Genomic DNA, 113,629 nt, shown 5'->3' on the forward strand with positions numbered 1-113,629 from the left:
GTTGAGTTCTCAAGGAACGGACGCTTCCTTTGTACTCACCCTCTCGGGCTTTCCTCCGGGCGCTTCCCTTCGGTGTTTCATTTTGTCTTGCTGTCTTGCGTTTCCGACTCTATCAGACTCTTTCGTGTCCGATTTCCTCGGTGCCTTTCCGGTTCCCGCTCCGGCCTTTCGGCTTTCGCGTTTCCCTTTCCGGCGAGTCCGACTTTATCAGAAGTTTTCGGCCGGTCTTGCCGGCTGGAGTTTCCGATTTATCGGGTGCGGCTTCTCGGCTTATGAGAATCAAGAAGCAGGCAGATATTAACTGCCGCCACTGGACTTGTCCAGCTCTAGGCAACTGTTCGAATCTACCTCCCCAGTCCTTCCGTGTCAACGGTTTTTCTGGGGCGTCGAGGACACTAGCAGCTCAGCAGGGGCGGACGCACATCAGGCTGCGACGGGGACCGTGGCGCTGCGTTCGGCAGGGTCCAGGTCACCTGTGGCACCGGCACGTGCCGCCCTGCCGCCCAGTACGTAGACGTAGGCGAGGAAGGCCAGTTCAGCGGCGATGCCGATGCTGATGCGGGCCCAGGTCGGCAGGCCCGAGGGCGTCACGAAGCCTTCGATGGCACCGGAGATGAACAGGACCAGGGCCAAGCCCACCGCCATGCCCAGGGCGGCTCTTCCCTCTTCGGCGAGGGCTGTTCGGCGTGAGCGCGGGCCCGGGTCGATGACGGTCCAGCCGAGGCGCAGGCCCGTACCGGCGGCCACGAAGACCGCCGTCAGTTCCAGGAGGCCGTGCGGGAGGACCAGGCCGAGGAAGGTGTCCAGGCGGCCGGCGTCGGACATCAGGCCAATGCCTACTCCCAGGTTCAGCATGTTCTGGAAGAGGATCCAGATGACGGGGAAGCAGAGGAAGGCGCCCAGGACCAGGCACATGGCGGCTGCTTGGGCGTTGTTCGTCCAGACCTGGGCCGCGAACGATGCTGCCGGGTGGCTCGAGTAGTACGTCTCGTACTCCCCGCCGGGGCGGGTCAGCTCGCGCAGTTCGCCGGGGGCCGCGATGGAGGACTGGACTTCGGGGTGCGTGGCGATCCACCAGCCGATGACGGCCGCGAGGACTGTGGAGAGGAGGGCCGTGGGGACCCACCAGTGGCGGGAGCGGTAGACCGCTGCCGGGAAACCGTGGCTCAGGAAGCGTGTGGCGTCGCGCCAGGAAGCTCGGCGGGTGCCTGTCACCGCACTACGCGCGCGTGCCACGAGTTGGGTCAGACGGCCGGTGAGCTGTGGGTCCGGGGCACTGGACTGGATGAGGGAGAGGTGGGTGGCGGTGCGTTGGTAGAGGGCGACGAGTTCGTCGGCCTCGGCTCCGTTCAGGCGGCGCCGGCGGCGCAGCAGGGCGTCGAGTCGGTCCCACTCTGCTCGGTGGGCGGAGACGAAGACGTCGAGGTCCATCAGGTGGCTGCTCCTCGTACTGCGGCGCGATGCTGCCTCAGCTTGGCAGACTGGCGGTTCCGACGGCAGGGCAGGGAAGGGCGGCTGGCGTGAGTGAGCTGGTGACGGGCGAGGCGGTGGCTCTTGAGCTGCGCCCGGCGAAACTGCCGAGTCGTGGGCTCGCCGTACTGATCGACCTGGTGGTGGCCTGGGCGGTCTACCTGGGGGTGACTGTGGCGATCGTGGCCTCTACGTCCTCGTTGGACGATGCGGCGGCCGCGGCGGTCGCCGTGGCGAGCTTCGTGCTGATCCTGGTGGGCGGGCCGATCGCGGTGGAGACGCTCAGCCATGGGCGGTCGCTGGGGAAGATGGCGTGCGGACTGCGGGTGGTGCGGGACGACGGGGGGCCTATTCGTTTCCGCCACGCGTTGGTGCGGGGTGCGGTGGGGGTCGTCGAGATTCTGCTGACGTTCGGGGTCGTCGCCTGTATTGCCTCGCTGGTGTCGGCGCGGGGGCGGCGGCTCGGGGATGTGTTCGCGGGGACGCTCGTCGTGCGGGAGCGGGTGCCGACCGGGCAGACGCCCTTCATCCCTCCGCCGCCGCCTTGGCTCGCGGGGCGCTTCTCAGGGCTCGATCTGTCCGGGGTGCCTGAGGGGCTGTGGCTCGCGATCAGGCAGTACCTGACGCGCATGGGGCAGTTGGATCCGCAGGTGGGCTGGACGATGGCCGAGCGTCTTGCCGGGGATCTCGCGGAACGTACGGGGGCGCCGGCTCCGCAGGGTGTTCCGCCGGCGGCGTACCTGGCGGCGGTCGTGCATGAGCGGCAGGCGCGGGACGCTCGGCGGGCGTTCGGTGGCGGGGGTGCCGTGCCTGCTGCCGGGGCGGCCTACGCGGCGCCGCCTCCCCCGGCGCCCCATCCTCAGTCGGCTGACCCGGCCTACCCGGCTCGTCCGGAGGGGTCCGCGGTCGGGCAGAAGGCGCGTGATGTGCCGCCAGCCGTGCGGCAGGAGGGTGCGGAGGCGGCGCCTCCGGGCACCGGGTTCGTGCCGCCCACGTAGGGCGGGTGGGGTCAGGCGAACGTCGAGGGCGGGGATTCGAGGTTCTCGAGCTCCGTGCCAGGGGCGGAGAGGACGACGTCGCCGGCGATGTGGATGGCGTGCTGCTCGCCGGTGTCCAAGGCTGTGACCTGGTATTCGTCCACGATCAGCGGGCCGTTGTCAGTGGCGTGTGCTTCGCTTTTCAGCAGGGCCCAGGACTGGTCGAGGGTGCGGGGGGCGAGGACCGGGTCGGTGAAGGCGACGAGGCGGACGCGGGTCGCGGGGGAACCGGGGGTGAGGCGCAGCAGGCGTGTGGTGGCGACGAGGAAAGCGGGGGATGTGCCGGTGAAGGCGTGGGCGGGGGCGTTGTCCTCGGTGGCGTGGGTGCCGGTGGGGTCGGTGCGTACCCAGGTGACGCCGTCGATCGCCGCGGCGCGGATCTGCCAGTCCCCCGCGTGCAGTTCGAGGCGGATGGGGCGGCCGAGTTCGTCGAGGGCCAGGTCGACGGAGCCGGTGGGCTCGCCTGAGGGCGCGGTCCGCTGGGATACGTAGCGCCAGCCGGAGGGGCCGGGCGCGCAGTGGAAGTGTTCTTCACCGAGGGGGGTGTGGTCGTGCGGATCGTGGAGCGAATAGTGGCCGCGGGGCATGGGGCTCGGTCCTTGTCGGGGGCGGGTTCTCGTCCCGGAGCCGGAGCAACTGTGGGTCAGTGCTGGGCCGGGTGGGCTGCTGCTGTCGGTGGACTGCGGGCCGTGAGGGTCTCTCGGCTCGCCCCGAACTCCACGGTAGGTCAGTCGTGATGCTTGGCCTGCGGGTACCGGGCGCCTGGCTTCGCCGACTGTTCGAGGGGCGGCGCGAGGGAGGCTGACGGTGGGGGTAGTGCGCGGCGCGTCATGAAGTGTTGGCAGAGCAAGGGGCACGGGGTGTTCAAGGCCGATGCCGAGTGGTGGCGCGAGGGCAGGAGGCCGTGGACGTTCGTCACGAGCGGTTCCCCGTTCCACGACGACCTGCTGATCCGGACCGATGCCGTCTCGATGGACGCCGGTTTGCAGACCTGCCTTCCGCAGCCGCAAGAACGGCGGCTGGCTGTCCCGTAGTAGGGGGCGACGGCTGCTCCATGGGCGTCCTCCGTGTCCTGCACGGCGCCGGTTTGGGGAGCCGTACCCGGCCCGGTGGGAGGGGAGAGGCTGAGCCCTGGCCGGTCTCCGCGACCTGCGCGGTGCCGCTTCAGGGAGCCGTACCCGGCCCAATGGGAGGACAGAGGCTGCTCGATGGGCGGCCTCCGGCCTGCGCGGTGCCAATTCATGGCGCCGTGCCCGGCCCCGTCGGAGGGCGGAGGCTGGGCCTCGGCGGCCTCCGCTGCCTAACCGGTGCCGCTTCAGGCGGCCGTGCCCGGCCCAGCGGGAGGGCAGAGGCCGGGCCCTGGCGGTCTCCGCGACCTCTGCGATGCCGCTTCAGGGAGCCATGCTCAACGCAGTCGGAGGGCAGAGGCCGGGCCGCGGCTGGTCTCCGCGGCCTGCACGGCGCCGGTCCAGGGAGCCGTACCCGGCCCAGTGGGCTGGCCTTGGCTGGTCTCCCCGGCCTGCGCGGTGCCAATTCATGGCGCCGTACCCGGGCCCAGTGGGAGGGCAGAGGCTGCTCCATGGGCGGTCTCCGCGGCCTGCACGGCGCCGGTCCAGGGCTGGGCCTCGGCTGGCCCCTGCGGCCTGCACGGTGCCGATTCATGGAGCCGTACCCGGGCCCAGTGGGAGGACAGAGGCTGCTCCATGGGCGGCCTCCGGCCTGCGCGGAGCCGCTTCGGGCGGCCGTGCCCGGCCCAGCGGGAGGGCAGAGGCCGGGCCGCGGCTGGTCTCGGCGGCCTGCACGGCGCCGGTTTGGGGAGCCGTACCCGGCCCGGTGGGCTGGGCCTTGGCTGGCCCCTGCGGCCTGCGCGGTGCCAATTCATGGAGCCGTGCCCGGCTCCGTCGGAGGGTGGAGGCTGGGTCTCGGTGGCCTGCGCTGCCTGTGCGGGCCGGTTTGGGGGGCGTGTCTGGCCCGTGGAGGGGCAGAGGCCGGGGCTTGGTGGTTGTGGGCGGCCACGGGGCAGGCCCCCGCCGGGAGGGCGAGGGCCTGCGGTTGAGCGGGTGCCGGGGGTGTGGGCCGGCGGGCTGCTCAGTAGCGGTAGTGGTCCGGCTTGTACGGGCCCTCTACCTCTACGCCGATGTACGCGGCCTGCTCGGGGCGCAGCGTCGTGAGCTTGACGCCGAGCGAGTCCAGGTGGAGGCGGGCGACCTTCTCGTCCAGGTGCTTCGGCAGGACGTAGACGTCGGTCGGGTACTCCTCCTGCTTGGTGAACAGCTCGATCTGGGCCAGGGTCTGGTCCGCGAAGGAGTTGGACATCACGAAGGACGGGTGGCCCGTCGCGTTGCCCAGGTTCAGCAGGCGGCCCTCGGAGAGGACGATGAGGACCTTGCCGTCGGGGAACGTCCACGTGTGGACCTGCGGCTTGACCTCGTCCTTCACGATCCCGGGAATCTGCGCGAGACCGGCCATGTCGATCTCGTTGTCGAAGTGGCCGATGTTCCCGACGATCGCCTGGTGCTTCATCTTGGCCATGTCCGAGGCCATGATGATGTCCTTGTTGCCGGTCGTGGTGACGAAGATGTCGACCTTGTCGACGACCTCGTCCAGCGTCGTGACCTGGAAACCGTCCATCGCCGCCTGCAGGGCGCAGATCGGGTCGACCTCGGTGATGATCACGCGCGCGCCCTGGCCGCGCAGCGACTCGGCACAGCCCTTGCCGACATCGCCGTAACCGCAGACGAGAGCGGTCTTGCCGCCGATCAGGACGTCCGTGGCGCGGTTGATGCCGTCGATCAGGGAGTGGCGGCAGCCGTACTTGTTGTCGAACTTCGACTTCGTCACGGCGTCGTTCACGTTGATCGCCGGGAAGAGCAGGGTGCCGTCACGGTGCATCTCGTACAGGCGGTGGACGCCCGTCGTGGTCTCCTCGGTCACGCCGCGGATCTCCGAGGCGAGCTGGGTCCACTTCTGCGAGCCCTCGGTGATGGTGCGGTTGAGGAGCTGCAGGATGACGCGGTGCTCGTCCGACTCGGCGGTGTCCTCGGAGGGGACCTTGCCGGCCTTCTCGTACTCGACGCCCTTGTGGACGAGGAGGGTGGCGTCGCCACCGTCGTCCAGGATCATGTTCGGGCCGCCGGTGGGGGTGTTCGGCCAGGTCAGCGCCTGCTCCGTGCACCACCAGTACTCCTCCAGGGTCTCGCCCTTCCAGGCGAAGACGGGGATGCCCTGGGGGTTGTCCGGGGTGCCGTTCGGGCCGACGGCGATGGCCGCGGCCGCGTGGTCCTGGGTCGAGAAGATGTTGCAGGAGACCCAGCGGACCTCGGCGCCGAGGGCGACCAGGGTCTCGATGAGGACGGCGGTCTGCACGGTCATGTGCAGCGAGCCCATGATGCGGGCACCGGCGAGCGGCTGGGTGGCGGCGAATTCCTTGCGGATCGACATCAGGCCGGGCATCTCGTGCTCGGCGAGGGTGATCTCCTTGCGGCCGAATTCGGCCAGGGAGAGATCGGCGACCTTGAAGTCCTGGCCGTTGATGAGTGTCGTCATGGGCGAGCTGCTCCTCGTGGGATTGATCGAGGGTGGGTGGACATGGCTGACCTGCGACAACGGCACAGAAGAGCACCGGTGCGCAGCAGCGCAGTCCGTCGGAGGCCCTCTCTCCCTCGGACGGCGCCCGTAGAGGCACCGCCCGACCGCCATCAGCAGCGACGTCTGGCTCGGTCACAAAGCTACACCGATTGGCCCAGCGAGCCCCAGCCCGCCTCCCCGGGGCGCGCCCGGGGCGTACGCGGGCGGGGCAGCCGCGGGCAGGACCAGGGACAGGGCGACAGACCCGCCCATTCGGGACCTTTGCGCTTTTGAACCTGCGCCCGCGTGTTGCAGGATGCCTTGAGATCGGGAACATTTGCGCGATCTTGTTTGACGAAGGCGTTGAAGGCGTTAGGAGATCCACGTGACCCATCCGGCCGATCCCCCCATAGGCGGGAGCAGCGGCGAGCCGAAGAAGCTCAAGTTGCTCGCCGTGACCGCCTGTCCGACCGGTATCGCCCACACGTACATGGCGGCGGAGAAGCTCTCGCAGGCCGCGGAGAGCCTCGGCATCGACATGAAGGTGGAGACGCAGGGCTCCATCGGTGCCGAGAACGTCTTGACTGACAACGATGTCAGGGACGCTGACGGCATCATCATCGCCGCGGACAAGGACGTCGACCGCGGCCGCTTCGTCGGCAAGCGCGTGCTGTCCGTCGGCGTGTCCGAGGGCATCAGCCGCCCTGAACAGCTGATCGAGCAGGTGCAGAGCGCGCCCGTGCACGGCGGAGGCGGAGGCGGAGGGTCCGCCGAAGCGGCCTCGACCGGAGGCGGCGGCGGAGGCGGCAAGGAGCGGAGTCTCGCGTACAAGGCGCTGATGAACGGCGTCTCGTACATGATTCCGTTCGTCGTGGTCGGCGGGCTGCTGATCGCGATCTCGCTGTCGCTCGGCGGGCACACCGACCCCAAGGGCGGGCTCGTCATCCCCGACGACTCGTTCTGGATGCACGTCAACCAGATCGGGACCATCGGCTTCACGCTGATGGTGCCCATCCTCTCCGGCTATATCGCGTATGCGATCGGCGACCGGCCCGCGCTCGTGCCCGGCATGATCGGCGGCTGGATCGCCAACACCGGCGAGCTGTACGACTCGAAGGCGGGCGCCGGCTTCATCGGGGCCATCGTGACCGGCTTCCTCGCCGGTTATCTGGTGCTGTGGATCAAGAAGGTCAAGGTCCCGAAGTTCGCCCAGCCGATCATGCCGATCATCGTGATCCCCATCATCTCGACGACGGCACTCGGTCTGTTCTTCATCTACGTGATCGGGAAGCCGATCTCGTGGGTCTTCGAGCATCTGACCAGCTGGCTCAGCGGCATGACCGGGACCAGCGCGATCCTGCTCGGCGCGATTCTCGGGCTCATGATCGCGTTCGACATGGGCGGGCCGGTCAACAAGACGGCTTTCCTGTTCGGCGCGGGGCTCATCGCGACCGGCAACCAGACCGTCATGGGCATGTGCGCCGCGGCGATCCCGGTCATGCCGCTCGGCCAGGGGCTCGCGACGCTGATCCGTAAGCGGCTCTACAACGAGCAGGAACGGGAGACCGGTCTCGCCGCCCTGTTCATGGGCTTCTTCGGCATCTCGGAGGGAGCGATCCCCTTCGCGGCCGCGCGGCCCGCGCAGGTCATCCCCGCGAACATGCTCGGCGGCGCCGTCGCCGGTGCGATTGCCGGGCAGGCGGGCGTCGAGGACGCCGTGCCGCACGGCGGGCCGATCGTGGCGGTCCTGGGGGCCATCGGTGGCGTACCGATGTTCTTCATCGCCGTCGCCATCGGTGCCGTCGTCACCGCCCTGACGACGGTCACCCTGGTCGACATCAGCGAGCGCAAGCGGCGCGGGGCACCCGTCGTCGACGTGCCGGGCGGTCCTGAGCCGGTGCTCGCGGGCGCGGGCGTGGGTGCGGGTGCCGGAGCCGTCGGTTCCGGGGCGTCCGTGGCCCCGCAGAAGGCCGCAGCAGCGCCTGCCGCCTCTCCCGCCGAGGAGGACGCCACGGAGGATACGGAGGACGACGAAGTCCTCTCCGGCTATCTCACCGAGCAGACCGTGAAGGTCCGGCTCGACTCCGCCGACAAGGACTCCGCGATCCGCGAGATGGCGAACCTCCTCGCCACCACCGGCAAGGTGAACGACGTCGAGGAGCTCGTGGCGACTGCCCTGCGCCGCGAGGCCCAGGGCACCACGGGGCTCGGCGAGGAGATCGCCATCCCGCACGCCAAGACCGACGCGGTGACCTCGCCGGTCGTCGGGTTCGCGCGCTCGGCGGAGGGCATCGAGTGGGGTGCGCTCGACGGTACGAAGGCCAAGCTGATCTTCATGATCTCCGTGCCGGAGGCCGCAGCGGGCGACGAGCACCTGCGGATTCTCGCGCTCCTCTCGCGCAAGCTGATGGACACCGGCTTCCGGGAGCGGCTCGAGGCCGCGCCCGACGAGGCGGCCGTCCTTGAGGTGCTGCGCGAGGTGCGCTGACCCGCAGCCGGTCCATGTACGCAGTCGGGGCCCCGCACCTGCACGGTGCGGGGCCCCGACTGCGTACGGGAGTGGCGGAAGGTCAGTGGGCGCCCGGCGACTTCGCCGGGTTGGTGCCCGCGGCGGCCGCCGTCTCGCTGTAGATGTCCGGCTCCAGGTAGATCACGCGGGCGATCGGGACCGCGGCGCGGATGCGCTCCTCGGCTGCGTTGATGGCGGCGGCCACCTCGGCGGCCGTCTCGTTCTGCTGGACGGCGATCTTGGCGGCGACGAGCAGCTCCTCGGGGCCGAGGTGCAGCGTGCGCATGTGGATGACGCGGGTGACCGTGTCGCCGTCGACCAGGGCCTTCTCGATCTTCTCGACCTCTTCCGTGCCCGCGGCCTCACCCAGGAGCAGGGACTTGGTCTCAGCGGCGAGGATGATCGCGATCAGGATGAGCAGGACGCCGATGCAGAGCGTGCCGATGCCGTCCCAGACGCCGTCGCCCGTCGCGAGCGCGAGGCTCACGCCGACCAGGGCCAGGATCAGACCGACTAGCGCGCCGAGGTCCTCCAGGAGCACGACCGGCAGCTCGGGGGCCTTCGCGCGGCGGACGAACTGCGTCCACGTGAGGTTGCCGCGGGTGAGGTTCGACTCCTTGATCGCCGTACGGAACGAGAAGGCCTCGGCGATGATCGCGAAGACCAGGACGCCGACCGGCCAGTACCAGTGCTCGATCTCGTGCGGGTGCTTGATCTTCTCGTAGCCCTCGTAGATCGCGAACATGCCGCCGACCGAGAAGAGCACGATGGAGACCAGGAAGGCATAGATGTAGCGCTCGCGCCCATACCCGAAGGGGTGTTGGGGGGTCGCTTCACGTTGCGCTTTCTTGCCGCCGAGGAGCAGCAGCCCCTGGTTGCCCGAGTCCGCGAGCGAGTGCACGCTCTCGGCGAGCATCGACGACGATCCACTGAAGATGAACGCGACGAACTTCGCCACCGCGATCGCGAGGTTCGCGACAAGTGCCGCGACAATCGCCTTTGTTCCGCCTGACGCGCTCATGTGTGCCCGTTGTCCCTTCGCCTGCGTACGTTGTTGTCCACTGCCGCTTTGCCCGGCCTTTGCGGTGGGTCATTGTTGCAGCACGAGGCGCCGGTGGTGAGTCAGGCCACCACAGTGGCACGGAAGAGCGTGCCGACTCCGGACACTTCGGCCTTTTCGTCCGCGGGGACGAACACGGACTCGCCGGGCGTGAGTTCGCCGGCGTCGCCCACGTTCACGGAGCCCGCGACGCAGAGCAGGATCTGCGGGGTGGCGGCGGTGAGGTCGTGCGGCGCCGCGCCCTCGGGCAGGACGAAGCGGGAGAGGCGGAACTCGTCGATCGGGGTTTCGTAGACCTCTTCGCCGTCGGGCGTTGCCTCGGGGCGCAGGACGCCCGGGACGGTCGGCTCGAACCGGACGATGCGCAGGAGTTCGGGTACGTCGACGTGCTTGGGCGTCAGGCCGCAGCGCAGCACGTTGTCCGAGTTCGCCATGATCTCGACGCCGAGGCCGTCGAGGTAGGCGTGCGGGACTCCGGCGCCGAGGAACAGGGCCTCGCCGGGCTGCAGTCGGACGTGGTTGAGGAGCATCGCCGCGATGACGCCGGGGTCACCGGGGTAGTGCCGCGCGATGCCCGCGTACGGGGCGTAGGCACCTCCGAGCCGCTGGGCCGCGTCGGTGACCTCGGTGACGGTTGCCGCCATCTCATCCGGGTCCGCGGTCAGGACGGCCGTCAGGACCTCGCGCAGCGCGCCGTCCTCGGGCTTGGCGTGCAGCAGGTCGACGTACGGCTTCAGGGAGTCGACGCCAAGGCCGGCCAGCATGCCGGCGGCCTCGACGGGATCGCGGAAGCCGCAGAGGCCGTCGAACTCCGTCAGGGCGCAGATCAGTTCGGGCTTGTGGTTGGCGTCCTTGTAGTTGCGGTGCGGGGCGTCGATCGGGACGCCGCGCTCCTCCTCGTCCTCGTAGCCCTCCCTCGCCTGCTCCAGGTCGGGATGGACCTGGAGGGAGAGCGGAGCGCCCGCGGCGAGGAGCTTGAGGAGGAAGGGCAGGCGGGGGCCGAACCTGGCGACGGCCGCCCGGCCGAGCTCCTGCCCCGGGTTCTCGTCGATCACCTTGTCGAGCGGACCGCGTCCGGTGCGCGAGGGCGCGCCGGGGTGGGCGCCCATCCACATCTCGGCCTGCGGTTCACCGGTCGGCTCGACGCCGATGAGTTCCGCGATGGCGGTGGTGGAACCCCAGGCGTAGGGGCGGATGGTGTTGGTGAGGCGGTCCACGGAGGGGTTCTCCCTTACGTACGTACGCGGTGCGGGCGAGGCGGGGCCATGCGGTGCGGTGCTGCGTCCCGGGTCATGGCCGTGCTGTGGTCATGATCGGTCCCTCGGGGCGAGCGCCAGGTAAACGGCGGCGAAATCCGTGACGGCGATCAGCTCGGCGAGGGTCTCCAGGTCGTCGCCGTCCTCCGGTTCGAGCTCGCTGATCGCGATGTCGTGGCCGTGGGCGAGCTCGCGGGCCGCGGGCGCCGCGCTGAGGCCTCCGGCGTCCACCGGGCGGTCGCGGAGCAGGACGACGCGGGCCCGCAGCTGCTGGGGTTCCTCGACGCGGTCGCGGAAGAAGTCGTCGCCGTCGTCCCCGCCGCTCGAAGCGAGGTTGCTTGCGAGCAGGGCGCCGTGCGCGGGAAGGGACTCGGGCAGTTCACCCGCGACCGCGGGGTGCCCGGCGAGTTCGGCGAGGCCCGCGGCGAAACGGCGGCCCACGGGGCCCGCGAGTCCGCCCTCGGTCCAGATCACCGGGAGGGTCTCGTCGAGTTCCGCGGCGAGCGTCTTGGCCGGGTTGCTGTACGTCGCGACGACCGGACCGCAGCGTTCCGCGACGTGGTCGAGGCGGTCGGCGATCTTCTCCAGGGTCTCGGCCGGTGCGGTGATCAGGCCGGTGCGGTCCAGGAGGATGAGGAGCGGGGTGAGCAGGGCCCAGAGGGTGGCGGGGGCGGAGGCGGCGGCCTCGTCGTCCACGCGACGTGCCTCGTACGCCTCGGAGGCCCGCTCTCCGTCGTGCGGGGTCTCGTACTCCCCGTACGGGGAGGTGGCCATCGGGACCGTGAGGCCGTGTGAGCCCTCGACGCCCTCCGCGAGCGGGGAGCGGGCGGGGGCAACGGCCACGACCGTGCAGCCGCGGCGGTAGGCCTGGCCCGCGAGGAGTTCGAGGCCCGGTTCCGAGCCGTCCGGGGTGGCGATGAGCAGCAGGTCCAGGGGGCCCGCCCAGCCGGGGAGCGCCCAGCGCAGGGCGCCCGCCGCGGGGGCCACGCCGGTGGGGGCGAGGCGGACCACGGGGCAGCCGGCGCCCGCGAGGGTGCCGAGCAGATCGGCCACGCAGGCGGCGGCCGTGCCGGGCCCCGCGAACAGGATGGCGCGGGGGCGGCCGTCCGGCTTGAGCTGCGTGAGCCCGGCCTCCGTCGCGTGCCGCACCGCTGTGCGGACGCGGGCGCCTGCCTCCGCGGCGCACCGGAGGAGGCCACGCCGGTCGGCCACGGCGAGGGCCTCGGGAGCGTCAAGGAGCGATTCGTCGAGCATGGGGTCGGGCCTCCGATTCGCCGGGCGACGGGGCGGGGGCGCCGCCGCTCGCACTACTTGTCGTTACGCGGGGCCTGGCGGGGCCTTACGGGGGCTCTGCCCCGGGCGGCCTTGCGGGGCCTTACGCGGGGCGGCGGGCCTCGTCGACGAGGAGTACGGGGATGCCGTCGCGGACGGGGTAGGCAAGGCCGCAGTCCTTCGCGGGCGCCGTGCAGACCAGCTCTGTGTCCGCCTCCTTGAGGGGGGCGTGGCAGGCCGGGCAGGCGAGGATCTCCAGGAGGCCGGCTTCGAGCGGCATGGGGTGGGTCCCTTCGAGCGGTGGGGCGAAGAATGTCGCCTGGTCAGCCTACCGCTGGCCCCTGGGCCTGTGCTGGCCCCGGGGCCTTGCTGCGCGTGTACGGCCGGGGCTTCGCCCCAGGGCCCCCGCGCGTGGGGGCGACGCTCGCTGCTCGTCTGCGGACCGGGGCGTTTGTGCCCACCCTCCCCCACTCTCAGCTGCGTTCGAGCGGGGGGACCCCCATCGCCCTGCGGAACGCCTGCCCACAAACAGGGGGCGCCGCCCCCCACTCACGAGTTCCTCAGCCTCGGATGATTCCCAAGGCCTCGTCCCGGGTCCGCGTCATCGTTGCCTCGTCGCGGGCCTCCACGTTCAGGCGCAGGAGCGGCTCCGTGTTGGAGGCGCGGACGTTGAACCACCAGTCCGTGGACGTCACCGTGAGGCCGTCCAGTTCATCGAGGGTGACGCCCTCCTGGCCGGCGTACCTCGCCTTGATCGCGGCGAGGCGGGCCGTCTGGTCGTCGACCGTGGAGTTGATCTCGCCGGAGCCCGCATAGCGGTCGTACTGCGCGACGAGCGCCGACAGGGGGCCGTCCTGGCCGCCGAGCGCCGCGAGGACGTGGAGCGCGGCCAGCATGCCCGTGTCCGCGTTCCAGAAGTCGCGGAAGTAGTAGTGCGCCGAGTGCTCGCCGCCGAAGATCGCGCCCGTCTTGGCCATCTCCTCCTTGATGAAGGAGTGACCCACGCGGGTGCGGACCGGCGTGCCGCCGTTCTCCTTGACGACCTCGGGGACCGACCAGGAGGTGATGAGGTTGTGGATGACCGTGCCCTTGCCGCCGTTGCGGGCGAGTTCGCGCGAGGCGACCAGGGCGGTGATCGCCGACGGGGAGACCGGGGCGCCGTCCTGGTCGACGACGAAGCAGCGGTCCGCGTCGCCGTCGAAGGCGATGCCGAGGTCGGCGCCCTCCTCGCGCACCCGCTGCTGCAGGTCCACGATGTTCTTCGGGTCGAGGGGGTTGGCCTCGTGGTTCGGGAACGTGCCGTCCAACTCGAAGTACATCGGTACGAGTGTGAGCGGCAGGCCCTCGAAGACCGTCGGGACGGTGTGCCCGCCCATGCCGTTGCCCGCGTCGACGACGACCTTGAGGGGGCGGATCGAGGTGAGGTCCACCAGGCCGCGCAGGTGCGCCGCGTAGTCCTTTAGGGTGTCCCGCTCGGTGAGCGTGCCTACCGTGGCGCCCGGCTCCGGGGCGCCGGTCTCCGCCCAGCCCTCGACGAGGGCGCGGATGTCGGCGAGGCCGGTGTCCTGGCCGACCGGGGCAGCGCCCGCACGGCACATCTTGATGCCGTTGTACTGCGCGGGGTTGTGCGAGGCCGTGAACATCGCGCCCGGCAGGTTCAGCGCACCCGACGCGTAGTAGAGCTGGTCCGTCGAGCAGAGGCCGATCTCCGTGACGTCGACGCCGAGTGCCGCGGCACCGCGCGCGAAGGCCCGGGAGAGGCCGGGCGACGACGGCCGCATGTCGTGCCCGGTCACGATCGCGTCCGCACCCGTCACCTTCGCGAAGGCGGCGCCGAACAGCTCGGCGAGCGACTCGTCCCACTGGTCCGGGACCACTCCGCGCACGTCGTACGCCTTGACGATCTGGGACAGATCAGCAGTCACGGCCAACCCTCTCTGCAGGTTCTGCGAGTTCACGGTTTCGGAAAGCACTCGGGCGAGTGCTCGCCGGTCACCCCAAACTACCCGCAACGACCGACAACCAGCTGTGAGCGGCGTCAAGCCTCCGCCTGCCGGACGTCAGGCTCTGGTCACGGCAGCATCCAGCCGAGCACCACCGTGCTCTGTCCCACCACGATCAGGCACATCACCAGGAGCAGGCCGAGGCTCCAGGGCAGCACCTTGCGCAGCAGATCGCCCTCCTTGCCCGCGAGTCCGACCGCCGCGCACGCGATCGTCAGATTCTGCGGGGAGATCATCTTGCCGAGCACGCCACCGGAACTGTTGGCGGCGGCGAGCAGTTCGGGCGAGAGCCCGGACTGCTGAGCCGCCGTCACCTGGAGCGCGCCGAAGAGCGCGTTGGCCGAGGTGTCCGAGCCGGAGACCGCGACGCCGAACCAGCCGAGCACCGGCGACAGGAAGGCGAGCCCCGCGCCCGCCGCCGCCACGAAGTGGCCGATGGTGGCGGCCTGCCCGGACAGGTTCATCACGTACGCGAGGGCGAGCACGGACGTCACGGTGAGGATCGCGAACCGCAGTTCGTGCACGGTCGCGAGCCACTCCCGCACCGCCACGCGCGCGTGCACCCCGATGACGGCGGCCGTGCCCACACCGGCGAGCAGCACGAGCGTCCCGCCCGTCGCCACGAGCGGCAGGGAGAAGAGGTTGCCGCTCACCGGGTCCCCGTCGGGTCCCGCGACGTTCAGGAAGGGCCAGTCGAAGGTCTGCGTCGCCTTGGCGAGAAGATCCTTGACCGGCGGTATCTGAGCGATGGAGAAGATGGCGACGATCAGGGCGTACGGGGCGTAGGCGCGCAGGATCTCGGGACGCGGGTCCTCCTGGTCCAGGTCCTCGCTGCGTGCGCCGGTCAGGACGGCGACGCGTACGGGCTCCGCGGCGGGCTTGCGCGCGCTGGGCACCGCCATCAGCGCACCCGCTCCGGCCAGCGCCGCCCCGATGTCGGCCAGCTGGGCCGAGACGTAGTTGGACGCGGCGAACTGCGCGGCGGCGAAGGCGAATCCGCACACCAGGGCGGGCACCCAGGTCTCACGCAGACCGCGCCGCCCGTCCACCAGGAAGACCAGGAGCAGCGGCACGACCAGGGCGAGCAGCGGCGTCTGGCGGCCGACGACCGTGGCGACGGTGTCCAGCGGAAGCCCGGTGACCTGCGCGAGCGTCACCACGGGGGTGCCCATGGCGCCGAAGGCGACGGGCGCGGTGTTGGCCACCAGGGCGACGACGGCGGCCTTCACCGGGTCGAAGCCGAGCGCCACCAGCATCACCGCGGAGATCGCGACGGGCGCCCCGAAGCCGGCGAGCGCCTCCAGGAGCGCCCCGAAGCAGAAGGCCACGACGAGCGCCTGGATGCGCGGATCGTCCGAGAGCCGGCCGAAGGAGCGGCGCAGGATGTCGAAGTGCCGGGTGCGGACCGTCATTCGGTACACCCACAGGGCGTTGACGACGATCCACAGGATGGGGAAGAGCCCGAAGAGGGCGCCCTGTGCGGCGCCGGACGCGGTCTGGCCGAGCGGCATCCCGTACGCGATCCAGGCGACGAGGACGGCGACGCCGAGGCCGATGAGGCCCGCGTGGTGGGCCTTCATGCGGACGGCGCCGAGCAGGACGAGGACGGTCAGGAGGGGCAGGGTCGCGACGAGGGCGGACAGGCCGAGCGAATCGGCCACGGGCTCCAGCTGCTGCACGTACACGGGCGGCTCCCCGGTTCCATTTCCGTATTCCGCGATGCGGAACGTGATCTCTCACGGCTGGGGGAATGGTCGAGTGGCCGACATGGGCACGTCAATGGGTCGCACAGCAGAACTTGTTCAGCGATGAACGACAGAGGTCTCCGGAGAGAGGGGGTTCAGCAGGGAGGTGCGATCCAGCAAGGAGTGGTGCAGTTCCGCAAGGAGAGGTGCGGTTCAGGAATCCGGTGAGCGCAGCACCCGCAGGTGGCCGCGGCGCGCGACCTCCATCGGGTCCGCCCTGCGTGCGCCGCCACCGGCCTCCGCGGCGCGCTCCTGCGGGCGGGCCGCCTCACGCACCGCGTTGGCGAGCGCTTCGAGGTCGTCACCGCTGGGGCGGGCCGGACCGGAGGAGTCGGCGAGCCGGACGACCTCCCAGCCGCGGGGCGCGGTGAGGCGCTCGGAGTGCTCGGCACAGAGGTCGTAGCAGTGGGGTTCGGCGTAGGTGGCGAGGGGGCCGAGGACCGCGGTCGAGTCGGCGTAGACGTACGTCAGCGTCGCGACGGCGGGACGGCCGCAAGCGGTGCGCGAACAGCGACGTACAGGGCTCACGATGTTGGACGGTACCGCACTCTTGAGCGGGCCGCGACGACTCTCCGCGAGGTCACCCCACCGTGTCGTGCCGTGATCCCCGCCACCGCACGCTCCCGCGACGCCTCACTGACCTGCGGTGACACAAGGGGCTTGAGTGACCGGTGGTGTTGAATCCGGTCACGACTTGGCGCAAATACCGTCATTCATCGCGAGGTCGACGGTCCCGGAGAGATACGGAATCGGGCCCAACTCTGGCCGGAATGGTCATCGGGCGACATGCCGCGCGCCGGACGGAAGCAGCACGGACGCCGTCCGAAAGCAGCACCGAAGCAGTACGCAAGCAGTACGCAAGCAGTGTGGAAGCCCGGTGGAAGCTGTGCGGAAACGCCGATCTCGAGGACTACTCTTCGTCAGTGATGGACGACCCCGTACAGCCCCGCACCGCAGACCCGAGGCCCCGCCGCCGCGACCGCCACGGCAGGGGCATGCGCGGACCCGTGGCCCCGCCCCAGGTGCCGCTGTCCGCCAGCCGCGCCGAGGTCTTCACCGACCTGGTGCAGGACTCCGTGGAACGTCTCGAGCGGCGCTGGCCGCAGCTGAGCGAGATCGACTTCCTGGTGCTCGAGGTGCCCGCGCTGGGGCGGGGCGGGGGCGCGGGCGAGGACGACTGGAGCGACGACGTCGTGCCGCTGGGCGGCACGATCGAGGCCTCCGGTGACCGTCCCGCGCGCGTGGTCATCTACCGGCGTCCGGTGGAGATCCGCACCAAGGGGCGGGACGAACGGGCCGCGCTCGTCCACGAAGTGGTGGTCGAGCAGGTCGCCGAGCTCCTCGGGCTCTCACCCGAGTCGGTCGACCCGCGCTACGGGGAAGACTGAGCGCGGCGCCTGCCTCTGCGGCGCCGGCACTACTTCTGCAGCACCTTCAGATCCTGTTCCGCCTCGGGCACCGACACCATCCCCCTGTCGTCCGGCAGGGTCTGGACGGTGAACATGGGGACGCCGCCCTCCGGGTCCTCCAGCATGCGGGAGGCATGGACCTGGCCCCCCGACACCGGTTCCACCGTGAGCGCGTACGTGCCCTTGAGGCCGCTCGGGACGGGCGCCTTGATCCCCAGGGTCGTGCCGCCCTTGACCGTGTACGTCTTGGTCGTCGGCGAGCCGCCTTCGCTGCCCTCCGACGCCGTGACCCGCACCTTGCCGGTCTCGCCGGGGGCCACGAGCGACAGTGTGGAGCCCTTGGCCCGGTTGTCGGCCGCCGTCGCGCGCGTGCCGACGGCGCTCGTCGCGGGGATGAACGCCGTCTCCTGGTCGGCGCCCTTGCCCCGGGTGACGCGCAGGGCCGCCACAACGGGCGTCGCCTCCTCCGTCGGCGTCAGGATCAGCGAGCCCGCCTCGCCCTTGGTGACGTCGCCGAGGTCCACGGCTGTCGTCATGCCGGACTTGACGTGCAGGTTCGCGTGCCCGGCCGGGCTGATCGAACCGGTGGGCGAGGCCAGTTGCACCTTCAGGTCGGCGTCGTCGGTACCGGGGGCGAAGGCGACCAGGCGTACCGAAGTGGCGTCCTTGGGGATGCCGGGCAGGACCAGGCGGCTCGCGGGGTCGGCGGACGCGGGCAGCCAGTCGCCGCCGAGCTTGTCGTCCGACGACTGCACGGCGGCCGCGACCCGGCCGCTGCGCGCGGTCACGTGCATCGTGAGGTTGGTCTGCTCCTGGGCCGCGAGCGTGGACAGCAGGACCGGGACGCTGGAGTGCGGCTGGACCTGGATCGCCTCGCCCACCTCGGTCTTGAGGGCGCCGTCCTTGCCGTACAGCTCGATGTCGACGACGGCCGCCGAGTCGTCCGGATTGGTCAGGTGTACGTAGTCGCTGCGGTCCTTGGCGGTGCTCGTGCCCGGGAACCAGAAGTCCGTGTCGGGCGCCGTGCAGTTGGTGCCCTGGATGCCGCGGCCGCTGCCCACCGCATACTTGGTGGTCTGCTGGACGGTCCAGCCGGGGGCCTGCCTGCCGTCCGCGGTACCCAGGAGCGCGGGTGACTCGCCCCCGGACTCCTCGCCGGTGACCGGCTTGCCCGGTGCCTTCGAGGTCAGGAAGGGCTTGTCGTCCTTCTTCGTTTCTTTTCTGGCCTCGTCCTCAGGGGTGACCTTCAACGCCCTGGTGGCGGGCAGCAGTTCCGCCTTGCCCGTCTTGCCGGAGCCCTCACCCTTGGGCGTGAACGCCGTGTACGAGGTCTCGGCGAGGTCGGAGGCGCTGGGTACCGGGCAGAGCAGGCTGGTGCGCTCCACGGGCAGCCGCGCGGCCGCTTTCGCGCCGTCGTCGCCGCTGCCGTCGGGCGCGGTGGCCACGGCGAACCCGGTGACCGCGGCGAGCGCGGCCGCGGCGGCGATCAGGGACTGGGTCGTGCGGTTCACTGCTGGCTCCCGTCGGGGCGCTCACTGTCGGTGCCGTGCGGCGGCTGCGGGGGCTGGGGCGGCATCGGGGGCTGCCCGTACGCGGCGTCGAACGCCTGGCCGTACTGCTCGGCGCTGCCCTGTCCGCCCTGTGCGCCTCCGTAGGCGTACGGGTCGTACTGGCCGCCCTGGTAGGGGTCCTGGTACGCGGGCTGGTCGTACGAACCCGCGGGGTACTGGGCGTCCTGGTACTGCTGCTCGCCCTCGTACGTGCCGTAGTCGGCGCCCGCGTGGGCGGGGGCCTGCCACTCGTCGTGCGACGGCGTCTGCTGCTGGGGCACCGCGGCATAGGCACCTTCCTCCTCCGGAGGAGGAGGCGGAGTGCCGGCGTCGTCCTGCCCGGCGCCTCCTTGCGCGGCGTCCTGCTCGGCCTGCGCGGCCCGCAGCCTGCGGGCCCTGCGCCCCTCGCCCTCGACGGGCTCCGCCGGGATGACGGCCTCCTCGGGGAGGTCGTCGTCCACGTCGCGGCGGCGGCCGGGAAGGGCGAGGACCACCAGGACCACGGCGAGCGCGCCCTGGGCCCACAGCCATCCCGTGTGCCCCACGGGAGTCGCGTGCGTGACGTCCAGGCGGCCGCCCGACGCGGGCAGTTCGAAGCCCTGCGCCCAGCCGTCCAGCGTGGTCGGGGTCAGCGTGCGGCCGTCCAGGGTCGCCGTCCAGCCCGAGTCGACGGCGTCGGCGAGCCGCAGGGTGCGGCCCTCGTCGCCGGCCGGGATGTTCGTGTGCAGCTCCACGGGGCCCGCGGCCACCGGCAGAGGGTCGCCGGATGCGGGAACGATCGCGGCGCGCGCGACCTGCCGGTCCACGCGCCACAGGGCGCTGCCGTCCTCCTGGGAGAGCCGGGTCAGGCCGGGGGTGGCGTCCAGGGTGCGGCTCATCTGGCGGGGCGCGCCGTCGCGGACGAGGACGTAGCGCACGGCGAAGCCGCCGAGCTGGTCGGCCTGGTCGGCGCCGGAGCCCGCGAGGAGCCGGGCGACGATCTTGTCCAGGTGCCCGTTCGAGCCGCCCGCGTCGGCGAGTTCGGCGTCACCGAGGCGGGCGCCCGAGCCGCGGACGAGGGTGTACGACACCTGGGCGGCCGATTCGCTGTCCAGGACGAGCGTGCGGGCCTGGTCCTGCGTGCCGCTCTCCTCGGCGACGAACGCGGGCACCTGGACCGGGTCGCGCCGCTCCAGCGGGCCGTCGGCGCCGCGGATCATCCACCCGGCGGCGACGAGCAGCGGCCCGGCGGCCGCCGCGAAGGCGATGAGGACGGCGACCGGCTGGCGCCAGCCGAAGCTCTGCTCGGCTACACGCGTGCGTGCGCCGTCGGCGCCGAGCGCGGCGGCGGCGAGGAGCGCGAGGCCGTACGCGAGGGTCGCGGGGCCCGCCCACGCCGAGCTGTTCGAGAGCGCGGCGAAGACCAGGGAGACCAGCGCGGCGATCCAGGCGGTGCGGACGGCGAGCTGCCGCTCCGTACGCAGGAGGGCGGCCAGGGCGGCGAGCACGATGCCGATGAGCAGCAGCCCGTCAACGGTGCCGGGGCCGCCGGGGCTGCCGCCGAGCAGGTCGAGCCCGGTCGCTGAGCCGACGCCGAACGCGAGTCCCGCCTCACCGAAGAAGCCGAAGGGCAGCAGCGAGACCGACCAGGGCGCGAGGATCAGGAGCGGGGTGCCGAGCGCGGCGAGGCACCGCAGGCCGTACGCCGTGATGTCGCGCCTGCGCACCACGAGGAGCGCGAGGCCGAGCACCAGGGCGATCGGCCACACGATCGGCGTGAAGGCGGTGGTGAGCGACAGGAGCAGGGCGAACGCCCACGAGGCGCGCCAGCTGCCGCGCGTGCCTTCTGGGGAGGTCAGTCCGCTCGCCGCGATGCCCGCGCGCGCCATGAGCGGCAGCAGGATCGCGAGGACGGCGGTGCCGATGCGCCCGCCCGCGAGCGCGCCCGTGGCGGCCGGCAGGAAGGCGTACGCGACGGAGGCCCAGGCGCGCAGCAGGCGCGACTCGACCAGGGGCCGTGAGGCGAAGTAGGCGGCGAAGCCGGCCAGCGGCACCGAGCCCACCAGGAGCACGGTGACGGCGAGCCCGGTGGACCCGAACAGCAGGCTGCTGAGCCCCGCGACGAGCGCGAGATAGGGCGGCGCCGACTGCGTGCCGCCGGTGCCGACCGGGTGCCAGGCGTCGAGATAGCGCGCCCAGAGGGCGGAGGAGTCGCCGGGGGCGGGCAGCAGCGCGCCGCCCGCGAGCGCACCGGAGCCGAGGAGTTCGCGGCAGGCGATGAGCGAGGCGAAAAGGAGCACCACGAAGAGCATCGGTCCCGGCTTGCGGGCCAGGCGCTTGAGGCGGGCGAACTGCTCGACCTGGAGGAAGTCCGCGTCGTCCCCGCCGGGGCCGGTCTCGACGGCCCCGTGCCGCCCCGCGCCGGTGACGGCCTCGGGGTCGGAGCGGCCGACGATGTTGCCCGCGACCTGTTCGACGGTGGCGCGAACGGTGGCGCCCGGCGGCGGGAAGAGCGGCCGCATCTCGGACGGTTCGAGCGCCGATCTGCCGCGCTCCTTGCGGGCGCTGACGATCCGTCCGGGCCGCAGCAGTGTGCCCAGGAGACCGGCGACCTCGTCGACCGCCTGGCCGGGGACCTTGCCGACCAGATACGCCACGGTGCGCAGCAGGGTGCCGAAGACGAGCCGGAAGAGCACCCAGGGCAGCACGGCCGTACGGGCGTTGACGAGCAGGGTGTAGGCGGCGCCTGCCTTGTCCACGCGGTGCGGGGACGTCGACGTACGCCCGACGCAGTCGACGGCTCGGCGCTCGCGCGAGGAGGCCTCGGCGTGCCGGACGACGGCTTCGGGGGCGATGAGGACGCGGTGGCCCGCGTTCTGGGCGCGCCAGCACAGGTCGACGTCGTCCCGCATGAGGGGCAGGCGCCGGTCGAATCCGCCGAGTTCGTCGAAGACGTCCCGCCGGATCAGCATGCCCGCGGTGGACACCGAGAGCACGGGCCGTACGTGGTCGTGCTGGCCCTGGTCCTGTTCGCGCCGGTCGATGCCGGTCCAGCGGCGGCCGCTGTTGGCGATGGAGACGCCGACTTCCAGGAGCTGGCGGCGGTCGTACCAGCCGCGCAGCTTGGGGCCGACGATCGCGACGTCCTTGCCGACCTCGCGTTCGTTCTCCACGACGCGGAGCAGTTCGGTGAGGGCGCCGGGCTCGGGCGCGCAGTCGTCGTGCAGCAGCCAGAGCCACTGTTCGGGCTCGCCGTGGGGCAGTTCGGGGAGGTCGTAGGCGTCGTCGCGCCAGGTCCGGCTGACCGGGTCCCAGCCGCTGGGGCGCTTCAGGTAGGGCAGCTCTTCCGGGGTCAGCACGCCGGCGGTGCGGTTCGCCTCGTCGACGGCGGTGCCGAAGCCGGAGCGGCGGGCCAGGTGCAGGACGCGGTCGGGGCCGAGTGCCTCGGTGACCAGGCGGGCGGAGTCGTCCGCACTGCCGGTGTCCGCGGCCACGGCGTTCTGCACCGGGCGCTCCTGGCCGAGCAGGCCGGCGAGGGCGTCGGGCAGCCAGCGGGCGCCGTCGTGGGAGACGATCACGGCGGTGACTACGTGCCGCGGGAACTCAGGTGCGGCAGCGGCGTCGTGGTGACTGGCTGCCGAATGGCTGTGCACGGACATCGAGGTACGGGCCCCGGTTCGATGGACTGCGGTGGACGCCTGCGCTTCATGGGGGCGCCGGGGCGTCTCGGACGGGGCCCCACACTAACGGCTGGCATCACAACAGCCCGCCGCCTGTGGATAACCCACGGGCGACGGGCTGTTCCTTACGTAGGGGTGTGTGCCGTTTGGTCGGGCGGATCCAGCTGGTGTTCAGACGGCGGCCTTCTTCAGACGGCGGCGTTCCCGCTCCGAAAGACCGCCCCAGATTCCGAACCGCTCGTCGTTCGCCAGTGCGTACTCAAGGCATTCCGAACGAACCTCACAGGCGAGGCAGACCTTCTTGGCCTCTCGCGTGGAGCCGCCCTTCTCGGGGAAGAAGGACTCGGGATCGGTCTGGGCGCACAGCGCGCGCTCCTGCCAGCCGAGTTCCTCGTCCGCGTCCTCGACCAGCAGTTCCTGAACCAGCTCGGTCATCTGCGCCCCTCGTCTGTCTGTGCGTCCCCGTGGTGCTTGCCGTTACCGATTTCGGCTGAACGACACGAGTGAAATTACAAGTGTGCCGATCCGGGCCAGTCAAGCCGAGATCTGCTATTGGGCCCCTTATTCACCCTGCGGAACCAAGGTAATGCGGAAAGTGTTCAAATCGGCATAAACCTCGTCACTTGCCGGTGGCCCATCCCAAGGCGCCCCGCGACCGCCTTCACCAGGGAAGGACGTCACGGGGAACGATCCCGTTGCGACCGGTCCACCGAAGCGAAGGGGATCACATTCGGGTCACGGGAGCGCGCCGGGGTTTACGCGCCGGCTGAAGCACGATGTGACCCTGGGTGTCCCGTGAACCCCATGCACAAACCTTTCACCTGACAGAACAACCGGATGAGGTGAAACATATTCCACATACCGGACATAGAGTTGACAGAGAAGGTGTGAGCCGCTGTCCTAGTGGGCATGCTCGCAAACTTGGCACTCCCGACGACCCGCACCCGCGGGCTCCTCGGCGCTGCCCACGCGCGCTGTCTCTGTTCCTGTTCCAGCTGTTGAGCCATCCCGCTTCCAGCTGTTGAGCCCGCTCCGGCGCTTCACCGCCCGAGCCGCTTTTTCCCTTCTTTGCCTGTAGCCCCCTTCTGTTCCCTCGCATCAGCTCCCTAGCGACTCCTGGCACTCACGTTGAGGAACCACCGCACCATGAACAGCGACAGCGACCTCCAGATCGCCGGCGACATCCTCGAAGTCACCCACCTCCTGCAGCCCGCCCGCGAGCACCCCGCCACCGTGGCCGAGTTCGTCGGCCTGGCCCGCACCATCGCGGCCGACCGCGCCCAGTGGTCCCACCTCGTCGAGTACGACGCGACGAGCCGCTGGTACCACCGCCTGCGCACGGGGCCCGGCTACGAGGTGTGGCTGCTCTCCTGGGTCCCGGGGCAGGGCAGCGGAACGCACGACCACGGCCGTTCCTCCGGCGTACTCACGGTCCTTGAGGGCGAACTGACGGAGCGTACGGAGCGCGGGCAGCGCGCGCTCGGCGCCGGGGCCCAACGCGTGTTCGCGCCCGGGTACGTCCACGACGTCGTCAACGACTCCCTGGAGCCGGCCGTCAGCCTGCACATCTACTACCCCGGCCTGACCGACATGCCGATGCACGCGGCGCAGTGCGGCGTGCGGGCCACCGCTCCAACGGCCGGAGATGTCGTAACCGCCTGACACGCTGTCGTACCTGCCTGACATGCTTGGGCCCATGCGCATTGTGGTCCTGGCCGGCGGTATCGGCGGCGCCCGTTTCCTCCGCGGGCTCAAGAAAGCCGCGCCTGACGCGGACATCACCGTCATCGGCAACACCGGTGACGACATTCACCTGTTCGGGCTGAAGGTCTGCCCCGACCTCGACACCGTGATGTACACGCTCGGCGGCGGCATCAACGAAGAGCAGGGCTGGGGACGTACGGACGAGACGTTCAAGGTCAAGGAAGAGCTCGCGGCGTACGGGGTCGGGCCCGAGTGGTTCGGGCTCGGCGACCGGGACTTCGCCACACACATCGTGCGGACGCAGATGCTGGCCGCCGGATACCCCCTCAGCGCGGTGACGCAAGCACTGTGCGAGCGCTGGCAGCCCGGCGTGCGGCTCATCCCCATGTCGGACGACCGCGTCGAGACGCATGTCGCCGTCACGGTCGACGGCGAGCAGAAGGCCATCCACTTCCAGGAGTACTGGGTGCGCCTTCGGGCGTCCGTGGACGCGCACGCCGTCGTGCCGGTCGGCGCGGACCAGGCCAAGCCCGCACCCGGCGTCCTGGAGGCGATCGCCGAGGCGGACGTCGTGCTCTTCCCGCCGTCCAACCCCGTGGTGAGCGTCGGGACGATCCTCGCCGTGCCGGGGATCCGCGAGGCCATCGCCGACGCGGGCGTGCCCGTCGTCGGGCTCTCCCCCATCGTCGGGGACGCGCCCGTGCGGGGCATGGCCGACAAGGTGCTCGCCGCGGTGGGCGTGGAGTCGAGCGCCGCCGCGGTCGCCGAGCACTACGGAAGCGGGCTGCTCGACGGCTGGCTCGTCGACACCGTGGACGCCGGGGTCGTGGAACGGGTCACGTCGGCGGGCATCCGGTGCCGGGCGATCCCGCTGATGATGAGCGACGACGACGCGACCGCCGAGATGGCGCGCGCGGCGCTCGCCCTCGCGGAGGAGGTGCGGGCGTGAGCTCATCCGAGAGCTCATCCGAGAGCTCCTCCGAGGCCGCATCCGGGACCGGATCCAGGGCCGGGGCCTCGCCGTCGTTCCGGGTCTGGGCCGTGCCGGGGCTGCCCGAGGTGCGGCAGGGGGACGACCTCGCCAAGCTGATCGCCACCGCCGAACCGGAACTCGCCGAAGGGGACGTGCTCCTCGTCACCTCGAAGATCGTCAGCAAGGCCGAGGGGCGGATCGTCGAGGCCCGTGACCGCGAGGCGGCCATCGACTCCGAGACCGTACGGGTCGTGGCGCGGCGCGGGACCCTGCGCATCGTCGAGAACCGGCAGGGCCTCGTGATGGCCGCCGCCGGTGTCGACGCCTCCAACACGCCCGCCGGGACCGTCCTGTTGCTGCCCGAGGACGCCGACGCGTCGGCGCGCGCGGTGCGGGACGGGCTGCGGGACGCGCTGGGCGTGGACGTCGGCGTCGTGGTCACCGACACCTTCGGGCGCCCCTGGCGCAACGGCCTGACGGACGTCGCCATCGGGGCGGCGGGCGTGCGGGTCCTCGACGATCTGCGGGGCGGCGTCGACGCGTACGGCAATCCGCTGAGCGCGACGGTCGTCGCCACGGCGGACGAGCTGGCCGCCGCGGGCGATCTGGTCAAGGGGAAGGCCGGCGGGCTGCCGGTCGCGGTGGTCCGGGGGCTGTCGCATGTCGTCGGTGAGGCAGGCGGAGCCGACGAGGGGGCTCGCGTCATGGTGCGGAGCTCGCGCGACGACATGTTCCGGCTCGGCACGTCCGAGGCCGTGCGGGAAGCGGTGACACAGCGGCGGACCGTGCGGGAGTTCACCGACGAGCCGGTGGACCCCGGGGCCGTGCGCCGGGCCGTGGCCGCCGCGGTGACCGCGCCGGCGCCGCATCACACGACGCCGTGGCGGTTCGTCCTCCTGGAGTCCGCGGACTCCAGGGTGCGGCTGCTCGACGCGATGCGGGACGCGTGGATCGCCGATCTGGAGCGGGACGGCAAGTCCGCCGAGTCCATCGCGAAGCGCGTACGCAGGGGGGACGTCCTGCGCAAGGCCCCCTACCTGGTGGTGCCCTGCCTCGTCATGGACGGCTCGCACACGTACGGGGACGAGCGGCGGGACGCGGCCGAGCGGGAGATGTTCGTGGTCGCGGCCGGTGCCGGGGTGCAGAACTTCCTCGTCGCCCTCGCCGGGGAGCGTCTTGGGTCCGCGTGGGTGTCGTCGACGATGTTCTGCCGGGACGTCGTACGGGACGTTCTCGGGCTTCCGGAGTCGTGGGACCCGATGGGAGCGGTGGCTGTCGGGCACGGGGCGGTCGAGCCTGGCGCTCGGGGCGCGCGGGATGCGGAGGATTTCATCGCCGTGCGGTGACTCGCCCCTGGGCGTTGGGCCGTGCGGGCTGCTGCGGGGCTGTTTCGGGTGCGCGTTTGTGGGGGCTGATCGCGCAGTTCCCCGCGCCCCTTACGGGGCTTGGCCGAGCGCAGTTCCCCGCGCCCCCTGCGGGGCTCTCTGCGGGGCGCTCTAGAGCAGTGCGATGTCCGTCTTCGGCATTTTTGGTTTTCTTCGGGCCGGGGTGCGGCCGCTCAGGAGGATGAGGCGGGCCGCTCGGTGGCGCTGGCCCTCGTAGGGGGTCAGGAGGCGCAGCATTTCCTCGTCGTCCGCCTCGCGGTTGTCCGCCAGAGCGTGGCCGACGATGCCCGGCAGGTGGAGGTCGCCGACCGTGACCGCGTCCGGGGCGCCGTTGCTGCGCTGGATCGTCTCCGCCGAGGTCCACGGGCCGATGCCCGGGATCAGTTCCAGGCGGGCCTGCGCCTTGAGCGGTTCCATCGCCGCCGCCTCCTCCAGGCGCGCGGCCACTCGCGCCGCCCGCAGGATCGTCGACGCGCGCTTGTTGTCCACGCCCGCCTTGTGCCACTCCCAGGACGGGATCAGGGTCCAGGTCCTCGGGTCCGGCATGACGTACATGCGCAGGTGCTCGGGGACCGGGCCGGGTGCCGGTTCGCCGTACTTGCGGACCAGGAGGCGCCAGGCGCGGTACGCCTCGTCCGTCGTGACCTTCTGCTCCAGGATCGACGGGATCAGGGACTCCATGACCAGGCCCGTGCGGATCAGGCGGAGGCCGGGGCGGCGATGCGCTGTCACCGCGAGGAGGCGGTGGCGGGGGGCGAAGTCCTCCGGGGCGTCCGACTCGCCGAGCAGCTCCGGGAGTTGGTCCAGGAGCCAGGTCGCTCCCGGGCCCCAGGCCTCGGCCGCCACCGTGTCGCCGCGCAGGGCCACCCGGAGCGTGCCGGGGCCCTCCGGGGTGCGGCTGGCCCGCCAGGCCGAGCCGTCGGGGGTCGCGCGGAAGGTGGGGTCCGCGGGGCCCCTACGCAGGGGGCCGACGGTCAGGCCCAGGTTCAGGGGGTAGGGCGGGGTCCAGGCGCGGGTTCTGGCCGTGGTGGCCTGGCGGGGTGTGCCTGCCTGGCTCGCTGTCCGGGGGATCGCCGTTTCGCCGCCGCGCACCGTGGTGCGGGTGGGGGTGGAGCGGGGGGCGAAACGGGATGACATCTGTACGAGGGTAGAGGCCTTTTTTGTCCCCTACCCCACCCCTTCCCGACTGTGACACTTGCGGCTCCGCCGCGGGCCGCTGGCGCGGGGGCCTTGCGTGCCCTCATCACCGGCTTCGCCGAGTTCGTCCTCAAACGCCGGACGGGCTAAATAACCACGAACAACGGACGGGCTGCGAAGAGCGAAGCTCCTCTACTGGTCCGACGAGAACCTGACCGACCCCGCCGGCAAGCCCGCCCCGCACCACACCCGTACGCCGTCGCGCAGTTCGTTGTCGGCGCCGACGTCCGCGCCGTCGCCGATCACCGCGCCCGTGAGGACCGTGCGTGCGCCCACCCTCGCGCCCGCGCCGATCAGCGAGTCCGTGACGACCGCGTTCGGTTCGATGACCGCGCCCGCAAGGACCGTGCTGCCGTCCACCCGTGCGCCCTCACCGATCACCGCGTGCTCGCCGACCACCGTGCCGCCGGTGAGCTTCGCGTCGGGGGCGACCGTGGCGGTCGGCAGGACCAGGCGGTCGCCGCAGCGGCCCGGGATCGCCGGGGAGGGGGCGCGGCCCAGCACCAGGTCGGCGGAGCCCCGTACGAAGGCCTGGGGTGTGCCCAGGTCCAGCCAGTACGTCGAGTCGACCATGCCCTGGAGGTGGGCCCCGGAGGCGAGCAGTTCGGGGAACGTCTCGCGCTCGACCGAGACGGGGCGGCCCACCGGGATGCTGTCGATGACCGAGCGGCGGAACACGTACGCGCCCGCGTTGATCTGGTCGGTGACGATCTCCTCGGGCGTCTGCGGCTTCTCCAGGAAGGCCTGCACCCTGCCCGTCCCGTCGGTCGGCACAAGGCCGTACGCGCGCGGGTCCGTGACCTTCGTGAGGTGCAGGGAGACGTCCGCCCCCGACTCCTCGTGCGTGGAGACCAGGGCACGGATGTCCAGGCCCGTGAGGATGTCGCCGTTGAAGATCAGGACCGGCTCGTCGGGTCCCGAGCTAAGGCGCGACGCCACGTTGCGGATCGCGCCGCCCGTGCCGAGGGGCTCGGTCTCCGTGACGTACTCGATGTGCAGGCCGAGGGCCGAGCCGTCCCCGAAGTACGGCTCGAAGACCTCGGCGAGGTACGAGGTCGCCAGGACGATGTGCTCCACGCCCGCCGCGCGGGCCCGCGCCAGCTGGTGGGTGAGGAACGGGACGCCCGCCGCCGGGACCATCGGCTTGGGCGTGTGCACCGTGAGCGGACGAAGCCGGGTGCCCTTGCCGCCGACCAGGAGGATCGCTTCTGTCACCTGTCGTCTCTGCTTCCTGCTGGGGCCGGCCGAACTTGAGTCGCGGCCGGCCAGTGTATGCAGATGCCTTTGCAGATCGTGCAGTGCGCTGTGCGGGTCGTGCGGTGTGCTTCGTGATACGGGTGCGCGGACTCAGCGGCCCTGGTAGCGGGCCGCGGTGGAACGGGCCTTGCCCAGCTTCTGATACAGGCGGCTCCCGGGACATTCCGTGGCGAAACCGTCACGGTGCCCGGAGATCACATGGAGCCGGACGTTGCGGCCCTTCTTGTAGAGATTCCCTCCCCCGGACCTCAGGTATGTCTTTCCGCGCGGGTTCGCGCCGTACAGGCCGAGCTTCCACGCGGTCAGCCGGGCGATGGCCTTCACGGAGGCCGCGGGCGGCTTGGAGGACCCGAAGCTGCCGATGACGGCGATGCCCATGCTGTTGCTGTTGAAACCGAGAGTGTGGGCCCCGAGGACGGGCTTGGCCACACCTCCGGCACGTCCTTCGTAGATCTTTCCGCACTTGTCGACCGCGAAGTTGTAGCCGAGGTCACGCCAGCCGCTGCTCTTGACGTGGTAGCGGTAGATGCTGCGCAGCACGGATCCGGTCTGTGAGCAGCGGTAGTTGTTGCCCGACGCGCTGTGGTGCACGAAGGCGGCCTTGACGGTCTTCGTGTACGCGAAGTTCTTCTCGCGGAGCCTCTCGTTCGCGCCCCAGCCCTTGCGCGTGGTGATCCGCGGCCGCGGCCCCACGTGCGGCCTGGCCTGGCCCGCGGCTTCCTCCGGACCGCCGCGGGCCGCGATGAGGTCGGACTCCGTCTCCTTCTTGCCGAGCGCCGGGATGACGTCGGCGCCGAGCGGGGCGAGGTCGGCGTTGACCGCGGAGGAGGCGGCGGCCTCAGCGGTCAGGACCGTGGAGCCTGCGCCCTTGGGCGCCGGGCCCTGCGGGGGCGGCTCGGCCCCGGGGTCGACGAGTTCGAGACGCAGGCCCGTCGGCAGGCCCTGTGCCGCGGAAGACTGTGCGGCGCCGCGGTGCTGCGCCGCCTCGCTCCGCACCCGGATCTCGACCCCGTCCGAGTCGCCGACCCACAGCGGTGCCGTGGAGCCGCGGACCCGGCCCGAGGCCCGCTCCGGGTCGTCCGGGTCGGCGGCGTGCTCGTGGTTGTGGGTCTCCACGGGCTGCCAGCCGGACCAGGTGCTCGTGCCGGTCGCCCGGGTGCGGACCTGGACGCTGCCGTGCAGTTCGTCGTCCGGGTCGTCCCAGATGACGCCCACCAGGGAGAAGGGGCGGACCTCGCGCTGGAGCAGGCCCTGTTCGGCGGAGGCTCCGCCGCCTGTCGAGCGGTCGGAGCCGAGGGGGGTGAGCGGGAGTGACTGGGTGCTGCCCGGCACCGATTCCGCGGAGGGCCCGGCGGGCGACTCCGCGGCCGGGGTCGCGGCGCGGGCGCCGGACGACGGCAGGGTCAGAGGGAGGGCCAGGGCGGCCGCGCACGTGGCGCCGATCGAGGAAGCTAGAAATCCACGCATACAACTGATAGTTGGCATAGCGGTACAGATCTGTCCATTGGGGAATTGACGGTCCGTCGGTTCATGTCCGCCGAACCGGTGGCCGCCGCTCCCCCGCCGGACCCGGGCCACCAGGGCACGCGCGTACCCTTGCGCCCGTGAACGCCACCGACCGCACCCCTGCCGACCTGCTGCGATCCGCGCTCGCCGCGGACCCGGGCCGCCCGCTCATCACCTTCTACGACGACGCCACGGGCGAGCGCGTCGAATTGTCCGTGGCCACCTTCGCCAATTGGGTGGCCAAGACCGCCAATCTGCTCCAGGACGATCTCGCCGCCCAGCCCGGCGACCGGCTCGCCCTGCTGCTGCCCGCGCACTGGCAGACGGCGATCTGGCTGCTCGCCTGTTCGTCCGTCGGCGTCGTCGCCGACGTGGGCGGCGACCCCGCCGGCGCCGATCTCGTCGTCAGCGGGCCCGACTCACTGGACGCGGCGCGCGTCTGTTCCGGGGAGCGGGTCGCGCTCGCGCTCCGGCCGCTCGGCGGTCGCTTCCCGCAGACCCCCGAGGGCTTCGTGGACTACGCGGTGGAGGTGCCGAGCCAGGGCGACCGCTTCGTGCCGTACGCGCCCGTGGTTCCGGAGGAGCCCGCCCTCTCCGTCGGCGGGGCCGGTGAGCTGACGGGTGCGGAGCTGGTGGAGACGGCCCGCGCCGATGCCGCCGCGCAGGGGCTCACGCCCGGCTCGCGGCTCCTCTCCGGGTTGTCGTACGAGACGTGGGAGGGCCTCAGCTCCGGTCTGTACGCCCCGCTGGCGGCGGGCGGCTCCGTGGTGCTCTGCCGCCACCTCGACCAGCTCGCGGAGGCGGGTCTGGCGAAGCGGATCGAGGACGAGCGGGTCACGGCCACCGCCAAGTAACGCACCCTGCCGGGCGCCCCTCCCCTCCCCCGTTCGGCCCACCCGCGCCCCTGGTCCGCAGGCCACCGGCGTCACGCCGGTCCATGGTCATAAGAGCGCACCATGCACCGACGTCGCGATGAGGGGTGGCCGTACACGTGTCCGACACCGCAGGCACGCCCGCCGGACCGGAGCGCCCGGATGCCGACGGCGGTCCGCCTGAGCCGTCGGCCACGTACGCGCCCGGTGCGGGCTCGAGCCCCACCGGTGAGGGCGTCGCCCGGCGCAAGCGGCGCTGGCTGCGCTGGACGGCCGTGGGGGCCGCCGGTCTTGTTTTGGCGGCCGGGGGCGCGGGGTGGGCGGTCTACAAGAAGCTCGACGGCAACATCACCAAGGACACCGACGCCGCGGCGGAGCTCGCCCGCTACGAGAAGGAGCGCCCGACGGCCCTGGTGAACGGCGCGCAGAACATTCTCCTGATCGGCTCGGACACCCGCTCCGGACGGGGCAACAAGAAGTACGGCCCCGACCCGGGCACCCAGCGCTCGGACACCACGATCCTGCTGCACCTCGCGGCGGACCGGCGCAGCGCCACCGCGGTGTCGATCCCCCGGGACGTGATGGTGGACATACCGCGCTGCCGCACGAGCGACGGTTCGCGGACGCGGGCGCAGTTCGCCCAGTTCAACTGGGCCTTCCAGTTCGGCGGGACCGCCTGCACCATTCGTACGGTCGAGAAGATGACGAAGATCCGCGTCGACCATCACATGGTGGTGGATTTCGCCGGGTTCAAGGACATGGTCGACGCGGTCGACGGCGTACAGGTCTGCCTCAGGGCGCCGATCAACGACCGCGACGCCCGTCTGAAGATCGCCGCGGGAAGGCAGACCCTCAACGGCGAGCAGGCGCTCGGCTATGTGCGGGCACGCAAGAGCATCGGCAACGGCAGCGACACCGACCGCATGGACCGCCAGCAGCAGTTCCTCGCGGCACTCGTCAACAAGGTGCAGAGCAATGATGTCCTGCTCAATCCGGCGAAGCTCTATCCGGTTCTCGACGCGGCCACTTCTTCGCTGACGACGGACCCGGCACTTGCGAGTTTGCGCGGTTTGTACGAACTGGTGCGCGGCATGCGCAACATCCCCACAGAACAGGTGCAGTTCCTCACGGTGCCCCGGCGGTCGTATGTCTACGACGCCAATCGGGATGAACTCGTCGAGCCGGCGGCGGACGAACTCTTCACCCGACTCCGAACGGACGCACCCCTCCAAGTGACGCGCGAGGAGCCCGAGGCCGAGCCCGGCGAGGAGCAGGCGGCCGACCCTTCGCAGACGCCGAGCCCCGCCCCCACTTTCCGCGGCAACACGGCAGCCGGGACGACCTGCGAGTAAACACATCCTCAAGCGCAAGACCGCCCGCACAAAGAAATAAGGCGGATTGCCCAGTTGTAGGGGAGTGGAATTTGTCACCGGCGTCGTTCGACGCTGAACTGGCCGGATAGTGTGAGCGATCCGGTGCGCAGGGCCCTTCGTGGCCGCGCACCGCTGGACGACTGACCGAGCGCCTTTCTTGAGGGGGGAATGGCGCCGCGTGGCCCCGACGGAGGACGCAGACAACCGTGGACGCGCAAGGCCGTGGGCGGGCGGAGAACATCGACCCCGCAGACCAGTGGGTGCTCAACCCGAACACCGGCGATTACGAACTGCGACTGAGCCCTTCCGCTGGGCAGTCGCCAGTGCCCGGACCGCGCAGATCACCGCGATCCTCGGCACGCCAGGGGACGCGCGGCCGCGATGGCCGACGCGACGAGCGTCGTGACGAGCAGCGCGATGTGCCGCCGCAGCGCAGAAGGCGGGCTCCGCAGCCGGAGGCCGCGGGCGGGCGGCGCAAGCAGAAGCCGAAGAAGTCCAAGGGCAAGAAGGCCCTGATGTGGACGGGCGGCTCGCTCGCCTTCGTCCTGGTCGCGGTGGGTGTCGGCGGTTACGTCTACTACCAGCACCTCAACGACAACATCAGCTCGATCAACGACGACGGCGCGAGCACCGGCGGCTTCAGCAAGGACCGTGCCATCAACATCCTGGTGATGGGCACGGACAAGCGCAGCGGCGAGGGCAACGAGAAGTACGGCGACAAGGGAAGCGTCGGCCACGCCGACACGACGATCCTGCTGCACGTCTCCAAGGACCGCACGAACGCCACCGCGTTGAGCATCCCGCGCGACATGATCACGGACATTCCGGACTGCCCGACCACGATGGAGGACGGCAGCAAGAAGACCATTCCGGGATCGCAGAGCGCGCGCTTCAACGAGAGCCTCGGTCAGAGCGAGCGCACGCCCAGCTGCACCATGCGTACGGTCACGAAGATCACCGGAATCGTGCCGGACCACTTCATGGTGGCCGACTTCAACGCGGTCAAGACGCTCTCCAGCGCGGTCGGCGGCGTCGACGTATGTCTGGCCAAGGACATCGACGACCCGGACTCGCATCTGAAGCTGCCCGCGGGCAAGCACAACATCGAGGGCGAGGACGCTCTGGCGTTCGTCCGCACGCGCCACTCCGTGGGCACCGGCGGCGACTTGAGCCGCATCGAGCTGCAACAGCAGTTCCTCAGCTCGCTGATGCGCAAGCTCAAGTCGAACGACACGCTGACCAGCCCGTCCAAGATGATAAAGCTGGCCGAGGCGGGCACCGAGGCGCTCACCGTCGACTCCAAGATCGCGGACATCATGAAACTCCGTGACCTGGGCATGGAGCTCGGCAAGCTCGACATGAAGAACCTCAGCTTCGCGACCGTGCCCGTGATCGACAACCCGGCGGAGAAGGTCCACACCACGGTCGTCGTGAACGAGGCCAAGGCCGACCCGCTGTTCGCCATGATGCGCGCGGACGAGTCGCTGACCGCGGTCAAGAAGAAGGAGAAGAAGGAGAAGGCGGCGGTCGCCGCCCGGCTCAAGGGCAGCAAGTCCGCCGCCTCCGATGTGCGGGTCAACATCTACAACGGCAGCGGGAAGACGGGCGCCGCTCAGGCAACTCTCACGTACTTGCAGAACACTGAGGGCATGTCCAAGGCCAGCCAGCTCGGCAACGCGCCGTCCGACCTCAAGAAGACGACGCTGGAGTACGCGCCCGACCAGGCCGATCAGGCCCGGCGGCTCGCCGACGTCATGGGGCTTTCCGGCTCCGCGATGAAGCCCGGGAAGAGCGAGAAGAACTCGCAGGGGCTCCCGGCCATCAAGCTGACGCTCGGCAGCGACTTCAAGGGGGCCGGGGTGCCGATCAGTGCCCCGTCGAAGGCGCCGGAGGGCATTCAGAAGGTCGAAGCGGACAAGACTGTGTGCGCCAAGTGACCTGAAGCGGCCGTTCTGCGTCTCACAAGGCGCAGGATGGCCGTATTTCGGGGTAGCGCGGGGAGGGACAGGGGATGGGGAGAAGCAGCGTGCGTGGGGAGGGGGCGCGACCACGCGCCCCGCACGCAAGTGATCATGGCCAGGAAGGAGGCCCGCCGCACGAGGGAGGGGAGCCCTCGACGGACGGCGGGCACCGCAGGAGCGGCCGTGGGGGTGGTGGCGGCCGGGCTCCGCGTCCGAGACGCCGGATACTCCGCTGGTCGGCGACGATCCTGTCGGTGCTGATCCTTGGCACGGCCGGCGCCGGATACCTCTGGTACCAGCACCTGAACGACAATCTTCAGACCGACGACCTGAACCTCGGCGAGCACCGGGCCCCCGAGCCCACGCCGAACGCGGCCGGTCAGACGCCGCTGAACATCCTGCTCATCGGTTCGGACGCGCGGGACTCCAAGGAGAACCAGAAGCTCGGCGGCGCCAAGGAGACCTTCGGCGGCACCCCGCTCGCCGACGTACAAATGCTCCTTCACCTGTCGGCCGACCGCACGAACATGTCGGTCATCAGCATGCCGCGCGACACGCTCCTCGACATTCCCAAGTGCACCGACCCGGACGACGGCAAGGTCTACGAGGCGTCGACGCAGCGGACGATGACCAACCAGACGCTCGGCCGCGGCGGCCCCGGCTGCACGGTCGCCACCTGGGAGAAGCTCACCAACATCCACATCAACCACTTCATGGAGGTGGACTTCGCGGGTGTGGTCTCCATGGCGGACGCCATCGGCGGCGTACCGGTCTGCGTGGACGCCAACATCCACTCGCGCGACAGCCAGGGCCACGGTTCGGGCCTGAAGCTGAAGAAGGGCACCACGTCCGTGAAGGGCGAGCAGGCCCTGCAGTGGCTGCGCACCCGCTACGGCTTCGACGGCGGCACCGACATCAGCCGCGCCAAGGCACAGCACATGTACATGAACTCGCTGGTGCGCGAGCTGCGGAACAACGCCGGCCTGAGCAGCCCCAACAAGCTGCGCAAGCTCGCCGAGACGGCCACCAGCGCCCTCAAGGTCGACGACGGCCTCGGCACCGTGAAGAAGCTCTACGACCTGAGCAACGAGCTCAAGAAGGTCTCCCCCGAGCGCACCACGATGACGACCATGCCGTTCGAGTACGTGGGCGCGCGGGTCATCCCCAAGCCGGGCGACGCCGAGCAGCTCTTCCGCCTCGTACGCGATGACATCGCGCTGGACGGCAAGGGCAAGAAGAAGCCCGCCGAGGAGAAGCTCTCGGACGACCCGGCGGCGGCGGACGACGAGATCGCCGTGCAGGTGCAGAACGGCACCCGCACGGACGTCGAGCCGCCGGTCGGCGGGCGCGCCAACGCGGTCACGCAGATCCTCGCCGGGAAGGGCTTCGCCAAGGCGGCGGCCGACACGACGACGGTGCTCGCAGAGGAGAAGACCGTCGTCAGGTTCCCCAGCGCCGAGCTGGAGGGCGATGCCCAGCGGGTCGCCAAGTCCCTTGGCATGAAGCTGAGTTCGGTGAAGAAGTCGACGGACGTCTCCGGGGTCACCCTGGTCGTCGGCGCCGACTGGCGGGAGGGGAACAAGCCCCCCAAGTCGAAGCAGGACGACAAGACGCCGGACTCGGCCGACGCGCTCAACGGCTCCGACAAGAAGGCGTGCATGCACGTGGACCCGGACTTCACCTGGAAGTGAGACGCGATCCGGCCCACCGACGGTGGGCCGGATCCGCCCTCAGGCCTCGGTGAGGACTGCCGGACGGCGGGAGGCGATGACCCTCTTGGCGAGGGCGCGCGGGCTGGTCAGAAAGCCCCAGCCCCACGACATGTGCATGGTCGCGAGGGCCACCGGGATCTGCAGGCGCGCCTTCAGCGGCAGGCCCTTGCCCGCGGGCAGTGAGCCGGCCGTGATCGCCGCGAGGTAGCCCGCGGGGACGACGAAGCCCCACGGCGTGACCAGGGCGCCCACCACGACACCCGCCGCGATCGCGCAGACCGCGGTCGGCGGCGCGAGGTACCGCAGGTTGATGGAGCCCTCGTGGTAGCGGGCGACGACGTGCCGCCAGCGGCCGTAGTCCTTGTACTGCTTGGCGAGCGCCTTCACGCTCGGCCGCGGGCGGTACTGCACCCTCAGCTCGGGCGAGAACCAGATGAGGCCGCCGGCCTCACGGATGCGGAAGTTCAGCTCCCAGTCCTGGGCGCGGATGAACTCCTCGTTGTAACCGCCCTGCTGTTCGAGGGCCGCACGGCGGAAGACACCGAGGTAGACGGTCTCGGCCTGCTGGGCCGCGCCGCCGGTGTGGAAGGCCGCGTTGCCCACGCCGATCTTCGACGTCATGGCGGCAGCGACCGCGTGCTCCCAGTCGTTCTCGCCCTCGGCGTGCATGATGCCGCCGACGTTCTGCGCGCCGGTCTCCTCAAGGAGGCGTACGGCCGTCGCGATGTAGCCGGGCGACAGGATGCCGTGGCCGTCCACGCGCACCACGATCGGGTGGCTGGAGGCCTTGATGGCGGCGTTCAGGGCCGCGGGCGTGCGGCCCGTGGGGTTCGGGACGGTCTGCACCTTCGCGCGGTGGCCCGCGGTCTCGGCGACCAGTTCGGCGGCGATCTCGTTCGTGCGGTCCGTGGAGGGACCAAGCGCGACGACGACCTCCATCTCCCCGTCGTACTCCTGCTCGAGGATCGCGGAGACGGCAGCACGCAGATGCCGTTCCTCGTTGAGCACCGGCATGATCACGGATACGGCAGGAAGCTGCTCGTCGGGCGTCGCGTTCATCGGCGCCACGTTACCGCGAATGGGGGACACGGGCGCGCGCCGCCCGGCCTGCTGCCCCGGGTCGCAGATCGTATGGGCCTACGGTTCTCGCATTCCCCGGCCCCCCACGCGTCCTTCCACCTACCCGTCCGGACAGGCCCGTCACCGCGGAGGTGTCCCCCCACGTGCCCACACCGCCCCGCCGCTACCCCACCCCGCCGCCGCGTGGCCAGCGTCCGCCTCGTGCGAGGCAGCCGGCGCAGCAGCCCGTGGGGCGGCCGGTCAAGCAGCGCAGGCGGCCGCGGTGGGTCGTGAGGGTGGCGACGGGGTTCTCCGTGACGGTGCTCGCGGCGGCCGGGATCGGGCACGGCGTCGTCACCAGCCTCGACACCGAGATCGCGCGGGTCGACGCCTTCAAGGACATGAAGAACCGGCCCAAGGGCGGCAACGGCATGAACGTCCTGCTCGTCGGCACCGACGGCCGGGACAAGATCACCCCGGCGGAGAAGGAGAAGTACCGCCTCGGCGGGGCGCCCTGCCACTGCACGGACACGGTCATGATCGTGCACATCTCGGAGGACCGAAACCGCGCCAGCGTCGTGAGCCTGCCCCGGGACAGTTACGCCGAGATGCCCGAGCACGTCGACCGGAACTCCGGCGACCGGCACAAGGCGCATCCGGTCAAGCTGAACGCGGCGTACGCGGAGGGCGGCCCCAACCTCACAGTGCGGACCGTCGAGAACATGACGAAGGTCAAGATCGACCACTATCTGGAGATCGACTTCACCAGCTTCATGAAGACCGTGGACGTGCTCGGCGGCGTCGACATCTGCACGACCCGCCCCCTGCGGGACTCCTACACCGGGCTCAACCTGCCCGTCGGCACCCACACGCTGAACGGCGGCGCGGCCCTGCAGTACGTCCGCACGCGGCACGTCGACGGCACGTCCGACCTGGGGCGGATGCAGCGCCAGCAGCGGTTCCTCGCGGCGCTGATCTCGAAGGCGACCGGCAGCGGGGTGCTGCTCAACCCGCTGAAGTTCCGGGACGTGTCCAGGACGCTGCTCGGCTCGGTCCGGGCCGACAAGGGCTTCGGCACGAACGAGATGCTCGCCCTGGGGAGGGCGATGCGCGGCTTCTCGCCGAAGTCGTCGGAGTTCACCACCGTGCCGCTGCGCAGCAAGGGCGTGCTGGTGCCCGGCATCGGCTCGACGCTGAAGTGGGACCCGGTCAGGTCCGCGAAGCTCTTCCAGGCGCTGCGCGACGACCGCCCCCTGGCCGCGCACAACCTCGGGCGCAAGGCCATCGTCGATGTGTCACCGCAGCAGATCCGGGTGCAGGTCGACAACGCCACGGGCGTGCCGGGCCTGGGCAAGCGGGTCGACAACGGGCTGCGGGCCACCGGCTTCCGTACGACGCGGACCCCCGGGAACGTGCCGCCCAATGTGCCCGGCATGCCGCTGAAGCGCACCATCGTCGCGTACGACCCGCGCTGGGACCGCTCGGCGAAGTCCCTGGCCACGGCGTTGCCCGGCTGTCAGATGCGGGCGATCAACGGGCAGGGCGCGACCCTGAAGGTGCTCGCGGGCCAGGACTTCAAGATGGTCAGGCCGGTGCGGGCGGAGGACGCCTACCAAGGTGAGTTCGGCGCCGTGACCGGTGACCAGGTGGTGTGCCAGAAGAGCTGACGGCCCGCGGGCCCGCCCGCGGGCGCCCGCGCCCGGCGCTCAGTCGTCCAGGCCCTCAGCGGCGCGCGCCCGGCGCAGGTCCTTGATGGCCCGGCGGCGCGCGAGGCGGTGCGTGCGCCGGATCTGCGCCTCCTGGTAGCGGCGGCGGTCCCGCTCGGTCTCCGGGAGCACCGGCGGCACGCCCCGCGGCTTGCCGTCCGCGTCGACGGCGGCGAAGACGAGGTAGGCCGAGCCGACCTGCTGCGCGGGCGTCGACTCGTTCCAGCGCTCGGCAAGGACCCGGACGCCGACCTCCATGGAGCTGCGGCCCGTCCAGTTCACCTGCGCCTTCACATGGACGAGGTCCCCGACCCGCACCGGCTCCAGGAACGCCATCTCGTCCATGGACGCGGTGACCGCGGGCCCGCCCGAGTGCCGTCCCGCGACCGCCCCCGCAGCGTCGTCCACCAGTTTCATGATCACACCGCCGTGCACCGTGCCGAGGAGGTTGGTGTCGTTGTGGGTCATGATGTGGCTGAGAGTCGTGCGGGACGCCGAAGTCGGCTTGCCCGGAATCTCCGATTCCGTGCCAGGGGCCAGGTCTGTCATGGGCTCCACCCTATGTCTGACGTATGCCGGGCCCACGCCGGGCCGCTTTGCATCAGCTCTGCAACAGCCCTGAACCGAAATCACGCCTGCCCTGTGAGGCACGTGGGCGGAGACGGCACACTAAGCCACATGAGCGATTGGCCTGACGACCAGGGCAACGGCCGCGCGTACGGCCGTGGCAGCGGGAGCACGCAGCCTGAGGGCGCCCGCAGGATGCGGCATGTCCAGCGCGGCGGCCCGTCCGGCCGACCGGGCCAGCAGCAGGCGGGAGGCGTGCCGCAGCAGCAGCCGTACGACGACGGATACGGCCGGCCGTACGGCGACGCCCGCGACGACATGTTCGAGCCCCGCAGCCCCCGCCAGGAGGGCTACGACAGCGGCTACAACACCGGTCAGGTCTACGGCTCCCCGAACGGCCAGGGCCAGGGCGGCCGGGGCGGCGACGACGGGTACGGCACCCGCGCTCCCCGTCCCGCCCCGAACTGGCGGCGCCGCATCAAGATCGGCTCGATCAGCCTCGTCGTGGTGCTGCTCGCCGTCTCGATCGGCACGTACTTCTGGGCCGACTCCAAGCTCAAGCGCGAGGTCGACCTCTCCAAGGTCATCGAGCGGCCCGACGGCGGCGACGGCACGAACTACCTGATCGTCGGCTCCGACAGCCGCGAGGGCATGTCCGACCAGGACAAGAAGGACCTCCACACGGGCTCGGCCGAGGGCAAGCGCACCGACTCGATGATGATCCTGCACGTCGCGGACGACGGCGGGAACACGATGATCTCGCTGCCCCGCGACTCGAACGTGACGATCCCGTCGTTCAAGGGCGCCGAGTCCGGCAAGCTCTACCCGAACCAGGGCCGCCAGACGAAGCTGAACGCGGCGTACGCGGAGGACGGCCCCGAGCTGCTCGTCCGCACCGTCGAGTACAACACCGGCCTCAGGATCGACCACTACGCCGAGATCGGCTTCGGCGGCTTCGCCGAGATCGTGGACGCGGTAGGCGGCGTCGAGATGGACATCCCCGAGGGCTTCAAGGACGAGAAGTCCGGCGCCGACTTCGAGGCGGGCAAGCAGACCCTCGACGGCAAGGAGGCCCTGGCCTTCGTCCGTACGCGTTACGCCCTGAAGGGCAGTGACCTGGACCGCACGAAGAACCAGCAGAAGTTCCTCGCGGCGCTGGCCAATCAGGCGGCGACGCCGGGCACGGTCTTGAACCCCTTCAAGCTCTACCCCACGATGGGCGCGGGCCTGGACACGCTGATCGTCGACAAGGACATGGGCCTGTTCGACGTGGCCTCCATGTTCTGGGCGATGAAGGGCGTGACCGGCGGCGACGGCAAGTCCATGAACATGCCGCTCGCGGGCTCCACCGGCGGCAACCTCCTGTGGGACAAGGCCAAGGTCAAGCAGATGGTGGAGCAGCTGAACAACGACGAGAAGGTCACCGTCTCGGGCGGCTGAGCCGTCTCACGGACACGACGAAGGGGCCCCGCCGGACGATCGGCGGGGCCCCTTCGCATGCCGTCGCCGCCCCCTCGTACCCCGAACGCTTCGCCCGCCGCGAAGCCGCGGCTCCGGCGTGTCACGGTGGACCGGACCGCCCCAGAAGCCCGGAGAACCGCCATGGCAGATCTGCAGGTCGAACTCGACACCACCGCCGAAGCCGGAGAGCTCGACCGGCCCCCCGCGCGGACCCCCGAACCCCCGCCCATACCCGAACCGGGACCACCCGCGCCGGAGCCGGCACTCCCCGCGTCCGAGTCAGGGCCGCCCACGCCGGACCCGCTGCGGCGCGCCCGAGCGCTGCTCGCCGCGCACCCCGTCGCCGACGGCTACAGCGGACTGCCCTGGGCGCTGCGCGGACTGCCCTGGTACGACCTGGAGCTGGGCGACAGCGCCGTGGACGCCGACGTGCCCCGGCTGCGGGCGGGCGGCGTCGGGGCACAGTTCTGGTCGCTGCACGTCCCGGAGAGCATCACCGGCGACCGTGTCCTCGCCGCGACCCTCGAACAGCTCGACCTCGTCAAGCACGTCGTCGGCCGTCACTCCGAGGGGCTGCGCCTGGCCCACACCGCGTCCGAGGTGGCCGACGCCCGGCACTGCGGCCGCATCGCCGCCCTGATCGGCCCGGCACGTGCCGAGGCGATCGGTGACTCGCTCGCCACCCTGCGCGCCCTGCACACCCTCGGCCTGTGCTCGCTCACGCTCTCCGGCACGTCATGGGCGGGCCCCGATGGTCTCACCCCGTTCGGCGACGAAGTGGTGCGCGAGCTCAACAGGCTCGGTGTCCTGGCCGAACTGACCGGCGCGTCCGAGGCCACGGCGCACCGGGTGCTCGCCGTCTCCAGGGCGCCCGTCCTGTTCACCCGCTCGGGAGCCCGCGCGCTGCGGGACGCCCCGGCGAACCTCTCGGACGACCTGCTCACCGCGCTCGGCGCCGCCAAGGGCCTGTGCCTGGTGCCCCTGGCGGCCGAGCAGACGGGTTCCTCGGTCAGCGAGGTCGCGGACCACCTCGACCACGTACGCCGCGTCGCGGGCCCGGAGTGCGTGGGCCTCTCGGGGACGTACGACACCCCGGCCGCGCACCCCGAGGACCTTGCCGACACCTCGCGCTATCCGCACCTCGTCGCCGAGCTCATGGAGCGCGACTGGTCCGACGACGACCTCGCCCGCCTGACGTGGGGCAACGTTCAACGGGTGCTGCGTGGCGTGGACTTCGCGGCACGGGCGGCGCGGGAGAGGCGACGGCGGCAGGCGGCCGACTGAGACCGCCCGGCCCCCTCAGTCCGCGGCGATCCAGCAGAGGCAGAAGGGATGCCCTGCTGGATCGGCGTAGACGCGGAAGTCCCGCTCCCCGTTGTCGTCGTCGACGTCCAATGGCTTGGCTCCCAGGGCGAGTACGCGCTCCTGGGCGCGCTCGACGTCCTGGACGGTCGGGCCCACGTCGATGTCGAGGTGGGCCTGCTGGGAGCCGGTGCCCGCCTGCGGCCAGTCGGGCGGGCGGTAGTCGGGTGCCTCCTGGAAGCAGAGGCGCAGGCCGCCGGGGGTGTTGAGAGTGACCCAGTCATCCTCCTCCTCGGCGTCGACCTCGATCTCGCCGCCGAGCAAGTGGCCGTAGAACTCGGCGAGTTGGTAGGGGTCCTGGCAGTCGAGCACGACGTTGCGTAGGCGTCCGACGGGTGCCATGCGGGTTCCTTTCTCCGGCTGGGTTCAGCAGGCGCAGAGACAGAACGGGTGCCCCGCCGGGTCTGCGTACACGCGGAAGCTGCGCTCGCGGTCCTCCGCGTCGAGCGCGGTGGCGCCGAGCGCGAGCACCTCCTTCTCCACGGCGTCCAACTGCGCCCGCTCCACGTCGAGGTCGAGGTGGAACTGCTGCGAGCGCGTGGCCTCGGGCCACTGCGGCGGTACGTGGCCGGGGGCGGCCTGGAAGGCGAGCGGTGTGCTGCCGGGGACTTCGAGGGTGACCCAGCCGCCACCGTTGTCCTTGGGGGTGCCGCCGAGTACGGCCGCGTAGAAGGTGGCGAGCGCGAGGGGGTCGGGGCAGTCGAGTGCGACGACGCCGAGTTTGGCGAGGGGCATGGTGGTCTCCTCGAGTTGGTTACCGGTAGGTGAGTTCTAGCAGTAACGGTTACTGCATGGTGCCCCAATAGAGGTAACGTCGCAAGCATGAATGACAGAGCACCCGCTCCCGGGGGCCTCGCGCTGATCCAGGCGCTGGTGAACACCCTGGACGTGGAGTCGGGCGCGGACGCGCTGGACACGGCGGAGGGGCGCGGACCCTTCGGCATCGCGCCGGGCGCGGAGGTGGTGGCGGCACGGGAGCTGCGGGAGTCGCTGCGGGTGGCGTGTCTCGCCCACGCGGGGCACGGACCGCACGTGGTCACGCCGCCGCTGGGTCAACTCCTCGCGGGCGCCCCGCTGTTGGTGGATGTCTCCGCCGCCGACGGGGCGGCTTCGCTCGTCCCGGCCGATCCGTCCCCGCTGGTGTCACGGGTGGCGGCGGCCATCGCCGAGGCGGCGGCCGCCGGCACGTGGGGCCGCCTCAAGGCGTGCGAGGCCGCGGACTGCCTCTGGGCGTACTACGACCGGAGCCCGGCCGGGCGGAGCCGGTGGTGTGACATGGGGGTGTGCGGGGCCCGCGCCAAGATGCGGGCGTACCGGGCGCGGAAGTCGCCGCGGGGCGGGCTCTGAGGCCAGGCCCCCGCATCCGCCTCGCACCGAACGAGCCTCTCCCACCCACCCGCCCGATTGCCCCGCAGCCTCCCCTGCCCGAACAAGCCTTCCCGCCCACCCGCCCGATTGCCCCGCAGCGACGTCTGCGAGGACGGACATACCGGCGCGGCCCCGCACCCACAGACGGAACAGAACCGCGCCGACGAACGTCAGGCCGAAGGTCGCCCCATCGCTCGGTAAGTCCAGCCGGCGCCCCGCCACACGGCGGGGTCGAGTGCGTTGCGGCCGTCCAGGATCAGGCTCTGTGACGCCACCTCGCCCAGCGCCTCCGGGTCCAGCTCGCGGAACTCCCGCCACTCCGTGAGGTGCAGGACCACGTCCGCGCCCCGCACCGCCTCCACGGCCGACTCCGCGTACGCCAGCGTCGGGAAGAGCCTGCCCGCGTTGTCCATCCCCTTGGGGTCGTACACGGTGACCTGGCCGCCCTGGAGGTGGATCTGCCCGGCGACGTTCAGCGCGGGCGAGTCACGTACGTCGTCCGAGTCCGGCTTGAACGTGGCGCCGAGGACCGCGACCCGCTTGCCCAGGAAGGACCCCCCGCCCAGCGCCTCGCGCGCCATCTCCACCATCTGCCCGCGCCGGCGCATGTTGATGGAGTCGATCTCGCGGAGGAAGGTCAGGGCCTGGTCCGCGCCCAGTTCACCCGCCCGCGCCATGAACGCCCGGATGTCCTTGGGCAGGCAGCCACCGCCGAAGCCGATCCCGGCCCGCAGGAACTTCTTGCCGATCCGGTCGTCGTACCCGAGCGCCTCCGCCAGCTTCACGACGTCACCGCCCGCGGCCTCGCACACCTCGGCCATCGCGTTGATGAACGAGATCTTCGTGGCGAGGAAGGAGTTGGCGGCGGTCTTCACCAGCTCGGCGGTCGGGAAGTCCGTCACGACGAAGGGCGAACCCTCGCCGATCGGACCCTCGTACACCTCGCGAAGGAGCTTCTCGGCGTGCGCGCTGCGGACGCCGACGACGATGCGGTCCGGGTGCAGCGTGTCCTTCACCGCGAAGCCCTCGCGCAGGAACTCCGGGTTCCAGGCCAGCTCGGCCTCCGCGCCCACCGGAGCGTTCGCGGCGAGCTCACGCGCGAGGCGGTCCGCCGAGCCGACCGGCACGGTCGACTTGCCGACGACCAGCGCGGGCTTGGTCAGATGCTGGGCGAGCTGCGCGAAGGCGCTGTCGACGTAGCTCATGTCGCAGGCGTACTCGCCGTGCTTCTGCGGGGTGTTCACGCAGACGAAGTGGACGTCCCCGAAGGCGGCGACCTCGGCGAAGTCCATGGTGAAGCGCAGCCGCCCGCTGGAGCCCTCGATCCCGGCGACGTGCTTGCGCAGCAGGTCCTCCAGGCCGGGCTCGTACATCGGGACCTCGCCCCGCTGCAGCATCTCGATCTTCTCGGGCACGACGTCGAGGCCGAGCACCTCGAAACCGAGCTCGGCCATGGCCGCGGCGTGCGTCGCACCGAGGTAGCCGGTGCCGATCACGGTGATCTTGAGGGCCATGCGGTGCTCCAGGGGTCTACGGCCGTCAGTGCGGTGCCCGAGCATAGTCGGGCCCTTGACCGGGCACGTTTCCGCCATCGCCACCTGTCGGCTCCCCTCTGTCGGCAAGCTCACGTATCCCTCGCGTGGGCCGCCCTCTAAAATTTGGGTTACTTAACGGTAATTAGCATCCTTGGAGCGTGAGAGACCTTGGCCGGATCGGCTGATTTCGACCTGTACCGCCCGTCCGAGGAGCACGACATGCTCCGCGACGCGATCCGTTCGCTCTCCGAGGCGAAGATCGCGCCCTTCGCCGCGGCGGTGGACGAGGAGGCGCGCTTCCCACAGGAGGCGCTCGACGCCCTCGTCTCCTCCGACCTGCACGCCGTGCACGTACCGGAGAGCTACGGCGGCACCGGCGCCGACGCGCTCGCCACGGTCATCGTGATCGAGGAGGTGGCGCGCGTCTGCGCTTCGTCCTCGCTCATCCCGGCCGTGAACAAGCTGGGCTCGCTCCCCGTGATCCTCTCCGGGTCCGAGGAGCTGAAGAAGAAGTACATGACGCCGCTCGCCAAGGGCGACGGCATGTTCTCGTACTGCCTCTCCGAGCCGGACGCCGGTTCGGACGCGGCCGGCATGAAGACGAAGGCCGTCCGCGACGGGGACTTCTGGGTCCTCAACGGCGTGAAGCGCTGGATCACGAACGCGGGCGTCTCCGAGTACTACACGGTCATGGCCGTGACGGACCCGGAGAAGCGCTCGCGCGGCATCTCGGCCTTCGTCGTCGAGAAGTCGGACGAGGGCGTCTCCTTCGGCGCCCCGGAGAAGAAGCTCGGCATCAAGGGTTCACCGACCCGTGAGGTCTACTTCGACAACGTTCGCATCCCCGCCGACCGCATGATCGGCGAGGAGGGCACCGGCTTCGCCACGGCGATGAAGACCCTGGACCACACCCGCATCACCATCGCGGCCCAGGCGCTCGGCATCGCACAGGGCGCCCTCGACTACGCCAAGGGGTACGTCCAGGAGCGCAAGCAGTTCGGGAAGCCGATCGGCGACTTCCAGGGCGTGCAGTTCATGCTCGCGGACATGGCCATGAAGATCGAGGCCGCGCGTCAGCTGACGTACGCGGCGGCGGCCAAGTCGGAGCGCGGCGACGCGGACCTCACCTTCCAGGGCGCGGCCGCCAAGTGCTTCGCCTCGGACGTCGCGATGGAGGTCACCACGGACGCCGTCCAGCTCCTCGGCGGCTACGGCTACACGCGTGACTACCCCGTCGAGCGCATGATGCGGGACGCGAAGATCACGCAGATCTACGAGGGCACGAACCAGGTCCAGCGGATCGTGATGGCCCGCAACCTGCCGTAGCCCGCGGCGCGTTGACACGCCGATCGCCCTTCCCTCGCTCACTCCGAGGGGAGGGCGATCGGCGTTTCACCCCTCGCGCGGACCGAGGGCCGGCGGGCTTCCCCGGGGTGCTTCGAGGGCCGCCCGCAGCGCCCGGGTGACCTCCGGGCCGATCCGCTCGGCGAGCACCCCCTCCAAGCGGTGCAGGACCTGCTCCGCCTCGCGATGCGTGCGCTCACCCTCCGCCGTACGCCTGATGAGCCGCTGCCGCCCCGACGAAGGGTCGGGGACCTGCTCCAGGAGGCCCGCCGCGACCAGGGCGTGCACCGCCTGATGCGCGGTCTGACGGGTGACGCCCATGCGGCGGGCCAGTTCGGAAACGGTCGTGCCCTCCTCGTCGAGGACGGCGAAGAGGCCCGCCTGGGTCGGGGACACCGGGGCCTCCCCCGCCTCTTGCAGGGTCGCGAGGAGCGCGTCCTCGAACCAGCGGCGGGCGTCGCCGAGGAGCTGGGGGAGGTTGCGGCCGGTGGCGTGCATGCCGAGAGCTTATGCGCGGACGACGCTTGCCCGACCCCTCCGTTTTATGTCAGGCTGCCTGACGTTCCGTTTCGTCGTTCCGTACCCCGGGAGAGCCATGACCATCGAGTACGCCACCCGCCACCGGCGCTCCTCCCGCATCCCCGCCGAACCGGGCAAGCCCTACGTCATCGAGAAGGGCGAGGGCGACCGCGCCCATCTGTTCGGCGACCTGATCACCATCTACGCGGGCGGCGAACAGACCGAGAACGGCTTCAACTTCTTCACGGTCGAGGGCCCGCGGGGCAACGTCATCCCTGCCCACCTGCACCCCGACACGTACGAGGTCTTCTACGTCACCCAGGGCGCAGTCCGCCTCTTCGTCGAGGACCTGGAGGGCGAGCAACTGGAGAAGCTCCTCACCCCCGGCGACTTCGGCTTCGTGCCCAAGAACTGCCCGCACGCCTACCGCATGGAGCGCCACCACAGCCAGGTCGTCGGCGTCGCCGCGGGCCCCGGCGGGACCTTCGAGCGGTTCTTCGAGACCCTCGGGGCGCCCGCCGAGGGTCTCGGCCTGCCACGCGAGCCCGTCGTGCCCACGCCGGACAAGTTCGCCACCGTCCCCGAGCGGTACGACGTGCGCTTCCTGCCCGAGCACCAGTGGCACACGCGATGACCGAGATCCCCCTGAGGGCCCTGATCGCCGCGCCCCACCCGGACGTGGCACCGCTCCCGGCACCGGATCCGCGGGTGCTTCGCGGCGTCCCGTACGGCGAGGTCGACGGCGGTCGTCCGCTGGAACTCGACCTCTGGCTGCCGGAGGACGCCGGGAGCGGGCCCGCGCCTCTCGTGCTCTTCGTGCACGGCGGCGCGTGGCGGCGAGGGCGCCGTGACGACATGGGGCTGCGGACCCGGAGCTGGAATCCGGGGCCGTTCGCGCGCATCGCGGCGGCGGGCTTCGCCGTGGCCTGCGCCGACTACCGGCTCAGCGGCGAGGCCACCTTCCCCGCGCCGCTCGACGACCTGCGGGCGGCGCTGCGCTGGCTGAAGCTACGGGCGCCGGAGCTCGGCGTCGACACCGCGAGGACCGTGGTCTGGGGCGAGTCCGCGGGCGGGCACCTGGCCTCGCTCCTGGCGCTCGACCCCGCGGTCGCGGCCACCGGCGCCGTGATCTGGTACGCCCCGAGCGACCTCACCGTCCCCCGCGGCCCGTTCGACCCGCACAGCGCCGAGACCCCGGAGGCTCTGCTACTGGGCGCCGCCCCCGCGGCCGTACCCGCACGGGCCCGCGAGGCAAGCCCCGTGACCCGTGTCCACCCCACCGCCCCGCCCTTCCTCCTGGTCCACGGCGAGCGGGACACGATGGTCCCGGCGACGCACAGCGAGGATCTCGCCGCCCGGCTCCGGGAGGTGGGGGTCCCGGCGGAGCTCCGTACGGTGCCTGGCGCCGACCACGGCTGGCACGGTGCGCCCGAGGACACGGTGGAGGACCTCTTCACTCACTCGCTGCGGTTCACGCGGGGGCTCCTCGGCTGAGACACGCGAAGACGCCGACGGCACGACTGCGGGAGGCTGGAGCCGAGGTGGAGCTGCGCACGGTGCCGGGCGCCGACCACGGCCACGGCCGGTACCGTGCGCCCCAGGACACGGTGAAGGACCTCTTCACCCACTCGCTGCGGTTCACGCGCGGGCTCCTGGACTGAAACACGCGAAGGCGGGGACGCGGGCGCCCGCGCCGAGCGATGCACGGTTTCGGGCGCCGACCACGGCTGGTGCCGCGCGGCGGAGGCGTCTGCTGGAGCAACGCGAAGGGCGGGGGCAGCCGATCGGCCGCCCCCGCCTGATGCCCGTAGGCCCGTATCCCCGTACGCCCTCAGCCGTCCAGCTGCTGAAGCGTCGCGTTCGAAGGGCCGCGCTTGGACTGCTCGTCGCGTGCCACGTCCTCCGCCGCGCCGAGAACGCGGACCGCGTTCTGCCACGTCAGCTTGGCCAGATCCGGCTTCGACCAGCCGCGGGTCAGGAGTTCCGCGATCAGGTTCGGGTAGCCGGCGACGTCGTCGAGGCCGTCCGGCGTGAACGCCGTGCCGTCGTAGTCACCGCCGATGCCGATGTGGTCGATGCCCGCGACCTCGCGCATGTGGTCGAGGTGGTCGGCGACCGTCGCCGCCGTGGCGACCGGGCGCGGCGTCGACTCCTCGAAGGCCGCGTGGACCTTCATCGCCTCCGGCGTCGTGTCCAGGTGGTGGAAGCCGTGCGCCCGCATGTTCTGGTCGGCGGCCGCCGACCAGTCGACCGCCGCCTGGAGGACGAACTTCGGCACGAAGGTGGCCATCGCGACGCCGCCGTTGGCGGGCAGGCGCTCCAGGACGTCGTCCGGGATGTTGCGCGGGTGGTCGCACACCGTACGCGACGAGGAGTGGGAGAAGATCACCGGTGCCACCGACGTGTCCAACGCCGCCCGCATCGTCGTCGTCGCCACGTGGGAGAGGTCCACGAGCATGCCGCTGCGGTTCATCTCGCGGACCACCTCGTGGCCGAAGGCCGACAGGCCCCCGACCCCCGGTTCGTCCGTCGCCGAGTCCGCCCACGCGATGTTGTCGTTGTGCGTCAGCGTCATGTAGCGGACGCCGAGCGCGTGCAACGCCCGCAGGGTCGCGAGGGAGTTGTTGATGGAGTGGCCGCCCTCGGCACCCATCAGGGAAGCGATGCGGCCCTCGGCCCGCGCCGCTTCCATGTCCGCGGCCGTCAGGGCGCGGACCAGATCTCCGGGGTACCTCGACAGCAACTGGTCGACGCAGTCGACCTGTTCGAGCGTGGCGCTCACCGCCGCGTCGCCCGTCAGGTCCGTGCGGACGTACACCGACCAGAACTGCGCTCCGACGCCGCCCGCCCGCAGACGGGCGATGTCCGTGTGGAGTTTGCCCGTCTGGTCGGTGGCGATGTCGAGGCGGTCGATGTCGTAACCGGCCTTCTCGCGCAGGGCCCAGGGCAGGTCGTTGTGACCGTCGACCACCGGGAACTCGGCGAGGAAGGCGCGGGCGTCGGCGAGGGAGGAGTTCTCAGAGGACGTCACGCCGCTCACTTCCCGGAGCCGAAGCCGAAGCCGGAGCCCGCGCCCTCGACCTTCGTACGGAGCCGCTTGCCCTTCTCCGTGGCCTGTTCGTTCAGCTCCTGCTGGAACTCCCGCATACGGCCGAGGAGTTCGGGGTCGTGCGCGGCGAGGATGCGCGCCGCGAGGAGGCCCGCGTTGCGCGCGCCGCCCACCGAGACCGTCGCCACCGGCACACCCGCGGGCATCTGCACGATGGACAGGAGGGAGTCCATGCCGTCGAGGTACTTGAGCGGTACGGGCACGCCGATGACCGGCAGCGGGGTCACCGAGGCCAGCATGCCCGGCAGGTGCGCGGCGCCGCCGGCCCCCGCGATGATCGCCTTGAGGCCGCGGTCCGCGGCCTCCTCGCCGTACGCGACCATCTCGCGGGGCATGCGGTGCGCCGAGACGACGTCGACCTCGTAGGGAATCTCGAACTCGTCGAGCGCCTTGGCCGCGGCCTCCATGACGGGCCAGTCGGAGTCCGAGCCCATGACGATGCCGACTACAGGTCCTGCGGGTCCTACAGGTGCGGTCATTCCGTGATCGTCCCTCTGAGGTAGCCGGCCGCGTGACTGGCGCGCTCCAGCACGTCGTCCAGGTCGTCGCCGTAGGTGTTGACGTGGCCGACCTTGCGTCCGGGCTTCACGTCCTTGCCGTACATGTGGATCTTCAACTGCGGGTCGCGCGCCATGCAGTGCAGGTACGCCTGGTACATGTCCGGGTAGTCGCCGCCCAGGACGTTGGCCATGACCGTCCACTTCGCCCGCGGGCGCGGGTCGCCGAGGGGCAGGTCGAGCACCGCGCGCACGTGGTTCGCGAACTGGGACGTGATCGCCCCGTCCTGCGTCCAGTGGCCGGAGTTGTGCGGGCGCATCGCCAGTTCGTTCACCAGGATGCGGCCGTCGCGCGTCTCGAAGAGCTCGACCGCCAGGTGGCCGACGACGCCGAGTTCCTTCGCGATGCGGAGGGCCAGTTCCTGCGCCTGGCCCGCCAGGTCTTCCGAGAGACCGGGGGCCGGGGCGATGACCGTGTCGCAGACGCCGTCGACCTGCTGCGACTCGACGACGGGGTAGGCCACGGCCTGGCCGTGCGGCGAGCGCACGACGTTCGCCGCGAGCTCCCGCGCGAAGTCGACCTTCTCCTCGGCGAGCACGGGGACACCGGCCCGGAAGGGGTCTGCGGCGTCCTCGACGGAACGTACGAACCACACCCCCTTTCCGTCATAGCCGCCACGCACCGTCTTGAGGATCACGGGGAAGCCGTCGCCCTCGGCCGCGAAGGCGGCCACGTCGGCCGGGTCCCTCACGATCCGGTGGCGTGGGCACGGCACGCCGATCTCCGTGAGCTTCTCGCGCATCACGCCCTTGTCCTGGGCGTGCACCAGCGCGTCGGGCCCCGGACGCACGGGGATGCCGTCCGCCTCCAGGGCCCGTAGATGCTCGGTGGGTACGTGTTCGTGATCGAAGGTGATCACGTCACAGCCCCTCGCGAACTCGCGCAGCGTGTCGAGGTCGCGATAGTCGCCGATGACGACATCGCCGACGACCTGCGCCGCGGAGTCCTGAGGGGTGTCACTGAGGAGCTTGAATTTCAGGCCGAGGGGGATACCCGCCTCGTGGGTCATGCGGGCGAGCTGACCGCCGCCGACCATGCCGACTACCGGGAACGTCACACCCCCAGGGTATCGGCCTGTATCGACCGCCTCGGAACGGCCGGTTTCCGCGCACCGTACGGCCTCCCCCGTCACAGAGCCGCCACAGTGTGGAGGCGCCCCCGAGCGGCGGGCGGGGTCGCTGGTTAGCATGGCTGGGTTGACGCGACCGAATCACCACATACGTCGACGAGGACGAGACCGAACGAATCGACGACGGGGGTTGGGGCGACCACCATGACGGAACGTGGCGCACTACGGGTGCGACTGGATCAGCTCGCGCGCGAAGTGGCCAAGTTCGGTGCGGTGGGCGCGCTGGGCACGCTGGTGAATTTCAGCGTCTCGAACCTTCTGTGGCACACCACGGACCTTCAGGCCGTGCGCGCGAATGTGATCGCCACCGTCGTCGCCATCGCCTTCAATTACGTGGGCTTCCGCTACTTCACGTACAAGGACCGTGACAAGAGTTCCCGCACCAAGGAGCTCACGCTGTTCCTGGTCTTCAGCGCGGTCGGCCTGGTGATCGAGAACGGCGTCCTGTACGCGGCGATCTACGGCTTCGACTGGGACAGCCCGCTGCAGCGCAACATCTTCAAGTTCGTGGGCATCGGCATCGCCACCTGCTTCCGCTTCTGGTCCTACCGCACCTGGGTCTTCAAGGCGCTGCCCGCGCGGGAGACGGTCGCCCGTGCGGAATCGTTCCTGGACGGCGGCTCCACGGCCTCCACGGGGTCTACGGCGTCCACGGCCGTGGCGGCCGACCGGAAGCGGCCGGCCGGGCGGGGCACGCGCTAGCGCACCGTCTCCTCCTCGTGCCACCGGTCGCTTTTCTGCGGCGGCGTACGCGACAGGAACAAGCCGAAGACCGGTGGCTTGGTCTGGAGCATCTCCAGGCGCCCGCCATCCGCCTCCGCCAGGTCCCGGGCGACCGCGAGGCCGATGCCCGTCGAGTTGCGGCCGCTGATGGTGCGCTCGAAGATCCGCGCGCCGAGATCGGCGGGGACGCCGGGGCCGTCGTCGGTGACCTCGATGACCGTCTGGTTTCCCGTGACGCGGGTCCGCAGCGCCACGGTGCCGCCGCCGTGCATGAGCGAGTTCTCGATGAGGGCGGCCAGGACCTGTGCGACCGCCCCGGGGGTGCCCACGGCCCGCAGATGCCGCTTGCCCGAGCTGACGATGGCGCGGCCCGCGCTGCGGTAGGCCGGGCGCCACTCCTCCAGCTGCTGCTTGACGACCTCGTCCAGGTCGAAGGAGACGGCGGAGCCGGTGCGCGGGTCACGTGAGTTCGTGAGCAGCCGCTGCACGACGTCGGTGAGGCGCTCGACCTGCGCGAGCGCGATCGTGGCCTCCTCCTTCACCGTGTCCAGGTCCTCGGTGACGGTGATCTCCTCCAGGCGCATGGAGAGGGCCGTCAGGGGCGTACGCAGCTGGTGCGAGGCGTCGGCCGCGAGGCGGCGCTCGGCGGTCAGCATCCGGGCGATCCGCTCGGCGCTGCCGTCCAGGACGTCCGCGACACGGTCGAGCTCCGGCACCCCGTACCGCTTGTGGCGGGGCCTGGGGTCGCCCGAACCGAGGCGCTCGGCGGTCTCCGCGAGGTCAGTGAGGGGCGAGGCGAGGCGGTTGGCCTGGCGTACGGCGAGGAGTACGGCGGCGATGATCGCGAGGAGGGCCACGGCGCCGATGATCAGCAGGGTGCGGCCGACCTCCTGGGTGACCGCGGTGCGCGGCTCCTCGACGGTGACCTTCTCGCCCTCCTCGCCCGTGGCCATGTCGCGGATGACGTCGCCGGTGGGGCGGGAGCCGATCTCGATGGGGGCGCGGCCGGGGATCTCGATGAGGGCGTAGCGGTCGGTGTCGACCGCGGCGACGTCCCGCAGGATCTCGGCGCTGATCCGCTCGTCGCTGATGAGCCTGCTGTCGACGACGCTGGCCAGGCGGAGCGCCTCGCTCGTCACTCGCTCCTGGGCGCTGCTGCTGATGGTCCTCGTCTCGACGATGACGAGGCTGACGCCGAAGACGGCGATTACCACGAGGACCACGGCGAGGGTGCTGCTGATCAGTCGGCGGCGCATTTACTCAGTGTGGCCGATCGAAGCCCCTGCCAGGGGCGCGGGGAACTGCGCGGCCAGCCACGACGGACCCGCAGACGCGTCTGCCCACTGCGGCCCTACGGCGGGTGCGGGTCGTTTTGGGTTGCTCGCGCAGTTCCCCGCGCCCCTGACGGGGCGCTGCCCCTAGCTCTTCTCGAAGCGGAAGCCGACGCCCCGCACCGTGGCGATGTACCGCGGGTTCGCCGCGTCGTCGCCCAGTTTCTTGCGCAGCCAGGAGATGTGCATGTCCAGGGTCTTGGTGGACGACCACCACGTGGTGTCCCAGACCTCGCGCATCAGCTGGTCACGGGTGACCACCCGCCCCGCGTCGCGGACCAGGACCCGGAGCAGGTCGAACTCCTTGGCCGTGAGCTGGAGCTCCTCCTCGCCCATCCAGGCGCGGTGCGACTCGACGTCGATCCGCACGCCGTGCGTGGCCGGAGCCTGCTGCGGCTCGGTCGCGCCACGCCGGAGCAGGGCCCGGACCCGGGCGAGCAGTTCGGCGAGGCGGAAGGGCTTGGTGACGTAGTCGTCGGCGCCCGCGTCCAGGCCGACGACGGTGTCCACCTCGTCGGCACGGGCGGTGAGGATGAGGATCGGCGCCGTGTGCCCCCCGGCGCGAAGGCGGCGGGCCACCTCCAGGCCGTCCATCCCGGGCAGCCCCAGGTCGAGTACGACGAGGTCGACGCTGCCCTGCAGCCCGGCGTCGAGGGCGGTAGGGCCGTCCTCACGCACTTCGACCTCGTACCCCTCCCTGCGCAGGGCACGGGCCAGCGGCTCCGAGATGGACGCGTCGTCCTCGGCGAGCAGTACACGGGTCATGGGGTGATGGTAGTCCGCACCGGAAGACCCCTGTGGGGTGATCGACCGCTGCCGGTCGGCCCCTGCGGCTATGGGGTGCGATCCTGGGGATCACCTTGGAATGTGCGCAGGCGGTTCCACCGTAACCTGTGATCCATCTCTCAAGTCCTTCCATATGCCGCACTGTCGTGGCGTATGGTGACCCAACGCCTGATGCACTATGCAAGGACCTTTGGCCCACTGTGCGGTCTTAGGTCCCTTTTATGTGCGGGCTGGTTTCTGCCAGCCTTGAAAGGAATGACCTGTGGTCGGGCCCTGCGCGTGAAGATGCGCCCAGGGCGTGGATCTCGGAGTCGCCGTCCTGCGCTTTCCCCGAAGAGGGGCGCGAAACACTCCCCGGGCGTGGGGGTGAGGCCGGGACGACCCCGGTGCCGACCGCCCCCCACCGGGCGCGCACACGCTCTTGCCGCGCGTCCCGAACCACGAGGATCGACCCATGGCGTCCAGCCTGACGAAGGACTCCGCCGGTACCCCTGGCTCTGAGAAGACCTTCTTCGGCCACCCCCGCGGACTGGCCACACTCTTCATGACCGAGATGTGGGAGCGCTTCTCCTACTACGGCATGCGTGCTCTGCTCGTGCTCTACCTGGTCTCCGGCGGCGCCGACGCGGCCACCGGCAGCCAGGGCGGCGGCCTCGCGTACACCGCGGCGACCGCCACGGCCATCTACTCCGTCTACGTGGCCATGGTCTATCTCATGGCCATGCCCGGCGGCTGGTTCGGCGACCGTGTCTGGGGCGCCCGCAAGACCGTGGCCATCGCGAGCATCGTGATCGTCGCCGGTCACCTGTGCCTGGCCCTGCCGAGCTCGGCGATGTTCTTCGTCGGCCTGGCCCTGGTCGCGGTCGGCTCGGGCCTGCTGAAGGCCAACATCTCGACGATGGTCGGCCAGCTCTACAGCGACCCGAAGGACCTGCGCCGCGACGGCGGCTTCACGATCTTCTACATGGGCATCAACCTCGGTGCCTTCGCCGCGCCCTTCGCCATCGGCATTCTCGGCGAGAAGGTCAACTGGCACCTGGGCTTCGGCCTGGCCGCGGTCGGCATGGCGCTCGGCGCGATCCAGTTCATGATCGGTTCCCGCCACCTCTCCGCGGAGAGCAGCAAGGTCCCGAACCCGCTGTCCGCCGAGGAGAAGCGCGGCGTCATCGTCAAGACGCTGGCGGCCGTCGCCGTGATCGCGGTGTTCTACCTCCTGGTGGCCTTCACCGACGTCTACCGCCTCACCCTCAACTGGGCGCTGCTCCCGATCACCGTGGCCGGCCTGCTGATCCCGATCGCGGTGCTGGTCAAGATCAAGCGGGACCGGGACCTCAACGCCGAAGAGCAGACCAAGATGACGGCGTTCATCTGGTTCTTCGTGGCCGCCGCGATCTTCTGGATGATCTTCGACCAGGGCGCGTCGACGCTGTCCCTCTTCGGTGACTCCCACACCTCGCGGGACATCTTCGGCTGGGAGATGCCGAACACCCTGTTCCAGTCGCTGAACCCGGGCTTCATCATGCTGCTCGCCCCGGTCTTCGCCGCCCTGTGGATCAAGATGGCCCGCAGCAACCGCGAGCCCAGCACCATCGTGAAGTTCTCCTTCGCCCTGGTGATGGCCGGCGCCTCGTTCTTCGTGTTCCTCGTCCCGATGGGCATGGCCACCGGCGACACGAAGGTCACCATGTGGTGGCTGGTGCTGATCTTCCTGATGCACACGGTCGCCGAGCTGTGCCTGTCCCCGGTGGGTCTGTCGCTGACCACGAAGATGGCGCCCGCGAAGTACGCCTCGCAGATGATGGGTGTCTTCTTCCTCGCCGTCACCGCGGGTGACAGCGTGACCGGCATGCTCGCCATCGCCGGGGTCGACCTCAACGGCCGGGGCATGGTCGCCCTGGAGGCCACGGCCGCGGTGCTCGCCGGCTTCTCGGTCTACATGGCCCGCAACAAGGTGAGCTCGCTCATGGGCGACGTGCGCTGACCCGCACACCCCCAGCTCGAACTGAGGGCCGCCGCACCACCCGGTGCGGCGGCCTTTGGTGTTTCTGCGGGTGTGGGCCCGCGGGACGGTGCAGCATCTGGCCATGCCCATGCGTACGTTGCCGGCCCTCGCCCTGTGTGTGGCGTTGCTGTCGTCGTCCACCGCCGCCGTCGAGGCCGCGCCCGAACCGCTGCCCGTGCGGACCTTCTCGTACGGGGAGCACGCGCGGCAGAACATCACCGTGTACGGCGACGGGTCCGGGCGCCCGGCCCTGATGATCCTGCACGGCGGTTCCTGGGTGCGGGACACCGACTGGAGCGGGCGGGCGCGGTGGTTCGCGGCGCGCGGGTTCACCGTGTACGACACCGACTACCGGCTCGCCACCGACGCCGCCTGGCCCGCGCAGCGCGACGACGTGCTCGCCGCCCTGCGGTGGGTGAAGCGGCGTGGCGGCGCCGCGCCCGTGGTGCTCGGGTCCTCCGCCGGCGGGCATCTCGCCGTCAGCGCGGGGGCCTACGGCGCCGGGCGGGGGCGGGTGCGCGGCGTGGTGGCCCTCTCCCCCGTCGCCTCGCCCTACCGCGCCTGGAAGGACGGCGGGATGACCGCTGCCGCTCCGGCCCAGCGCAAGCTGCGGGGTACGGCGGAGTTGCTCGCGGGGTGCGTGCCGGACCGGGCCTCCGGGCGGTGCTGGAAGAAGTGGGTCGACCTGGTGGCCAAGTCACACGCCTCCGGCAAGGACGACGCGCCCCTCCACCTCACGCACTCGGCGGCGGACTTCGTCCCGGTCGCCCACTCCACGGACCTCGCCCACGCCCAGACCATGGCGGGCCTGCGGGACGTCACGGTCCGCATCGAGCCGGGTACGGCGCATGGGGGTGAGCTGTTGCGGGACCCGGGCTTCGCCCAGACCGTGCTGCGGTGGCTACGGGAGCACGCGTCCCCGTAGGGGCGCGGGGAACTGCGCGCTCAGCCGACGGCGGCCTGCGGTCGACGCAGACGCGTCTGCCTACGGCGGTTCGTCGGCGGGTGCGGGCCGCCTTGGGCCGCTCGCGCAGTTCCCCGCGCCCCTTCAGGGCGCCTTAGCGCAGGCCGCGCCTCCGCCCGGGGAGGAACGTGAAGACCGCGCCGCCCAGCAGGATCACCGTGCCCGCGACGAGGCCGAGCGCGCGCAGGGTGCCGTCGTTCTCCGCGCCGGTCTCGGCGAGGCCGCCGCCCGCCGCGCCACCGCCGGTGGTGGAACCGCCCGCGGAACCGGAGCCGCCCGCGGATCCCGAACCGCCGGCCGCCCCGCCAGGCTGCGCCGCCGTGTCGATCTCCAGGGACACCTCCGCCTTGGTCGGCGTGCAGGTCGTCGTCGTACCGAGTGCCTTGACCGTGAGGACGCCCGGCGAGAGCGTCGACTTGCCGTCGGCGCCCGGCTTGTAGGTGCCGGTCAGGTCAGGGATGGTCATCGGGTCGCCGGAGTTGATGGGCTCCTTGTTCGTCGGGCCCTCGACGTGCACCGTGCCCTTGTCCGCGCCGCCCAGCTTGACCTCCATCGACGGCTTCACCGAGTCCGCGGGGATGTCGGCCGGGCTGTCCATGACGGACTTCTTGAACTCGACGGTGAGGCCGTAATTCCCGCCGTCCTTCTTGGCGTTGATCTGGACGGGGGACGTGGCGTCCTTGTCGCCGATGGGCGTCTTGCACTTGTAGGGGGTCTGGACCTCCTTGCCGGGGAAGTCGGTCTCGCCGCCCCCGCCACCGGTGGAACCACCTCCGGAGTCACCGCCCGTGTCACCGCCGCCCGTGCTGCCGCCGCCCGTGTCACCGCCGGACGCGGAACCGCCCGATGTACTGCCACCGGAAGTGCTGCCGCCCGAGGCCGTGCCGCCGCCCGAACTGCCGCCGCCCTCCGTCACCTTGATGGTCGCGCCCGCCTTGACCTCTTCCTTGGGCGTGCACTTGGTGTCGGTCGACATCGGCTTGCTGACGTTGATGTTGTACGCGCCCGGGGTGAGCGTGATGTCGCCCGCCTTGGTCAGCTTCAGCTTGCCCTTCATGTCGGACAGGATCATCGGGCTGTTCTTCTTGATCGGCGGGTTCACGCGCTCGCCCGCCACCGCCAGATCACCGGTCTGGCCGCCGCCCAGCTTGATCGTGCCGGTCGGCTTCACCGTGTCCTTGTCCAGGTCGAGGATGTCCGGGTTCTTGGACGCGGCCTCCGTGGTCTTCCATACGACCTCGACCTCGTCGCCCACCTTCGCGGTGGCCGGCGCGGTGATCTCCACCTTGGTGGTGCCCTGCACCGGCGGCAGCCCCGATATCGACGGCGGGATGCACTCCGTCTTGTACGCCACCTCGGCCGCTTGCGCGGGACCCGCGCCCAGCAGGACGCCCGCCCCGCCGAGCAGCAGCGAGACCGAGGCCGCGCCCGCTCTCCGTCGTGTGCTGATCACGTGTTTCCTTTCGTCGTCGGGCTGTTCTCTGACGGTGCGGAGAGCTGTCCGGCGGCGGGTGCGGTCCCGGAGCCGGGGTCTGTGTCAGGGGTGAACCACGGGAGGGTGCCCGTGTTCGTGGCGGTGTCCTTGACGGACGGCCCGCCGGTCTCGCGGGGCGGCTTCGTACGTGGCGTACGGGCCGCCTCGTCCGCCGCGACCGCCCCCTGGGGCAGGCGCAACTTCGGTATGCGGTCGGTGAGTTCGGCGATCCTGCCGGTGCGGTGGCGCCCCGCGGGGCGGGAGCCGCGGTTACGGCGGCGGTGGGGTCGCAGCCTGTCGACCACCGCCATGCCGATGCGGAAGACGGCGGCCGGCACGACGACACAGAGCAGGATCCAGAAGACGGTGACGCCCCACGGACGCCCGACGCCCCACGGTTGCTCGGCGAGCACCTTGCCGCCGAACTTCAGTGAGACGAGGTAGTCGCCGTGCGCCCCGGCCGACAGCTCGACCGGCAGCTTGATCTGGGCCTTCTTGCCCGGCGCGATGGTGCCACGCCACTGCTGTTCCTCCCACTGCGGCGCGAACACGCCGTGGGAGGTGCCCACTTGGAAGACCGGGTCCTTGACCGGGGCCGAGCCGACGTTGCCCACGGTGAAGACGAACTTGCGGGACGGCGGGGCACCGAACCAGGTCAACACGCCGCTCGACCCCTCGAGTTGCGTATCGGTGAGGACGGAGAGCTTCCCGCCGCCCTGCTGCTTCGGCAAGGGCTTCACGGGATGCCCGGCGACCGCGAACACGGCGTCCGCCTGCGCCTTGTCCCCCGTGACCGTGGCCACGTGGACCACGCAGGGGCAGGGCTTGGGCGGCTCGGCCACGGGGAGTTTCTTGCTGAAGGCGCCCTTGCCGTCCGTCGTGACGGCGCGGCCGCTGTCGTTGGCGCAGGAGTTCGTGCCGCCGGGCACGCCGTCGGCCGGGGTGGACTGGCCGCAGACGAGCATCATCAGGAGGGCGTTCGGCCGCCACCCCTCTCCCTTGACGGTGATGTCACCACCCTTGCCCGCTTCGGCCTTGGAGAGGGTGAGGGTCGGTTTCTCGGCGGCGGTGGCTCCCGCCGCCGGGAGCAGCACACAGGCCATGGCCGCAAGCACGGCGGTCACGGCGACGCACCGCCGAGCCGCCCACAACGGGTTGCCGTTCACAGCTGCTCTCCCTCTGCCGTCCCCACTCCTGCCAACTCCGGCTCCATGACGCCCTGTTCAGGTTGTTCGTCCACCGGTGGATCCTCGGCCGCCGTTCTGCGTCTGCGGACGAACCAGACGCCCGCCGCAACCAGGCCGAGCACCCCGGCCGCCGCCCCTGCCACCGCTCCCCACGGCACGAAGCGGGCCGATGCCGTGGCCTTGCCGTGGGCTCCGCCCGCTGCCGTCACCGTGAGCGTGACCTCGACGGAGTCGAGCGCGGGGGCGCCCTTCCACGGTTCGGTGAGGGTGACCCTGCGGCCCGGGAGGAGCTCCACCGGGAGCGTGCGGAACTTCCGGTCGAGCAGCGGTCCGAACACGCCCTCCGCGTGGACCTTGAGCCTGGGCGTCAGGACCGTGTTGCCGCGGTTGACGACGTCGTACGAGATGCGCCCGCCCTCGGCCCGCACGCGCTCGACCGTGAGCGCGGACAGCGTCGGGCCGCTCACCCGCAGATGGACGCGGACCCCGGCGTCGCGGCCGCCCTCCCGCGCGACGACCGCCCCGGGGTGGTCGCCGGGCACCGCGCTCTCGGGGATGCTCACGCTGAACGGCACCTCGGCGCGGGTGCGCGGCGGCACCTTCACCTTGCGCTCGGCGAAGGTGATCCAGGAGCCGGTGTCCTTCGGCTTGCCCCGCTCCAGGGAGTACGCGCCGCCCTTGGTGTTGTCCGCGTCCGCGCCGCTCAGTTCCACCGTGCGCGGCTTCGACCCCGGATTGGTGACCGTCACCGTGTCCTCCAGGACGGAGCCGGGCGTGCCCTCCACGTAGAAGTAGGGCCGCCCGTCCTTGGCCGGCCGCGTCCCTCCTCCCGCGGAGGGCGCGACGGACCACGCCCCGGAGTCGTCGGCGGACACCGGAGTCGCCTGCGCAAGACCCGTCGCCAGTAAGGCCAAGGCCACGGTGAGAGCACGGGCAACGGACAGCAGCGACGGCATCGGCGGCTCCTGGATCTTCGTGCGCTTCGTACCTTCGTACGCGCCGCGCCTACCGCGACCGGGCCGCCTGGTTCCTGCGGGTCAGCCAGAGCGCGCCGGCCGCGCCCGCGAGCAGTACCGTGCCGCCGAGGGTGCCGAGCGCGATCGCGGAGTCCGCGGGACCGGTCTGCGGGAGTTCTTCGCCGCCGGAGGGGGCGCTGGCCGAGCCGCCGGAGCCTCCGTCGTCGGTCGATCCGCCTCCGCCGGAGCCGCCGTCCGTCGCGCCGCCGCCCGAGCCCTTCACGTCGAGGGAGAGCGAGGGCTTGGGGCTGTTGGACGGGGTGCACGTCGTCGTCGTACCGAGCGCCTTGATGGTCAGGACGCCCGCGGTGAAGGTGACCTTGCCGCTCTTCTTGGGTGTGTACGTCCCCGACAAGTCACTGATCTTGATGGGGGTGTTGGCGGGGATCGCCTTGTCGTTGGGCGCTCCGGACACCGGCACCGTGCCGCTCTCCGCGCCGCCCAGCTTGATGAGCGCGCTCGGCTTCATCGCGCCCTTGCCCAGTTCCACCGGGCTGGAGGAGACGCCCTTCTGGAAGGACATGGTGAGTTTGTAGCCGCTGCCGCTCTTGACGCTCTTGATGTCGATCGGCGAGACCGCGCCCTTGTTGCCGATGGGCGTCTTGCACTGGTAGTTGACGTCCTGGACCTCGGCCTGCGCGGCGGGGGCGGCCATCAGCACCGCCGAGCCGCCGGCCAAGGCCGTGGCAAGCGCGAGCACAGCCGTTCGTTTCTGGTACGACACCTCGGGTTCCCCTCATGCCGGTCGTGGCGTGCCGCGGTGCGGATTTACTGACGGCACATCAGATTGGGCGCTCAAGGTACGCCCGGGGCCTTGCCGAGGGAAGACAAAGAACGCGCCGGATCTCAATGATCCGGCGCGCGTACGAACCGTGGGTAACCCAAGGGGGAACTGAGCGGGCCCTATGCGGGCGCGCTCAGCTCGGCCCACACCGTCTTGCCCGCCACCCCCGGGGTGCGGACGACACCCCAGTCCAGGCAGAGCCGCTGGACTATGAACATCCCATGCCCGCCGGGCCGGCCGGCACGGTGCGGGGTACGGGGCTCGGGCTGACCGGCGCCGCGGTCGGACACCTCGATCCGCAGCACCTTGCTGTCGGAGGAGATCCAGAGCTCGTCGGGGCCCTCGGCGTGCAGGCACGCGTTGGTCACGAGCTCGGACACGACAAGGAGGACGTCCTCCGCGGCGGCACGCTGGTCGGCGCCCGCCGCGGGCAGCCAGCCCCACGCCTGCAGCGACTGGCGTGCGAAGTCCCGGGCGAGCGGCACGATGCCACTGGCGCCGTTCAGGCTCAGCCTGCGGACCTGGCGCCCCTGACGAACCGTGGCCGCCGGGACGGCCTGGTCCGCGGGGGCGGCCGCGACGACGGCCTCGGGCTCCGGGCCGCGGTCGCCCGGCGAGCAAGGCCGGGTGGTGCTCATCAGCGCTTCACCTCACCGACAAGTGGACTCTGGACAAGGAACTGGACAAGAAGCAGGGCTCCAAGAGGGTCATCGGCTGCTCGGCCGTTCCGGCTGTTGATTTGGCAACGATTGTTCGCGGACCGCTGTCGACGTATCCAGGGTGTCTCCTGCCCGGCCGAACCGTGAGAACACCCACTTATTCGACGCTACCCGTGTGACACTCGTAACGCAGTGATCACATAGAGACAACTGGCGCGTAACTCTTGAGCACGCTCCGTCAGCAGACCCCTGCGTCAGTCGGCCAACGCGTCCGCGAGCGTCGCGTGGACGCTGAAGACGGCCTCGGCCCCGGTGATCTCGAAGACCCTGGCCACCACCGGCAGCATCCCTGCCAGGTGCACCCCACCTCCCGCTGCCTCGGCCTTGAGCCGAGCCCCCAGCAGGACATTGAGTCCGGTGGAATCCATGAACTCCAGGCGCGAGCAGTCGACGACCAGGCGCGAGAAGCCGTCGTCGAGGCATGCCTCGAGTGGCTCACGCAACAAATCGGCGGTGTGGTGATCCAACTCACCCGCCGGAGTAACGACGACGCTCGGGCCTTCTGCCCGGACTTCGACCAGAAGCCGGCCCCGATGCGCGCTACCGACTGTCCCGCGGTCCATTCCGTCACTCACTTCCGACCGTCGTGGCTGTTGATGACGCCCCTGAACATTACGCCTTCCTCACGCCCTCGGGTACCCGAACATCCCCCCGAAAACGGACATTTAGCCGCACAACGCACTTGCGACCGGGCTGTGGAAACGGGTAGGGGTAGAAGAGACAGTAATCAACACTGACGGCTTTGGAGGCGCCGCACACCGCAGTGCACGTATTGGCATCGGCAGCCATATGCCGAGAACGATGGAGGACACCATGTCACCCCGGCTCGACGAATCGCGCACTGACCGAGCGACGTCGACACTCTCACCGAACCGTATCGAGACCGAGATCCCGGGTCCCCGCACGGAAGCCACGCCCGGCGAACTCCCGGACCTGACGGCCATGCCGGAGGCGGAAGCCCTCGAAGGGCTCTCCGACCTGCCCGAGATCCCGCCGTTCGACGAGGTGGGGCCGCTGGATGCGAGGGCTCTGTCCAAGACCCTCTTCGAACGCCTCGAATCGCTCGAGGAAGGCACACACGAGTTCGCGTACGTCCGTAACACCCTGGTCGAACTCAACCTCGCCCTGGTCAAGTTCGCCGCCTCCCGGTTCCGCTCCCGCAGCGAGCCCATGGAGGACATCATCCAGGTCGGCACCATCGGCCTGATCAAGGCGATCGACCGCTTCGAGCTCAGCCGAGGCGTCGAGTTCCCCACCTTCGCGATGCCGACCATCGTCGGCGAGATCAAGCGCTTCTTCCGCGACACGAGTTGGTCGGTGCGCGTCCCGCGCCGCCTGCAGGAACTCCGACTGGACCTCGCCAAGGCGGGCGACGAACTCGCCCAGCAGTTCGATCGCGCCCCTACGGTGGGCGAGCTCGCCGAGCGCCTGGGCATCTCCAACGACGAGGTCGTCGAGGGCATGGCCGCGTCCAACGCCTACACGGCGAGCTCGCTGGACGCCCAGCCCGAAGAGGACGACTCCGAGGGCGCGCTCGCGGACCGGATCGGCTACGAGGACCACGGCCTGGAGGGCATCGAGTACGTCGAGTCGCTCAAGCCCCTGATCGCCGAACTCCCGCCGCGCGACCGGAAGATCCTCTCGCTCCGCTTCGTCGCCAACATGACGCAGTCGGAGATAGGCGATGAGCTCGGCATCTCGCAGATGCACGTCTCGCGCCTGCTGTCGCGCACGCTCGTCAAGCTCCGCAAGGGATTGACCGTCGACGAGTGAGGGATCTCGCCGCTCGGCGTTCTTCGGGACACCTTGACCGCCGCTTCGCGACGGATGCCTCCCACCCACCCACCCGCTTGCCCCGTGTCCAGGGGTAGGCGGGTGGGTTGCTTTCGCCTGCCTACTTCACTCGGCCATCCACCTGCTTCACTCGGCCTCCAGCGCTGCCGCCACCGCTGCCTCCGCGTGCAGCCGCGTCGTCGGGAAGAGCGGCACCGGGCTGTGCTCCTGCCCGATCAGCAGCTCGATCTCGGTGCACCCCAGGATGACGCCCTCAGCTCCTTCCCGTACAAGATCCTCGATGACGTTCTGGTACCCGACCCTCGACGCCTCATGCACCACCCCGAGACACAACTCCTCGTAGATCACTCGGTGCACGAGCGCGCGCCCCTCCGTGTCCGGCACGAGCACGTCGAGCCCGTGCGAGGCGAGTCGCTCCCGGTAGAAGTCCTGCTCCATCGTGAACGCGGTGCCGAGCAGCCCCACGCGCCGCAGACCGCCCCGCAGGACCGCGTCGGCGGTCGCGTCCGCGAGATGCAGGAGAGGCACGGAGAGAGCCGCCTGGACCTGTCCTGCGACCTTGTGCATGGTGTTGGTGCAGATCAACACGAGCTCGGCCCCCGCCGCCTCAACCCCCCTTGCGGCCCCCGCGAGCACCTCCCCCGCCTGCTCCCACTCCCCCGCGACCTGCAGCTTCTCGATCTCGGCGAAGTCGACGGAGTACAACACGCACCGCGCGGAATGCAGCCCCCCGAGCCGCTCCCGCACAAGTTCGTTGAGCAGCCGGTAGTACTCGGCACTGGACTCCCAGCTCATGCCGCCGATGAGGCCGATGGTCTTCATGGGGCCAGGATGCCGCACCGGAAAATCCCGGTCCGCATCACGCTGCGCGGCGCGTCACTGGGATTTCCCTGCAACGGCCAGTTCGAGCACCTCGGGGATCACGGCGAACGTGGCGTCCATGTGGGCGACCAGGGCCGTTCGGTCCTGGCTCCCGCCGGGGGCGGACCACTTCGCAAGTGCGGCGCGCCACGCCGAGAGCATCAGCTCCAGGAGGAGCCGTACCCGTAGCGGATCCGGGGCCGAACCCGCGCCGAGGCCGGCGACCGTCAGGGCGACCACCTCGTCGGTCACCTCCGCGCAGTGCCGCAGGCTGTGCGCGTTCAGCGCGGGCGTCGCGTCGGCCAAGGCGCGGCTCGACAGGAAGCGCCGCTCCCAGTCCTCCTCCATGCCCTCCACGGCCGCGTACAGCGAGCGCTCGAAGACGGCGAGCAAGGGTTGATCCGTGAACGGACGCTCCTTGAAGTCGTCGGCGTAGGCCCGCCAGAGCTCCCGCTCCGGGGCGAGCGCGACGTCCTCCTTCGAGGCGAACGTACGGAAGAAGGTGCGCTTGGAGACCTCGACGGCCTCCACGAGCTCGTCGAGCGTGGCGGCGGCGAAGCCCTTCTCCGTGAAGAGTTCGAGCGCCGTCTCGACGAGCGCACGCCGCGTACGCAGCTTCTTCCGCTCGCGGAGGGGCAGTTCACTCAGGCCGCCGTCGCCTTTGGTCGTCTCCGTCGCCATGAACGCCATCCTAGCCGCGTCGCCCCCCGTACGCCTTTGCCTCTTGATGGCTTTTGCCACTCAGTGGCACTATGGGCCGCATGCGAGCACTCACGATCGATCACTCCGCTCCCGGCCACCTCTCCCTGCGCGAGGTCCCCGACCCGGAGCCCGCACCTCACCAGGCACTTGTCCGCGTCCACTCGTTCTCCGTCAACCACGGGGAGGCTGCCCACGTCGTCCCGAACGCCCCGGACGGGGTCGTTCCGGGGTGGGATGCCGCCGGTGTCGTCGTACGGGCGGCTGTCGACGGGTCAGGGCCCGCGCCGGGGACACCTGTCGTCACGCTCGGGCCCGAGGGTGCGTGGGCCGAACTGCGGGCCGTCGACACGCAGTTGTTGGGCCGGGTGCCCGCGGGTGCCGACCTCGGCGCGGCCGGTGCGCTGCCAGTCGCGGCCGGGTCGGCCCTACGGGGACTGCGGCGGCTGGGGCCGATTCTGGGGCGCCGGGTGCTCGTGACGGGGGCGAGCGGTGGCGTCGGACGGTTCGCGGTGCAGCTCGCGGCCCGTGGCGGCGCGCACGTCGTGGCGGCGACCAGCGACCCGGCCAACGCCGAGGCGCTCACCCGCCTGGGCGCCCATGAGATCGTGCCGGGCGATGCGCTGGGGCTCGCCGCGCCGGTGCACGGTGTGATCGATGTCGTCGGTGGGACCCAACTCGTCGCCGCCTACGACGCGTTGGCGCCCCACGGCACGCTGGTTGCCGTGGGGCACAGCTCGGGTGACGGGGAGAGTTTCCCGTTCGGTGCCCTGTTCGGGGACAGCGGGCGCCACGACCGCTCGCTCACCACGTTCTTCCTGATGGATGACGCGGACGGTCTCGCCGCCGACCTCGAATGGCTCGCCTCGCTCGTCGCGCGCGGCGAACTCGACCCGCAGATCGGGCGCCGCGACGACTGGAGCCGCACCCAGGACGCCCTGGCCGCGTTGCTCGCCCGGGAGGTCGCGGGCAAGGCGGTCCTGGACGTTCCCCATTAGTGCCACCTCAGCAGTGCCGTCTCAGCGGTGCCGTCTCAGCAGTGCCGTCTTCAGAGACGGATGCCCCGCTGCCAGACCTTGCTGACCAGGGGGACTCCCGGGCGGTAGGCGAGGTGGACGTGGCTCGGGGCTTCGAGGAGGGCGAGGTCCGCTCGGGCGCCCTTGCGGATGTGGCCGATGTCCGTGCGGCGCAGGGCCGCCGCGCCGCCCGCTGTCGCCGACCAGATCGCCTCGTCCGGGGTCATGCCCATGTCGCGTACCGCGAGGGCGATGCAGAACGGGACCGAGGACGTGAAGGAGCTGCCCGGGTTGCAGTCAGTGGAGAGGGCCACCGTCGCGCCCGCGTCCAGGATGCGGCGGGCGTTCGGCCACTCGGCGCGGGTGGAGAACTCCGCGCCGGGGAGGAGCGTCGCCACCGTGTCGCTGTTCGCGAGGGCGTCGACGTCGGCGTCGGTGAGGTGCGTGCAGTGGTCGGCACTCGCCGCGTCCAGCTCTACGGCGAGCTGGACGCCGGGGCCGTACGAGAGCTGGTTCGCGTGGATGCGGGGGTGCAGGCCCTTCGCCTTGCCCGCCGTGAGGATCGCGCGGGCCTGGTCACCGTCGAAGGCGCCCTTCTCGCAGAAGACGTCGATCCAGCGGGCATGGGGGGCGCAGGCCTCCAGCATCTCGCCGGTGACGAGGTCCACGTATGCCGCCGGGTCGTCGGCGTAGTCCGGGGAGACGATGTGGGCACCGAGGAAGGTGACTTCCTCGGTGTGGGCTGCCGCGATGCGGAGGGCGCGGGCCTCGTCCTCCGTGTTGAGGCCGTAGCCGGACTTCGTCTCGAAGGTGGTCGTGCCCTGGCGCAGGGCCTCGCGGAGGTAGTGGGTGAGGTTCGCCTCGAGCGTCGCGTCGGTGGCGGCGCGGGTCGCGGCGACCGTGGTGCGGATGCCTCCCGCCGAGTACGCGCGGCCCGACATGCGGGCGTTGAACTCCTGGGTGCGGTCGCCTGCGAAGACGAGGTGGGAGTGGGAGTCGACGAAGCCGGGGATGGCGGCGCGGCCCTTCGCGTCGTACGTCTCGTCCGCCGCGGGGGCCTTGGCGGCCGGGCCCACCCAGGCGATGGTTTCGCCCTCCAGTACTACTGCTGCGTCCGTGAGGAGGCCGAGGGGGGTTCCGTCACCCTGGGAGGGGTCGTTCGTGACGAGGCTGGCGATGTTGGTGATGAGGGTGGTGGGCATGGGGGTCCAGTCCTCCGCGGGTGGTGGGTGAGTGGCTGTGGGTGGGGGTGGGCGTGGGCGTGGTGCCTCCGGCGGTTCTTTCCCCGATCCCGCCCCTTCCCGAATATTCCGGCTCCGCCGGCCGTGCAGTGGCCGTCGATCACCGGCTCCGCCGAGCTCGTCCTCAAACGCCGGACGGGCTAGGAGAGGCTTCACCGCGTGGACGGGGGACCGCCGGGCAATCGGGTGGGTGGGCGGGAAACGTTCGCCGCGAAGCGGCGGTCTGGGACGTCGGGCTGTCGCCGGGCAATCGGGTGGGTGGGTGGGGAAGAGTCGCCGCGAAGCGGCGGTTCATGGGGGCCGGCTCAGGCCCCGGGGCCAGGGTCAATCCCTCAGCGCCCCCACCGCCGTGGCCAGCGCTTCCGCCACGTCCGGTACCAACGCGTGGGAGCCGTCCCGTACGACATGGCGGCCTCCGACCACCGTGTGGCGGACGTCCGCCGACGTTGCCGCGAAGACCGCCGTCTCCGCCGCCAGGCGCGGCAGCGGGCCCGCCGTGCGGACCGAGTCCAGGGCGATCGTGGTGAGGTCGGCGAGCGCGCCGGGCTCGATGACTCCCGCGTCCGCCCAGCCAAGGGCAGCGTGACCGTCCGCCGTCGCCGCGCGGAGCAGCGCCGCCGCCGTCCAGTGGCCGCGCGTATGCGAGCGGAGGCGTTCGTTCAGCTCCATCGCGCGGGCCTCCTCCAGAATGTCGATCACCGCGTGGCTGTCGCTGCCCAGGGAGAGCGGGCTGCCCGCCTGCTGGAGGCGGACCGCCGGGCCGATGCCGTCCGCCAGGTCACGCTCCGTCGTCGGACACATGCACGTGCCCGTCGCCGTGCGGCCCAGGAGCGCGATGTCCTCGTCCGTGAGGTGCGTGTTGTGCACGCCCGTCGTGCGGGGGCCCAGTACCCCGTGGTCCGACAGGAGCTGGGTGGGAGTGCGGCCGTGGACCGACAGGCACGCCTCGTTCTCCGCCTTCTGCTCGGAGAGGTGGACGTGGAGCGGCGCCCGGCGAGCCGACGCCCATTCCGCCACCGTGCCCAACTGCCGTGCCGGAACCGCCCGTACGGAGTGGATCGCCGCGCCGATCCGGGCGTGGGCGCGGTCCTTGAGCGCCGACGCACGTGACGCCCACGCCTCCGTCGTACCGTCGGAGAAGCGCAGCTGGTGGCGGTTCGGGACCTCGCCCCGCGTCTCCGACAGGAGCCCCGACGCCACGTACGCCGTGTCCAGGAGCGTGATGCGGATGCCCGCGTCGGAGGCCGCCTCGATCAGCGCCTCGCCCATCGCGTTGGGGTCGGCGTAGGGCGTACCGCCCGGCGCGTGGTGCACGTAGTGGAACTCGCCCACCGTGGTGATGCCCGCGAGAGCCATCTCCGCGTACACCGCGCGGGCCAGCGCGTGATACGTCTCAGGTGTGAGGCGGTCCGCCACCGAGTACATGACCTCGCGCCACGTCCAGAACGTGCCGGAGCCCACCTGGACCGTGCCGCGCAGGGCCCGGTGGAAGGCGTGCGAGTGGGCGTTGGCCAGGCCGGGGAGCGTCAGGCCGCGCAGGACCGTCGCGCCGGGTGGGGGCACGTCCACGCCCTTGCGGACTGACGTGATCCGGTCGCCCCGCACCTCCACCGCCACGCCCGGCTCGACCGTCGGGTCGAGCCAGGCCTGCTCCAGCCAGTAAGTCTCCGTCGTCACCTGCACGCCAGCCCTTCCAGTACGTCGGCCAGTGCGGTCACCCCGGCCACGCAGTCGTCCTCGGCGGCGAACTCGGCCGGGGAGTGTGAGATGCCCGTGGGGTTCCGTACGAACAGCATGGCGGTGGGGATCGAGCCGGACAAAATACCCGCGTCGTGTCCCGCGCCCGTGCCCAGGACAGGGAGCGCCTTTTCCGTGCGGCCGCCGAGAATCCTGCCCAGTTCGTCCCGCAGGGCGTCCTCGAACTCCACCACCGGCGTGAAGGACTCCCGTACGACGTCGAGGTCGATGCCGTGCCGGTCCGCGTACTCGCGGGCCGCCTTCTCGATGCCCGTCACGACCGTGTCCAGGGTGGACTGGTCCGCGGCGCGTGAGTCCAGCCAACCCCTGACCAGGGACGGGATCGCGTTCACGCCGTTCGGCTCGACCGCGATCTTGCCGAACGTCGCCACCGCGCCCGCGAGTTCCGCCTCCCTGCGCGCCGCGAGGACGGTCTCCGCGTACGACAGCATCGGGTCGCGGCGGTCCACCAGGCGGGTGGTGCCCGCGTGGTTGGCCTCGCCCCTGAAGTCGAAGCGCCAGCGGCCGTGGGGCCAGATGGCGGAGGCGATTCCGACGGGGTCGCCGGTCAGGTCCAGGGCTCGGCCCTGCTCCACGTGCAGTTCCACGAACGCGCCGATGCGGGCGAGGCGTTCGGGGTCCGGGCCGATGGTCGAAGGGTCGTAGCCCGCCGCCTCCATCGCCTGCGGGAGCGTGACCCCGGACGCGTCCGTCAGCTCGTACGCCTTCTCCCGCGTGAGCTGTCCGGCGGTCAGGCGCGAGCCCACGCAGGCCAGGCCGAAGCGGGCGCCCTCCTCGTCACCGAAGTTGGTGATGGCGAGGGGTCGGCTGAACGACACCTTACGTGCGCGGAGTTCGTCCAGGGCCGCGAAGGAGGAGACGACGCCCAGCGGGCCGTCGAAGGCGCCGCCGTCCGGGACCGAGTCCAGGTGCGAGCCGGTGACGACCGCGTCGCCCCGGGCGGGGTCGCCGAGCCAGGCCCACTGGTTGCCGTTGCGGTCGACCTCGTGGTCGAGGCCGCGTGCCTCCGCCTGCGCCTGGAACCAGAGGCGGCACTCGGCGTCCGCGCCGGTCCAGGCGTAGCGGCGGTAACCGCCCGAGGCGTCACTGCGGCCGATGGGCCGCAGTGAGCGCCACATGGCGTGGAACGTGTCGCTCACGCCTGGCCACCCTCGCTGCCCTGGCCGGCCTCGTCGCCCTCGCGCATCGGGATCCGTACGCCCTTCTCGTCCGCGACCGACTCCGCGATGTCGTAACCCGCGTCGACGTGCCGGATGACGCCCATGCCGGGGTCGTTGGTCAGGACACGGCGGATCTTCTCGCCGGCCAGCTTCGTGCCGTCGGCGACCGAGACCTGGCCCGCGTGGAGGGAGCGGCCCATGCCGACGCCGCCGCCGTGGTGGATGGAGACCCAGGAGGCGCCGGACGCGACGTTCACCATGGCGTTGAGGAGCGGCCAGTCGGCGATCGCGTCGGAGCCGTCGAGCATGGCCTCGGTCTCGCGGTACGGGGAGGCGACGGAACCGCAGTCGAGGTGGTCGCGGCCGATCGCGAGGGGGGCGGCGAGGGTGCCGTTGCCGACCATGTCGTTGAACATGTCGCCAGCCTTGTCGCGCTCGCCCTGGCCGAGCCAGCAGATGCGCGCCGGGAGGCCCTGGAAGTGGACGCGCTCGCCCGCCATCTTGATCCAGCGGTGCAGGGACTCGTTCTCCGGGAAGAGGTCGAGCAGCGCCTTGTCGGTCTTGTGGATGTCCGACGCCTCGCCGGAGAGCGCCGCCCAGCGGAACGGGCCCTTGCCCTCGCAGAAGAGCGGGCGGATGTAGGCGGGGACGAAGCCGGGGAACGCGAATGCGCGCTCGTAGCCCGCGAGTTGGGCTTCGCCGCGGATCGAGTTGCCGTAGTCGAAGACCTCGGCACCGGCGTCCATGAAGCCGACCATCGCCTCGACGTGCTTGGCCATCGACTCGCGGGCGCGGGTGGTGAAGCCCGCCGGGTCCTTCTCGGCGAGCGTCTGCATGTCGTCGAAGTCGACGCCGGTGGGGAGGTAGGCGAGCGGGTCGTGGGCCGAGGTCTGGTCCGTGACGATGTCGATGGGCGCGGACTCGGCGAGCATGCGGGGCAGCAGGTCCGCCGCGTTGCCGAGCAGGCCGATGGAGAGGGGGCGACGGGCGTCGCGCGCCTCCACCGCCAACTGGAGCGCGTGCTCCAGGGAGTCGGCCTTGACGTCGAGGTACTTGTGCTCGATGCGGCGCTCGATCGCGCGCGGGTCGACGTCGATACAGATCGCGACGCCGTCGTTCATCGTGACGGCGAGGGGCTGGGCGCCGCCCATGCCGCCGAGACCGGCGGTGAGGGTGATCGTCCCGGCGAGGGTGCCGTTGAACTTCTTCGCGGCGACGGCGGCGAACGTCTCGTACGTGCCCTGGAGGATGCCCTGCGTGCCGATGTAGATCCAGGAGCCCGCGGTCATCTGGCCGTACATGGTGAGGCCGAGGGCCTCAAGGCGGCGGAACTCCTCCCAGTTCGCCCAGTCGCCCACCAGGTTCGAGTTGGCGATCAGGACGCGCGGGGCCCACTCATGGGTCTGCATGACGCCGACCGGGCGGCCGGACTGGACGAGCATCGTCTCGTCCTGCTTGAGGGTCTTGAGGGTGCGCACCATCGCGTCGAACGAGCGCCAGTCGCGGGCCGCCTTGCCGGTGCCGCCGTAGACGACGAGCTTGTCGGGGTGTTCGGCGACCTCGGGGTCGAGGTTGTTCTGCAGCATGCGCAGGGCGGCTTCCTGCTGCCATCCCAGGGCGCTCAGTTCCGTACCGCGCGGTGCCCGTACGGGGCGGGGTCCTGACATGGCGATGCCTCCTCGGGTGAAGCTCTGCTCGTGAGCTCGGTGGTGCTCTGCTGTGACCTTGTTATTCACATCCTGCGATGTTGAATAGAGCTAGTCAATACGTTGACGGGGCAGCGATACCACGTGACGAATGATTGGCTGGAACACATGAGCGATCAGGGCACGGAGAGCGCACACGCGACCGAGCTGGACGGAGAGGGTCCGACGGACCGCGCCGTCCGGCGAGACCAGGCCGTCCGCGCCGCCGTCGAGCAGGGCCTGGTGGACCCCGCGTCCCCGATCATCGGGCTCCTGGACGTCACCGGCATCCGCACGGCCGCCGCCGCCCTGCGCGCCGCCTTCGAGGCGGTCACGCCGCCCGGCACCCCCGTCCTGCACGCCTTCGCGGTGAAGGCGTCGCCCCTGGTGCCGGTCCTGCGCCTCCTTCGCGACGCGGGCATCGGCGCCGAGGTGGCGAGCCCCGGCGAGCTCGCCCTCGCGCGGGCCGCCGGTGTGCCGCCCACGCACACCGTCCTCGACTCGCCCGCGAAGACCGCCGCCGAGCTGCGCGAGGCCCTCGCCCTCGGCATCGCCGTGAACGCCGACAACCCGCAGGAGCTCGCCCGCCTGGACGCGATGACCCGCTCGGCGCCCACCAACTCCCCCATCGGCCTGCGCGTGAACCCGCAGGTCGGCGGCGGCTCCATCGGCGCCCTGTCCACTGCGACCGCGACGTCCAAGTTCGGCGTCGCGCTGCTGGACGACGGCGCCCGCGAGTGGATCGTCCAGGCGTACCTCGACCGCCCCTGGCTGACGCGCCTGCACGCCCACTCCGGTTCGCAGGGCATGCCCCTGGAGTTGATGGTGCGGGGCGTCGCGGCGACGTACGAGCTCGCCGAGGAGATCAACGAACGGGCCGGCCGGCAGCAGATCGACACCATCGACATCGGCGGCGGCCTGCCCGTCAACTTCGGCTCGGACGAGGAGACCCCGACGCACGCGCAGTACGCCCGCCGCCTGAAGTCCCGTGTGCCGGGACTGCTCGACGGGCGGTACGGCATCGTCACCGAGTTCGGCCGCTCGCTGCTCGCCAAGCACGGCACGATCCTGGCCCGCGTCGAGTACGCCAAGTCGGCGGGCACCCGGCCCATCGCCGTGACGCACGCGGGCGTCCAGGTGGCCGCCCGCACGGTGTACGCGCCCGCGTCCTGGCCGCTGCGGATCGCCGCGTACGACGACAAGGGCCGCCCCAAGAGCGGCCCGGCGGTCGGGCAGGACATCGCGGGCCCCGCATGCTTCGCGGGCGACCTGCTCGCCGAGAACCGTCCGCTCCCGCTGCTCGAACCGGGCGACTACGCCGCGGTGCTCGACACGGGGGCGTACTACTTCGCGCACCACTACTCGTACAACAGCCTTGCCCGGCCCGGCATCTACGGCTTCGCGGCGGGCCCGGCCGAGGGGGGCGCAGAGGTCGCCTTCGCCACCGTGCGGGAGCCGCAGTCCCTGGAGGAGATCGTCGCCGAGTCGGGGGGCGCGCTACGGGACGCTCTGCGCGACCTCTGAGATTGCTCAACTCCCGCATCGCATCGGCACTTGCGGGGCAGATGCTCCCTCCAGGCACACCCTCGGGGGAGATGATCCTGTGACGACATCCGAAAAGGCCACCGGTACGCCACCGTCCGGAGAACCCGCGCTGAACCGCGCGATCGGCCCCAAGCTCCTGATCCTCTTCGTGATCGGCGACATCCTCGGCACCGGCATCTACGCCACCACCGGCAAGGTGGCGGGGAAGGTCGGCGGTGCGCTGTGGGTGCCGTTCGCGATCGGCTTCGTGGTGGCGATCCTGACGGCGGCGTCGTACGTCGAACTGGTCGGCAAGTACCCGAAGGCGGCGGGCGCCGCTCTCTACACGCAGAAGGCGTTCAAGGTCCCCTTCCTCACCTTCATCGTCGCCTTCATGGTGATGGCCTCGGGGCTCTCGTCGGCGAGCGCGGCGGCGCGCGCCTTCAGCGGCGACTACCTGAGCGAACTGACGAGCGACGCGCTCCCGCCGACGCTGATCGCGATCCTCTTCATCCTCGCGCTCGCCGCGCTGAACCTGCGGGGCGTCTCGGAGTCCGTGAAGACGAACGTGGTCCTCACCCTCGTCGAGCTGACGGGCCTGGCCATCATCCTCGCGATCGGCGCGTACGCGGTCCTGAGCGGGGACGGTGAGCCCTCGCGCCTGACGGACTTCGAGGCGGGCGACGGCACGGCCTACGCCCTGATGACGGGCGTGCTCGGCGCGACCGCGCTCGGCTTCTTCGCGTTCGTCGGCTTCGAGGACTCGGTGAACATGGCCGAGGAGACGAAGGACCCGACGCGCACGTTCCCGCGGGCGATCTTCATCGGCGTCGCGGTGACGGGCACCATCTACGTCCTGGTGGCGCTGGTGTCCTCGCTGCTTGTCGACTACAAGGTCCTGGAAGGCTCCAGCGGCCCGCTGCTCGAAGTCGTCAAGGCGGGCGGCATCGACTTCCCGCACAAACTCTTCGCGCTGATCGCCCTGTTCGCGGTCACCAACTCGGCGCTGATCAACATCATGATGGCCTCGCGGCTCTGTTACGGCATGGCCAACGAGCGCATCCTGCCGCGCGCGATGGGGCGTGTCCTGTCCCGCCGCCGCACACCGGTGGTCGGCATCATCTTCGTCTCGCTGCTGGCGATCGGCCTGGTGTCGACGGGTGAGATCGAGGGCCTCGGCGACACCACCGCCTTCCTGCTGCTCTGTGTGTTCGCGGTGGTCAACGTGGCGGTCCTCGTCCTGCGCCGCGACCCCGTCGAGCACAAGCACTACCGCGCGCCGACGGTCCTTCCGGTGCTCGGCGCCCTCACCGCCCTGCTCCTCGCGAGCCCCCTCGCGGACCGACCGGCGGAGGTCTACATCCGGGCCGGGGTGCTGCTCGCCATCGGCATCGGGCTGTGGGCCGTCAACAAGGTGGTGCTCAAGGCGCGCGGCGAGGAGTGAGGGGGCGGTCCGGTCGTCGGTCGCCACAAGCGGTCAGGCTCGGGCCCGAACTCACCTCTCGTCGCACTGATCCCGTCGAGGTCGGGCATGTTCCCCTGGAAAGTGCCCATTTCCCCGGACTCTCCACCACTTCTGCGTACCTTCCTCACACCGGGCGGCGCTGAGCCCCCGGTCGGGTGGTAGGGGCCACCCGGTTCAACCCTGGGGAAGGGAAGCCGCGTGCCCGGAATCGACGAGTGTCTGCTCGAAGCCATGACACTGCCCGGTGCGCGCGGTGCGGCGATCGTCGACTGGACCAGCGGGCTCGCCCTCGGTTCGGTCGGCGATCCTCCCGGCGGCGACCACGAGGCGACCGCCGCCGAGACCGCGGAGGTGGCGCGGGCCGCGGCGGAGTACCAGGCGTTCGCGCCCCGGGACGACGCGCTGGACACGGCACGGGACGACGACCGCAAGGGGCTCCCCGTAGAGGACCTCATGCTCACCACGAGGACCGGGTTCCATCTGATCCGCTTCGTCGAGACGACCTTCGACAGCAGCGTCTTCCTCTATCTCTGGCTCGACCGGCACACCGGGAATCTCGCGCTCGCCCGCATGCGGCTGCGTGACCTCTCCGAGCGCCTGGTGCTGGTGTGAACGCCATGCGCATCACCGCGGCCGCCACCTCGCCCATGCTGATGCGCCTCGCCGACGAGCGCGCGACCGGTGCGCTGCTGCGCGACCAGGGCACCCTCTACCTCGTCGAGGGCCGCGTCGTGCACGCGGAGAGCCCCGCCGCGCCGGGCATAGACGTCCTGCTCACGGCCGGCGGGGCGCTGGCCCCGCAGGGCTGGCAGGAGGCCCTCTCGCTGGCGGGGACGCGCAACGAGGTGGGGCGGCAGTTGATCGACAGCGGCCGGGTCACCGCGGGCGAGCTGGAGGTCTGCCACATCGGCGCACTGTTCGACGCCGCGTTCTTCGTCCTCGGCCCGGCGAGCGGCCCCACCCGTTTCCGGTACGGCGTCGCGCACTGGCTCGGCCGGGTGCGCCCGGTGGCGGCCGAGGCCGTGGAGCGGGAGACCCGGCGGCGCCGCGCCCTGCTCGACAGCGTCTGGCCCTGCCCCGAGCTGGACACCTCTCCCGTCGTGGCGCGCCCGCCCGCTCCCGGGCAAACGGTCACCGGACGGCAGGACGCGCTGCTGCGGCTCGCCGACGGTGTCCGTACGCCGACGGCCATCGCCTGGGCGCTCGGCCGGCCCTCCTTCCACACGCTGATCGAGGTCAGGCGGCTCGCCGCGGCCGGGCTCGTGGAGCCTCCGCGCACGCCCGAGCCGGCCCCGCCGATGCTTCCCGCCCCGGCCCGCGATGACCACGACGAGCCGGACGTCGCCCTGCTGCGCCGGGTCCGTGACGCGCTGGAGGCGACCCTGTGAATGTCCGCGCCGTTCAAGGGACTTGGCCCCCGTGCCCATGAAGTTTTTCGCGCTCTGGAAGCGCGCCGGGAGGAGAGAGCTGATGGCTGCCGAAGCCGACGTACTCGTCGAACTGAAACGGCTGCGGACCAGGATTCCTCAGCTCAAGGGCGCCCTGACGGCCAGCGTCGACGGCTTCGTGCTCGCGCAGGACGCGCCGGACGTCGAGCCGGAGGGCCTCTGCGCGCTCACCGCGGCGGCGCTCGGAGTGGCCCTGCGGCTCTCCGACGCGACGCATCAGGGCGGCTTCCGCGAACTGCTCATCCGCGGTGAGGGCGGCTACGTGGCGACGTACACCGCCGGCTCGTCCGCGGTGCTCACGCTGCTCGCCGAGTCCCGAGTCAACGTGGGCCGGCTGCACCTGGAGGGCCGCCGTTCGAGCGTGCTCATCGGAGAGCTGGTCGACGCCGCCGTCGAACGAGCGGAGGAAACCTGACCCATGTCCCCCACCACACCCTCATCACCCCCCGCACCGCGTACACCCGGCAGACGGAAAGGAAGTGCGAAATTCATGGCCAACACAGAGACATCGCTCAAGGAAGTCACCACCTCGATCGAGGGAGTCATCGGCGCCGCCCTGGTCGACTACACGAGCGGCATGGCCCTCGGCACCATCGGCGGCGGAAAGGACCTGGACCTGGCCGTCGCCGCGGCGGGCAACACCGACGTGGTGCGCGCCAAGCTGCGCACGATGGAACTCCTGGACCTCAAGGACGAGATCGAGGACATCCTGATCTCGCTCAGCAGTCAGTACCACCTGATCCGGCTGATCAAGGGCCGCAACAACAACGGCCTGTTCCTCTACGTGGCCCTCGACCAGAAGCGGTCCAACCTGGCCATGGCCAGGCACCAGCTCAAACGCATCGAGGCGAACCTGGACGTCTGAGCCAGGCACGCAGAAAGCGGCGGACCGGGCCTGCCGGCCCGGTCCGCCGTACGTATGCCTCACTCCACGAAAAGACCCCGCGCCGCCGCCCCCGCGTCGAACTCCTCCAACCGCGCCTGGGCGTCCGGGAGTCCGTCGCACATCGCCTCCAGGAGTACGCGGCCAAGGAGCATCGGCGCGCAGGCCGTGTCGAAGGCGAGGCCGGTGCCGACCGCCGCCGGGAGGAGGAGGTCGGAGTGCGCGGCCACGGGGGCGAACGCCGAGTCGGCCACCGTCACCACGGAGAGGCCCGCCCCCTGGGCGTGGGCCAGGGCGTCCACCACCTCCCGCGGGTGCCTCGGCAGCGCGAAGCACAGGAGCGCCGTCGCTCCCGCCCGCACCGCCGCGTCGATCCGGTCGGCCAGCATCGTGCCGCCCTCGTCGAGGAGGCGCACGTCGGGGTGGACCTTCGCCGCGAAGTACGAGAAGCCGTACGCCTGGGACGCCGCCGCCCGCAGGCCGAGGACCGGGAGCGGGCGGGACGAGGCGAGGAGCCGTCCGGCGCGCTCGACCGGCGCGGGGTCGGCGAGCACCTCCGCGAGGTGCCGCAGGTTCGCGATCTCCGCCTCGACCGCCTGCTGGTACTCGTTGAGGGAGTCCCCGCCCGCCGCCTCCGCGGGCGCGAGTTCGCGCAGGTGCCTGCGCAGCGCCGGATAACCGTCGAAGCCGAGCGCCACGGCGAAACGGGTCACCGAGGGCTGGCTGACCCCGGCGAGCTCCGCCAGCTCGACGCTGGAGAGAAAGGGGACGTCCGGCGCCCGCCGCACCATGCAGTGCGCGATGCGCCGCTGGGTGGGCGTGAGCCGGTGGCCCTCGAAGAGCACTTGCAGCCGCGCCGCAGGACTGTCACTCATACCGTTCCCCTCACAACACCCTGACTCTCACCCAGGCTTGACCACAGCTCCGTGAACCGGTCGAGCAGCCCGGCCGCCGCCGTCACATCATCCGTCAACGGCCGGTCGGCCAGCTCCGCGTCGAGGACGGAGTCCGCGAGCTCGAAGGCCCGCCCGACGGGGAGCTCCGGGTCGAGGCGCATGTCCCGCTGCCTCAACGCCCTTATGGCAGCCACCAGTTCGCAGCCGACGACCAGGCGATACGCGTCGCACGCGCGCAGTGTCTGGCGCGCCGCGAGCGAGGCGAAGCTGGCCTGCTCCTCGACCCCGCGGGAGAGCACCGCGTGGCCGAGGGATGCGGGCGCGGAGAAGGCCCGCAGGTCGCCGAGGGCCGCGCCGGCCGCGTACTCCAGGATCATGACGCCCGACGACGCCGGTTCGCCGTCGGCGAGGAAGGGCCGCAGGCGGGTGAAGCCCGGTTCGTTCAGGGTCGAGAGGCGGGACGTGGAGAGGCGCGCCGCCTGGGTCACCGCGAGCCTGAAGTGGTCGAGCGACAGGGCGAGTTGGGCCAGGTAGAAGCCGCCGTGGTGGTAGGCCGCCATGTCCTCGGCCGAGATCAGCGGGTTCTCGGCGGCCGCGTTGATCTCCACCGTGAGGACCTCCTCAAGGGCATCCGCCGCGTCGTGCGCGGGCCCGTGGATCTGCGGCACACAGCGCAGGCCGTACGGGTCCTGGATGCGGCCGAGCGGCGGCGTGGGGCGGTCGGGGGCGCCGAGGATCTGCCGCATCCGTTCGGCGACCGCGTACGAACCGGAGTGGCGCCGCGCCTCGTGCACGGGCAGCGCGTACGCCTCGTACGAACCGTCGACCGCCATCAGGGTCAGCGCCGCCACCACCTGCGTGGCCGTGATCAGGCCGCGCAGTTCGTGCAGGGCGAGCGCGGACTGGCCGAGGGTCAGGGCGTTGCTGCTGATCAGGGCGAGCGCGTCGTTGTTGTCGAGGGGCTGCGGGGCGGGGGCCGCGCCCGCTCCCTGCCAGGGGTGCTCGCCCGCGAGCGCGAGGCCCATCTGCGCGAGCGCGGCGATGTCGCCCGTACCGACCGAGCCGAATTCGTTGACCTTGGGGTACGCGCCTGTCTCCAGGGCCTCGCAGAGCGCCGTGACGACGGTCGGGCGCAGGCCCGCGCCGCCCGCGAGGAGCTGGTTGGCGCGGACCGCGAGCATCGCGCGCACCTGCCGCGCGGGCAGCTCCTCACCGATCGCCCCGGCGTGGCTGCGCAGCAGCCGCAGGCCGTGGTCGGCGGCGGCCTCGGTCGGCACGGACTCATTCCGGTTGGCGCCCACTCCGGTGGAGCGGCCGTAGACGCGGCCCCAGGAGGCGATCTCCCGCGCGGCGTTCCACGAGAGCTCCACACGCTTCATGCCGTCCGTTCCGGGTACGGGCTTTGCGGTGGATTCGGCCATACGTACGACATCTGCGACCATCAGTCCCCGGCCGTCCAGGACGACGACCGAGTCACTGGCGTCGGTCGCCCTGTCCGCGATACGAGACGACATCACTCGTAATTCCTCCTCAACCGGGCGCTCCGTCTTGCCCTGCGACCACTCGTTACCAGTGATTTACGTCGGGGCGTGGACAAGCTATTGACAATCTATTCAGTCAACGAGAACTCTGCATGACGATATACAGCCGGGCAAGGGACTCCTCATGATCCAATTCGATACGGTCCACAAGCGCTTCCCGAACGGCACCACCGCGGTCCACGACCTCAGCCTCGAGATGCCGGAAGGGGGCGTGACCGTCCTCGTCGGATCTTCCGGTTGCGGCAAGACGACGACGCTCCGCATGATCAACCGGATGGTCGACCCGACCTCCGGGACGATCAGGGTCGGCGGCAAGGACGTCCTGGAGCAGGACGCCGCCGAACTGCGCCGTTCCATCGGTTACGTGATCCAGCAGTCCGGGCTCTTCCCGCACCGCACCGTCCTGGACAACGTCGCGACGGTGCCGCTGCTGCTCGGCTGGGGCCGCAAGAAGGCGCGGGCGCGGGCGGCGGAGCTCCTGGAGACGGTCGGCCTCACCGCCGACGCCGGGAAGCGCTACCCGCACCAGCTCTCCGGTGGCCAGCAGCAGCGCGTGGGCGTGGCCCGCGCCCTTGCCGCGGACCCGCCGGTGCTCCTGATGGACGAGCCGTTCGGCGCGGTGGACCCCGTGGTCCGTACGCAGCTCCAGGACGAACTCCTGCGCCTCCAGCGGGAGTTGAACAAGACCATCGTCTTCGTCACGCACGACATCGACGAGGCCGTACGGCTCGGCGACCGCATAGCCGTCTTCCGCACCGGCGGCCACCTCGTCCAGTGCGCGAGCCCCGCCGAGCTCCTGGCCCGCCCCGCCGACGACTTCGTCGCGGACTTCCTGGGCGCCGAGCGCGGCCTGAAGCTGCTCTCCCTGACGACGCTCGCGGACGTCCCGCAGGCCCCGGCCCCGGAGGGCGGCGCCTGGACGCTGCGACTCGACGCGGTGGGAGCGCCGGTCTCGTGGCGGCACAAGGACGGCGACGCGGCGGACGTCCCCGTACGGCCCCTGCGGGACACGGACTCGCTGCTTTCGGCTTTGAACGAGTCGATAGCCGCCCCGAGCGGCCTGGTGGCCCGAGTCGACGCGACGGGCACCCTCACCGGCGTGACATCACGGGACGAGATCCACGAGCACGCGGGGCAGGTGCACACCGACGCGAGCGCGGCGGTCGCGGCCTCCGACGCGGTGGACGCGGCCACGGTGGGCGCAAGCAAGGCTGACTCATGACCGTCGACTGGTCGTGGATAGCCGACCACACCGACGACCTCACCACCCTCACCCTCTCCCACCTCCAGGCCGCCCTCACCGCCGTACTCCTCGGCCTGCTCATCTCGCTCCCCCTGGCCGTTCTCGCCCACCGCGTGCGCCCCCTGCGCGGACTGCTGCTCGGCCTGTCGAACGTCCTGTTCACCATCCCGTCCATCGCCGTCTTCGTGCTGCTCCTGCCCGTCAGCGGACTCACCCGCACCACGACCGTCATCGGCCTGACGATCTACACGCTCGTCGTGCTCCTGCGGAACACCGTCGAGGGCCTGGACTCCGTACCGGCGAAGACGAAGGAAGCCGCGAAGGCCATGGGCACCCGCCCGCTGCGCACCCTCCTCACCGTCGAACTCCCCCTCGCGCTCCCGGTGATCATGGCGGGCGTACGGATCGCGACGGTCATGGCGATCTCCCTCGTCTCGGTGGCGACCTACATCGGCGACGGCGGTCTTGGACAGCTCTTCACGGACGGGTTCCAGCGCAACTTCCCCACCCCCGTCATCGTCGGCGTCGTCCTGACCCTGCTCCTCGCGCTCGTCGCGGACGCGCTGCTCGTCACCCTCCAGTACGTCCTGACCCCCTGGACCCGCCGCAAGAGGAGCGCGTGACATGTACGAACTCTTCAAGGACCTCGGCGCCTGGCTGGTCAGCGGCGAGCAGTGGGCCGGGTCCGACGGCATCGGGCACCGCCTCGCCGAGCACCTCCAGTACTCGCTGCTCGCCACCCTGATCGCCGCAGCGATCGCCCTGCCCATCGGCCTGCTCATCGGGCACACCGGGCGCGGCGCCTTCCTCGCCATCAACCTGTCCAGCTTCGGGCGCGCGCTCCCCACGGTCGGCCTCGTCGTACTGGTCTTCCTGGCCAGCGGCCTGTCCATGTGGCCCGTCTACATCGCCCTGGTGGCGCTCGCCATCCCCTCCATCGTCACCAACACGTACGCGGGAATGACCGCCGTCGACCCCGAGGTACGGGACGCCGCGCGCGGCCAGGGCATGCGCTGGCACCAGGTCCTCTTCCAGGTCGAACTGCCCCTCGCGCTGCCGCTGATCATGACCGGGCTCCGGCTCGCGCTCATCCAGGTCGTCGCGACGGCCACCATCGCCGCGTACGTCTCCTTCGGCGGGCTCGGCCGGTACGTCTTCGACGGGCTCGCCCAGCGCGACCTCGTGCAGGTGCTCGGCGGTGCCGTGCTCGTGGCCGTCGTCGCCGTCGTCCTCGATCTCGCGCTCTCCGCACTGCAGCGCGCCCTCTTCCGCCACCGCCCCGCCAAGTCGGCCTAGGAGCACCCCAGATGGCCCCCATGAACCGCAGGACCCTCCTCGGCGGACTCTTCGCCGCCGCGTCCGTCCCCGCGCTCGCCGCCTGCAGCGGCGGCATCACCTCCCTCGACGGGGGAGGCTCCGGCGGCGGAGGCGGTGGCTCCAGCAAGGGCGGCGTCACCATCGGCACCGCCAACTTCACCGAGAACCAGGTGCTCGGATACCTCTACGCCGCCGCCCTGGAGGCGGAAGGCGTGAAGACGACCGTCCGCCCCAACCTCGGCACCCGCGAGATCCTCATCCCCGCACTCAAGGGCGGCGACATCGACCTGCTGCCCGAGTACCAGGGCGCGCTCCTGCACTACCTCGACACCAAGGCGAAGGCCACCGAGGAGGGCGAGATGCAGAACGCCCTCGCCATGGTCCTGCCGCGCGGCCTGCAGATCCTGCCCTACGGCAAGGCCGAGGACTCCGACGCCTTCGCCGTCACCCAGGAGACCGCCGACAAGTACGGCCTGAAGTCCCTCGCCGACCTGGCGAAGCACAACGGCAAGCTCGTCATCGGCGCGGCGCCCGAGGTCAAGAAGCGCCAGGTCGGCTCGGTCGGCCTCAAGGACGTGTACGGCGTGGAGTTCAAGGAGTTCAAGTCCCTCGACTCCTCCGGGCCGCTCGTGAAGGGCGCCCTGAAGAAGGGCGACGTGGACGTGGCGAACCTCTTCACCACCGACACGGACATCGTCGCCGAGAAGTGGGTCGTGCTCACCGACCCCAAGAACCTGATCCCCGGCCAGCACGTCGTGCCGCTCATCGCCGACCGCAAGGCCGACTCGACGGTCCGCAAGGCGCTCGCGCGCCTGGGCAACGCCCTGACGACCAAGGACCTCACCGAGCTCAACCGCCTGGTGGACAAGGACAAGAAGGACCCGGAGGACGTCGCGAACGACTGGGCGGCGGAGCACGGAATCACCAAGAAGTAGCTCACGCAAGAGGTAGCTCGTACAGCAGCAGGGAGTTCACCGGATCATGGCAGACACTCTCGTGGAGCGGCGCTCCATCGACGTCGTCCCCGACGACGAACGGCACGGCACCGCGTTCAGCCAGTTCACCCTCTGGCTCGGCGCCAACCTGCAGATCACCGCGGTCGTCACCGGCGCGCTCGCCGTCGTCTTCGGCGGCGACGTGGTGTGGTCGGTGATCGGCCTGCTGCTCGGCAATCTGCTCGGCGGCGCCGTGATGGCCCTGCACTCGGCGCAGGGACCGAAGCTGGGCCTGCCGCAGATGATCCAGTCGCGTGCCCAGTTCGGGGTGCGGGGAGCCGTCGTACCGCTCCTCCTGGTCATCCTCATGTACGTCGGGTTCTTCGCGAGCGGCAGCGTCCTCGCCGGACAGGCCACGGCGCAGCTGACGCACACGAACGACACCACCGGCATCATCATCTTCGCGGTGATCACCGCCGTGGTGGCGGCCGTCGGCTACCGCGTGATCCATGTCCTCGGCCGGGTGGCGAGCGTGATCTGCGCGCTCGCCTTCATCTACCTGGGCATCCGCCTCCTGGACCGCGTGGACCTCTCGGCGCTCCTGAACGACGCGCACTTCGACCTGCCGATGTTCCTGCTGGCCGTCTCCCTCTCGGCGTCCTGGCAGCTCGCCTTCGGCCCGTACGTGGCCGACTACTCGCGCTATCTGCCGCGTACGACGTCGGGGCGGGCCACCTTCTGGTGGACCCTTTCGGGGTCGGCGCTCGGCTCGCAGTGGTCGATGACGTTCGGTGTCCTCGTGGCGGCGAGCGCGGGCGAGGCGTTCCTCGCCAACCAGGTCGGGTACGTGGTCGGCCTGGGCGGCACGGGCCTGATCGCCTCGTTCCTGTACTTCGTGATCGCGCTCGGCAAGCTGACCATCAACGTGCTCAACACCTACGGCGGCTTCATGTCGATGGTGACCAGCATCAGCGGATTCCGCGGCCAGAAGACGCTCTCGCCGCGCGGCAGGGCGGCGTACATCACCCTGATCATGATCGCGGGCACGGTGGTGGCGCTGCTCGGCAAGGACAGCTTCCTGACGTCCTTCAAGGACTTCCTGCTCTTCCTCCTGACGTTCTTCACGCCGTGGTCGGCGATCAACCTGGTCGACTACTACCTGATCTCCAAGGAGCGCTACGACATCCCGGCGCTCTCCGACCCGCACGGCCGCTACGGAGCCTGGCGCTGGGACGCGCTGACGGTCTACGGAGTGGGTCTCCTCGCCCAGCTGCCCTTCCTGGTGACGCACTTCTACACCGGCCCGCTGGTGGAGCCCCTCGGCGGCGCGGACATCTCGTGGATCGTGGGTCTGGTGGTCCCCGCGGTCCTGTACTGGCTGCTCGCCCGCCGCGACACGTCGCACATCCCGACCATCCCGACGGAGCGAGAAAGGGGGGATAGCCCCACTGTCACGCCCGCGTCGGCTGCGTAACGTAAAAGACTATGGAAGCCCGTGACGCCGAACTCAAAAAGGAACTCGACGCCACTCTGCACGCCCGCAGAGAGCTAGGCGAAGAGTATGAGTCCGCGCTGGTCGAATCGTTCCTCGGGAAGGTCGAGCAGCGCCTGGACGGCACCATCGACCGGCGGATGCGCCGGCACATGGCCGAGCAGCAGATGGTCGTGGCCCGCGGATCCCGCGCGCCGAACGGCCCCGTGGACTCCTGGGGCGAGCGCTTCGGGTTCGGCATCGTCTCGCTGATCCTCGCGATCCCCCTCTCGGCGATCGGCGTGGTCAACGCCGACCTGCCGGGCCTGTTCGTCACCTGGGGCGGCATCGTCGGCGTGAACGCGGTGCATTCGATGCGGGGCATGAGCTTCGGACGCGGCAAGGACCGCGGCCGGAAGTCGGAGTGGGACGACGACTGAGGCGCGTGCCGCGGGATTCTGCTGACAGCAGGACCGGTGGCGCGGAGCCCCGCCCGAGACGGACCGTTCCCTCATGACCACGTCCGTCGCACACCTCAGTGACCCGCACCTCACCACCGGCCCGTTGGCGTCCGAACCAGCGGCGGGACTGCGCCGCGCGCTCGCCCGGGTCCTGGCCCTCGAACCCCGGCCCACCTGCGTCGTCATCACCGGCGACCTGACGGAACACGGCCGCCCCGACGAGTACGGGCAACTGCGTGAACTCATCGCGGGTTTCCCGCTGCCCCTGCACCTGACGACCGGCAACCACGACGACCCCGCCGCTTTGGTCAAGGCGTTCGGCGGCGAGCCGCAGCTCGGCGGCACACACAGCACGCACTACTCCGTCGAGTACGCCGGCCTGACCCTGATCGCCCTGGACACGAAGGTGCCGGGAGCTCCGCACGGCACGCTGGGCGAGGCCCAACTCACGTGGCTCGACGAGATGTTGGCGGGCCGCCCCGGGGTCCCCGCCCTGGTCTGTCTGCACCACCCGCCGGCGGACATCGGCATCCCGTACCTGGACGGCATGCGCCTCACGGACAGCGAGGCCCTGGCGGAGATCATCTCCCGTCACCCGCACGTGGCGCGCGTCCTGGCGGGCCACGTCCACCGCCCGACCAGTGGGGCCTACGCGGGCACGACCCTGTCGACCGCGCCCTCCACCTGGCTCCAGAGCGCCCTCGCCCTGAGCCCGGACCGCCCCATGGGCTACGCCCCCGAGCCGACGGCATTCCAGCTCCACGTGCGAACACCCACCGGCTGGACCACACACACGGCAGCGGTGAGCCATGCGGCGGCGCAGATCCAGGGGTACTGAACGTATACGGAGTTCGTGCGCGGGGACCGCCGCACCCCCGGTTTCCCAGGGGGCGGGACGACGGCGGTCCCCGCGAGGGACATGGGCCGGGTCAGGACCGGGTCCACGTCCGGGCGTTCAGAGGTCCGGGAGCCGCTCCGGAGTTCCTGTACGCCGACAACCACCAATGTGCCGCAGGCGTGTTAAGCGGGTGCTGCGCGGACGTGACGCGCTCGTACCACTTCCGCGAAGTTCGTCCCACGCCGCACCGCACGCGGCTCGCGGCACGCCCGGCGGCTACTGGCCCTGCTGCTCCGCGAGGAAGGCAAGCAGGTCCTGACGGCTCACCACACCGGTCGGCTTGCCCTCGACCAGGACGATCGCCGCGTCGGCCCTGCCGAGCACCGACATCAGGTCGGCGACCGGTTCGCCGGAGCCGACCTGCGGCAGCGGGTCCGACATGTGCTTCTCCAGCGGGTCACCGAGCGAGGCTCGCTGCGCGAACAGCGCGTCCAGGAGTTCGCGTTCGACGACGGAGCCGATGACCTCCGCGGCCATCACGTCCGGGTGGCCCGCGCCCGGCTTGACGATGGGCATCTGCGAGACGCCGTACTCCCGCAGTACCTCGATGGCCTCGCCGACCGTCTCCTCCGGGTGCATGTGGACGAGTGAGGGCAGCTCGCCACCCTCCTTGCGGCGCAGTACGTCACCGACACGAGGCGCGTCGCCCGGCTGCTCCAGGAACCCGTAGTCGTTCATCCACTCGTCGCTGAAGATCTTGCTCATGTAGCCGCGGCCGGAGTCGGGCAGCAGCACGACCACGACGTCGTCGGGCCCGAGCCGCTCGGCGACGCGCAGCGCCGCCACGACGGCCATCCCACAGGACCCGCCGACGAGCAGCCCCTCTTCCTTGGCGAGCCGCCGCGTCATCTGGAAGGAGTCCTTGTCGGACACCGCGATGATCTCGTCGGTCACGTTCCGGTCGTACGCCGTCGGCCAGAAGTCCTCGCCGACACCCTCGACGAGGTAGGGGCGCCCGGAGCCGCCGGAGTACACGGACCCCTCGGGGTCGGCGCCGACGACCGTCACGCCCCCCTCGGAGATCTCCTTGAGGTACCCGCCCGTCCCGGAGATGGTGCCGCCGGTCCCGATGCCGGTCACGAAATGGGTGATCTTCCCTTCCGTCTGCTCCCACAGCTCAGGGCCGGTGGAGTGGTAGTGCGAAAGGGGGTTGTTCGGGTTGCTGTACTGGTCGGGCTTCCAGGCGCCGGGCGTCTCGCGCACCAGGCGGTCGGAGACGTTGTAGTACGAGTCCGGGTGCTCGGGATCGACGGCGGTAGGGCAGACGACCACGTCGGCGCCGTACGCCCGCAGCACATTGATCTTGTCGAGCGACACCTTGTCAGGGCACACGAAGATGCACTTGTAGCCCTTCTGCTGGGCCACGATGGCGAGGCCGACCCCGGTGTTGCCGGAGGTGGGCTCGACGATGGTGCCGCCGGGCTTCAGCTCGCCGCTCTGTTCGGCCGCCTCGATCATGCGCAGCGCGATGCGGTCCTTCACGGAACCGCCGGGGTTGAAGTACTCGACCTTGGCCAGGACGGTCGCCTGAATGCCCGTGGTCACGTTGTTGAGCCTCACCAGCGGGGTGTTGCCGACGAGACTGATCATCGAGTCGTGGAATTGCACCGTTGTCTCCGGGCTGCGATGTAGTGCGACGAATGGGTGTCGTCAGCCTAAGGGTCCCGTTCAGTCGTTCACCTCCGCTTGCGATTGGCCGACCGTCCTTACGGGGCAATGAGTTGATGTAGGGCGGTACGAGGAGGTGGCTGCAGAGCATGTCGAGGGCGAGGGTGGCGCGGCGGATCGCGGCGGGCGCGGCTTATGGCGGCGGAGGTATCGGGCTGCTCGGAGCGGCGGCCGTCGGAGTGGTCCTCGCGGAGGTCCAGCTGGCGAAGCGGTCCGTCGGGAACAGCGGGGAGCATCCGGCTCCCCCGCGGGCGGACGGGCGGTACGGCTGGGGTTACGCGGACCGGCCGGACGGGGCGGAGCCCTTGCGGTTCGCGATGCTCGGCGATTCGACGGCGGCGGGGCAGGGTGTGTACCGGGCCAGGCAGACGCCCGCCGCGCTGCTCGCGGCGGGGCTCGCGGCGGTGGCCGAGCGGCCGGTGGAGCTGCGGAACGTGGCGTTGCCGGGGGCCCAGTCGGACGACCTGGACCGCCAGGTGACGGTGCTCCTCTCCGATCTTTCGTCCTGGGTGCCGGACGTCTGCGTCGTGATGATCGGCGCGAACGACGTGACGCACCGGATGCCGGCGACGCGGTCCGTACGCCTTCTGTCGTCGGCGGTGCGGAGGCTGCGGACGGCGGGGGCGGAGGTGGTGGTCGGGACCTGCCCCGACCTGGGGACGGTCGAGAACGTCTACCAGCCCCTGCGCTGGATGGCACGCCGGGTCTCGCGCCAGCTGGCCGCGGCGCAGACGATCGGGGTGGTCGAACAGGGCGGCCGCACGGTCTCACTCGGGGACCTGCTCGGCCCCGAGTTCCTGGCGAACCCCCGGGAGCTGTTCGGTCCCGACAACTACCACCCCTCCGCGGAGGGGTACGCGACCGCGGCGATGGCGGTGCTGCCGACGCTGTGCGCCTCGCTGGGCCTGTGGCCTGAGGAGGAGCGCCCCGACGTGTCCCGCCGGGAGGGTTTCCTGCCGGTGGCGCGGGCTGCCGCGCAGGCCGCCTCGGAGGGCGGCACGGAGGTCGCCGCGGCGATGCCGACAGGGCCCCGAGGCCCCTGGGCCCTCATCAAACGCCGACGCCGCCGCCGCATCCACCCCACCCCGGACCCGTCCCCGCTGCCGCGATAGCCCTGCGGGGCGGGAGGGTGGACGGGGACGGCCTGCCACCAGGCCGGTGGGACGACGCGGGCCGCTCCGCGGCGGATCTCTCCTACCCACCCACCCGATCACCCCGCATCCCCCCTGACCGAACAAGCTTTCCCGCCCACCCACCCGTTCGCCCGGGAGCGACCCAGCGGACGAGCAAAACGCCCGCCGCGCGGCGGGCGGGTGGGTGGGTAAGGTGCGCTTCCGGGCAAGCGGGTGGGTCAGCGAGGGACACTCACGCCGCATAGCGGGGCGAGCGGGACCCGGTGCCGCACGTGGACGAGCGCGACCCCCGGCAAGCGGGCGGGACCCGGTGCACTGCCGGGTGAACGGGTGGGTGGGAAGGAAACCCCGCAGCGGCGGCCTGCCCGAGGCACCGGTCAAGGCGCCCCGCCAGACTGAGCAAGCGCTTAGGAAAATGCGGCCCGCATCACAGTCCCCGGCCGATGACTGACCGCAGTACGTGCAGGTAACTTCCCAGGGAGTCCTGAGAACCCCGAGCCCGTCAGCCAACCGCGCCCCGCACCACTTCCGCCCGGGGCGCCCCCGCCAGTAGGAGTGCCGTGATGCCCGAAGCCGTGATCGTCTCCGCCGCCCGCACCCCGATCGGCCGCGCCTTCAAGGGCTCCCTGAAGGATCTGCGCCCCGACGACCTGACCGCCACGATCATCGAGGCCGCCCTCGCCAAGGTCCCCGAGCTCGACCCGAAGCTCATCGACGACCTGATGCTCGGCTGTGGTCTGCCGGGTGGCGAGCAGGGGCACAACCTCGGCCGCATCGTCGCCGTACAGATGGGCATGGACCACCTGCCGGGCTGCACCATCACCCGGTACTGCTCCTCCTCCCTGCAGACCTCCCGCATGGCCCTGCACGCCATCAAGGCCGGGGAGGGCGACGTCTTCATCTCCGCCGGCGTGGAGATGGTGTCCCGCAGCGTGAAGGGGTCCAGCGACGGGCTCCCGGACACCCACAACCCCCTCTTCGCCGACGCCGAGGCCCGTACCGAGGCCGTGTCCAAGACCGAGGGCTCCACCTGGCACGACCCCCGCGAGGACGGCCTGATCCCGGACGCCTACATCGCGATGGGGCAGACCGCCGAGAACCTGGCCCGCGCCAAGGGCGTCACCCGCCGGGACATGGACGAGTTCGGCGTCCGCTCCCAGAACCTCGCCGAGGAAGCCATCAAGAACGGCTTCTGGGAGCGCGAGATCACCCCCGTGACGACCCCTGACGGCACCGTCGTCAGCAAGGACGACGGGCCCCGCGCCGGCGTCACCCTCGAAGGCGTCGAGGGCCTCAAGCCCGTCTTCCGCCCCGACGGCCTCGTCACCGCGGGCAACTGCTGCCCGCTCAACGACGGCGCCGCCGCCCTCGTGATCATGAGCGACACCAAGGCCCGCGAGCTCGGCCTGACCCCGCTGGCCCGCATCGTCTCCACCGGCGTCACCGGCCTCTCCCCCGAGATCATGGGCCTCGGCCCGGTCGAGGCGTCCAAGCAGGCCCTGTCCCGCGCCGGTCTCACCGTCGACGACATCGACCTCTTCGAGATCAACGAGGCCTTCGCCGCCCAGGTGATCCCCTCCTACCGCGACCTGAACATCCCGCTCGACAAGCTGAACGTCAACGGCGGCGCCATCGCGGTCGGCCACCCCTTCGGCATGACCGGCGCCCGCATCACCGGCACCCTCATCAACAGCCTCCAGTTCCACGACAAGCAGTTCGGTCTGGAGACGATGTGCGTCGGCGGCGGCCAGGGCATGGCCATGGTCATCGAGCGCCTCAGCTGACCCTCTGAGCCCCGCGAATCCCTCACGTCTCCATTGATTCGTGACTCAATCTCCCCCAGGATGTGACCTATCTCCTGGGGGAGATGCATATGCCCAGCTCAGAGCCCGTCTGTGGATAAACACCGGGCCGAAAGACCTGTCCAATTCGTGACGTAATGCACTGACAGGTGGATCGTGCAGGCTTCAAGCTGATGTAGGAAGTCGGGGGTCGACTTGAAACCGGGAGTACGTCAGTGAGCGCTCTGCCTATTGCCTTGCTGCTCTCCACGGCCGCTGCCACGGCCGTGGGTGCCGCCGCCCTGCACGCCGTGCACGGGCTGCGGAAGCAGCTTGCCGAAATCACCGCCCTGCGCACCGAGCTGGTCCATGGCCGCTCGGCGACCGCGCACGCCACCGTGCCCGCCGCCCGCACCACCGCGGACACCGATGAGATACGCACGGCTGTCGCCGAGGCTCTCGCCGAGGAGCGGGAGCGCGAGCTGGCCGAGGCGCGGGCCTTCTGGGCCGCCCAGGAAGCCCGTGACGCCTCGGACGCGCCCTCCCTGCTGAGCGGCCTGCCCGGCCTCTCCGACATGGCCGACGAGCTGTTCCTGCCCCGCCAGGCGGACCTCGCAGGGCTGGAGTCGGACAGCCTGGAGCCGGTCATCGAGCCGTACGCCGACCCGGCCGACGAGTTCGCCGGGGGCACCTCCCTGGACGGAGTTTTCGGGGGAGACTCCCCCGAGCTGGCCGCGGCCCGCCGCCGCCACCCCTCGCACCCGGACTTCGTGCCGGTCCAGTCGCCCGTCAACGGCGACCACGAGCGCACTGTCGCCTGTCTTGAGGAACTGGCCGACGCCCGCACGGCGCTCGCCGACGTCCGGCCCGGCCCGCTCGGCACGCTGGACGTCTACGTCTTCGCCGACGGCACGACGCTCTGCATGACCCCGGGCCACCGCGAGACCGCGGAGCTGCTCGCCGACGCCCTGCGCGACGGCCACACCCCGGTCCTGCTCGGCGGCTCCGGAGTCTCCGGCGCCTACGCACTGACCTTCGAGTGCGGCACCGAGAACGTCTACATCCTGGCCGACCGCGTCATCGCGTCGGTCTGACCGGAGCGGCCCCGGCGAGCGCCGGGGTCGGCCCACACCCCGTCACACCCCGGCGCGCTTCTGCGCCTTCTCCACGAGCGTCAGCGCCTCCGCGAGCTGACCGGAATCCTCCAGCACGAGGGCCAGATCCCGCCCCGCCACCGTGATCTGGTCGGCCGCCGCGAACATCCCGGCGTCCGGCATCTCCCGCGGCTCCGCGTCCGGCACCTCGATCCGCTGCGCCCACGCCGCCAGTTCCCTGGCCAGAGCCAGCGCCTCGGTCGCCGCCCCCCGCTGCAGGCGGCTCTGCGGGGCGGCCCGCAAACGGTCGGCGAATTGGTCCACTGCGGCCGTCAAAGGCGTCGTATCAAGCACCCGGCGACCTTATGCGCCCGGGCGGGACTGTTGCCAACGCCCCAACGCTCAGGCACGGTGTCGTGAAGGACGGAACACATCGCGACGCGTCCGGAGGCGCCGATGTCACAAGTCTTCTCCGAGGAGACCCACCGCAACCTGATCGCCCGAATCCCCCACTGCACCGGTCGTGAGATCTCCGACTGGATCCGCGCCGTGGACGAAGGCCCTTCTCTCTTCCGCTTCGAGGAGAAGGTCAGCTGGCTCCGCGCGGAGCACAACCTGGCTTATGGGCACGCCAAGGCAATCATTCACGAGTACGACTTGCGCCGGGCCGCGCGCAAGCTGCTCTGACTCCCCCTGTTCCCTCACCCAACCTCACACAACGGCGAAGGGCCCCGCGGAACATGCGTTCCGCGGGGCCCTTCGTCGAGTCAGGCGCGTCAGTCGTTGCCCTGCAGGATGGCGATCAGACGCAGGAACTCGAGGTAGATCCAGACGAGCGTCATCGTCAGACCGAACGCCGCGAGCCAGGCCTCTTCCTTCGGCGCGCCGTACGCGATGCCGTCCTCGACCTGCTTGAAGTCCAGGGCCAGGAAGCACGCGCCGAGCAGGATGCCGACGATGCCGAAGACGATGCCGAGGCCGCCGCTGCGGAAGCCGAGGCCGTCACCGCCGCCGAAGACCATGAACAGCAGGTTCACGGCGGTAAGCAGCAGGAAGCCCATCGCCGCGGCCATCACGAAGCCGTAGAAGCGACGGTTGACGCGGATCCAGCCCGCCTTGTAGGCGATCAGGACACCGGCGAAGACGGCCATCGTGCCGAGCACGGCCTGCATGGCCGCGCCGTCCGCGATGCGGTTGTCGACGACGCTGGAGACGACGCCGAGGAAGACACCTTCCAGGGCGGCGTACGTCAGGATCAGCGCGGGCGAGGCCTTGCGCTTGAAGGCCTGCACCAGGCCGAGCACCATCGCGACGAGGCCTGCGCCGATCGCGATGCCGTACGACTTGCTGATGTTGGCGTCGTCCACCGGCAGCAGTGCCCAGGCGAGCGCCGCCGTGACCAGGAGCGTGCCGAGCGTGGTGGCCGTACGCAGGACGACGTCGTCCATCGTCATGCGGCCTGCGGTGGTTACGGGCGCCTGGGGGGCGCCGTGCTGCAGGTCCTGCTGGGCGTACGGGTTCGTCGCGTACGGATTGGTGGGCGCCTGCTGGCCGGCACCCGCGTACGGGTTGCCCTGCTGGGTCTGCGTCCCGACGGCGGGTCCCCCGGCCTGCGGCTGCGTGCCGAAGCCCGCGTAGCCGTTGTCGCGGCTGAACCCCCGTCGCGAGAAGACCGGGTTACTGCTCCTCATTTCACTCCTCCATGGCCACCGAGCGTGGCTTTGGGTCAAGAGTAATGCGTAGGCAAAAGGAAGACCCTAGTGCTTGGGGAGGATCTTTCCCTCCTTGTGACCAAGAACGTCCGGCCCAGTGCTCTCTGTTCCCGGTGAGACGGGCAATACTCCCTCGTCGGCCGGGGTGCGGCGGCTGCGCCGGACGAGTGGCACCAGCGAGATCGCGACGGCTCCGAGGACGGCGGCCACGGCGAACGTGGTGAATCCGAGGGACGCGTTTCCGCCGGAGACGACAGCGCCTCCCAGCCACGGTCCGACGACCGCACCCGTACGCCCGACGCCGGTGATCCAGCCGAGCCCGGTGGCGCGCTGGGCGGGCGTGTAGACGGACGGGGCGGAGGCGTAGACCATCACCTGCGCCGAGAAGAGCCAGATGCCGGTGACGAAGACGACTCCGTACGCGACACCGAGGGGCAGCTCCGCCTTGAGCAGGAAGGCGCCGCAGGCGGTGAGCAGGAACCAGATCGCGGAGATCCGCACGGCGCCGAACTTGTCCGCCATCCGCCCCGCGACGAGCATGCCGACGATGCCGCCCGCGTTGATCACCATGAGGAAGGTGACGGAGGAGGAGAGGGAGTAGCCGGAGGCGCGCATCAGCTCGGGGAGCCAGGTGGAGACCCCGTAGACCAGGAGCAGACCGGCGAAGGAAGCGAGCCACAGGAGCGGGGTCGCGAACCGCTGCCCGGGGCCGAAGAGCGAGGCGACGGCGGCGAAGCGTCCCTTGGCGCCCGCCTCGGGGGCTTCGGCGAGTGTCGGGGACGGCAGCAGGTACCGGGCGGCGACGGCCTCCGCCTCGCTCGTGCGGCCCTTGGCGAGCAGCACACCGGGCGATTCGGGCAGCCACTTCAGTACGAGGGGGATGGCGACGGCGGCGGGGATGACGCCCGCCCAGAAGACGACGCGCCAGCCGTGGTCGGGCCCGAGCCAGAGTCCGAGGCCCGTGGCCGCCATGCCACCCGCGTGGTACGAGGTCATCATCAGGCCGGTGGCGAGTGCGGCCCTGCGCGGCGGCGCGAACTCGGCGACGATCGCGAGGCTGATCGGCATCAGGCCGCCGAGCCCGAGCCCGGCGATGAAACGGCCGCCTCCGAAGACGGCGGCGGTGGGCGCGAGCGCGCAGATCGCGGAGCCCAGGGAGAACAGCGCGACGCTGCCCGTGACCATCGGCTTGCGGCCGATCCAGTCGGTGAGCGTGCCGCAGCCGAGGGCGCCGATCAGCATGCCGAAGGTGGTCCAGGAGCCGATGGTGCCGGCGGTCGACGTGGTGAAGCCGAAGTCCTTGTCGTCGATGAGGTGCGGCATCACGGCGCCGTAGATGTTGACGTCCATGCCGTCGAAGAAGACGACGAGCCAGCACAGGGCTATGACGGGGGCGACGGATCTGAAGGTCCGCTGGGGTGCGGCGGCTTGGGGAGCGGTCACGGGGCTCTCACTTCTTTGTGGGACCTGGTGGGGACGGGGGTTTCGCGGCGGGGGGGGGATCAGTCGAGCGAGAATCCGGTGTAGCTCTCGGCGAGGTCGGTCTCGGCCGAGCGAGCGGTGGTGATGCGGTCCAGCTGAGCGAGCTGGATGCGGTCGTCGAAGGGGGTGGCTTCGGGGGCGCGGTGCAGCATCGTGGTCAGGGCGTACGAGAAGCGCTCGGCCTGCCAGACGCGGCGCAGGCAGGTCGCCGAGTAGGACTCCAGGCGGGCGTCGGAGCCGGTCTCGCGGTACTCGACGAGCGCGCGGGCGAAGGTGACGACGTCGCCGACGGCGAGGTTGAGGCCCTTGGCGCCGGTGGGCGGGACGATGTGGGCGGCGTCCCCGGCGAGGAAGACGCGTCCGTGCCGCATGGGCTCGTGGACGTGACTGCGCATGGGGGTGACGGACTTGGAGGTGATGGGCCCGCGCTTCAGGGTCCAGGCGGGGTCGTCCGTCTCCAGGCGGCGGTCGAGTTCGTCCCAGATCTCCTCGTCGCCCCAGTCGGCGGCGTCCGTGCCCGCGGGGACTTGGAGGTACGCGCGCGTGACGGTCGGCGACCTCATGGAGAGCAGCGCGAAGCCGCGGTCGTGGCGGGCGTAGACCAGTTCGTCGTGCGAGGGCGGTACGTCGGCGAGGATGCCGAGCCAGCCGAAGGGGTACGTCCGCTCGAAGACCCGGGAGACGTCGGCGGGTACCGCCTTGCGGGCCACGCCCCAGGAGCCGTCGCAACCCACCACGTAGTCGCATTCCAGGACGTCCTCGCGGCCCTGGTGACGGAAGCGGACACGCGGGTTCTCGGTCTCGGCGCCCTCCACGGCGAGCGCCTCCGCCTCGAACAGCAGCGGGCCGCCCGCGGCGAGCTGGAGGGCTATGAGGTCCTTGCAGACCTCGGTCTGGGCGTAGACCATCACGGACCGGCCGCCGGTCAGCGCGGGGAAGTCGACGCGGTGCCTGCGGCGGTCGAAGCGCAGCTCGATGCCGTCGTGCGGGATGCCCTCGCGGTCCATGCGGGCGGCGGCGCCCGCCTCGCGCAGGACGTCGACGGTGCCCTGTTCCAGGATTCCGGCGCGCTGGCGCTGTTCGACGTAGGCGCGGTCGCGGGTCTCCAGGACGACGGAATCGATGCCCGCGTTGTGCAGCAGGCGGGCGAGGAGCAGGCCCGCCGGTCCGGCTCCGATGATTCCGACGGTGGTGCGCATCGGCCGACCCCTCCACTTGTTCGACGATTGGCAAGACACTGGGCACTAGTTCGCCTGGTGAACTTTCGTTCATAATGTGCTGACGGGAGTCTCCGACCGGACCCAGCGCCTGTCAACGGTTGCGAGGCACCCGATTTCCACCGTGCGAGGAGCGAGACCATGCCGGAAGAGTCCGTACGCCCCCTTCAGCGCGGTCTCGCGGTGCTTCGCGCCCTCGCGGTCGCCGAACAGGTCAGGGCGGGCGACCTCGTGCGCGCGACCGGCCTGGCCCGCTCGACGGTGGACCGGGTGGTGGCGACCCTGGTCCGCCTCGGCCACGTACGCGAGCACGGCCAGGAACTCCACCTCACGCCCCGCCTGATGGAACTCGGCAACGCCTACCTGGCGGCGAGCGGCCTGAGCGGCGAGGTCGCGGCGCGTACCGCCCGGCTCGCGGACGAGCTGGACGAGTCGGTGTCCCTCGCGGTGCCGGACGGCGACGGCGTCCGCTTCGTCACGCAGGCGGCGCGGCGCCGCGCGATGTCGGTGGCCTTCCGCATCGGCGATCTGCTCCCCGCCGAGCGGTGCGCGCCGGGCGCGCTGTTCGCCGCCGAGTGGGACGAGGCGGCGTGGGCGGGGTGGCGGGCACGCGTGGCAGCCGACCCCGGGGGTCACGCCTTCCCCGCGCTGCCGCCCGGCCCCGCATCCACGCCCCCGGACCTCGCGGACCGGGTGGAACGCTCGCGCGCGACGGGCTGGGCGCTCGACGACCAGCTGATCGAGCCGGGCCTGATCGCGACGGCGGTCCCGGTGCGCGACGCGGCGGGCCGCCCGCGGTACGCCCTGTCCGCGGTGAGCCACACCAGCAGGCACACGGCGCAAGGCCTGGCGGAGCTCGTGTTGCCACGACTGCACGAGGAGGCGGCGCACCTGGAAACCCTGCCGACGGCCGCCCCGCCTTACACAGAAGGGGAGTTGACGCCGGATCAGCCGCTGGACACGGTCGACGCCAAGGCCGAACTCGGCCCCGGCTTCCTCCAGTCGCTCGCCCGCGGCCTCGCCGTCCTGCGCGCTCTCGGCCTGGCCCACGGCGACGGCCTGCCGCTCACCGCGATCGCCGCCGCCACCGGCCTGCCACGGGCCACCGCGCGCCGCTGCCTGCACACGCTGGAACTGGAGGGGTACGCGGCGCACGACGGCCGCCTCTACCGCCCGCTCCCCCGCATCCTGGAACTCGGCTACGCCCGCCTGTCCCGCCTCGGCTTCGCCGACATCGCCGAGCCGCATCTGCGCCAACTGACCGACTGTGTACACCAGTCGGCGTCGGTGACGGTGCTCGACGGCACGGACATCCTGTACGTGGCACGCGCGGCGACGGTCCGCGTCATGAGCGTCTACATCACGCTCGGCACGCGCTTCCCCGCCTACCCCACGGCCATGGGCCGGGTGCTGCTCGCCGGACTCCCCCAGGAGGACCGCGAGCGCCTCCTGAAGGCCGCCCCGCCCCGCCCCCTCACCCACCGCACGGTCACCGACCCGACGGCCCTGCACCGCATCCTGAACCGCACCGCGGCCGACGGCCACGCCACCGCGGACGAGGAACTGGAGGAGGGCCTGCGCTCGGTCGCCGTACCGATCAAGAACGCGGAAGGACGCGTGATCGCCGCCCTGAACGTGGCGCAGCACGCGGGCACGGCGCCGCTGGAGGAAACCGTCGGGGCGCTGCTTCCCGCACTGCGCGAGACGGCGGCGGCGATCGAGGCGGACCTGCACACGGCGGCACGCTTCAACGGCGCGCTGATGCCTTGGCGCACGTAACCCGCCGAGGCCTTGGCGGGAGGTGCCCGGAGCCGGACTTGAACCGGCACGCCCGCGAGGGGCAGCGAGGTTTAAGCTCGCCGTGTCTGCATTCCACCATCCGGGCAGGCCATGGGCTCCGCATCAAGTGATTCGACCCTATCGGGAGGCGTCCCTCGAACAGCGGAACAACAGCCCGATGTTGTCTTATTTTATTGACGTCTGAGGGTGCATCAGCCACCGGTACGGCCCATCGGTACATGCCGCAGGCCCTTCCACCGTTCTGCGGCCTCCGGGACGGAATGACGGAATTTAGCCGCCTGCGCGGGCGTGCGCGGGTCACTGGCGAGTGCTACCTGCGTCAGGGGCCGGGGTCATCCCCAGGTATGACACCGGCTCCCGGAGTCCGACTGCAGAGGGCCATCGGAACCGGAACAGCGGCTGACTACATGGCGCGGATCGGCCAGCACGATGGAGTACGTCCCCACTCGTCGTCCCGACAGGAGCACCACCCCGTGACCACCACCCCCTTCGCCGCCCGCAGCACCGCGGTGGCCGCACGCGCCACGGACCTCTCCAAGGTGTACGGACAGGGCGAGACCCAGGTGGTCGCCCTGGACCATGTCTCCGTCGACTTCCGGCAGGGTGAGTTCACCGCGATCATGGGCCCCTCGGGCTCCGGCAAGTCGACCCTGATGCACTGTGTCGCGGGGCTCGACAGCTTCAGCGGCGGCTCCGTGCGGATCGGCGAGACCGAGCTCTCCACCCTCAAGGACAAGCAGCTCACCAAGCTCCGCCGGGACAAGATCGGCTTCATCTTCCAGGCCTTCAACCTGCTGCCGACGCTGACGGCCCTGGAGAACATCACGCTGCCGATGGACATCGCGGGCCGCAAGCCCGACAAGCAGTGGCTGGAGCAGGTCATCTCGATGGTCGGCCTGGCCGGGCGCCTCTCCCACCGGCCCACCGAGCTCTCCGGCGGCCAGCAGCAGCGCGTCGCCGTGGCCCGCGCACTCGCCTCGCAGCCCGACATCATCTTCGGTGACGAGCCGACCGGAAACCTGGACTCGCGCTCGGGCGCCGAGGTCCTGGGCTTCCTGCGCAACTCCGTGCGGGAGCTGGGCCAGACCGTCGTCATGGTCACCCACGACCCGGTGGCCGCGGCGTACGCGGATCGCGTGATCTTCCTCGCCGACGGGCGGATCGTCGACGAGATGCTCTCGCCGACGGCGGACGGCGTCCTTGACCGGATGAAGGACTTCGACGCGAAGGGGAGGACCAGCTAAGCGCCGTACGACGTCCGTAGGCGCTGCCTGCGGGTACGTCGTGGCTGGTCGCGCAGTTCTCCGCGCCCCTTCGGGGCCCTCCCTCTCTCCCCCACCAGGACTCACACCCATGTTCCGTACCGCCCTGCGCAACGTGCTCGCGCACAAGGCGAGGCTGTTGATGACGGTGCTCGCCGTCATGCTCGGCGTCGCCTTCGTCTCCGGCACCCTCGTCTTCACCGACACCTTCGGCAACGCCTACAAGAACAAGTCGGCCAAGAGCTTCGACCACGTCTCCGTCGCCATCCAGCCGTGGGGCGGCGAGGAGGACGAGACCAAGCAGAAGCCGCGCCTGACCGACTCCCTGCTCAAGAAGGCGGACGGCCTGCCCGGAGCCGACTCCGCGATCGCCGGCGTCACCGGCTTCACCGCGCTCGCCGACAAGGACGGCAAGCTGGTGGGCGGCGAGTGGGGCACCTCGGGCGCCAACTACTTCCCGGGCAAGGACGGCAAGGACCCGCGCTACGACTTCACCAAGGGCGCCGCCCCGAAGTCCGCCGGTGACATCGCCCTCGACTCCCGCACCGCCGAGCGCACCGGATACAAGGTCGGCGACACGGTCCGCTACTCCACCGACGGGCCGGTGAAGACGGCGAAGATCAGCGGTGTCTTCGACACCGAGGACGGCAGCGTCCTGGCGGGCGGCAGCCTGGCGGTGTTCGACAACGACACCGCGCTCAAGGTCCTCGGCAAGACCGAGTACGACGAGATCGACGTGAAGGCCGCCGCGGGCACCTCCGAGACGGCGCTCAAGAGCTCGATCGACAAGATCCTCCCGAAGGACTCCAAGGCCCTGACCGGCGCCGAGCTCAAGTCCGACCAGGACGACATGATCGAGCAGCAGACCAGCTCGATGAGCCAGGTGCTGCTGATCTTCGCCGGCATCGCGCTCTTCGTCGGCATCTTCATCATCGCCAACACCTTCACCATGCTGGTCGCCCAGCGCACCAAGGAGCTCGCGCTCATGCGCGCCGTCGGCGCCTCGCGCCGTCAGGTGACGCGCTCCGTGCTCATCGAGGCGTTCATCGTGGGTCTGGTGGCCGCCGTGACCGGCTTCGCGCTCGGCATCGGCGTGGCCCTCGGCCTGGAGTCCCTGATGAACTCCGCGGGCGCCTCGCTGCCCGACGGGCCGATCATCATCGCCCCGACCACCATCGTCGTCGCCCTGATCATCGGTGTGGTCGTCACCATGCTGGCCGCCTGGCTGCCGGGCCGCCGCGCCGCGAAGATCCCGCCGGTCGCCGCGATGAACAGCGTCCACGCGACGCCGACCACGCGCGGTCTCGTCGTGCGCAACACCATCGGCTCGATCATCGTCGCCATCGGCACGGTCATGATGTTCATGGACGACAACTACGTGATGTCCGGCGGCGCAGCGACGATCCTCGTCGGCGTCATCGTCCTCACACCGCTCCTGTCGCGCCCGTTCATCGCCGCGTCGGCCCCGCTCCTGAAGCCCTTCGGCGTCCCGGGCAAACTGTCCCGGCTCAACTCGGTGCGCAACCCGCGCCGCACGGCCTCCACCGCCGCGGCCCTGATGATCGGTCTGACCCTCATCACCGCGATGACGGTGGTCGCGACCTCCATGAGCAGCGCCATCAACAAGATGGCGGCGGACTCCCTGAAGGCCGACTACACCGTCTCCATGGCGAACTACGAGCCGCTGACCCCCGAGGTCCGTCAGAAGCTGGACAAGCTGTCCGACGTCGAGGCGAGCAGCCCGCTGCGCACCACCTACGGCGAGCTCGACGGCTCGTACGGCCAGGTCACCGGCGTCGACGAGAAGGACTTCGGCACGGTGGCGAGCCTGGACTTCACCAGCGGCTCGCTCGCGGGTCTGAAGGGAGACTCCACGCTCCTGGACAAGAAGACCGCGGACAAGAAGGGCCTCAAGACCGGCGACACCGTCCCGGTGACGTTCGACGACGACAAAACGGTCAAGCTGAGGATCGCCGGCATCTACGAACAGAACGAGATGATCGACGGCCTGTTCACGCCGCTCGCCGTGGTCGACCCGCACATGTCCAAGATCACCGACCAGCAGGTCCTGGTGAAGATGAAGGACGGCGTCTCCGACGCGTCCGAGGACTCCATCGTCAAGGCCCTCGGTGACAACCCGGCCATCAAGATCCAGGACAAGGACGCGATCAGCAACGAGATCGGTGGCGCGATCAACATGATGCTGAACATGCTCTACGGCCTCCTGGCGATGGCCATCCTGATCGCGGTGCTCGGCGTCATCAACACCCTGGCCATGTCGGTCTTCGAGCGGAAGCACGAGATCGGCATGCTGCGGGCCATCGGCCTGGACCGCGCGAAGGTCAAGCAGATGGTGCGCCTGGAGGCGGTCATCATCTCCCTGTTCGGCGCGTTGCTCGGCATCGGCCTCGGCCTCTTCATGGGCTGGGTCGCGGGCAACAGCATCTCCGGCACGCTGAAGACGTACTCCATGGAGATCCCGCTCGGCCGTATCGCGATCTTCCTCTGCATCGCGGGCCTGGTCGGCGTCCTCGCGGCGGTGTGGCCGGCCCGCAGCGCGGCCAAGCTGAACCCGCTGATGGCGATCAAGGCCGAGTAGCACCGGCCGGTACGTGAACGAGCGGGGCCCCGGTCGATAGCCGCCCGGGGCCCCGCTCGTCTGCGTCCTACTGCCAGGCGCGGGCCCGCAGCGGCATCCCGGAGGTGCCCGCCTCCGGGGTCCTCACCGCGAGGACCTGGTTGACGCCAATGCGGTTGCGCTCGAAGGAGAGCGCGGAGGCCGCCATGTAGAGGCGCCAGATGCGGGCGCGGCCCGGCGAGGTGAGCCGCTGGCCCTCCTTCCAGCGGGCCTCCAGGTTGGCGACCCAGCGGCGCAGGGTGAGGGCGTAGTGCTCGCGGATCGCCTCCACGTCACGCACCTCGAACCCGGCGCGCTCCAGCTGCGCGACGGTGGACCCCACGGGGGCGAGCTCGCCCCCGGGGAAGACGTAGGCGTCGATGAAGTCGTCGACCTCGTACGTCGACTCGTCGGCCTGCGGGCGGCGCGCGATCTGGTGGTTGAGGAGCCGGCCGCCGGGCTTCAGGAGGGCGTGCAGATCCTGCGCGTACTCCAAGTACCTCTCGGCCCCGACGTGTTCGGCCATGCCGATGGAGGAGATGGCGTCGTACGGACCGTCGCGCACGTCGCGGTAGTCCTGCACGCGGATCTCGACCCGATCGGTCAGGCCCTCCTCCGCGATGCGCTTCCTGGCGTACGCGGCCTGCTCCTGGGAGAGCGTGACGCCGACGACGGTGACGCCGTGCTCGCGGGCCGCGTGGATCGCCATGGAGCCCCAGCCGCAGCCGACGTCGAGCAGGCGCATGCCGGGCTTCAGCGCGAGCTTGCGGGAGATGAGTTCGAGCTTGTCGCGCTGGGCGTCCTCCAGGGTGCCGTCGGGCGACTCCCAGTAGGCGCACGAGTAGACCATCGAGGGGCCGAGCACCAGCTCGTAGAAGTCGTTGCCCACGTCGTAGTGGTGGCTGATGGCCTGGCGGTCGCTGCGCTTGGTGTGCAGGTGCAGACGACCGCGTCCGCGCATCTCCTCCGGCGGCGGGGCGGGCGGCAGGAAGGGCGCGGCGAGACCGACCAGGGTGCGGGCGGCGGCGCGGAAACTCGGGTCGCGCAGGGACTCCCTCAGGCTCTTGGCGTCCTCGTCGCGCTCCCAGATGAACCCGGCGAGCCGTTCGAGCGCGGCGTACAGATCGCCCTCGACGTCCAGGTCCCCGGCCACCCAGGCGCGGGCCAGGCCCAGCTCGCCCGGCTTCCACATCAGGCGGCGCAGGGCGCGGCGGCTGCGTACGACGAGGATGGGGGCACCCGGCGGGCCTGCTTCCGAACCGTCCCAGGCACGAATGCGCACGGGGAGCGGGGCTCCCAGCAGTTGTTCGGCGAGGCTCTCAAGCCGCAGTGCGGCGTGTGGCATGGTGCACACCTCCGTGATGGCGATCCGGGACAGCTCAACACCACGTAAACACCAACAGGTCTCTTGCGCAGTCCCGTTGCCGCGTCACGGATCGGCAAAATAAGTGTAAGCACCATGTATACGGGGGCGGGAAAAACCCGAGGGGGCCGCCCGCACCACGGATGGCGGGCGACCCCCTCGGGGCTGTTCAGTGACCGGAGGTCAGGAGGCCTTGGCCTTCTCCTCGGCCTTGACGGCCGGGGCCTCGGCCTTGGCCGCTGCGGGCTTCGGCGCGGGCTTGGCGGCCTCGTAGAACTCCTCGCGCGGCGTCTCCATGGCGCCCAGCGAGACGACCTCACGCTTGAGGAAGACCGCGAGCGTCCAGTCCGCGAAGACACGGATCTTGCGGTTGAACGTCGGCATCGCCATGCCGTGGTACGCGCGGTGCATGTACCAGGCGAGACGGCCCTTGAGCTTGATCTTCATCTTGCCCATGACGATCATCGCGACGCCCTTGTGCAGGCCGAGACCGGCGACCGCACCCTTGTTGGCGTGGCTGTACTCCTTCTGCGGGAAGCCCCGCATGCCGGAGATCACGTTGTCGCCGAGCACCTTGGCCTGACGCAGCGCGTGCTGGGCGTTCGGCGGGCACCAGGCGTTCTCGTTGCCGGCCTTGCGGCCGACCATGTCCGGGACCTGGGCGTTGTCGCCCGCGGCCCAGATGTAGTCGGTGCCCTGGACCTGGAGGGTCGTCTGGGTGTCGACGTGGCCACGGGGGCCGAGCGGCAGACCGAAGCGGGCGAGCGCCGGGTTCGGCTTGACGCCGGCGGTCCACACGATGGTGCTGGAGTCGACCTCGAGGCCGTTGTTGAGCACCACGTGGCCGTCCACGCAGGAGTCCATGCCGGTCTTGAGGTAGACCTCGACACCGCGGCCCTCGAGGTGCTCCTTGCCGTACTGGCCGAGCTTCGGGCCGACCTCGGGGAGGATCTTGTCCGCGACGTCGACGAGCACGAAGCGCATGTCCTCGCGCTTCACGTTGTTGTAGTACTTGGCCGCGTCGCGGGCCATGTCCTCGACCTCACCGATGGTCTCCGCACCCGCGAAGCCACCGCCGACGAAGACGAAGGTCAGCGCCTTGCGGCGGACGTCCTCGTCCGTCGTGGAGTCAGCCTTGTCCAGCTGCTCGAGGACGTGGTTGCGCAGGCCGATGGCCTCCTCGATGCCCTTCATGCCGATGCCCTGCTCGGCGAGGCCGGGGATCGGGAAGGTGCGGGAGACCGCGCCCATCGCGATGACCAGGTAGTCGAAAGGCAGCTCGTACGCCTCGCCCACGAGGGGGGCGATCGTGGCGACCTTGCGGTCCTGATCGATGGTGGTGACCCGGCCGGTCAGAACTTCCGCCTTGGGCAGCACGCGTCGCAGCGGGACGACGACGTGCCGAGGCGAAATGCTGCCGGCGGCGGCTTCGGGGAGGAAGGGCTGGTAGGTCATGTACGACCGGGGGTCGACGACCGTGACGGTCGCCTCTCCGTAGCGCATCTTCTTGAGAATGCGCCGAGCTGCGTACAGGCCTACGTACCCACCGCCTACTACGAGGATCCTGGGACGCTCCGTGGTGCTCATGCCATCGAGTATCCACCTGCCCGGCAGGGGTCGCTCGTGCGCCCCTTCACAAGCATGGGGGGACCCTCTGCTATAGTTCGCCGCCCACGTGACGCAGGCCATAGAGCCCCAGGGGAACCACGGGATGACCCGGGACGTTGTGCACCCCTTGTGAGCTGCCGCTCTGGCCCCTCAAGCACAGTGGACCACTCGACGGACCCACCCTCCGGACCCCCTCCCGAACCTTCACTGTCGTGGGTCGCGGGGCCCTCTCGGGTCACTTTTAGGGGTCCGGAACCCCTGAACATCGACCAACCGAGCCGATTTCCTTGTGAAGAACTTCACGAACTTTCCCGACGGCATGTCGCCGAGGGCCCTTCCGGGCCCCTCGACAGCCGCTCAGACGCTACATGAGGCGCTCAGGCGATCGACCAGCCGATGCCGTCGAGGATGTCGTGCTCGCTGACGACGACCTCCCCGGCACCGGCCCTTTCCATGATCGAAAGGAGTACGAGGGCGCCCGCCACGATGACGTCCACGCGCCCCGGATGCATCACCGGGATCGCGGCCCGCTCGTCGTGCGTGGCCCCGGCCAGACGGCCGACGATCTCGCTCACCTGCTCGTAGGAGACACGGGAGTGGTGGATCGCCGCGGAGTCGTACGCATCGAGGCCGAGCGCGATGGCGGACACCGTCGTCACCGAGCCCGCGAGACCGACCAGGGTGCGGGCCTCGCGGATCGGCACCGTCTCCTCGGCGAGGTCGAGCGCGGCCGCGATGTCGGCGCGGACGGCGGCCAGTTCGGCGAGCGCGGGCGGGTCGCTGCGGATGTGCCGTTCCGTGAGGCGCACGCAGCCGATGTCGACGGAGCGTGCGGCGCGGACGGTGTCGTCGCCGACGACGAACTCCGTGGAGCCGCCGCCGATGTCGACGACGAGGTAGGGCTTGGCGAGGTGGTCGCTGCCCGTCAGCTCCTTCGTCGCCCCCGTGAAGGAGAACTCGGCCTCCTGGTCACCGCTGATGACCTCCGGCTCGACGCCGAGGATGTCCAGGACCCCGCGGACGAAGTCGTCGCGGTTCTCGGCGTCGCGGGAGGCGGAGGTCGCCACGAAGCGGACGCGCTCGGCGCCGTGCGCCTTGATGGCCTCGGCGTACTCGCGGCACGCGGCGAAGGTCCGCTCCAGGGCCTCCGGGGCCAGGCGGCCCGTCTTGTCCACGCCCTGGCCGAGGCGCACGATCGTCATCCTGCGGTCCAGGTCGACGAGTTCACCGGTCAGCGGGTCGGCGTCCGCCACGAGCAGGCGGATGGAGTTCGTGCCGCAGTCGATCGCGGCGACGCGGGTCATGCGCTCTCCCCCGCGGGCTCACCCTCCGCAAGGGACACGCACGCCCCCTTGCGCCACCACTCCGGGAGCATCGCGATCGCCTCGTCGCCCAGCGGGTTCACGCCGGGGCCCGCGGCCAGGGAGTGGCCGACCAGGACGTGCAGGCACTTCACGCGGTCCGGCATGCCGCCCGCGCTCGGGAAGCCTTCAAGGACCTCGATGGCGTCACGGCGCGCGATGTAGTCCTCATGCGCCTTGCGGTAGGCGGCAGCGAGCTCGGGGTCCGTCTTCAGCCGCTCCGACATCTCCTTCATGACGCCGTTGGCCTCAAGAGTGCCGATCGCGGACGCGGCCCGCGGGCACGTCAGGTAGTACGTCGTCGGGAACGGCGTCCCGTCGGGAAGCCGCGGCGCCGTCTCGACGACGTCCGGCTGCCCGCACGGGCAGCGGTGGGCGATGGCCCGCAGGCCGCGCGGCGGGCGGCCGAGCTGCTGCTTGAATGCCTCGACGTCGGCGTCGGTGGGCTCGGTGCGCGGGGTGGTCGGCGGGGGCGTTTCCATGCCTGTCTTTCGATCGGTTCCGTAGAAGTTCTGTGGGGCTCGGTCGTCGGAAGCCTGGTGGGGCTCAGTCGTCGTCGGCCGGGCGGTCCGCCTTGTCGACGCCGTCCCAGACGTTCGAGTACCAGGGCCTGGCGGCGGCTCCCTGGTCGGTGCGCTGCTTCTTCGCCGCCTCGGGGTCGACCACCGTGTAGCCGGTCTCGCCCGGCATCACGTAGTGCAGCCGGTCCCGGATGCGCTGCTCCGCGTACGCGTCGTCACGCCAGCGGGCCTTCTCGTCCTTCAGCCTCTCGACGTGCTCGCGGCGCTCGGCCTGCTCCTTGCGCTGGTCGGCGATCTCCGCGCGCTGGGAGACGTACTGCCTTATCGGGTAGGCGAGCGCGACGACCAGCGAGCACAGCACGAGCGCGAGGAGCGCGGCGCGTCCCGTGAGCCGGGAGCGGCGCGCCTGGCGCTTGGTCTGGGAGCGGTAGACACGCTCCGCGGTCTGCTCGCCGAGCAGCCGCAGCCTGGTCGCGGTGGAGAACCGGTCGCGGTCCTTCACGGCCATGTGTGCCGCCTCCCCGATACGTACGAACGTCCCCGCACACGGTACGGGACCGAGTACGGGGACGTACGTATCTACTCAGCGGAGCCGGAGCTCGCCGTTGTTCAGCCCTTGAAGCGCGGGAACGCCGAACGGCCCGCGTACACCGCGGCGTCGTCCAGGATCTCCTCGATGCGCAGGAGCTGGTTGTACTTGGCGACGCGCTCGGAGCGGGCCGGGGCGCCGGTCTTGATCTGGCCGCAGTTGGTGGCGACGGCGAGGTCGGCGATGGTGACGTCCTCGGTCTCGCCGGAGCGGTGCGACATCATGCACTTGAAGCCGCTGCGCTGCGCCATCTCGACGGCGTCGAGGGTCTCGGTCAGCGAGCCGATCTGGTTGACCTTCACCAGGAGGGCGTTGGCCGACTTCTCCTCGATGCCACGGGCGAGGCGCTCGGGGTTGGTGACGAACAGGTCGTCGCCGACGAGCTGGACCTTGTCGCCGAGCTTCTCGGTGATGACGTTCCAGCCGGCCCAGTCGTCCTCGAACAGCGGGTCCTCGATGGAGACGAGGGGGTACGAGGCGACGAGCTCCTCGTAGTACTCGGTCATCTCGGCGGCCGAGCGGGACTTGCCCTCGAAGTCGTACGAGCCGTCCTTGTAGAACTCGGACGCGGCGACGTCGAGCGCGAGCGCGATCTGCTCGCCGGGGACGTAACCGGCCTGCTTGATGGCCTCGAGGATGAGGTCGAGCGCGGCGCGGTTGGAGTCCAGGTTCGGGGCGAAGCCGCCCTCGTCGCCCAGGCCGGTGGAGAGGCCCTTGTCCTTCAGGACCTTCTTCAGCGTGTGGTAGACCTCGGTGCCCCAGCGCAGGGCCTCGGAGAACGACTCGGCGCCGATCGGCGCGATCATGAACTCCTGGATGTCGACGTTCGAGTCGGCGTGCGACCCGCCGTTCAGGATGTTCATCATCGGAACGGGCAGCAGGTGCGCGTTCGGGCCGCCGAGGTAGCGGAAGAGCGGGAGGTCGGAGGCCTCCGACGCGGCGTGCGCGACGGCGAGCGAGACGCCGAGGATGGCGTTGGCGCCGAGCGAGCCCTTGTTGTCGGTGGCGTCGAGGTCGAACATCGCCTGGTCGATCAGGCGCTGCTCGGTCGCGTCGTACCCGACGAGCTCCGGGCCGATCTGCTCGATGACGGCGAGGACGGCCTTCTCCACGCCCTTGCCCATGTAACGGTTGGGGTCACCGTCACGGAGTTCGATGGCCTCGAAAGCACCGGTGGACGCACCGGACGGAACGGCGGCACGACCCGTGCTGCCGTCGTCGAGGCCGACCTCGACCTCGACCGTGGGGTTGCCTCGGGAGTCCAGGATTTCCCGGGCTACGACGACGTCGATGGACGGCACGAGCATCTCCTTCTGGGATGTGACGCGGGTACGCGGGGCGTTGGCCTCGCGGACACGAGCCTAACCGGCTCCCGGACAAGAGCCAGCCGAGCGACCGTCCTGTGGACAAACCGAGAGCAAAAAGTTTCCGAACGGAACAAACATAACCCCGCCCCGGTGCGTACGGGGGATACGCGCACCGGGGCGGGGTGGACCGGAGGACGGGGGCCGCCCCTCAAGGGGCGCGGGGCTATGACATATGCGGCTCCGCCGCGTGGGCGCGACAAGCCACGACGCACCCGCAGGCAAAAGACCAGCGAGGCGCCGCCAGACCTAGCTCAGGTGGAGCTGCTGGCCCGGGAAGATCATGTCGGCGTTCTCGATGATGTCGCCGTTGAGCTTGTACACCTTGTGCCAGCCGCCCTTGACGTCCTCCGCCTTGGCGATCTTGGAGAGGGTGTCACCCTTCTTGACCTTGTACTCGCCGTCGCCCTTCTTGACCGTCTCGCCGGTCGGGGTCTCGACGGTCTTCTTGGACTCGGTCTTCGGGGCCTCGGCCTTGGGAGCGGCCTGCTGCGGCTGCTCGGTCTGCGGCGTGGGCTGGCTCTTGGGCTGCTCCTGGGTCTGCTGCGGGGCGCTCTCCTGCGCACCGCCACCCTCGTTGGAGGCGCCCGAGAGGCCGACGCCGCAGCTCGGCCAGGCACCCTTGCCCTGACCCGCGAGGACCTTCTCGCCGATCTCGATCTGCTGGGCCTTGGAGGCCTTGTCGGCGGTGGGCGCGTACTTCGTGCCGCCGTACGCGGCCCAGGTGGACGACGAGAACTGCAGGCCGCCCGTGTAGCCGTTGCCGGTGTTGATCGACCAGTTGCCGCCCGACTCGCACTGGGCGACGGCGTCCCACTCGGAGTTCGTGGCGGCGGAGGCCTGGCCGGCCGCCATCAGCGGGGCTGCGACCGCGACACCGGTGACGCCGGCGAGCGTGGCGACACGGGTGGCCTTGGACGGGCGGCGGTGCTTGCCCTTGCTGGAAAACAGCATGAGTGATCCCCTCACCGACGCCTGCGAGGTGAGCTGTCGGGTTCGGGCCGATGAAGTTGCCCGGCCGCACTTCCTGAGTGCGACTTAACCCCTAGCCGTTCCCGTCCGTCTCCCCGCCTCGCTCTCGCGAGGCCGTTCAACGGCCGGGCCCGGCGCAAACCTTGGGTCCCCCGCTCCTGCCTACGGCGCATTACGCGACGACTGTTCCCGAACGGCCGTTGGCAGGACTCGGCGTACCGACCGGCGGGGCCCGCTGTGGCGAGCGGTCACGACCGTAGTCATGCGATCGCCCGAATTTCAAAGACGATCAGGGCTTCTGAGACCCATGTCTCACTTGCGCCAATTGGGGCATCAGGCGCAAAGTGACTCGCCAACTACCCCTACTTTTCGCCCAAATCGAGGCTCTGACCGGGAAGGATGAGGTCGGGGTCGGAGCCGACCGACTTCTCGTTCTCGGCGTACAGCTCGGTCCACCCGCCCTGCAGCTCCAGGTCGTCGGCGATGACCGAGAGGCTGTCCCCGGAACGGACCGTGTACGTCCCGTCGGTGACGTCGTGCTCGCGCTCGTCGCCGCGCGAGGCGTGCCGGCCCGAACCCTCGCGGGCGGACCCTTCGGACGCCTCGTCGTCGGCACTATCGCCGCGGTGACGACCCTCGCTCTCACCGGTGGAGGGGGTGGGCGCTGGCGAAGTGGCGTCATCCTGCTCGGACTTGCCCGGCTCGCCGGACTTGGCCGAGTCGCCGGACTTGGCCGAGTCATCCGATGTGCCCGACTCGTCGTGATTCTTGTCTCGTGACGCGTCGTCGGTGTCCGGCTTCTCGGACGGCTCGGCACTGTCCGACGGGTCGGCGCTGTTCGAGGGGTCGGCCGACTCGCTCGGCGACGCGTCCGGCTCGTCCGACCCGCCCGGCTTCGACGATTCGCCGGACCCGGTCGATTCCGACGGCTCGTCAGAAGGAATGGTCGTGATCGGGGCGCCCGGGTCGACGTCGGCGGCGGCGCCGCCCTCGGTGAGGCCGGCGATCGGCGCGCAGCTCGGCCAGGCGTCGGGACCCTGGTCGTCGAGGACCTTCTCGGCCACGGAGATCTGCTGGGAACGGCTCGCCTGGTCGGCGCTCGGCGCGAAGTCGAGGCCGCCGTACTCCTCCCAGGTCTGCTGTGAGAGCTGGAGTCCGCCGTAGTAGCCGTTGCCCGCGTCCGCACTCCAGGATGCGCCGCTCTCGCACTCCGCGAGCTTGTCCCACGTGGCGGTGTCCGCCGCGCTCGCGCTGGTGGCGCCGAGCAGCGGGATGGCGATGGCCGACCCCGCCACTCCTGCCGCGACGATCAGGGCCGGGGCCTGGCGGGGGCGTCGGTGACGACCATTGCCGGAGAGCATGCGGTTGCCTTTCGCGTGACTGGAGCGACGACTGCGGCACGGGATGCCGAGTCGTCGGTGAACGTAGCGGCAGTCGAACGCTTGTCACAAGTCGATGCAGCGGAGATCACGTGAAAGTCACAGTCTTGACGACCCGTCAGCTAAACGTCGTTTCGGGGGCTTCTCATTCGCCAATTATTTGCTCTGCTGTGCGGGTGTGAACTCCACGGGAAGCGTGCGGAGTCCCCGCATGATGAGCCCGCCGCGCCACCTCAAATCACCAGGTTCCGCCGCAAGGCGCAGGTCAGGGAGGCGGCGCAGGAGGGTCGCGAGGGCGGCCTGTCCTTCGAGCCTGGCCAGCGGTGCGCCGAGACAGTAATGAATGCCATGGCCGTAGCCGAGGTGTTGGTTGTCGCGGCGGGAGAGGTCGAGCGTGTCCGGCCGGTCGAATCGCGCGGGGTCGCGATCGGCGGCGGCGAGGACCACGAGGACGGGGTCGCCGGCGGCGATGTCCTCCCCGCCGACGGTCAGCGGCTCGGTGGCGTACCGCCAGGTGGCGAGTTCGACGGGACCGTCGAAGCGGAGGAGTTCCTCGAGCCCCGTCTCCAGGAGCCCGGTGTCGCCGTCCTTGAGGGAGTCCTGAAGCCGCTCGCGCTGCTCGGGGTGGGTGAGGAGGGCGTACGTGCCGTTGCCGATGAGGTTGACGGTGGTCTCGAAGCCGGCGAAAAGAAGGATGAACGCCATCGCGGCGGCCTCGTTCTCGGTGAGGTGCTCGCCGTGGTCGGAGGCGCGGATGAGCCCGGAGATGAGGTCGTCGCCGGGTTCCAGGCGCTTGCGGTGGATCAGCTCGGCGAGATAGCCGCGCATCTTCTTCACGGACCGCGCGACCCCGCCCCTTGGCCCTCCCCCGTGGCGGATCATCATCCCCGCCCAGTCGCGGAAGTCGTCCTGGTCCTCGCGGGGCACGCCGAGCAGGTCGCAGATCGCGTAGATGGGGAGCGGGAAGGCGAAGTCGTGGATGAGGTCGGCCTCCCCCTTCTCCACGAACTGGTCGATGAGGTGGTCGGTCAGTTCCTGCACGCGGGGCGCGAACTCGGCGATACGGCGGGGCGTGAACGCCTTGGAGACGAGGCGGCGCAGGCGGGTGTGGTCCGGCGGGTCGATGTTGAGCAGATGCGTCATGAGGTTGGCGCTGCGCTCGCCCGGGATACCGGTCTTGCCCTTCGCGTGCGCGGGCACGCCGTGATGGGCCGGGTTCTTGCTGAGCCG

The 113,629-nt window shown here is 70.7% G+C and carries 98 protein-coding genes, 1 tRNA gene and 1 riboswitch (1 of these 100 cut by a window edge); of the genes, 43 read left to right on the plus strand and 56 right to left on the minus strand.

Annotation, left to right across the window (positions count from 1 at the left end; translation table 11 throughout):
• Positions 1-423: 423 nt before the first annotated feature.
• The gene (locus ACZ5U5_RS21050) at positions 424-1,431 is read right to left on the minus strand and encodes a stage II sporulation protein M (protein ID WP_469023801.1); all 1,008 of its coding nucleotides are present in this window, start codon (positions 1,429-1,431) and stop codon (positions 424-426) included.
• 89 nt (positions 1,432-1,520) lie between these two features.
• Between ACZ5U5_RS21050 and ACZ5U5_RS21055 the strand changes: the two genes are divergently transcribed.
• Complete coding sequence (locus ACZ5U5_RS21055; protein WP_469023804.1) at positions 1,521-2,468, plus strand: RDD family protein; 948 nt, start codon at positions 1,521-1,523, stop codon at positions 2,466-2,468.
• An 11-nt stretch (positions 2,469-2,479) separates the two neighbouring features.
• On the opposite strand, the gene ACZ5U5_RS21060 is transcribed toward ACZ5U5_RS21055, so the two are convergent.
• Positions 2,480-3,094 carry a hypothetical protein gene (locus ACZ5U5_RS21060; protein WP_365821157.1) on the minus strand — a complete coding sequence of 205 codons (615 nt, stop codon included), beginning with the start codon at positions 3,092-3,094 and terminating at the stop codon, positions 2,480-2,482.
• A gap of 273 nt (positions 3,095-3,367) precedes the next feature.
• Here ACZ5U5_RS21060 and ACZ5U5_RS21065 point away from each other — a divergent pair, with 273 nt between their 5' ends.
• The gene (locus ACZ5U5_RS21065) at positions 3,368-3,541 is read left to right on the plus strand and encodes a hypothetical protein (protein ID WP_469023806.1); all 174 of its coding nucleotides are present in this window, start codon (positions 3,368-3,370) and stop codon (positions 3,539-3,541) included.
• 1,054 nt (positions 3,542-4,595) lie between these two features.
• Here the strand turns inward: ACZ5U5_RS21065 and ahcY are convergent.
• Positions 4,596-6,053 carry an adenosylhomocysteinase gene (gene ahcY / locus ACZ5U5_RS21070; RefSeq protein ID WP_469023809.1) on the minus strand — a complete coding sequence of 486 codons (1,458 nt, stop codon included), beginning with the start codon at positions 6,051-6,053 and terminating at the stop codon, positions 4,596-4,598.
• 406 nt (positions 6,054-6,459) lie between these two features.
• Here ahcY and ACZ5U5_RS21075 point away from each other — a divergent pair, with 406 nt between their 5' ends.
• A complete protein-coding gene (locus ACZ5U5_RS21075) occupies positions 6,460-8,562 on the plus strand; it encodes a fructose-specific PTS transporter subunit EIIC (protein WP_469023812.1) in 2,103 nt (700 codons plus the stop codon).
• Between the two features lie 82 nt (positions 8,563-8,644).
• Here the strand turns inward: ACZ5U5_RS21075 and ACZ5U5_RS21080 are convergent, their stop codons facing one another.
• The 7 genes from ACZ5U5_RS21080 to ACZ5U5_RS21110 all read right to left on the minus strand — a co-directional run bounded on the left by ACZ5U5_RS21080 (position 8,645) and on the right by ACZ5U5_RS21110 (position 16,450).
• Complete coding sequence (locus tag ACZ5U5_RS21080) at positions 8,645-9,604, minus strand: cation diffusion facilitator family transporter (RefSeq protein WP_469023814.1); 960 nt, start codon at positions 9,602-9,604, stop codon at positions 8,645-8,647.
• A gap of 101 nt (positions 9,605-9,705) precedes the next feature.
• Complete coding sequence (gene manA / locus ACZ5U5_RS21085) at positions 9,706-10,860, minus strand: mannose-6-phosphate isomerase, class I (RefSeq protein ID WP_469023817.1); 1,155 nt, start codon at positions 10,858-10,860, stop codon at positions 9,706-9,708.
• Between the two features lie 90 nt (positions 10,861-10,950).
• Positions 10,951-12,153 (minus strand): SIS domain-containing protein, encoded by a 1,203-nt coding sequence (locus ACZ5U5_RS21090; RefSeq protein ID WP_469023819.1) that lies wholly within the window; start codon positions 12,151-12,153, stop codon positions 10,951-10,953.
• 121 nt (positions 12,154-12,274) lie between these two features.
• Positions 12,275-12,451, minus strand: coding sequence for a Trm112 family protein (locus tag ACZ5U5_RS21095; protein WP_363211587.1), 177 nt, complete (start codon positions 12,449-12,451; stop codon positions 12,275-12,277).
• A 280-nt stretch (positions 12,452-12,731) separates the two neighbouring features.
• Positions 12,732-14,096: a phosphomannomutase/phosphoglucomutase gene (locus tag ACZ5U5_RS21100; RefSeq protein ID WP_469023822.1), complete on the minus strand. Its 1,365-nt coding sequence runs from the start codon at positions 14,094-14,096 to the stop codon at positions 12,732-12,734.
• A 146-nt stretch (positions 14,097-14,242) separates the two neighbouring features.
• A complete protein-coding gene (locus ACZ5U5_RS21105; RefSeq protein WP_469023824.1) occupies positions 14,243-15,859 on the minus strand; it encodes an L-lactate permease in 1,617 nt (538 codons plus the stop codon).
• Positions 15,860-16,072: 213 nt separating this feature from the next.
• Positions 16,073-16,450 carry a DUF3499 domain-containing protein gene (locus ACZ5U5_RS21110; protein WP_363211956.1) on the minus strand — a complete coding sequence of 126 codons (378 nt, stop codon included), beginning with the start codon at positions 16,448-16,450 and terminating at the stop codon, positions 16,073-16,075.
• Between the two features lie 395 nt (positions 16,451-16,845).
• On the opposite strand from ACZ5U5_RS21110, the gene ACZ5U5_RS21115 reads away from it, so the two are divergent.
• Positions 16,846-17,307: a metallopeptidase family protein gene (locus ACZ5U5_RS21115; RefSeq protein ID WP_453449127.1), complete on the plus strand. Its 462-nt coding sequence runs from the start codon at positions 16,846-16,848 to the stop codon at positions 17,305-17,307.
• Positions 17,308-17,336: 29 nt separating this feature from the next.
• Here the strand turns inward: ACZ5U5_RS21115 and ACZ5U5_RS21120 are convergent, their stop codons facing one another.
• The 3 genes from ACZ5U5_RS21120 to ACZ5U5_RS21130 all read right to left on the minus strand — a co-directional run bounded on the left by ACZ5U5_RS21120 (position 17,337) and on the right by ACZ5U5_RS21130 (position 22,972).
• Positions 17,337-18,839, minus strand: coding sequence for a DUF5719 family protein (locus ACZ5U5_RS21120; protein ID WP_469023827.1), 1,503 nt, complete (start codon positions 18,837-18,839; stop codon positions 17,337-17,339).
• Complete coding sequence (locus ACZ5U5_RS21125; protein ID WP_469023829.1) at positions 18,836-22,516, minus strand: glycosyltransferase family 2 protein; 3,681 nt, start codon at positions 22,514-22,516, stop codon at positions 18,836-18,838. The genes ACZ5U5_RS21120 and ACZ5U5_RS21125 overlap by 4 nt, the downstream gene beginning before the upstream one ends.
• Before the next feature lie 192 nt (positions 22,517-22,708).
• Positions 22,709-22,972: a WhiB family transcriptional regulator gene (locus ACZ5U5_RS21130; RefSeq protein WP_016642094.1), complete on the minus strand. Its 264-nt coding sequence runs from the start codon at positions 22,970-22,972 to the stop codon at positions 22,709-22,711.
• A 711-nt stretch (positions 22,973-23,683) separates the two neighbouring features.
• On the opposite strand from ACZ5U5_RS21130, the gene ACZ5U5_RS21135 reads away from it, so the two are divergent.
• Genes ACZ5U5_RS21135 through ACZ5U5_RS21145 form a run of 3 tightly spaced genes read left to right on the plus strand, consistent with a single transcriptional unit; the run spans position 23,684 to position 26,560 of the window.
• Positions 23,684-24,199: a cysteine dioxygenase gene (locus tag ACZ5U5_RS21135; protein WP_469023833.1), complete on the plus strand. Its 516-nt coding sequence runs from the start codon at positions 23,684-23,686 to the stop codon at positions 24,197-24,199.
• Positions 24,200-24,233: 34 nt separating this feature from the next.
• Positions 24,234-25,190 (plus strand): 2-phospho-L-lactate transferase, encoded by a 957-nt coding sequence (gene cofD / locus ACZ5U5_RS21140; protein ID WP_469023835.1) that lies wholly within the window; start codon positions 24,234-24,236, stop codon positions 25,188-25,190.
• Positions 25,187-26,560 carry a coenzyme F420-0:L-glutamate ligase gene (locus tag ACZ5U5_RS21145; protein ID WP_469023838.1) on the plus strand — a complete coding sequence of 458 codons (1,374 nt, stop codon included), beginning with the start codon at positions 25,187-25,189 and terminating at the stop codon, positions 26,558-26,560. Before cofD ends, ACZ5U5_RS21145 begins: the two co-directional genes overlap by 4 nt.
• Positions 26,561-26,710: 150 nt before the next feature.
• Here the strand turns inward: ACZ5U5_RS21145 and ACZ5U5_RS21150 are convergent, their stop codons facing one another.
• The 3 genes from ACZ5U5_RS21150 to ACZ5U5_RS21160 form a co-directional block, all read right to left on the minus strand.
• Complete coding sequence (locus tag ACZ5U5_RS21150; RefSeq protein WP_469023841.1) at positions 26,711-27,736, minus strand: DNA-3-methyladenine glycosylase family protein; 1,026 nt, start codon at positions 27,734-27,736, stop codon at positions 26,711-26,713.
• Between the two features lie 192 nt (positions 27,737-27,928).
• Complete coding sequence (manB, locus tag ACZ5U5_RS21155) at positions 27,929-29,011, minus strand: mannose-1-phosphate guanylyltransferase (RefSeq protein WP_469023845.1); 1,083 nt, start codon at positions 29,009-29,011, stop codon at positions 27,929-27,931.
• Positions 29,012-29,143: 132 nt separating this feature from the next.
• On the minus strand, positions 29,144-30,520 hold the full coding sequence (locus ACZ5U5_RS21160) for a peptidoglycan recognition protein family protein (RefSeq protein ID WP_469023848.1): 1,377 nt from the start codon (positions 30,518-30,520) through the stop codon (positions 29,144-29,146).
• A 137-nt stretch (positions 30,521-30,657) separates the two neighbouring features.
• Here ACZ5U5_RS21160 and ACZ5U5_RS21165 point away from each other — a divergent pair, with 137 nt between their 5' ends.
• The 4 genes from ACZ5U5_RS21165 (at position 30,658) to ACZ5U5_RS21180 (ending at position 36,456) form a co-directional block, all read left to right on the plus strand.
• Entirely contained in the window at positions 30,658-31,413 is a 756-nt protein-coding gene (locus tag ACZ5U5_RS21165; RefSeq protein ID WP_469023851.1) for a TIGR03089 family protein, read from the plus strand.
• Positions 31,414-31,550: 137 nt separating this feature from the next.
• Complete coding sequence (locus ACZ5U5_RS21170; protein ID WP_469023854.1) at positions 31,551-32,783, plus strand: LCP family protein; 1,233 nt, start codon at positions 31,551-31,553, stop codon at positions 32,781-32,783.
• A gap of 227 nt (positions 32,784-33,010) precedes the next feature.
• A complete protein-coding gene (locus tag ACZ5U5_RS21175) occupies positions 33,011-34,741 on the plus strand; it encodes an LCP family protein (RefSeq protein WP_469023857.1) in 1,731 nt (576 codons plus the stop codon).
• 74 nt (positions 34,742-34,815) lie between these two features.
• Positions 34,816-36,456, plus strand: coding sequence for an LCP family protein (locus tag ACZ5U5_RS21180; RefSeq protein ID WP_469023860.1), 1,641 nt, complete (start codon positions 34,816-34,818; stop codon positions 36,454-36,456).
• 39 nt (positions 36,457-36,495) lie between these two features.
• Here the strand turns inward: ACZ5U5_RS21180 and ACZ5U5_RS21185 are convergent, their stop codons facing one another.
• Positions 36,496-37,536, minus strand: coding sequence for a glycosyltransferase family 2 protein (locus ACZ5U5_RS21185; RefSeq protein ID WP_469023863.1), 1,041 nt, complete (start codon positions 37,534-37,536; stop codon positions 36,496-36,498).
• 164 nt (positions 37,537-37,700) lie between these two features.
• On the opposite strand from ACZ5U5_RS21185, the gene ACZ5U5_RS21190 reads away from it, so the two are divergent.
• On the plus strand, positions 37,701-39,203 hold the full coding sequence (locus tag ACZ5U5_RS21190) for an LCP family protein (protein WP_469023865.1): 1,503 nt from the start codon (positions 37,701-37,703) through the stop codon (positions 39,201-39,203).
• A gap of 39 nt (positions 39,204-39,242) precedes the next feature.
• On the opposite strand, the gene ACZ5U5_RS21195 is transcribed toward ACZ5U5_RS21190, so the two are convergent.
• The gene (locus ACZ5U5_RS21195; RefSeq protein WP_451221335.1) at positions 39,243-39,791 is read right to left on the minus strand and encodes an acyl-CoA thioesterase; all 549 of its coding nucleotides are present in this window, start codon (positions 39,789-39,791) and stop codon (positions 39,243-39,245) included.
• 129 nt (positions 39,792-39,920) lie between these two features.
• Between ACZ5U5_RS21195 and ACZ5U5_RS21200 the strand changes: the two genes are divergently transcribed.
• Complete coding sequence (locus ACZ5U5_RS21200; protein ID WP_469023869.1) at positions 39,921-41,249, plus strand: LCP family protein; 1,329 nt, start codon at positions 39,921-39,923, stop codon at positions 41,247-41,249.
• Between the two features lie 162 nt (positions 41,250-41,411).
• Complete coding sequence (locus ACZ5U5_RS21205) at positions 41,412-42,554, plus strand: dipeptidase (protein WP_469023871.1); 1,143 nt, start codon at positions 41,412-41,414, stop codon at positions 42,552-42,554.
• A 15-nt stretch (positions 42,555-42,569) separates the two neighbouring features.
• Here ACZ5U5_RS21205 and ACZ5U5_RS21210 read toward each other — a convergent pair whose 3' ends face one another.
• Together ACZ5U5_RS21210 and ACZ5U5_RS21215 are read right to left on the minus strand one after the other, a co-directional pair.
• Positions 42,570-42,974 carry a VOC family protein gene (locus ACZ5U5_RS21210; RefSeq protein WP_469023873.1) on the minus strand — a complete coding sequence of 135 codons (405 nt, stop codon included), beginning with the start codon at positions 42,972-42,974 and terminating at the stop codon, positions 42,570-42,572.
• Between the two features lie 24 nt (positions 42,975-42,998).
• A complete protein-coding gene (locus ACZ5U5_RS21215) occupies positions 42,999-43,367 on the minus strand; it encodes a VOC family protein (protein ID WP_469023875.1) in 369 nt (122 codons plus the stop codon).
• Positions 43,368-43,454: 87 nt separating this feature from the next.
• Here ACZ5U5_RS21215 and ACZ5U5_RS21220 point away from each other — a divergent pair, with 87 nt between their 5' ends.
• Complete coding sequence (locus ACZ5U5_RS21220) at positions 43,455-43,979, plus strand: CGNR zinc finger domain-containing protein (RefSeq protein ID WP_469023878.1); 525 nt, start codon at positions 43,455-43,457, stop codon at positions 43,977-43,979.
• A 191-nt stretch (positions 43,980-44,170) separates the two neighbouring features.
• Here the strand turns inward: ACZ5U5_RS21220 and ACZ5U5_RS21225 are convergent, their stop codons facing one another.
• Complete coding sequence (locus tag ACZ5U5_RS21225; RefSeq protein ID WP_469023880.1) at positions 44,171-45,514, minus strand: UDP-glucose dehydrogenase family protein; 1,344 nt, start codon at positions 45,512-45,514, stop codon at positions 44,171-44,173.
• Between the two features lie 189 nt (positions 45,515-45,703).
• Between ACZ5U5_RS21225 and ACZ5U5_RS21230 the strand changes: the two genes are divergently transcribed.
• Complete coding sequence (locus ACZ5U5_RS21230) at positions 45,704-46,861, plus strand: acyl-CoA dehydrogenase (RefSeq protein WP_469023882.1); 1,158 nt, start codon at positions 45,704-45,706, stop codon at positions 46,859-46,861.
• 66 nt (positions 46,862-46,927) lie between these two features.
• On the opposite strand, the gene ACZ5U5_RS21235 is transcribed toward ACZ5U5_RS21230, so the two are convergent.
• Positions 46,928-47,377, minus strand: a complete 450-nt coding sequence (locus tag ACZ5U5_RS21235; protein ID WP_469023884.1) for a MarR family winged helix-turn-helix transcriptional regulator — start codon at positions 47,375-47,377, stop codon at positions 46,928-46,930.
• A gap of 97 nt (positions 47,378-47,474) precedes the next feature.
• Here ACZ5U5_RS21235 and ACZ5U5_RS21240 point away from each other — a divergent pair, with 97 nt between their 5' ends.
• Complete coding sequence (locus ACZ5U5_RS21240; protein WP_469023887.1) at positions 47,475-48,032, plus strand: quercetin 2,3-dioxygenase; 558 nt, start codon at positions 47,475-47,477, stop codon at positions 48,030-48,032.
• Entirely contained in the window at positions 48,029-48,892 is an 864-nt protein-coding gene (locus ACZ5U5_RS21245) for an alpha/beta hydrolase fold domain-containing protein (protein ID WP_469023889.1), read from the plus strand. The genes ACZ5U5_RS21240 and ACZ5U5_RS21245 overlap by 4 nt, the downstream gene beginning before the upstream one ends.
• Positions 48,893-49,229: 337 nt before the next feature.
• On the opposite strand, the gene ACZ5U5_RS21250 is transcribed toward ACZ5U5_RS21245, so the two are convergent.
• From ACZ5U5_RS21250 to ACZ5U5_RS21260, 3 genes are read right to left on the minus strand one after another with little or no spacing between them, the layout of a single operon-like run.
• A complete protein-coding gene (locus ACZ5U5_RS21250; protein ID WP_469023891.1) occupies positions 49,230-50,429 on the minus strand; it encodes a dipeptidase in 1,200 nt (399 codons plus the stop codon).
• Positions 50,430-50,434: 5 nt separating this feature from the next.
• Complete coding sequence (gene purE, locus ACZ5U5_RS21255; protein WP_469023894.1) at positions 50,435-50,986, minus strand: 5-(carboxyamino)imidazole ribonucleotide mutase; 552 nt, start codon at positions 50,984-50,986, stop codon at positions 50,435-50,437.
• Positions 50,983-52,197 carry a 5-(carboxyamino)imidazole ribonucleotide synthase gene (locus ACZ5U5_RS21260; protein WP_469023896.1) on the minus strand — a complete coding sequence of 405 codons (1,215 nt, stop codon included), beginning with the start codon at positions 52,195-52,197 and terminating at the stop codon, positions 50,983-50,985. The genes purE and ACZ5U5_RS21260 overlap by 4 nt, the downstream gene beginning before the upstream one ends.
• Before the next feature lie 141 nt (positions 52,198-52,338).
• Between ACZ5U5_RS21260 and ACZ5U5_RS21265 the strand changes: the two genes are divergently transcribed.
• Entirely contained in the window at positions 52,339-52,896 is a 558-nt protein-coding gene (locus tag ACZ5U5_RS21265; protein ID WP_469023898.1) for a GtrA family protein, read from the plus strand.
• On the opposite strand, the gene ACZ5U5_RS21270 is transcribed toward ACZ5U5_RS21265, so the two are convergent.
• Both ACZ5U5_RS21270 and ACZ5U5_RS21275 read right to left on the minus strand, forming a co-directional pair.
• Positions 52,893-54,173: an ATP-binding protein gene (locus ACZ5U5_RS21270; RefSeq protein WP_469023901.1), complete on the minus strand. Its 1,281-nt coding sequence runs from the start codon at positions 54,171-54,173 to the stop codon at positions 52,893-52,895. The two genes, ACZ5U5_RS21265 and ACZ5U5_RS21270, sit on opposite strands and share 4 nt — an antisense overlap.
• A gap of 162 nt (positions 54,174-54,335) precedes the next feature.
• Positions 54,336-55,013: a response regulator transcription factor gene (locus ACZ5U5_RS21275; protein ID WP_453692215.1), complete on the minus strand. Its 678-nt coding sequence runs from the start codon at positions 55,011-55,013 to the stop codon at positions 54,336-54,338.
• 475 nt (positions 55,014-55,488) lie between these two features.
• Between ACZ5U5_RS21275 and ACZ5U5_RS21280 the strand changes: the two genes are divergently transcribed.
• Together ACZ5U5_RS21280 and ACZ5U5_RS21285 are read left to right on the plus strand one after the other, a co-directional pair.
• Entirely contained in the window at positions 55,489-57,015 is a 1,527-nt protein-coding gene (locus tag ACZ5U5_RS21280) for a peptide MFS transporter (protein ID WP_469023904.1), read from the plus strand.
• Positions 57,016-57,118: 103 nt separating this feature from the next.
• Positions 57,119-57,961, plus strand: a complete 843-nt coding sequence (locus ACZ5U5_RS21285; RefSeq protein WP_469023907.1) for an alpha/beta hydrolase — start codon at positions 57,119-57,121, stop codon at positions 57,959-57,961.
• Positions 57,962-58,094: 133 nt separating this feature from the next.
• On the opposite strand, the gene ACZ5U5_RS21290 is transcribed toward ACZ5U5_RS21285, so the two are convergent.
• The 6 genes from ACZ5U5_RS21290 to ACZ5U5_RS21315 all read right to left on the minus strand — a co-directional run bounded on the left by ACZ5U5_RS21290 (position 58,095) and on the right by ACZ5U5_RS21315 (position 63,743).
• Positions 58,095-59,450 carry a hypothetical protein gene (locus ACZ5U5_RS21290; protein WP_469024964.1) on the minus strand — a complete coding sequence of 452 codons (1,356 nt, stop codon included), beginning with the start codon at positions 59,448-59,450 and terminating at the stop codon, positions 58,095-58,097.
• Positions 59,450-60,577, minus strand: a complete 1,128-nt coding sequence (locus ACZ5U5_RS21295; protein WP_469024967.1) for a hypothetical protein — start codon at positions 60,575-60,577, stop codon at positions 59,450-59,452. Before ACZ5U5_RS21295 ends, ACZ5U5_RS21290 begins: the two co-directional genes overlap by 1 nt.
• Positions 60,578-60,636: 59 nt before the next feature.
• On the minus strand, positions 60,637-61,617 hold the full coding sequence (locus ACZ5U5_RS21300; protein WP_469023910.1) for a hypothetical protein: 981 nt from the start codon (positions 61,615-61,617) through the stop codon (positions 60,637-60,639).
• Between the two features lie 49 nt (positions 61,618-61,666).
• Positions 61,667-62,401, minus strand: a complete 735-nt coding sequence (locus ACZ5U5_RS21305) for an LPXTG cell wall anchor domain-containing protein (protein WP_469023913.1) — start codon at positions 62,399-62,401, stop codon at positions 61,667-61,669.
• Positions 62,402-62,580: 179 nt separating this feature from the next.
• Complete coding sequence (locus ACZ5U5_RS21310; RefSeq protein ID WP_469023916.1) at positions 62,581-63,099, minus strand: ATP-binding protein; 519 nt, start codon at positions 63,097-63,099, stop codon at positions 62,581-62,583.
• A gap of 275 nt (positions 63,100-63,374) precedes the next feature.
• Complete coding sequence (locus ACZ5U5_RS21315; RefSeq protein ID WP_469023919.1) at positions 63,375-63,743, minus strand: STAS domain-containing protein; 369 nt, start codon at positions 63,741-63,743, stop codon at positions 63,375-63,377.
• 238 nt (positions 63,744-63,981) lie between these two features.
• On the opposite strand from ACZ5U5_RS21315, the gene ACZ5U5_RS21320 reads away from it, so the two are divergent.
• A complete protein-coding gene (locus ACZ5U5_RS21320) occupies positions 63,982-64,953 on the plus strand; it encodes an RNA polymerase sigma factor SigF (protein ID WP_469023922.1) in 972 nt (323 codons plus the stop codon).
• A 147-nt stretch (positions 64,954-65,100) separates the two neighbouring features.
• Here ACZ5U5_RS21320 and ACZ5U5_RS21325 read toward each other — a convergent pair whose 3' ends face one another.
• Positions 65,101-65,796 (minus strand): aspartate/glutamate racemase family protein, encoded by a 696-nt coding sequence (locus ACZ5U5_RS21325; RefSeq protein ID WP_469023924.1) that lies wholly within the window; start codon positions 65,794-65,796, stop codon positions 65,101-65,103.
• Positions 65,797-65,850: 54 nt separating this feature from the next.
• Positions 65,851-66,516, minus strand: coding sequence for a TetR/AcrR family transcriptional regulator (locus ACZ5U5_RS21330; protein ID WP_469023927.1), 666 nt, complete (start codon positions 66,514-66,516; stop codon positions 65,851-65,853).
• Positions 66,517-66,596: 80 nt separating this feature from the next.
• Here ACZ5U5_RS21330 and ACZ5U5_RS21335 point away from each other — a divergent pair, with 80 nt between their 5' ends.
• Positions 66,597-67,532, plus strand: coding sequence for a zinc-binding dehydrogenase (locus tag ACZ5U5_RS21335; RefSeq protein ID WP_469023929.1), 936 nt, complete (start codon positions 66,597-66,599; stop codon positions 67,530-67,532).
• Positions 67,533-67,582: 50 nt separating this feature from the next.
• Here the strand turns inward: ACZ5U5_RS21335 and hutI are convergent, their stop codons facing one another.
• From hutI to hutU, 4 genes are all read right to left on the minus strand, one after another.
• The gene (gene hutI, locus ACZ5U5_RS21340) at positions 67,583-68,752 is read right to left on the minus strand and encodes an imidazolonepropionase (protein WP_469023932.1); all 1,170 of its coding nucleotides are present in this window, start codon (positions 68,750-68,752) and stop codon (positions 67,583-67,585) included.
• Positions 68,753-69,115: 363 nt separating this feature from the next.
• On the minus strand, positions 69,116-70,468 hold the full coding sequence (locus ACZ5U5_RS21345; RefSeq protein WP_469023934.1) for a formimidoylglutamate deiminase: 1,353 nt from the start codon (positions 70,466-70,468) through the stop codon (positions 69,116-69,118).
• Complete coding sequence (locus tag ACZ5U5_RS21350) at positions 70,465-71,667, minus strand: allantoate amidohydrolase (RefSeq protein WP_469024969.1); 1,203 nt, start codon at positions 71,665-71,667, stop codon at positions 70,465-70,467. The genes ACZ5U5_RS21345 and ACZ5U5_RS21350 overlap by 4 nt, the downstream gene beginning before the upstream one ends.
• A gap of 17 nt (positions 71,668-71,684) precedes the next feature.
• Complete coding sequence (gene hutU / locus ACZ5U5_RS21355) at positions 71,685-73,376, minus strand: urocanate hydratase (protein ID WP_469023936.1); 1,692 nt, start codon at positions 73,374-73,376, stop codon at positions 71,685-71,687.
• Positions 73,377-73,523: 147 nt separating this feature from the next.
• Between hutU and ACZ5U5_RS21360 the strand changes: the two genes are divergently transcribed.
• From ACZ5U5_RS21360 to ACZ5U5_RS21385, 6 genes are all read left to right on the plus strand, one after another.
• On the plus strand, positions 73,524-74,918 hold the full coding sequence (locus ACZ5U5_RS21360; protein WP_469023938.1) for a type III PLP-dependent enzyme domain-containing protein: 1,395 nt from the start codon (positions 73,524-73,526) through the stop codon (positions 74,916-74,918).
• Positions 74,919-74,997: 79 nt separating this feature from the next.
• The gene (locus ACZ5U5_RS21365; RefSeq protein WP_469023940.1) at positions 74,998-76,362 is read left to right on the plus strand and encodes an APC family permease; all 1,365 of its coding nucleotides are present in this window, start codon (positions 74,998-75,000) and stop codon (positions 76,360-76,362) included.
• Positions 76,363-76,581: 219 nt separating this feature from the next.
• On the plus strand, positions 76,582-76,995 hold the full coding sequence (locus tag ACZ5U5_RS21370; RefSeq protein WP_469023943.1) for a hypothetical protein: 414 nt from the start codon (positions 76,582-76,584) through the stop codon (positions 76,993-76,995).
• A 5-nt stretch (positions 76,996-77,000) separates the two neighbouring features.
• On the plus strand, positions 77,001-77,771 hold the full coding sequence (locus ACZ5U5_RS21375) for a transcriptional regulator (RefSeq protein ID WP_469023945.1): 771 nt from the start codon (positions 77,001-77,003) through the stop codon (positions 77,769-77,771).
• An 82-nt stretch (positions 77,772-77,853) separates the two neighbouring features.
• A complete protein-coding gene (locus tag ACZ5U5_RS21380) occupies positions 77,854-78,246 on the plus strand; it encodes a roadblock/LC7 domain-containing protein (RefSeq protein WP_363211634.1) in 393 nt (130 codons plus the stop codon).
• Positions 78,247-78,321: 75 nt separating this feature from the next.
• Positions 78,322-78,696: a hypothetical protein gene (locus ACZ5U5_RS21385; protein WP_363211635.1), complete on the plus strand. Its 375-nt coding sequence runs from the start codon at positions 78,322-78,324 to the stop codon at positions 78,694-78,696.
• Between the two features lie 59 nt (positions 78,697-78,755).
• On the opposite strand, the gene ACZ5U5_RS21390 is transcribed toward ACZ5U5_RS21385, so the two are convergent.
• Both ACZ5U5_RS21390 and ACZ5U5_RS21395 read right to left on the minus strand, forming a co-directional pair.
• On the minus strand, positions 78,756-79,589 hold the full coding sequence (locus ACZ5U5_RS21390; protein WP_469023950.1) for a MurR/RpiR family transcriptional regulator: 834 nt from the start codon (positions 79,587-79,589) through the stop codon (positions 78,756-78,758).
• Positions 79,586-81,124: an aromatic amino acid ammonia-lyase gene (locus tag ACZ5U5_RS21395; protein WP_469023953.1), complete on the minus strand. Its 1,539-nt coding sequence runs from the start codon at positions 81,122-81,124 to the stop codon at positions 79,586-79,588. Before ACZ5U5_RS21395 ends, ACZ5U5_RS21390 begins: the two co-directional genes overlap by 4 nt.
• A 151-nt stretch (positions 81,125-81,275) precedes the next feature.
• Between ACZ5U5_RS21395 and ACZ5U5_RS21400 the strand changes: the two genes are divergently transcribed.
• The 7 genes from ACZ5U5_RS21400 to ACZ5U5_RS21430 all read left to right on the plus strand — a co-directional run bounded on the left by ACZ5U5_RS21400 (position 81,276) and on the right by ACZ5U5_RS21430 (position 87,416).
• Positions 81,276-82,373 carry an ABC transporter ATP-binding protein gene (locus ACZ5U5_RS21400; RefSeq protein ID WP_469023955.1) on the plus strand — a complete coding sequence of 366 codons (1,098 nt, stop codon included), beginning with the start codon at positions 81,276-81,278 and terminating at the stop codon, positions 82,371-82,373.
• Complete coding sequence (locus ACZ5U5_RS21405) at positions 82,370-83,017, plus strand: ABC transporter permease (protein ID WP_365821212.1); 648 nt, start codon at positions 82,370-82,372, stop codon at positions 83,015-83,017. Before ACZ5U5_RS21400 ends, ACZ5U5_RS21405 begins: the two co-directional genes overlap by 4 nt.
• 1 nt (position 83,018) lies before the next feature.
• Positions 83,019-83,690, plus strand: coding sequence for an ABC transporter permease (locus tag ACZ5U5_RS21410; RefSeq protein ID WP_469023958.1), 672 nt, complete (start codon positions 83,019-83,021; stop codon positions 83,688-83,690).
• 20 nt (positions 83,691-83,710) lie between these two features.
• On the plus strand, positions 83,711-84,646 hold the full coding sequence (locus ACZ5U5_RS21415) for an ABC transporter substrate-binding protein (RefSeq protein ID WP_469024971.1): 936 nt from the start codon (positions 83,711-83,713) through the stop codon (positions 84,644-84,646).
• Between the two features lie 46 nt (positions 84,647-84,692).
• Positions 84,693-86,120, plus strand: coding sequence for a purine-cytosine permease family protein (locus ACZ5U5_RS21420; protein WP_469023960.1), 1,428 nt, complete (start codon positions 84,693-84,695; stop codon positions 86,118-86,120).
• 11 nt (positions 86,121-86,131) lie between these two features.
• Complete coding sequence (locus ACZ5U5_RS21425) at positions 86,132-86,557, plus strand: hypothetical protein (protein WP_469023962.1); 426 nt, start codon at positions 86,132-86,134, stop codon at positions 86,555-86,557.
• A gap of 73 nt (positions 86,558-86,630) precedes the next feature.
• Positions 86,631-87,416 carry a phosphodiesterase gene (locus ACZ5U5_RS21430; RefSeq protein ID WP_469023965.1) on the plus strand — a complete coding sequence of 262 codons (786 nt, stop codon included), beginning with the start codon at positions 86,631-86,633 and terminating at the stop codon, positions 87,414-87,416.
• A 276-nt stretch (positions 87,417-87,692) separates the two neighbouring features.
• On the opposite strand, the gene ACZ5U5_RS21435 is transcribed toward ACZ5U5_RS21430, so the two are convergent.
• Entirely contained in the window at positions 87,693-89,084 is a 1,392-nt protein-coding gene (locus ACZ5U5_RS21435) for a cystathionine beta-synthase (protein WP_469023967.1), read from the minus strand.
• Between the two features lie 149 nt (positions 89,085-89,233).
• Here ACZ5U5_RS21435 and ACZ5U5_RS21440 point away from each other — a divergent pair, with 149 nt between their 5' ends.
• The 3 genes from ACZ5U5_RS21440 (at position 89,234) to ACZ5U5_RS21450 (ending at position 93,152) form a co-directional block, all read left to right on the plus strand.
• The gene (locus ACZ5U5_RS21440; RefSeq protein WP_469023969.1) at positions 89,234-90,256 is read left to right on the plus strand and encodes an SGNH/GDSL hydrolase family protein; all 1,023 of its coding nucleotides are present in this window, start codon (positions 89,234-89,236) and stop codon (positions 90,254-90,256) included.
• Positions 90,257-90,840: 584 nt separating this feature from the next.
• Complete coding sequence (locus ACZ5U5_RS21445) at positions 90,841-92,061, plus strand: acetyl-CoA C-acetyltransferase (protein WP_469023972.1); 1,221 nt, start codon at positions 90,841-90,843, stop codon at positions 92,059-92,061.
• 233 nt (positions 92,062-92,294) lie between these two features.
• Entirely contained in the window at positions 92,295-93,152 is an 858-nt protein-coding gene (locus ACZ5U5_RS21450) for a hypothetical protein (RefSeq protein WP_469023974.1), read from the plus strand.
• Positions 93,153-93,194: 42 nt separating this feature from the next.
• Here ACZ5U5_RS21450 and ACZ5U5_RS21455 read toward each other — a convergent pair whose 3' ends face one another.
• Positions 93,195-93,506 carry a hypothetical protein gene (locus tag ACZ5U5_RS21455; RefSeq protein ID WP_249589487.1) on the minus strand — a complete coding sequence of 104 codons (312 nt, stop codon included), beginning with the start codon at positions 93,504-93,506 and terminating at the stop codon, positions 93,195-93,197.
• Between the two features lie 102 nt (positions 93,507-93,608).
• Between ACZ5U5_RS21455 and ACZ5U5_RS21460 the strand changes: the two genes are divergently transcribed.
• Positions 93,609-93,839, plus strand: coding sequence for a DUF4287 domain-containing protein (locus ACZ5U5_RS21460; protein WP_361832622.1), 231 nt, complete (start codon positions 93,609-93,611; stop codon positions 93,837-93,839).
• An 89-nt stretch (positions 93,840-93,928) separates the two neighbouring features.
• On the opposite strand, the gene ACZ5U5_RS21465 is transcribed toward ACZ5U5_RS21460, so the two are convergent.
• The 3 genes from ACZ5U5_RS21465 to ACZ5U5_RS21475 all read right to left on the minus strand — a co-directional run bounded on the left by ACZ5U5_RS21465 (position 93,929) and on the right by ACZ5U5_RS21475 (position 97,545).
• Positions 93,929-94,843 carry a Bax inhibitor-1/YccA family protein gene (locus ACZ5U5_RS21465; protein ID WP_451221218.1) on the minus strand — a complete coding sequence of 305 codons (915 nt, stop codon included), beginning with the start codon at positions 94,841-94,843 and terminating at the stop codon, positions 93,929-93,931.
• Positions 94,844-94,909: 66 nt separating this feature from the next.
• Positions 94,910-96,307, minus strand: a complete 1,398-nt coding sequence (locus ACZ5U5_RS21470) for an MFS transporter (protein WP_469023978.1) — start codon at positions 96,305-96,307, stop codon at positions 94,910-94,912.
• A gap of 59 nt (positions 96,308-96,366) precedes the next feature.
• On the minus strand, positions 96,367-97,545 hold the full coding sequence (locus ACZ5U5_RS21475) for a 4-hydroxybenzoate 3-monooxygenase (RefSeq protein ID WP_469023980.1): 1,179 nt from the start codon (positions 97,543-97,545) through the stop codon (positions 96,367-96,369).
• Between the two features lie 159 nt (positions 97,546-97,704).
• Between ACZ5U5_RS21475 and ACZ5U5_RS21480 the strand changes: the two genes are divergently transcribed.
• Positions 97,705-99,342: an IclR family transcriptional regulator domain-containing protein gene (locus tag ACZ5U5_RS21480; RefSeq protein ID WP_469023982.1), complete on the plus strand. Its 1,638-nt coding sequence runs from the start codon at positions 97,705-97,707 to the stop codon at positions 99,340-99,342.
• 23 nt (positions 99,343-99,365) lie between these two features.
• Here the strand turns inward: ACZ5U5_RS21480 and ACZ5U5_RS21485 are convergent.
• Positions 99,366-99,448 (minus strand) — tRNA-Leu (locus ACZ5U5_RS21485).
• Positions 99,449-99,836: 388 nt separating this feature from the next.
• Here ACZ5U5_RS21485 and ACZ5U5_RS21490 point away from each other — a divergent pair.
• Both ACZ5U5_RS21490 and ACZ5U5_RS21495 read left to right on the plus strand, forming a co-directional pair.
• Positions 99,837-100,607, plus strand: a complete 771-nt coding sequence (locus tag ACZ5U5_RS21490; RefSeq protein WP_344523294.1) for an ABC transporter ATP-binding protein — start codon at positions 99,837-99,839, stop codon at positions 100,605-100,607.
• Between the two features lie 109 nt (positions 100,608-100,716).
• The gene (locus ACZ5U5_RS21495; RefSeq protein ID WP_469023985.1) at positions 100,717-103,224 is read left to right on the plus strand and encodes an ABC transporter permease; all 2,508 of its coding nucleotides are present in this window, start codon (positions 100,717-100,719) and stop codon (positions 103,222-103,224) included.
• A gap of 67 nt (positions 103,225-103,291) precedes the next feature.
• Here the strand turns inward: ACZ5U5_RS21495 and ACZ5U5_RS21500 are convergent, their stop codons facing one another.
• The 9 genes from ACZ5U5_RS21500 to ACZ5U5_RS21540 all read right to left on the minus strand — a co-directional run.
• Positions 103,292-104,587 carry a class I SAM-dependent methyltransferase gene (locus tag ACZ5U5_RS21500; RefSeq protein WP_469023987.1) on the minus strand — a complete coding sequence of 432 codons (1,296 nt, stop codon included), beginning with the start codon at positions 104,585-104,587 and terminating at the stop codon, positions 103,292-103,294.
• Between the two features lie 201 nt (positions 104,588-104,788).
• Positions 104,789-106,192 carry an NAD(P)/FAD-dependent oxidoreductase gene (locus ACZ5U5_RS21505; protein WP_363211678.1) on the minus strand — a complete coding sequence of 468 codons (1,404 nt, stop codon included), beginning with the start codon at positions 106,190-106,192 and terminating at the stop codon, positions 104,789-104,791.
• Between the two features lie 398 nt (positions 106,193-106,590).
• Positions 106,591-107,517, minus strand: coding sequence for a Ppx/GppA phosphatase family protein (locus tag ACZ5U5_RS21510; RefSeq protein WP_469023990.1), 927 nt, complete (start codon positions 107,515-107,517; stop codon positions 106,591-106,593).
• Positions 107,514-108,056, minus strand: coding sequence for a DUF501 domain-containing protein (locus ACZ5U5_RS21515; RefSeq protein WP_469023992.1), 543 nt, complete (start codon positions 108,054-108,056; stop codon positions 107,514-107,516). The genes ACZ5U5_RS21510 and ACZ5U5_RS21515 overlap by 4 nt, the downstream gene beginning before the upstream one ends.
• Positions 108,057-108,120: 64 nt before the next feature.
• Positions 108,121-108,603, minus strand: coding sequence for an FtsB family cell division protein (locus ACZ5U5_RS21520; RefSeq protein WP_469023994.1), 483 nt, complete (start codon positions 108,601-108,603; stop codon positions 108,121-108,123).
• A 101-nt stretch (positions 108,604-108,704) separates the two neighbouring features.
• On the minus strand, positions 108,705-109,985 hold the full coding sequence (eno, locus tag ACZ5U5_RS21525; protein WP_190083504.1) for a phosphopyruvate hydratase: 1,281 nt from the start codon (positions 109,983-109,985) through the stop codon (positions 108,705-108,707).
• A 312-nt stretch (positions 109,986-110,297) separates the two neighbouring features.
• Complete coding sequence (locus ACZ5U5_RS21530) at positions 110,298-111,002, minus strand: transglycosylase family protein (RefSeq protein WP_469023996.1); 705 nt, start codon at positions 111,000-111,002, stop codon at positions 110,298-110,300.
• 3 nt (positions 111,003-111,005) lie between these two features.
• A riboswitch (cyclic di-AMP (ydaO/yuaA leader) is annotated at positions 111,006-111,200 on the minus strand.
• Between the two features lie 182 nt (positions 111,201-111,382).
• Positions 111,383-112,381 (minus strand): LysM peptidoglycan-binding domain-containing protein, encoded by a 999-nt coding sequence (locus tag ACZ5U5_RS21535; protein ID WP_469023998.1) that lies wholly within the window; start codon positions 112,379-112,381, stop codon positions 111,383-111,385.
• Between the two features lie 174 nt (positions 112,382-112,555).
• Positions 112,556-113,629 carry the 3' portion of a cytochrome P450 family protein gene (locus ACZ5U5_RS21540; protein ID WP_469024001.1) on the minus strand. Its footprint extends 231 nt past the window's final position, so only the last 1,074 of its 1,305 coding nucleotides appear in the window; its start codon lies beyond the right edge, outside the window — the gene reads right to left on this strand; it ends in the stop codon at positions 112,556-112,558.

The organism is Streptomyces sp. NPDC033177, from assembly GCF_055577715.1.

Excerpts from the sequence above, each read along its gene's own strand:
- ACZ5U5_RS21530 (WP_469023996.1), bottom strand. The coding sequence starts at position 111,002 with ATGCTGTTTTCCAGCAAGGGCAAGCACCGCCGCCCGTCCAAGGCCACC.
- ACZ5U5_RS21465 (WP_451221218.1), bottom strand. The coding sequence starts at position 94,843 with ATGAGGAGCAGTAACCCGGTCTTCTCGCGACGGGGGTTCAGCCGCGAC.
- ACZ5U5_RS21500 (WP_469023987.1), bottom strand. The coding sequence starts at position 104,587 with ATGCCACACGCCGCACTGCGGCTTGAGAGCCTCGCCGAACAACTGCTG.
- ACZ5U5_RS21240 (WP_469023887.1), top strand. The coding sequence starts at position 47,475 with ATGACCATCGAGTACGCCACCCGCCACCGGCGCTCCTCCCGCATCCCC.
- ACZ5U5_RS21385 (WP_363211635.1), top strand. The coding sequence starts at position 78,322 with ATGGCCAACACAGAGACATCGCTCAAGGAAGTCACCACCTCGATCGAG.
- ACZ5U5_RS21495 (WP_469023985.1), top strand. The coding sequence starts at position 100,717 with ATGTTCCGTACCGCCCTGCGCAACGTGCTCGCGCACAAGGCGAGGCTG.
- ACZ5U5_RS21480 (WP_469023982.1), top strand. The coding sequence starts at position 97,705 with ATGCCGGAAGAGTCCGTACGCCCCCTTCAGCGCGGTCTCGCGGTGCTT.
- ACZ5U5_RS21405 (WP_365821212.1), top strand. The coding sequence starts at position 82,370 with ATGACCGTCGACTGGTCGTGGATAGCCGACCACACCGACGACCTCACC.
- ACZ5U5_RS21325 (WP_469023924.1), bottom strand. The coding sequence starts at position 65,796 with ATGAAGACCATCGGCCTCATCGGCGGCATGAGCTGGGAGTCCAGTGCC.
- ACZ5U5_RS21375 (WP_469023945.1), top strand. The coding sequence starts at position 77,001 with ATGCGCATCACCGCGGCCGCCACCTCGCCCATGCTGATGCGCCTCGCC.
- ACZ5U5_RS21270 (WP_469023901.1), bottom strand. The coding sequence starts at position 54,173 with ATGCGCCGCCGACTGATCAGCAGCACCCTCGCCGTGGTCCTCGTGGTA.
- ACZ5U5_RS21280 (WP_469023904.1), top strand. The coding sequence starts at position 55,489 with ATGGCGTCCAGCCTGACGAAGGACTCCGCCGGTACCCCTGGCTCTGAG.
- ACZ5U5_RS21460 (WP_361832622.1), top strand. The coding sequence starts at position 93,609 with ATGTCACAAGTCTTCTCCGAGGAGACCCACCGCAACCTGATCGCCCGA.
- ACZ5U5_RS21125 (WP_469023829.1), bottom strand. The coding sequence starts at position 22,516 with ATGTCCGTGCACAGCCATTCGGCAGCCAGTCACCACGACGCCGCTGCC.
- ACZ5U5_RS21180 (WP_469023860.1), top strand. The coding sequence starts at position 34,816 with ATGGGGAGAAGCAGCGTGCGTGGGGAGGGGGCGCGACCACGCGCCCCG.
- ACZ5U5_RS21410 (WP_469023958.1), top strand. The coding sequence starts at position 83,019 with ATGTACGAACTCTTCAAGGACCTCGGCGCCTGGCTGGTCAGCGGCGAG.
- ACZ5U5_RS21275 (WP_453692215.1), bottom strand. The coding sequence starts at position 55,013 with ATGACCCGTGTACTGCTCGCCGAGGACGACGCGTCCATCTCGGAGCCG.
- ACZ5U5_RS21320 (WP_469023922.1), top strand. The coding sequence starts at position 63,982 with ATGGAGGACACCATGTCACCCCGGCTCGACGAATCGCGCACTGACCGA.
- ACZ5U5_RS21515 (WP_469023992.1), bottom strand. The coding sequence starts at position 108,056 with ATGGAAACGCCCCCGCCGACCACCCCGCGCACCGAGCCCACCGACGCC.
- hutU (WP_469023936.1), bottom strand. The coding sequence starts at position 73,376 with ATGTCAGGACCCCGCCCCGTACGGGCACCGCGCGGTACGGAACTGAGC.
- ACZ5U5_RS21440 (WP_469023969.1), top strand. The coding sequence starts at position 89,234 with ATGTCGAGGGCGAGGGTGGCGCGGCGGATCGCGGCGGGCGCGGCTTAT.
- ACZ5U5_RS21315 (WP_469023919.1), bottom strand. The coding sequence starts at position 63,743 with ATGGACCGCGGGACAGTCGGTAGCGCGCATCGGGGCCGGCTTCTGGTC.
- ACZ5U5_RS21200 (WP_469023869.1), top strand. The coding sequence starts at position 39,921 with ATGAGCGATTGGCCTGACGACCAGGGCAACGGCCGCGCGTACGGCCGT.
- ACZ5U5_RS21445 (WP_469023972.1), top strand. The coding sequence starts at position 90,841 with ATGCCCGAAGCCGTGATCGTCTCCGCCGCCCGCACCCCGATCGGCCGC.
- ACZ5U5_RS21395 (WP_469023953.1), bottom strand. The coding sequence starts at position 81,124 with ATGTCGTCTCGTATCGCGGACAGGGCGACCGACGCCAGTGACTCGGTC.
- ACZ5U5_RS21205 (WP_469023871.1), top strand. The coding sequence starts at position 41,412 with ATGGCAGATCTGCAGGTCGAACTCGACACCACCGCCGAAGCCGGAGAG.
- cofD (WP_469023835.1), top strand. The coding sequence starts at position 24,234 with ATGCGCATTGTGGTCCTGGCCGGCGGTATCGGCGGCGCCCGTTTCCTC.
- ACZ5U5_RS21475 (WP_469023980.1), bottom strand. The coding sequence starts at position 97,545 with ATGCGCACCACCGTCGGAATCATCGGAGCCGGACCGGCGGGCCTGCTC.
- ACZ5U5_RS21415 (WP_469024971.1), top strand. The coding sequence starts at position 83,711 with ATGAACCGCAGGACCCTCCTCGGCGGACTCTTCGCCGCCGCGTCCGTC.
- ACZ5U5_RS21505 (WP_363211678.1), bottom strand. The coding sequence starts at position 106,192 with ATGAGCACCACGGAGCGTCCCAGGATCCTCGTAGTAGGCGGTGGGTAC.
- ACZ5U5_RS21380 (WP_363211634.1), top strand. The coding sequence starts at position 77,854 with ATGGCTGCCGAAGCCGACGTACTCGTCGAACTGAAACGGCTGCGGACC.
- ACZ5U5_RS21095 (WP_363211587.1), bottom strand. The coding sequence starts at position 12,451 with ATGCCGCTCGAAGCCGGCCTCCTGGAGATCCTCGCCTGCCCGGCCTGC.
- ACZ5U5_RS21285 (WP_469023907.1), top strand. The coding sequence starts at position 57,119 with ATGCCCATGCGTACGTTGCCGGCCCTCGCCCTGTGTGTGGCGTTGCTG.
- ACZ5U5_RS21330 (WP_469023927.1), bottom strand. The coding sequence starts at position 66,516 with ATGGCGACGGAGACGACCAAAGGCGACGGCGGCCTGAGTGAACTGCCC.
- ACZ5U5_RS21390 (WP_469023950.1), bottom strand. The coding sequence starts at position 79,589 with ATGAGTGACAGTCCTGCGGCGCGGCTGCAAGTGCTCTTCGAGGGCCAC.
- ACZ5U5_RS21430 (WP_469023965.1), top strand. The coding sequence starts at position 86,631 with ATGACCACGTCCGTCGCACACCTCAGTGACCCGCACCTCACCACCGGC.
- ACZ5U5_RS21245 (WP_469023889.1), top strand. The coding sequence starts at position 48,029 with ATGACCGAGATCCCCCTGAGGGCCCTGATCGCCGCGCCCCACCCGGAC.
- ACZ5U5_RS21510 (WP_469023990.1), bottom strand. The coding sequence starts at position 107,517 with ATGACCCGCGTCGCCGCGATCGACTGCGGCACGAACTCCATCCGCCTG.
- ACZ5U5_RS21350 (WP_469024969.1), bottom strand. The coding sequence starts at position 71,667 with ATGTGGCGCTCACTGCGGCCCATCGGCCGCAGTGACGCCTCGGGCGGT.
- ACZ5U5_RS21335 (WP_469023929.1), top strand. The coding sequence starts at position 66,597 with ATGCGAGCACTCACGATCGATCACTCCGCTCCCGGCCACCTCTCCCTG.
- ACZ5U5_RS21115 (WP_453449127.1), top strand. The coding sequence starts at position 16,846 with ATGGACGACCCCGTACAGCCCCGCACCGCAGACCCGAGGCCCCGCCGC.
- ACZ5U5_RS21060 (WP_365821157.1), bottom strand. The coding sequence starts at position 3,094 with ATGCCCCGCGGCCACTATTCGCTCCACGATCCGCACGACCACACCCCC.
- ACZ5U5_RS21150 (WP_469023841.1), bottom strand. The coding sequence starts at position 27,736 with ATGTCATCCCGTTTCGCCCCCCGCTCCACCCCCACCCGCACCACGGTG.
- ACZ5U5_RS21535 (WP_469023998.1), bottom strand. The coding sequence starts at position 112,381 with ATGCTCTCCGGCAATGGTCGTCACCGACGCCCCCGCCAGGCCCCGGCC.
- ACZ5U5_RS21050 (WP_469023801.1), bottom strand. The coding sequence starts at position 1,431 with ATGGACCTCGACGTCTTCGTCTCCGCCCACCGAGCAGAGTGGGACCGA.
- ACZ5U5_RS21360 (WP_469023938.1), top strand. The coding sequence starts at position 73,524 with ATGAGCGATCAGGGCACGGAGAGCGCACACGCGACCGAGCTGGACGGA.
- ahcY (WP_469023809.1), bottom strand. The coding sequence starts at position 6,053 with ATGACGACACTCATCAACGGCCAGGACTTCAAGGTCGCCGATCTCTCC.
- ACZ5U5_RS21130 (WP_016642094.1), bottom strand. The coding sequence starts at position 22,972 with ATGACCGAGCTGGTTCAGGAACTGCTGGTCGAGGACGCGGACGAGGAA.
- ACZ5U5_RS21420 (WP_469023960.1), top strand. The coding sequence starts at position 84,693 with ATGGCAGACACTCTCGTGGAGCGGCGCTCCATCGACGTCGTCCCCGAC.
- purE (WP_469023894.1), bottom strand. The coding sequence starts at position 50,986 with ATGACCGCACCTGTAGGACCCGCAGGACCTGTAGTCGGCATCGTCATG.
- ACZ5U5_RS21400 (WP_469023955.1), top strand. The coding sequence starts at position 81,276 with ATGATCCAATTCGATACGGTCCACAAGCGCTTCCCGAACGGCACCACC.
- ACZ5U5_RS21295 (WP_469024967.1), bottom strand. The coding sequence starts at position 60,577 with ATGGCCTGTGTGCTGCTCCCGGCGGCGGGAGCCACCGCCGCCGAGAAA.
- ACZ5U5_RS21310 (WP_469023916.1), bottom strand. The coding sequence starts at position 63,099 with ATGAGCACCACCCGGCCTTGCTCGCCGGGCGACCGCGGCCCGGAGCCC.
- ACZ5U5_RS21185 (WP_469023863.1), bottom strand. The coding sequence starts at position 37,536 with ATGAACGCGACGCCCGACGAGCAGCTTCCTGCCGTATCCGTGATCATG.
- ACZ5U5_RS21160 (WP_469023848.1), bottom strand. The coding sequence starts at position 30,520 with ATGCGTGGATTTCTAGCTTCCTCGATCGGCGCCACGTGCGCGGCCGCC.
- hutI (WP_469023932.1), bottom strand. The coding sequence starts at position 68,752 with ATGCCCACCACCCTCATCACCAACATCGCCAGCCTCGTCACGAACGAC.
- ACZ5U5_RS21225 (WP_469023880.1), bottom strand. The coding sequence starts at position 45,514 with ATGGCCCTCAAGATCACCGTGATCGGCACCGGCTACCTCGGTGCGACG.
- ACZ5U5_RS21210 (WP_469023873.1), bottom strand. The coding sequence starts at position 42,974 with ATGGCACCCGTCGGACGCCTACGCAACGTCGTGCTCGACTGCCAGGAC.
- ACZ5U5_RS21135 (WP_469023833.1), top strand. The coding sequence starts at position 23,684 with ATGAACAGCGACAGCGACCTCCAGATCGCCGGCGACATCCTCGAAGTC.
- ACZ5U5_RS21235 (WP_469023884.1), bottom strand. The coding sequence starts at position 47,377 with ATGCACGCCACCGGCCGCAACCTCCCCCAGCTCCTCGGCGACGCCCGC.
- ACZ5U5_RS21220 (WP_469023878.1), top strand. The coding sequence starts at position 43,455 with ATGAATGACAGAGCACCCGCTCCCGGGGGCCTCGCGCTGATCCAGGCG.
- ACZ5U5_RS21265 (WP_469023898.1), top strand. The coding sequence starts at position 52,339 with ATGACGGAACGTGGCGCACTACGGGTGCGACTGGATCAGCTCGCGCGC.
- ACZ5U5_RS21215 (WP_469023875.1), bottom strand. The coding sequence starts at position 43,367 with ATGCCCCTCGCCAAACTCGGCGTCGTCGCACTCGACTGCCCCGACCCC.
- ACZ5U5_RS21300 (WP_469023910.1), bottom strand. The coding sequence starts at position 61,617 with ATGCCGTCGCTGCTGTCCGTTGCCCGTGCTCTCACCGTGGCCTTGGCC.
- ACZ5U5_RS21425 (WP_469023962.1), top strand. The coding sequence starts at position 86,132 with ATGGAAGCCCGTGACGCCGAACTCAAAAAGGAACTCGACGCCACTCTG.
- ACZ5U5_RS21090 (WP_469023819.1), bottom strand. The coding sequence starts at position 12,153 with ATGCTCGACGAATCGCTCCTTGACGCTCCCGAGGCCCTCGCCGTGGCC.
- ACZ5U5_RS21520 (WP_469023994.1), bottom strand. The coding sequence starts at position 108,603 with ATGGCCGTGAAGGACCGCGACCGGTTCTCCACCGCGACCAGGCTGCGG.
- ACZ5U5_RS21080 (WP_469023814.1), bottom strand. The coding sequence starts at position 9,604 with ATGAGCGCGTCAGGCGGAACAAAGGCGATTGTCGCGGCACTTGTCGCG.
- ACZ5U5_RS21195 (WP_451221335.1), bottom strand. The coding sequence starts at position 39,791 with ATGACAGACCTGGCCCCTGGCACGGAATCGGAGATTCCGGGCAAGCCG.